The sequence below is a fragment of the Alteromonas sp. G4i35 genome (assembly GCF_054960375.1).
On the sequence record NZ_JBHNZD010000016.1, the window covers coordinates 1 to 115,343 of the forward strand.

Here is a 115,343-nt window from a genome sequence, read left to right on the forward strand (position 1 = left end):
AAGCCCCAAACATGGGGCTTTTTTTATATGTGGTTAGTGAAGCTTCAGCTTAGGGCTGATGGCCTGACTTAACTTCTTCACAAGGAGCTTTAGAGCACCTTTAATTTTTCCGTGTACCGCAAACTGATGCATATTATACAAAGAAACGTACACCAACTTAGCTAGACGCCCTTCAATGAACATACTGCTGTTTGACAGTGACCCCATTAAGCTTCCAACAGTGCTGTATTTACTTAAGTGAACCAAGGATCCATAGTCCTTGTAAGTAAAATCTTTCGTGTCTTTTTGAGTAAATAACGACGTTATATTATGCGCAACAATATCCGCCATTTGGTGGGCAGACTGCGCTCGAGGCGGCACCCACTTCCCATTTTCCTGCTGGAAACCACAGCAATCACCTAACACCCAAATATTCTTATGAGATGAACTGCGAAGCTGCTTATCAACAAGAATTTGATTAGCTCTGTTCGTTTCAAAAAGCGCAAGCTTTGTTATGAAGTCCGGTGCTTTCACCCCCGCAGCCCACACCATTAAATCAGCGTCAATTCGACCACCGTCTTTTGTGATCAGCCCTTTCGCGTCGGCTTCTGCCACCATGGTTTGCTCTTTAATGTCTACGCCCAACTTATGCAGCGCTTTTCTTGCAGAGTTTGCTATACGCTCAGGTAGCGCAGGCAATATACGCTCTCCCGCTTCTACGATCGTAATCTTAAGACGAGAAGCTGACATGTCTGGCATTCCGTAAGCCTTGGACAAATTCGCCACATGGTGAAGTTGAGCGGCTAGCTCAGTACCTGTTGCTCCTGCCCCGACAATAGCGACATCAATTCTAGCGTCTTTATCTTCTTGCTGATTGATGCGGATTAACTGATTAAGAAGCGCTCTGTGAAAACGTTCAGCTTGCTTTAACGAGTCAAGAAAGTAGCAATGCTCAGCAACGCCAGGTGTGCCAAAGTCGTTACTCACGCTGCCAACCGCCAGCACTAACTGGTCATAATGAATCTCGCGTTCAGGCAAAACCTGTGTCCCTTCTTCATCGATTAAAGGCGACAAGGTTATGGTTTGCGCTTGCGCGTTAAGCGAGCACATTTCACCTAATTGAAAGCGGTAGTGGTGAGCTGCAGCGTGGATGGCGTAGTCCACACCGTCTGAATGCTTATCAATTACACCGGCGGCCACTTCGTGTAATAGCGGCTTCCAGATATGGGTTCGACTGCGGTCGACGAGGGTAATTTCGGCTTGTTTCTTTCTCCCGAGGGTGCGGCTTAAGCGACTGGCTAATTCAAGACCACCAGCACCGCCACCAACAATTACTATTTTTTGCATGGGTTTACCTATTAACAATCATTCCACGTATGTCGCCTGACCTTTCCAAGCGCTATACATGGCGTGACTGAGACCCATGCTGATGCCTACAGACTACGCCTGATGCCGCTGGGGTACAAGCAAATCACGGCAATAGTCTGTATTTTCAAGATTAATAATTATCTATTACGGCTACTTATTTGAATCTATAACGTGAACGATGCCGTTATCATGAAGTTTCGAGGCCGCCCAGGAAAGTAGCGAGGGCCTGTGAAGCTAGTAAAATCGGCGCGTTCAGCGTAGTCCGTATCAAATACATTGTTAACCCGCGCATACAATGTAACGTCTTCGTTCACGCTGTAGCGTACGCGCGCATGTACCAAGTCATGCCCCTCGTACTCGTTGAGATTTTCAGCGTCGGTGAAATAGCTCGAAACATGCTGCCACTCTAGCCGCGTTTGTACTTTGCTCGACATCTCAAAGCTTAAACGAGCGTTAAACTGAAGCTTTGGCGCAGTATCAATATCATTACCTTTAATGTCTTGTTCACCTGAGAGCTGACTGTGCTCGTAGGTATGCTTTGCGTATGTACCAGCAAAATCTAAGCGCAGTACATCGCTTAACGGTTGGTCAAAAGTAAGCTCTACGCCTCTATGCCACGTTTCGCCGTTGCTTACGTTGAAAAAGTCGCTGTTGCGGTAAATCACATTATCTTTTTGTAGGCTGTAAAGGCTAAGCGTATAGCTGCCGTCAAATAGTGTTCCTGTAACGCCCATCTCGATATTATCGGCCGTTACCGAGTCAAGATCAGTAACAGTCTGTGCACGCTGCAAACGATACAGCTCTGTTGCCTGAGGCGCGCGATAGCCTCTTGCGATGCCGCCAAACAACTGGGTTTGAGGGTTAAGTTGATAACGAAGTGAAAGCTTCGGACTAAAGTTATCAAAATCATTTTCGCTGTCTGCTGGTCTGGAATATCTGCAGCCGCCAAAACCGCACTGCGTGCCATCCTCGCGAACACGACCAACATTCATATTGTTGGTGTAGTCGTATTGCATAGACTCAAAGCGCCCGCCGACAGAAATAGTCCAACGCTCAGCTTGCCAATTGAAGGTAAAGAAAGGCGCAAATAGCGTGGCATCTACATCATAATCATAGTGCTTTCCTACAGGTATGGTTTCAACCAAAAAGGCTGACCCTTCTGTGGCGCTGTCTTGTGACTGGGTTAATTCACCTTCTGTGTATTCTGCGTCTAATCCTATATCTGCACTTAGGCTGTCATTAATGACGTAATGGAACTGAGACAGCACACCAACGCCTTTTTGAGCATTCGTTTCAAGGGGTTTGCCAGGTAAAAAATGCATACGGAAGCGCATGTCCTGGTTGCGTACGTAAGGTGTAATCGACAGTGCATGACCTCCGCTAAAGCTAGTATCGAACTTGCTCCATAGTCTAAAACTTTCTGCTTTTCGAAACGCTTCGGGGTTTGGGTTGCTTTTGGCTATTTGTGTATTTTTGTAGCTTTCAAACCCTTCTATGTAGCCGGCAGTTTCTTGGTCTAAATGGGTATAGGTAAGGCCGCTCGTGATAACCGAGTTATCCCACTCCAGCCTGTGGCGAAGCGAGACTTTCTCTTGGTCAACGCCCTCTTCATCTCGATATCCTGTATCTCTGGTAACACTGGCGGCGATACCCACGCCACTATGACCAAAGTCTTTCCCTTCTTTAAGCTTTACGCGATGAAACCCATAAGACCCGTAATCAACGCTAAGCTCCCCGTCGCCTTGGGTTGTGTCAGGGGTAATCACATTAATCACACCATGTATCGCATTAGAGCCATAAAGCGCTGACGCAGGGCCTTTTATCACGTCAATACGCTGTGCAATTTCACCGTGTGCTTCAAACAGCTCGTTAATATTGCAAAAACCTGCTGCGCGCAACGCAATACCATCTTCTGCTGCTAAAATTCCGCCGCACGCGCCAGCGCCGGTTAACACTGGCGAACGAAGGGCAGGTAAATACTCTTGCCCATTGCCCCGCTGTACGCCGGCACCCGCAATGTAATTCAGCGACTCTTGGATATGTTGAAATGAAAGCAGCGAAAGCGTTTCTTCTGAAATAGACGACACTGCATAACCGGAAGCATTCATATTTCCCAGTATACGAGAAGACGTGGTTTCAATTCTTTCTATTTCATTGGTTTGTTGAGCGATGGCTGCATGCGATAGCAGAGACACAGCTAGCAACGACAGAGGAAAGCTTGGGGCAAAGCGCATTATCTATCCTTATGATGACAAAATGTTTTTTTAGCAACTGATGCTAGGGCCTGTTGACCTTTGGTGTACGAATTTTGGTCTAAATGGAAGCCTTTTAATCGCGAAACAGTCCTGCAAGCCTAGCGGGCTAAGTTAAAGGACTGTGACAAAGAGTAAAAGGCTTCCATAACGACCCCTTCGGGCAGCGCCTTTGTGCCATCTATACTGCGTTGAATGTTCTCGATTTAGAACCACTAAACCGTCAAACATTCGCCTTGTCTAGATGGCACACAGACCGCTGCAAAAATGTACAACAAAGGTCAACAGGCCCTAGTGTATCGTTAATTTAGGCAAGAATGGGTTAAAACTCGCTAAACTGTTGCGGCATTTTGACAATTACGTCATATCTCTGATTTAAGCGTTGGCGTAGACTTTGCAGTTCGCAGACTTTACTGTCACAACACAAGTCTTAGTTTTATACACTATTTCTAATTTACGTGTATCTAACGCATATAGACTGGCAGTACGTTAGTAGATTGCAGCAATGGGTTAACCACTCTTTGCCTGAAGTAAGAAAACCAAACTTTGTTCGCTGGAGGAACCATTGGACACACTTATTCCTAGTCTTTCACAGCTTATCGAATTCGCTGTTGCCCCCGTATTTTTACTTACCGGTATTGCGGGCTTCCTCAATGTTATGTCGTCTCGGCTGGGCCGAATATCAGACAGGGTGAGGGTGGCGGAAAGACAGATTCATACTCTATCAGACCCGCATATTGTCGATCGCTCAAAGAAAGAAATTAAGGTGCTATGGCGCAGGGTAAAAGTGATTAACTGGGCGATTGGGCTGTGTGTCGCCGCTGGACTGATGGTGTGTACCGTCATTATGGCGCTGTTTTCTGGGTCGCTGTGGGTTGTCGATTTGAAAACACCTGTCATCGTGTTGTTCATACTGGCTATGATGTTTCTAATCAGTGCGCTTATTGTCTTTCTGGTTGAAGTAAAACTTGCGACTAACACCATAAATATGGTCAGAACCATTCGCTAGTCCCACCACGTCAACGGTTTGCTCGCTGGCGTTCAGTTGATAGCGTTAGAAGCACCTAAGAAAGGCGGATAGCGCGTAATGTTTACCTTCTCTATCCGCCTACTTATTTTTAGGCTGTCGCGATTGGCTTAGTTTTGAAACTAACATTCATATGCAAAGAAGCAACGTTGCCTCAATGTTTGCCATACTATCGACTACTCGTCCTCAGCGAGTGTATCTAATACAGAAAACAGAACGTTAGCGCCAATTCGCGACACTTCTTGGTCGTACTTGTTCTCAACGTTAACGCCTTCTTGACCGCCAGCCAAATCACTAATAGCTCGAACAATAATCCAGTCAACGTCGTTAACGGTACATACTTGACCTATTGCGGCTGACTCCATCTCAGTTACTTCGGCATTGAACACGTCTCTTGTCCACTTTCGATACTCGCGGTTATCCATAAAGACAGACCCGGTAATACCATTTCCGCCTACAAAGAGCTCGGCATCGCGCTCTCCAAGCACACGCTGCGTTGGCATAGTGCTCATAGCTTGTTTCGCCGCAGTTAAAAGGCGTGGTGTCGCGCTGAAATAGGCGGTGTCTTGTGGTTTATCCATCCCTTCTTTCACAATAAGCACTTCGTCAGGGTGAATGAAGTGAAAGGGCTTATATTTTGGTGTGTGAGGATCTTTAGCGCGGCGTTCATCTTGCTCTTCGATGAACTTTGCATAATATTCAGGAAGTATGTATTCGCCCGGCGCATTTGGGTCTTCATTGGTGTACACGCTTTCATCATGATAATACCAACGCGCGGGAACAATTACGTCACCCGGTTGCCATTTTGGGTTAACCGCTCCCGCAATCCCCATGTAAACCACCTGCTTAACCGGAAAGTAATCAAGCGCCATCTGCATAGTCATTGCAGCGTTGGCAATACTCATTCCGGTAGCAAATATCAAAATTGGCTCGTCGTGATAGGTACCAATGCGATATGTAACGCCCTTAATTGTTGTGGTGGTATGAATGGATGCATTGGGGTCTTGTTCAATACGATTAAGAATACCCTGCATTTCTGGTGCATACGCCACGGTGACTGCAGTAAATGCCGGTTGTGAAAACGCGGCGGGTCCATATGAGGAGTTAACGGACGTTTGGGTAGAAGCACATCCGCCCACCCACGACGTGGAGAGCACAACGATAATCATCAAAGTAAATCGTTTCATTCGCGATTCTCAGCTGCATAGTTAGTGAATAATTAAACTAGCACTTTAATCAAATAAAGAAACGCTGCATTTCAATAATTTACTATTTAAAAACAGAAAGAAAACATCTTTAAAACAAGGTGAACTCTCTTGTTACTTTTAGCTACTAATGCAATGGGGCTGCATAACGTTTCTAATGTAAGCATTGCGTAAAGACCCGCTTCAAAAGCGTTCATCAACGTTAAAATACGGTAGAATTCGACCATTTCCGTCGTTAATTTGCTACAAATGAACAGTCAAAATGCTGCGGCCAATAAAAAGGATTAACCAAGCGCCATGAACACTAAATTACTTCGCTCTCTTCAGGTTTTTGTTGCAGTAACTGATAGCGGCAGCATGAGTGTAGCCGCCCGAGAGCTTCACATGACTGTCTCAGCTATTAGCCAGCAGTTAAGAAAGCTAGAGCATGATATCGGCCTTAGCCTTTTTAATCGAAACACCCGAAGCTTGAGCCTAACGGAAGCAGGCCGAATCTACTACGAAACCAGTAAGCAAATGCTGCAAACAGCAGAACTCGCCCAGCAGAAAATTGAAAGTCTACAGGACGATCCCACTGGTAAAATAAATATCATCGCACCTGAGGGGTTTGGCGGAGGACTGTTAAGCGAGCCGCTGAAAAAGCTTTGTGAAGAGTTTCCTAAAATAACAATTTCTTTAACCGTGACTGACGAGCCTAAAGACATTATCGCTTCTAGTGCAGATCTTGTTCTTTGTTTCGCCCCGGTTTCCGATACCAACTTCAGCAGCTTAGTACTCGCGACGTGGAAGCGTATTTTGTGTGTCTCTGCAGACCATCCACTTGCTAGCGAAACGCTTACTTCACCTGACGCACTTAGTGCACATGCATATATTGCTCACAGGCATATCGACGACTATGTGATGAAACATGCAGACGGGGGCGAGTATGAACTGGATACTCAACGCATTGACGTGAACTCTATGCAGACGCTCATTAAGCTTACCCAAGATAGTGTTGGCTACGCTGTTCTACCGGAGCCTGAAGTGAGACATCTATTAAAGTCTAGTGAAATGAAACAGCTCTTTACCGACTGGCAACTACCTGATTACACAGTATATGCGGTAACCCCAAAGCGCGAGCTAATGCCTGCAAAAATCGGCGCAGCAATTACATGTCTGCAAGATTTATTTGCGCAAATTTAGTCGTTAAACAGCGCACAAGAACCCCATCGCACATAAAAAATGCGACGTTATACCAGTGTACATAGGTCATTACCAAAAAGGCAGCGTAAATACGCTGCCTTTCTTATTTGACTTGGCTTCTTTGAAATTAGAAGCGAGTGTTCATTTGAACACTTAGAATGTGCGCTGTAGCTGACTGTGTGCCAGAGAAGTTAGTAGTAAAGTCAGTACCAGGAAGAACATTGCTTAGAATCGTTCTATCTTTGTCGATATTCGCTTCACGGCCATCAATGAATACGTAAGCCACGTCAATTGATGTATCTTCGCTTACCGTGTAAGTCATACCACCAGAGAACCAATGACGATCTGTATCTGGGATACTAAGTGAGCGGTTTTCTACCGATACCACACCGTCATCATAAGCATAGCCAGCACGAAGGGTAATTTCATCGTTTAGGATGTAAGTTACACCAAGCGCTGCACGCCATGAGTCGTCGAAATTCTCTTCTTTAATTAGGAAATCGATGCCGTCTTCTAGGTTAGCTTCAAGCTTCTCAAACGTACTCCAGTCAGTGAAAGTAACACTTGCTTGTACAGACCACTGATTGTCAATTTTTTGATCAATCGCTAGCTCTGTAATCGCAGCAAGGTTCAAATCTAGACTACCAGGCTGGTTTAAGTTGATAGGAAACACTGGCGTCTCTGAAGATACCGCGCCTTCAAGTTCTAGTTTCGTTTCTGCACGGTATGAAAGCGCAACATTAGTCATATCAGTTGGTTGCCAGAAAATACCAGCGTTCCAACCATAGCCCCAATCGTCACCTTCCATGCTAAACAGTGAATTGCCAGGAGTAAGCGTAGGCAATGTAATACCTAATGCTTCTGCTGTTGGCGCTAGGCCTGCAACAGTGCCCGCTAGCGTGTTTGATACACCAGAACCAATTTCAGCTTCAGCGTAAGTGATGTTTAAACCAAAACCTACCATAAGCTGCTTATTCACTTTATAAGATACAGCAGGGTTTAGGGTAACCGTTTTTACTTCAGCTGTGTCAGCAAAATGCAGCGCACCAAAATCATCAGAGTAATCTGAACGAAGACCGTAGGTTGTGAATACACCTACACCAGCAGATAGCTTTTCATTAATTGGGCTTACATAAAAGAATCCTGGAACAAAAGCAGTATCTGCAATGTTGTCTTCTGCTGCTGGCATAGGTTGGCCAACTGGGGCTTCGCCTAACGCATAGCTAACAACACCATCGATATCTACGTTCGGATCGATAAAGCTTACTGATGCACTGAACTCAGCTTCTTTAAATACACCAATCGCTGCAGGGTTAGTTGCTAAAATGGAGGCATTCTCTGGCTTAGCCGCTTGACCAGCCATGGCACGGCCTAGACCGTTTGCACTGTGTTCATTAACCTGGAAACCAGCTGCCAGCGCAGAAGAAGAGGCTAAGGTAGCAAGCGCTAAGCAAACTGAGGCACGTAAAGAAAACTGTTGCTTCATAAGATACTCATTGTAAAAGGGGAAAATTGCATCGGGCATTCTACGGATCTGAGTACTTTTGTTCAATGCAAGTAAACGCCATTTACGCACTTTTATCGCATTTTTTACAATTATAGCTACAACTTCGACGCATTTATAAGCAACTTTGATAAAACGGCGTTAACGAAAGATCTCAATATTGTTAACACTATTTTAATTAACTATCACTAACACCTATTGGAAATGCAAAAAGGTTTCACTCAAATTTATAAACAGGCTGTGTTATAGGTTGTGTTTATGTCTATAACCCCCACCCTATTTTAAACAGCGCAAATGCAACCGTGTTTAGCGACGCGCTTTTACATTCGATAAGACGTCGACCATTTGTGCTTGTAACAGGAGGACACCATGTCAACATACAAAGCAATTACACTCGTTAATCGCCCCCATGACAGAAAAATTGGGCCACATTTATTTGAAAGCAAAGAGCTCGAAGTTCCCACGCCTAAAGACGGTCAAATTTTGATAAAGCAAACTCACATGTCTTTAGACCCTGCGATGTTAGGTTGGATGAGTGAAGACAGAGAGAGTTATATTCCACCTGTGGAGCTTGGCGATGTAATGCGCTCAAGCGGTGTGGGCGAAGTGGTTGAGTCTAACAACCCTAATTTTTCGGTTGGCGACAAAGTTATGGGAATGACTGGCTGGAGTGAATATGTGCTCAGTGACGGTTCTGGTTTTAACAAACTTCAGCCTGGCATTACTGAGGAAATGGCCCTTTGTGTTTTTGCACTACCAGGCCTAACGGCCACAACAGGTTTATATAACTTTGGCGAGCCCAAAGAAGGTGAGACACTTATTGTTACGGGTGCAGCAGGTTCTGTAGGCTCAATTGTAGGTCAGCTTGCTAAAGCAGACGGGCTGCGTGTAATTGGCGTAGTAGGAAGCGAAGACAAAGCCGATTGGATTGTTAACGAGCTTGGGTTTGATGGCGCTATAAACTACAAAACCGACAATTTAGAAGAAAAGTTAGTCGAACTAACACCAAATAAAATAGACGTCTTCTTTGAAAATACGGGCGGTCCTATTCAGCAGCACATTTTTAACAGAATGAATGCCCATGGCCGAATTGTGGTATGTGGAATGATTTCCGATTACCAGTCTGAAGAGCCGTCACCGGGCCCGAACTGGATCCCGCTGATTAAAAAGCGAATTAACATTCGCGGTTTTGCTATGCCTGATCACTGGGGTGAAATTCCACAACTACTGCAAAAGCTTTCGCCTTATGTTCAACAAGGTAAAATCAAGTACCGTGCACACACTGTGGAAGGCTTAGAGAACGCCGAGAAGGGACTAAATATGTTGTTTGAAGGCAAGAACACCGGCAAGATGATTGTGAAGCTGTAAGCCAATCGTGAAAAAGCGCAGTGTTATTCTAAGCACTGCGCCTGATTTAATACAAACTGGGCTTTGCCTTTTTCTTTTGCTTCGTAAAGTGCTTTATCTGCTTCGTCAATAAGGCAATCGATTGACATGTTCTCGGCCGACTTGGCAAACACCACACCAATGGAACAACTCATTAAAGGATGCTTTGCATCTTGTGCATGTTCTAGTGCTGCTTCTGTCCACTTATTCAAAAGTGCATCACAGTGCTTCTCAACTTGTTCTTTCTGAATGTCGCTCAATACAACAATAAACTCTTCCCCACCGTACCGACCTAATATGTCTGTCTCTCGCTTAAAGACCTGCTTCATAATGCGGGCTTGTATTTTTATGGCTTCATCCCCCTGCTGATGACCAAAACAGTCGTTATATTTTTTAAAGTCGTCTAAGTCGAGCATCATCACGGCCATCGACACTTTATGACGCTTACTCAACGCCAACAGTTTTTCACTCTGCTCTCGTAACGCACGCCGATTCAATAAATCAGATAAGGGGTCAAATTTGCTAAGTTTAAGTAGCCTGTCATTGGTTTCTTTTAACATGCGTACGCTGCGATCTAACCGATAACGGGCATAGACACAAATAAACAAAGACCCAGATACAAATGCCATTGAAATTGGAACTCTGTCACCATAAACCGGCGCAACCCACATTAACCCCAAAAAACCCAGAATGTTGATGACGTTGGCTGCTAGCGCTAATTTAAAGGCAATGCCCAGCGCAAACACACAGAAGAAAGCATATAAAATGGTGCCCTCGTAGGGGAAAATGAAGCTGTGCTCTTCCCAGCAAACCCATATTAACCAGTAGTTGCTGTAAGAAAGCGCAATAAGTAACCCTGCGAAAATGTAGGCTCGATGCTGAATGAACCTGCGCCAGAAGGAGAGTACAACAACGACGAGTATAATAGGGAATTGAAGAAGTAAGCGATCGAATATGTACAGCTCGTACATGCTGCTTGGTAGTAGCATCAAGTCAGCAGCCATAAAGGCAAGCACAAGTACAGCACCAATGATCAGCGCAATTCTCAGCCGAAGTAGCTCGCGGGGTTTATTGATTTGCACACGCCACCTTAAGCAATAAGTTACTGTTAAAGCATTTATATATTAGCCCATGGTGAAATCACCCACGGGCTCTTACAACTTCAAATTACTGAGGCTGCATCACTTTAACTATTATCAGTGACTTCTTGATTAAGCGCCAGTTTTGACAAACTTTCTTGCAGTGCCTCAACGGTGACAGGTTTGGTAACGATGTCGTCCATCCCTGCTTCTTTAAATGACACGTGCCGCTCTTTGAATGCTTCGGCGGTAAGTCCTATAACTGGGGTTTTGCTAAGCTCTCCATCAAGCTTTCGAATGCGTTTTGTCGCTTCAATGCCGTCCATCACTGGCATGTGCACATCCATGAAAACAACATCAATACCGCCCTCTTCTACTCGTGCAGCGGCTTTCAGTCCATTATCAACGTGCTCAACATCACATTTCAGCTGTTCTAAGAGTGCCTGTGCTACCACAGCATTAATGGCATTATCTTCAGCCAACAGAACTTTAATACCTTCTGGTAAGCTAGCGCGCTCTGCTTGTCGCGCGGAATCCGAATCGGCCGACGACTCCACCACGCGACGACTCTGCACCTTGGCGGTAACGGTGAAACATGAACCTTCACCTACTTTGCTCACCACCTTAATATCACCACCTAATATTTGTGCAAGCTGCTTTGCAATAGCAAGACCTAGCCCAGTGCCACCGTATTTACGCGTAATTGATGAATCGGACTGCGTAAACTTATCAAAAATATGCTCGAGTCTGTCTGGCTCAATACCAATACCGGTATCTTTAACCGCAATTACCAAATGGTTCTCGCTCACGGTATCCTGGGAAGGCTGTTTGAGCTTGGCGGAAATAGTCACAGTGCCCTTATGAGTAAACTTAATTGCGTTACTCACCAAGTTAATGATTATCTGGCGTAACTTCGTAATATCACTGGTTACTGCCACCGATTCCATGTTCTTACTTTTGTAAACCAAACGCGTACTATTGGCGCTGGCATTGGTACCCAGTAGCGTAATAAGGTCATTCAGCATTGCGTCAAGATCGAACTCTGTAACGTCAACCTCTGACATACCTGATTCAATTTTTGAAAGATCCAGAACATCGTTGATAACGGTCGCTAGAATAGACGCCGATGATTTCAAATCGCTGGCATACTGATGCTGTTTATCCGACAGTTGCGTATCAAGAAGTAGCGTTGCTAATCCCTGAATACCGTTCAGTGGGGTGCGAATTTCGTGACTCATTACCGCAAGAAAATCCGTTTTTGCGCGGTTTGCTTGCTGAGCTTGAGCAACGTACTGTTCTATTTCACCAGACATTGCCTCAACGTCTCGCGCTAAACTACCTAACTCGTCGTTTTGCTGTAAGTCTATACTGACCTTCTTATGGTCAACCGCAATGCGACTTGCTGCTGATTTTATTTTTTCGATAGGAGAAACAACAAACACCTGTGTAACTCTTCCCATAAGCAAACTGACAATAACGACAGCAAATAGCGTCACTAATGACGTTAGCCACGCAATAGTAGATAGGGAAGATTGCAGTGCGTCAGCAGGCTGTAATACGGTAACTTTCCAATTCCATGGCGCAAATTCTGCACACGCAAATAACACGTCAGCATCGTTAATATTCGACTCACCAAAGGCGACCTTACGACTGGCAATGGTTGCGATTGTCGCATCTTCGACATTAGGAACCACAGTGTGCTCCATCGTACTAAACACCACAGTATCGGCACTCTTGTCACTGATCGCAAAGTGGCGGTCGGTGGCTTGCTGCAACGACTTTAGCTCTTCAAACACTTCCTTTTGATAGGCCTCGCGAAACACAGGCACATTCTCTAGGCCCGACTCAATAAGCAGTTCACGTCTTTCGTCAATGATCTCTAAAACGTTTAATGTAAGCGTCTGAGTGAGGAGCTGATATTCTCTTTCGCGTACTGAATCGTACGCCGTCAAATAAGCCCAATACCCAGTAAGTGCCATACCAATTAATAAAATTGGAATGTAGATAACCAGCAGTTTCGATTTAATCCGCATACTTACTTCTAATTAGGCCTTATTGATACACATGTTTTTTCGACAGCTTCATGTAGTTTGAAGGAATGGGCAACTGCAGTTTGATTGCCGTAGACACATTTACCGCTACAGTGTACGTATCCATTTTATCAACGGGAATGTCCCTCGCCGATTTTTTCTCAAGAATTAGCTTGGCTTTTCTTGCAGCTGATTTGCCAATACTCGCTGGCTCAGATACTACGCCAAGAAGCGCCCCTTCTTTCACAGAGGAAATGCTTTCTGCGAATAAAGGAAGCAGTCCCGTAGCTTCTTTTACCTTCGTTACTAAGCCATTCGATTCCGCGAGCGGCCCAGATGAAAGCCAGTAACCATCCAGCTCGTTTGTTTTTTGCTGCAAGCTGTTGATGATGCTGTCAGTCATTTCAACCAGTCCATCATCGCCTTCTATATACGGTGTACTAACAGCAACAAGATTTATGTTCTCGTAGTCACCATTCAGTGCCAGAAGTTGATTAACCAAGTTACTTGACGATGGGTATGTAGAATGGACTAGACCTATGGTAAAAAGCGATGAGGGCTTAGACGCTCTGAGCACGCCCTCTAACATATCTAGCTTCACCTTTGCGTCTAGCACGTGTGACTCGCCCGTCATGTTGCGGTCACTAACCGCACCAATAGCAGAAACTATTCCTTCTTCAACCGGTGCTGAGACCGCCATAAACAGCTTAGGTACATCAACAAACGCTTCAGACGCATTCAGCGCTCTGGTGGCAAGGGTCGCCACCGATACAATAAGGTCAGGCGCTGGGTTTTGTGCAAGCTCGGTAAGTATCTCCTTAGCACGAACTTCAGAGCCTTCGGCGTTATACGATGTTACGTTAATCTCGTGATCGGGCATAATCCGCGCAAGTTCCTTTTCGAACTCGGCCCGCGAATCAGCGACAATTGGAACAGGCAGTGTTTCAAGAACAATTAGGTCCAGGGTTTCTTTCGCAAAAGCAGCACTAGCGCCCCACATCAAAGAAGATAAAGCTAAAAGAAGGGAAAACCAGACCTTTGTCATGACTGTGAACCTAACACAACTAACTGAAAATACGCACATATAGACGTATCATAAAGTTATTCGAAGGTCATTCATAGTGGAAGTTATAACCAAATATTCAATACTGGGAATAGCTTTCTAAAAACTAAGATGCGATTTCCGCAAATGCGTTAACACTAAACAGGCGCGCTTCTATATCGTAAATCGGCATCGACACGATAATTTCATCAACACCCGTCGCTTCAACAAACTGAGCTAGCTTGTTTTGCACTGTTTCTTTCGACCCTACCAACGCATACCTCAATACATTCGATAACATTGCTTCGTCAGTCGCCGTACAATATTCTTCAAAGTCAGGCATAGGCTTAGCGAAAGGCCTGTTAAGACCACGTCGCATGTTCATAAATTGCTGCTTCACTGACGTGAATAGGAGTTCAGCCTCTTCATCGGTTTCAGCAATCACCACCATTACACCAGCCATTGCTTTTGGCGCTGATAACTGAGGCGACGGTTTGAACATATTGCGGTACACATGAAGCGCATCGAATAGCGCATCGGGCGCAAAATGCGAGGCGAACGAATATGGCAGCCCCATCTTTGCCGCCACCTGTGCACTGTACAAGCTAGAACCAAGTAACCACAAGGGCACGTGGGTATTCGCCCCTGGAACTGCAACAATCGGCTGCCCGTCTTGCGGTGTACCCAAGTAGTGCTGAAGTTCCTGAATATCTTCTGGGTAACTGTCTACATCGCTTTGTAAATTGCGACGAAGCGCGCGTGCGGTTGCCATATCAGTGCCTGGTGCACGGCCAAGTCCAAGCTCTATGCGATTGGGAAATAATTCAGCCAAGGTGCCAAACTGTTCAGCAATGACCAAAGGTGCATGGTTAGGCAGCATAATACCGCCCGCACCAACTTTAATGGTAGCGGTGGCGTTAGCAATGTGCGTTAACACTACTGAGGTGGCAGAACTGGCAACACCATGCATGCCGTGATGCTCGGCTAACCACACACGTTCATAGCCACAGCGCTCAGCTTCCACAGCCATTAACTTTGAATTGTTTAACGCGTCTTTTACGCCAAACCCTTCAGATATTGGCGCTAAATCTAGCAGTGAGTATGGGATAGCCATGTTGCCTCGCAATGTTGAAACTTGGTATGACTTATAGGTATGACCTTACTCCTCGTTTTACAACTGCCTTACCTGACAAAGTAAGACGGATGGAGAAGGTTTATCGATAAAGTGAGAGTGGTGGAAAGAGAAGTGAAATAATAGTGAGTCATGGGCTTGCAGGAAAGCCACTTAATTAGCAGCCAATACTCGCCTATTGAAAACAAAAAAGCCTGCGCTTTTGTCAGTCGCAGGCTTTGTTTGTGAGCACGAATAAGTGCTTCAGCAGTGTGCTTTATTCCACCGTAACCGACTTCGCCAAGTTACGCGGCTGGTCAACGTCGGTGCCCTTAATTAGCGCTACGTAGTAGCTCAAAAGCTGTAGTGGCAAGGTATAAATGATAGGTGCGATTGGTTCGTCGCAGTGCGGTACGTCGATAACGCGCATGGTTTCATCACCTTCAAACGCCGCATCTTTATCGGCAAACACATACATGATGCCGCCACGGGCACGTACTTCTTCAACGTTCGACTTTAGCTTCTCGAGGAGTTCGTTGTTCGGTGCAACCACAATAACGGGCATTTCGTCATCAATAAGCGCAAGTGGGCCATGTTTCAATTCACCAGACGCATACGCTTCCGCATGAATATAAGAAATCTCTTTAAGCTTAAGCGCTCCTTCCATGGCAATAGGGTATTGATCGCCACGACCTAGGAACAAGCTGTGGTTCTTATCTGCAAATTCTTCAGCTAAATCTTCAATGCCACCAGTTATCGCTAAGGTCTCTTCAAGCTTTGCAGGTAGACTATGAAGCGCAGAGACAATAGCTTTGCTGTCAGCGTCTGTCATGCCGTTTTCTTTGCCCAGTGCTAGGGTAAGCATTAAGAACGCAGTGAGCTGAGTAGTGAAAGCTTTGGTAGATGCTACGCCAATTTCCGCGCCAGCACGGGTCATAAATGCAAGGTCTGACTCGCGTACTAATGACGAACCCTGAACGTTACAGATAGTCAAACTAGACATATAGCCCAGCTCTTTTGCTAAGCGAAGGGCAGCTAACGTATCGGCTGTCTCACCTGATTGAGAGATAGTAATAAGCAGGCTGTTTGGGTGCACTACTGACTTGCGGTAACGGAATTCTGATGCAATTTCTACGTTGCACGACACATTTGCATATTGTTCTAGCCAATAGCGCGCCGTCATACCCGCATGGTAGCTGGTACCACAGGCAATAATTTGTACATGCTGTACTTTTTTGAATATCTCGTCAGCACCTTTACCAAATATGTCAGCGGTAAGACCGTTTTCGTCAATACGATCTTTAAGCGCATTACGCACAACGGTTGGCTGCTCATGAATTTCCTTGAGCATGTAGTGGCGGTAACCCGCTTTGTCACCCGCATCGTGCTCGATATTCGACTCAATCAATTCGCGTTCAACGGCATTGCCGTCTTTATCGAAGATTTTAACATCGCGACGTGTAATCTCTGCCACATCGCCTTCTTCTAAAAAGATAAAGCGGCGTGTCACTGGCAACAATGCCATTTGGTCCGAAGCAATGAAGTTTTCGCCAAGCCCCAAACCAATTACAAGCGGGCTGCCCGAACGTGCAACCACAACGCGACTAGGATCTTCTTTGTCCATGATGACGGTGCCATACGCACCGTGGAAGGTTTTAACGGCACTTTGTACAGCGTCTAGTAAAGTCTTACCTGACTTAAGCTCTTCGTGTACGGTGTGTGCAATAGTTTCTGTGTCGGTGTCGCTGGTAAAGGTATAGCCCTGCTCTTTTAACTGTGCTTTTAAGTTAACATAGTTTTCAATAATACCGTTGTGAACAACAGCTACACGTTCAGTTGAAAAGTGTGGGTGCGCATTCGCTTCAGTCACACCACCGTGCGTTGCCCAACGGGTATGAGCAATTCCAGTTGTACCCAAAGCTTCACCTTCTGCCACCGCATCAGCAAGCTCTTGTACTTTGCCTGTACGGCGAATACGCGTAAGCGTGCCGTCGCCTTGCAATAGCGCTACGCCAGCTGAATCATAGCCGCGATACTCCAGTCTTTTTAAACCTTCTAATAGGATTTCAACCACGTTACGCTCAGCTACAGCGCCAACTATTCCACACATAATTATTCTCCACTCGGCGCTGCAATAAGTACTGTCACGCCCTGATTTTCAATATTAAGTTTGTCTTGTTCACAAATGCCTTCATCAGTGATCAAAACAGAAATGTTTTTCCAGCTTAGCTCTAGGTTAGGCATTTTATGCGTTAATTTCTTTGAGCTGGCTACTATAACCACCTTACTAGCCGCCACAGCCATGGCGCGGGTTACACCAATAAGCTCGTTAAAAGTGGTGGTGCCTCTGGTGACATCTATGCCCGCGGCACCAATAAACGCAATGTCAAAACTATAGGCACTAACCAACTGTTCAGCCATCGCGCCTTGAAACGACTGAGATTGGGCATCCCATGTGCCCCCTACCATTAACACCGTCGGCTCTTTTTCACTTTGAGTAAGGTAATTGGCGGTTGATAACGTGTTGGTCATTATCACTAAATCATCGATATGTGATAAATGGGGTAAGATGGATGCGGTGGTAGACCCGCAGTCTATAACGAGCTTATTGCCCGGTTTGACCAAGCTCGCTGCAAGTTGGCCTATAGCGTTAATTGCTGGGCTAGTAGTTGAATTCGTGAAAGGGTCACTGGTAATTAATTGAGATGGCCCAGCATTTGAATTGGTAGATGATGGTACAGGTACTGCGCCACCAAACTGTCGAATCAGTAAACCTTGCTGCGAAAGGGCTGCGAGATCTTTTCTAATGGTGACTTCAGACGTAGCAAAACGCACGGCCAAATCTTCAACTTGTGATTGACCATGCTCTTTCACCCACGCCACTATCTGCTGGCGGCGCTGTTCAACTGATTTACTACTTTTCAATATAACCTCATGCTCTTGCCGCCTTCTCGCTAAACCTTCCTGTACGCGTTGTTCCAATTGAGAACAAGCCATGAAAAGTCTGCAAAACAGTCCGCAAACACATCTTCAACATTCAATCATAGCTTTCAAAACGAAAGATATTAGTTTTAAAGTGAAAGCATCGTAAGTTAAATTGAAACGACGATCAAGATAATTGTTTAATTAAACGCCAGCGATTTCTTTTGAGCACTCGCTTTTATGGCTAGCTCAATGACTTTGATAACAGGTACGACCGTACTCGCGTCAGCCGGCGAGAATTTACCGTCTTCAATAGCGTGAGCAAGGCGATTGAAAAACGTGAGATATTCACCCTTCAATGTTGTCACCGTCTCTTCAACTAGCTGGCCGCTTTCATTGACCACAGCTAGCACGCCATGCTCGTTATCTTTTGTAATCGCCCAGTGTTCATCATCAAAGGATAGCTCTGCACGCAATTGATCTTCTTGCGGATCTAAATAGAACTTTCGAAAGCTGCCTTTTGTGCCTTGCAAGTCGTAGCGCAATGTTGCTCCTGCCTGAAAAGCTGAACTACCTAGCTTTACAACTTTATCAACATAGTGAAGTGTTACATCGAACGTGTCATCTGACTGTCCATTTTCACGCAAGGCCTGTATGTTTGCCGACACTTCTTCCGGCTCGCCGAAAAGCTGTAGCGCTTGGTCGATTAAGTGGGGACCCAAATCCCAGAAGATACCGCTTCCTGGCCCTGCATTTTCACGCCACCTGTCTCGTGGTACTGGGCGAAATCGATCGAAGCGGCTTTCCAAACGTTTAATGTCGCCAAGTTTTTCATCGTTAATTAGCTGCTTAATCGTAAGAAAATCGCCATCAAAACGTCTGTTGTGATAAACACAAAGCTGTTTATTTTGAGAATGTGCAAGCTCTACTAAAGCTTCTGCTTCTTCACTATCTAATGTAAATGGCTTTTCTACCAATACGTGACAGCTGTGCTCTAATGCCAGTTTCGCCTGTGGCCCATGAAGGTGATTTGGGGTTGTAATAACCACCAAATCTACATCGTGAATTTTAAGCGCCTCTTCCAACGAGCCATACACTTCAGCATGGGGTAAAACTGCGTTAACCACATCAGGTTTTGAAGAGATAACCACATCGACAGAGAACTGCGGTAGATAATTTAGAAATGGCAAATGAAAGGTTGTGGCGGAAAATCCAAAGCCAACCAGAAGTGTAGATATCATCGCATATCCTTGTGTAACGAGAATTAAGAGGTAAGTAAACACACACTATCAGTAATGATAGATAGGGGAAACCTTAGATAGTTCATTATTTAGAAGACAGATAGCTGAATGAGTTGCGTTTACAGCGACACAGTAGACGTTAATTTAAGCCCTCTGATTTTGTCATCTTTCTGACTGGGCGATAGTTTGATGGGACTGAAGAAGAAACTGGGCTAGCTAATCACTATTTGTGTTTGCCAGCCCTATCTCACCATGTAACCCGTTAGCGAACTTTAATAAGGATACGTCTTTATTTTTTTGTCGGGCGCGGCCAATTTGGAATATTGCGCTGCTTACCGCGGGCAACGGCTAGCGCGTCTTCGTCTACGGTTGACGTGATCACGGAACCAGCACCTACGGTAGCCCCTTTGCCAATGCTTACAGGCGCGACAAGCGACGAGTTTGAGCCGATAAAGGCATTGTCGCCGATGACGGTTTTGGACTTGTTCACACCGTCGTAGTTACAGGTAATTGTGCCTGCGCCAATGTTCGCTTTGGCACCCACTTCTGCATCGCCTAGGTAGGTTAAGTGATTCGCTTTGGCGCCCTCGCCTAAAATAGCCTTCTTCATTTCCACGAAGTTACCCACTTTGGCATTTTTCTGCATTACTGCACCAGGGCGTAGTCGAGCGAAAGGCCCGACCGTACAGGCTTCACCTACACTGGCTTCTTCAACAATAGAATTAGCTTCAATTACAGCGTTATCGGCAATAGTACAGTTGCGCAGAATACAGTTTGCACCAATGTTGACGTTGCTACCAAGTGTCACCTTACCTTCAACAATAACGTTAACGTCGATAATTACGTCGTTACCGGTTTCAAGCTGGCCGCGTAAGTCAAAACGAGCAGGATCCAGCAAGGTCACGCCATTGGTCATTAGCTCCTCGGCTTGGCGACGCTGAAGCGCGCGCTCCAGGTTAGCTAACTGCAAACGATTATTAACGCCTTCCACTTCTACCGCAGACTGTGGCTGTGCTGACTGAATTCGTTTGCCTTCGGCCGCTGCCATGGCAATAACGTCGGTAAGGTAATACTCACCTTGCGCGTTATCATTGCTTAACTCGCCCAACCAACGCTTAAGATCAACGCCAGACATCATCATCATACCGGTGTTAATTTCTTTAATTTCACGCTGGGCATCAGTGGCGTCTTTGTGCTCAACTATCGCGGTAATGTTGTCATTCTCACGAATAATACGGCCCATGCCTGTGGGGTCGTCTAGATTTACAGTAAGCAGTGCTAAATCACAGCTTTCCTTCGCAGCTTTTAACGCACTTAGTGTCTCTTCGCGAATAAGTGGCGCGTCGCCAACCAGAACAAGCACGTCTTCATTGTCTTTAATATGAGGTGCCGCTTGCTGAACAGCGTGGCCTGTACCTAACTGTTCGGCCTGTAAGCACCAGTTTAGATTGTCTTCAACAACCGTTGCCTTTAGTTGGTCGCCGCCATGACCGTAGACCAAATGAATATTGTCAGCACCCAGTGATTTTACTGTGTTGATAATTCGCTGCACCATAGGCACACCACCTACTTTGTGTAACACCTTGGGTAACGACGATTTCATACGAGTACCTTTACCCGCCGCTAAAACAACCACTGAGAAAGCCATATAATTCCTTTATTTCGCAAAGAGAATGAAAATCGGAGCATAGTGTAACCAAGGGAACAGCATATGTCAGCGGTTCATTCGTGATAAAAAGCTATTTGCAGAGTGCGAAAACTAGGTGTTTTCCTTCATTGTTATTTAGTCTAAAGTTAATGATAGTCACCTAGTAGTTCAATATTGCAACAGGTATACTTACCATTATAGGTAAAGTTCAGTCAGGCAAGGGAGCATGCGCAGTCTGTGAACACATTTAGAACACTGCATAGAAGCATTTTAGTGTTATTCGCGGTAGTGGTTATCGCTATCGTTACACTGGTACATTTTAGTATTTCCAAGATTGTTGCCGAGCAGAGTCGCGCGCAACAACAGTCACTTTCGCCCGCAATCTCACTTATTGTGGAGCAACTTTTAAAACCACTCCATATTTCAGAAGCTTTGGGGCATTCCACCGAGTTAGTAGACTTGATGGATGGAGAAACGATTGACCAAGAGGCTGTTTTCAAAACATTGGAGCGTCTTGAAAACGAGTTTGGGTTGTCTTTCTTTATTGCCAGCGAGGCAGACAGAAAACAATATAATTCTGATGGCAGCATAATTAACCTGATTGAAGGGGAAGTAAGCTGGTATTTCAAGTACAAGGACTACCCTACCGATGCCGTGGCAGATATCGGTAAATGGGAAGACACCCATTTCTATATTGATATAAAGATCCACGATGAAGATGGCCGCTTCTTGGGATTCTTTGGTGTTGGAAAGAGTCTGCGCAGTTTTATCGAGGTCTTCGATACCTATAAGCAAGAGTACGGCTACGACTTTTTGTTTGTAGATGGTGAGGGTGACATTATGCTGTCTTCTGATCCTAATCTTATTGCGTCTTACTCTGATTTTACTAATTTGTCAGAATTGCCTTGGTATGCCAGCCTTCCCCTTACTATCCAGAACGAGCAGGCACTCAACAATAAATTAGTGACTATCGACCAGAATGATTACCTTATTGCCGAAGTAAAACTTAATCAATTTGGTTGGACGGTGTTTTTACTCAGTCCACTTGAAGAACGCCAGGCTGAAATTTCACAAGCATTTATATTCAGCGTTGTAACACTACTGGTTGTTGTATTCTCACTGTTTTTGCTTATCTACAATCTGTTGTATTACTTCAGAAAAGACATGCAGCCAGATCTGGTTGTTCGCCATACCAACCGTCTTCCAGAAAAAGAGAATTTACAGCTTATCTACAAAACGCTACTGGCTGAACATAAGTCATTAAGCGTGATGCTGATTAGCATTGATGAGTTTTCTGACATTGTCGACGCTCACGGCAGAAACGCAGGCGACGACTTATTAGATAAAGTTGTGGCCTACTTGGCTGAGCACTTGCGCGAGCAGGATGTATTGGGACGCTGGAGCAGTGCAGAATTCATTATTCTATTGCCACATACCGGCCCGCATGTGGCTTTTGATATGGCACAAAATCTTCGTCACGGCATCGCTACCTTGCCGCCGCTACAAGAGTTACCAGAACTGCTTATTACAGCGTCTATTGGTATATCTTACACCGCGTCACCGCGCGCTATGCACGAAGTAACCGCGCACGCGGAAGACGCGCTTTATCAAGCCAAGCGCGACGGCAGCAACTTAGTAAGAATGCAGCTAATAGACTAGCCCAGGTTTGATTCAATCTAAGCAGGTTTAACCTTAAGGCGTTTTCTTTTGAGAACGCCTGTGGTTAACGCCACACCGAATAAAATCATTAAACCACCCACAATGGTTTGAATTGATAAGTGCTCTTGCAAGAACAGTACACCCCAAATAATGCCAAATAGTGGTACTAGGTAAGCTACAGTAATGGCTTTGGCTGGGCCGATGTCAGCTATGAGTTTGAAATACAAGATATACGCTATGCCCGTGCCACCGACAGCCAGCGCTACCGCATTTACCCATGCATTCACGCTTGGCATTGTTTCTGGCAAGGTCGCAAGCGCGAAGGGTGCTAGCATCACGCTGGCCATAGCCTGACTACCTGTAGCGACAACCAGAGGTTTAACCCCCTGCAACCATTTCTTCATCATACACGCCGCTATGCCGTAGCCAGTGGTGGCCAATAATGCAGTCAAAATAGGAAGAAAACTAATATCGCCCTCGCCGAGCTTTTGCTGACTAATAACGGTCACGCCTACAAAGCCTACAAAAAGCCCCGCTACTGCTGACTTTGTTAGTTTGTCACCTAACCACAGCCAAGCGACAATGGCGCCAAACATGGGAGCCGTGGCATTTAAAATGGCATTCACCCCTGCCTCTAAATGCAGGCTGCTGTAATTAAACAGGACGAAAGGAACCGCCGTGTTAGCCATGCCCACCAGCGCAATGGCCAACCAGTGGCGCTTTATGTCTTTTACCGACCCTCGTATTAACAGCAATGGTAGCAATACCGCTGTAGCAAGCACGGTACGAATGGCTACTAATACATAAATGCCAAATTCTGGTGCGGCAACACGCATGAAAATAAATGAACCGCCCCAGATACCGGCTAACACCAGCAGCGAGATAATGTCTCTTATTGCCATTCTTTTATCACCATTTTCTTATCACCCATTCTTTTATAGCCCCAGCACCCCTTGGGCTCCTTCTAAATTAAGTAAATACTGCTTACGCGGTAAACCACCTGCATAGCCCGTTAGGGTTTTATTACTTCCGATTATACGATGGCAAGGCACAACAATAGCAATAGGGTTACGACCATTTGCCATACCCACGGCGCGGACAGCTTTTGGGTTGCCAATGGCTTTTGCGATATCTAAATAGCTAGCGGTTTCGCCGTATTTAACGTGCTGCAAAGCATCCCACACCTGATTCTGAAACGCCGTACCTTTAGGGCAAAGCGGTAGGTCAAACTCGCGTAACGTACCGTCAAAGTATGCTTGTAACTGACTGCACGCTGCTTCGGTGATGGCGTTTTTTTGCGAATGAAAGTCGTTGCTTAGCACGCTTTCTTGCACTGCAGTTTCTCTGCCTATACCACCCTGCTTTGCGTTGGCCGTATTATCTGATTCAGCGGCACTCACGAACTCGATAGCCGTTATGCCTTCATCAGTGGCTTCAACTTTAACAAGCCCCTGTATGCTGTTCACGAAATCTGTATATTTCATACTTACGACTCTCTTTACTGATTGCTTAACTGCCACAATTGAAGGGTTAAATAACTGCGCCAAGGTGCCGCTTTTTCAGGCGCTATGGGGTACTGCTGCGCCATTTTACGAACGATTAAATCACCGCCAAGGTAAATATCAGGGTTTCTCTCCCCCCGCATTTTTAAATAGTCGAGCGTCCACGGCCCCACGCCTTTAATGGCGAGTATGTCTTCATGGCTTGGCATGTTACCGTTTATGAATAAACGAGCAAAGTGACGTACAGCCTCTTTTCTCGCCTGTGGCATACGTAAGAATTCAAGACTGTTTTCGGCCACACTTTCAGGCGAGGGAAAGCTATAGCGTTCACTCGTTATAGATTCAAGACCGTTTGACGGGAGCGCATCAGAGACCGTTTCGCCCAGCTGATGTACCAGTAAAGTCACCTGGCCAATAGCCGCTTTTACACTAACTTGCTGGCCTACAATAGCCCGACAGCCACTTTCAAATACGCTCCATGCACTGGGAAGGCGTAGCCCAGGCGTTAACTTGCTCGGCGGTAACCCAGACTGCAATAGGCTTTGTTCAATTAAAAGCGGGTCAGCGTGAAGATCTAGTACCTGCTTTATGTTTTCAATTATCGTATGAAGACGACCTAAATCAGGCATGTCGATGAGAAGTTTGAATCCGTGGCGCGCCTCGTCGTGAATGGCTTTAAAAAAGCCTAAACTTTCATTGCATGAAAAGTATCGCTCATAGCTCTCGTTCGTTACTCGTTCCATCCCTTCAATAGCGCGAGTTGCCAAGAAATCTCGTACATAGGGCCAATTGTACGGCGGCCGATAAGAAAGAAATAAAGAGATAGCCTTTTGTTGAACCGGCTCTTTTTTTCTAAGCTGGGTAGGAGACGTAGCGCAATATTGCTCTATGGCACGCTGCAGTTGTCTCAGTGATTGATAGCCTGCCGTAATTGCGATATCTGTCATAGATAAATGAGTTTGTTGAATAAGCTGCTTTGCAAACAAAGTGCGCTGCATATTTTGAAACTGCTTAGGCGGTATGCCCACAGCATTGACGACCAACTTATTAAGGTAACGCTCACTAATACCCAACCGCATAGCAATATCCGCAACGCGCTCAATGGGAATAACAGATAGCAGCGACAACGCTCGGTTAATCGTTGCGCCCACGCCTTTCCACGCCGCTGAACGAGGTGCACTGTCAGGCCTGCAGCGAAAACATGGACGATAACCATGTGCCATTGCCTGTGTGGCGTGTTGAAAGTAAGTCACATTCTCTTCTTTAGGAAGTCGCGCTGGACAGATTGGCCTACAGAAAATACCGGTTGTTTTTACCGCCACAAAAAATCGTCCGTCAAAGCGCGGATCTCTGCTAAGTCTTGCTTTTGAAAGCACTGACTCAGCAGTTGTTGAGTTTTCTGAAGCCCCCATGTCTGAGACAAAAAGATTGTCTGGCATTAGAATGCGCTTCCCACCTGTCGTTTATCACCTTTATCTAGTGTATCGTGCATTGGCCCTGTTGGTGCGACAAAATCAGAACTCAATAATTACAAACCTTGCTAGTCGAACTTTTCTTCCTTTCTTGCATATTCTTACAACGGTTCGCTTACCGCTAGAATAAATCAAATCATTGAAGAGATAGTGAGCATAATTAGCGACATTTGATCATTGGAGCAGCTAAACGCATAATAATGCGATAATAATAATGAGCGCCTGATGGATGTATCAGAAAACCACAGGCTTAACGAGCTGACTGTATGCTGAACTCTTTGCGCACCTTCAAGCTGCGCCTGTCTAAAATTTGGCTGATAGCGATGCTAATGGTCATTACACAAAGCGCTTTTGCGGATTGGCTTGATGACTATGCTAGTTACGTTCAAAAGGAAGCCTCAAAATACAACGTGCCTGGTTATGCGTTTGTGTTTTATGAACAGGGCAAAGCGCCAAGGGTTTACGTATATGGAAGTACCCGCAAACGCGGCGGAGAGAAAGTTACAGAGAACACAGTATTCAGGCTAGCTTCTGTTTCAAAAACCTTTACTGCGTTGTTGTCAGCTAAACTTGTAGAAAAAAACCAGCTTAGCTGGGAAACGCCGATAACCACCTTATTACCCGACATTCCTTTTAAAGGCAAAGGAATGAATGCGCTGCAACTGCAACATATCGTTGGCCAATCCAGTGGCTTTATGCCCAACGCTTACGACAACCTTATTGAAGCTGACTACTCGCTGGAGCGCGTGCTTAAATCCCTGGGCGAGCTTGAACCACTGTGTGCGCCGGGTGAATGCTATACCTATCAAAATGCGCTCTTTGGTGCGCTGGAATACTACTTCAGCAACAATAATACCTCTTACTCACGACAGCTTCAGGCCAACCTGTTTGCACCACTAGGTATGAAAACAGCCAGTGTTGGAAAAGGCGGATTGCTTGCATCAGAATCATGGGCTCAACCTCATATTGCTATCGCCAGAAATAAATGGCGCGAAGGAAAGGTAGAAAGCAACTACTACCGGTTCTCTCCAGCTGCTGGCGTTAACGCTAGCATTTCAGATATGACGATTTATCTGCAAGCGCTGCTAGGCGAGTTCCCAACGGTCATATCCGATGAAATGGTGGACTATGTCACTACAGAGCGCGTGAAAACGAAGCGTGAAACCTACCGCAGAGGTTGGCGCGGCATGATTGACGATGCTCACTATGGTTTGGGTTGGCGTATTTACGACTTAAATGGATTACAGCTTAACTATCATGGGGGTTGGGTAAAAGGCTATCGCGCTGACGTGGCGTTTTTGCCTGAACACAAAGTTGGCTATGTGATGCTGATGAACGCAGAGTCGAATATGATTAATTCAACAACAGCCGAGTTTTGGAAGCGTTACTTGAAAAAAGCCGACGCAGATAAGTAATATCGGCATCGGCTTTTCGGTACTTTCATTCAGATATTAAACGCTACTGTTTTAGATAGGTATAACCTGCCAAACAGTTTTCGTAAAAATCAGTCCAGCGAACCCCTTCACGAGGGTTCAATTTTCCGTCCCACACTTGCTTGTCTATCATGCGTTTTACGTCTGATGCCATTGCGCGCGGGTTATACTGCATAACGTTAAGTACATCTTCTACCGATGACCCCTTCACCACTTCTTCAATGTAAAAGTCTTCAGGATCGTCGTCATAGCTGTAAATATGCACTTCATTTAAGCGACCAAACAAGTTGTGCATGTCGCCCATAACGTCTTGATAAGCGCCCGTTAAGAACAAACCAATGTAGTACGGCTCATCTTTCTTAAGTGGGTGCATTGGCAGTACGTCAGTAATTTCACGGCCAATAGTGAACTGATCAATTTTACCGTCGCTATCACAGGTAATATCCACTAGCGAGCAATTGACCGTTGGCTCTTCATTCATACGAATAAGAGGCACTACCGGCAGCAGCTGGTCGATGGCCCATGTATCAGCAGCCGACTGGAATACAGAGAAGTTACAAAGGTACTGAGACGACAAACTGTAATCTAGCTCTTGAAGCTCTTCTGGAACATATTCTTCGTTGCGATACCACTGCTGTAAGCGACCCATAATTTGCCAGTACAGCGTTTCGATTTTGCCCAGCTCTTCAAGTGACAACACGCGTAATTTAAATGCATCTAGCGCTTGCTCTTTATACTGCGACGCATCGTTGTAAATTTCATGCATGTTCGTTTGTTCATCAAACGTGTCTGCAAGTTCGCGCATATTCTTAAGGAAGAAGTGTTCACCCGCTTTTGCTGATGTATCCATTTGCGACGCATTCGACTTAATTTCGCCCACAATTTCCGTGATAACACAGCTGTGATGCGCAGTGATTGCACGTCCACTTTCACTAACCAGATGCGGATGCGGTACGCCTTCAAGGTCGCACATTTCCTTCATGCCATAGACAACGTCAGCAACATACTCCTGCATGCTGTAGTTACGCGACGATTCATTAGTTGAATTACTGCCGTCGTAATCGATACCAAGGCCACCGCCTACATCAACATAATCTAGCTCGAAGCCCATTTTGTGAAGGTCTGCGTAAATACGCGCGCCTTCGGTTACCGCTTCTTTAACCGCACGAATGTCTGTTAATTGGCTACCAATATGGAAATGAAGCAGCTTTAAGCAGTGCGCCATGCCTTGCTCTTCAAGGTAGCGGGCTGCGTTAATGATCTCAGTAATGGTTAAACCAAATTTCGCACGTTCACCACCAGAGCTTTCCCACTTACCACGACCTTTCACCGTCATTTTTGATCGCACACCAATGATAGGGTCGATATCCAGCTCTTTGGCTATTTTTACCAGAAGAAGAAGCTCGGTGTATTTTTCAACTACTACCACAACGCGGCGACCCAGCTTTCTTCCTAACAGCGCAAGACGCATAACTTCGTCGTCTTTATAACCATTTAGGATAGTCAGAGACTCTTCGTTGGTATTCATGGCAAGCACAGTCAGAAGCTCGGCTTTTGACCCCGCTTCTAAGCCATAGTTAAATGGCTTGCCCGCATCGACAATTTCCTCAACGACTTCGCGCATTTGGTTTACTTTTACCGGATACACACCTTGGTACTGGCCTTGGTATTCGGCTTCTTCGATGGAGCTTCTAAATGCTTTGTTCAAGCCTGCAACTTGCGAGCGCAGAATATCGTGGAAGCGCACAACAACAGGAAACTGTACGCCTTCTTTGCGGATATCTTCAATTACCGAATTAAAGTCGATTCGAATGCTAGGATCTTCAGGAACAGGGGTAATATGGACGTTGCCGTTTTCACCAATTTGAAAATAGCCGCCACCCCATTGAGACACGCCATAGACGCGCTCCGCTTCTTCGATGCTCCAATCTGACAATTTATTCACCTATTTGTAAGTGGGCTAGGCCAATACCTAGCATAGAAAGTGCGAAAATAAGCAGCGTATTATAGTCAACGTAAGACTGAACGCGATAGTTGTTGCGATATAAAATATCTATTGTCGCGACGAATTTTGTTTATCGAACGCGGGCTTTTTTAGCCTATCCAAGTTCGAACATAATCTATAACAACGTTATCTGCTTTTTCTTCACAAAGGGTTATAAACTCTGAGATGCTTTGTGTACGTTCAAGTTCAAATCCCAGTTTAATTGATGGCGCGCTAAAAAACTTCTCTGCAATGTGATCAGCATCTGTTGCTTCATCTTCTAGCCATGTCTCGCTGAGCTGACTTCGCCTATCTAACTTAATGGGCGCTTTTATTTGATTGAAGGTATCAGAATTGGGGATTTGCCAACTACGCATGTCTACAAATAAGTGAAAGGGTCTGCCTTTACGGGTTTTCAAGCAATCAGAAAGCTTAGCAAGGTACTGAATGTTCGTGGACATATCCCACTTACCGCGAAGCGTGACCAAAATACAATTTCTAAACGGCTCAATATGAAAAGGGGTCGTAGACATTTACTCGTACATCTCTATGCGACTATATGAATAGCTAACTCAACATCTATAGCATTCACATACTAGAGCTGATAAGCATCAACTACAACTATAGTTGAGTACTTTATAATTAAGTTTAATACCCAATAAAAAGGCCTGTGTTTAAACAGGCCTTTATAGAAGATGTATCAAAGAGATACGCTGTATTAGTCGTCTCCGAACTCGCGAATAATGCTGTTAATGGTGTCTTTAGCGTCACCCAGAACCATGCGCGTGTTGTCTTTGAAAAACAGCGGGTTGTCTACACCGGCAAAACCGGCATTCGCAGAACGCTTAAGTACAAAGACCGTTTTCGCACGGTGTGCTTCGATAACTGGCATTCCGTAAATAGGGCTGCCTTTCATCTCTTTGGCTGCTGGGTTAACTACATCGTTTGCACCGATAACAATAACCACGTCATAGTTTTCCATACGAGGGTTAACGTCATCCATCTCGTATAGTTGGTCATAAGGCACGTCAGCTTCTGCCAATAACACGTTCATGTGGCCCGGCATACGCCCCGCTACAGCGTGAATGGCGTAGTCAACCGTACAGCCATTTTCCTCTAGCAACGACTGAAGTTCACGTACCGCATGCTGCGCTTGCGCAACCGCCATACCATAACCAGGCACCACCAGTACTGCTTGCGCTGCTTCTAATACATAAAATGCATCTTGCGCCGACAGTACTTTAATCTCGCCTTCTATTTTTTCGCCGGCCTCGACTGGCTTGGCAAAGCCAGACAACAACACATTCATCAATGAACGGTTCATGGCCTTACACATAATATTGGTAAGAATTAAGCCTGACGCGCCTACTAGTAAACCGGTAACAATCAATATTGTGTTACCTGTAGCAAGACCTGCCGCCGACGCTGCTACACCTGAGTAGCTATTTAAAAGCGCAATAACCACCGGCATATCTGCACCGCCAATTGAAATGGTAGCCCACAAGCCGAAGCTTAGTGACAACGCAATAGCACAGTAAATCCAAAGTGGGTTGCTTGGGTCGGTAGTAAAGAAATAACCAATCACCACCATGCCAATTAGATGCAAGATGCTTAGCTCGCGAAGCCCTGTGAAAATAACGGCTTTAGAGCTCATTTTTCCTGACAACTTACCCCAGGCTACCACCGAGCCAGAGAACGTAATGCCCCCAACTAAAATTGTGAAAAACAGGGTAATAAAAGTAAACGCACTTTCAGTTTTAAGAGTAATTAGGCTCATTCCGGCTAATGTTGCCCAACCCAGAAGCAATGACGCTGCGCCACCAAAGCCATTAAATAACGACACCATTTCTGGCATTGCCGTCATTTCAACGGTCTTGGCTTTCCACGCACCAAAGGCGCCACCAATAACAAAACCTAGCAGGATGTAATGATAGCTAATGATCTGCTGGTCAAGCAGGGTGACGACGACAGCAACCAGCATACCAATGGCAGAAATAAAGTTACCTTTTTTCGCGGTATCTGGATGGCTAAGTAATTTAAGTCCTAGTATAAATAGTGCCGCAGCTACTACGTACGCAAGGTTTATTACGGTTACGATATCACTCACTTGCGTACTCCTTATTTATCTTTTTTCTTGAACATGCCAAGCATGCGATCAGTAACGAGATAACCACCCACCACGTTGATGCTGGCCAGCGCCACCGCTGCGGTACCAAGAATGGTCGTTAGCAAGTTGTTGTCGCTACCCGAGGCTACCAATGCTCCCACTAACGTAATACCCGATATCGCGTTAGAGCCTGACATTAAGGGTGTATGTAAGGTTGCTGGGACTTTTCGAATTAACTCAAAACCCAAGAAAGCAGCCAGTAGCACGATGAAAAGTAGGTAAATGATTTCCATGATTAGGCTCCTTTGTATGCGTTGTTAAGCATGTCGTTGGTGATGCTACCGTCGTGGGTAATAACACAGCCGGCCAGAATGTCGTCTTCTAAATTCAGCCCAAAGGTTTTGGTTTCATCGTCAAAGAACTCATCCACAAGGTTGTAGATGTTATTGGCGTACATGTCGGTGGCGGCTTTAGCCACATACTGGCTCCAGTAACCATTACCAATTACCTTTACACCGTTAACTTCAACGGTTTCGCCAGCAACCGAACCTTCAACATTACCACCTGATGTTGCGGCCATATCTACAACCACACTGCCCGGCTTCATGAGTGCTAATGTATCTTTTGATATGAGCACTGGTGGTTTGCGACCAAATAACTGCGCTGTCGTAATAACAATGTCAGAGTCGGCAATCGCGTCGCGTTGCGCTTCTTGCTGCTTCGCTTTTTGTTCATCGGTCAGTTCTTTTGCATAACCGTCCTTCGTTTGGCCTGTTTCCCCAATGTCGATCTTAAGGAATTTGCCACCTAGGGATTCTACTTGCTCAGCCACCACAGGGCGGGTGTCATAAGCAAGTACGTTTGCGCCTAAGCGTTTCGCGGTTGCTATAGCTTGAAGACCCGCTACGCCAGCTCCAATAATAAATACCTTTGCTGGTTTTATTGTTCCCGACGGTGTCATCATCATAGGTAATATTGATGGCAACTGATTCGCCGCCTGCATCACCATTACGTAACCCGCAAGACTCGCTTGCGAGCTCAATGCGTCCATTTTTTGTGCACGAGAAGAACGAGGGATCATCTCTACAGAAATAGCGGTTAGCCCCTTTTCTGCAATAGACTCAACAAGCGATTGCTGAAAGAAAGGGTCGAGATGGCCTACCACAATGGCCCCTTTTTTCATCAACGCTAGCTGTGCATCGGTGGGTTTGTTCACCGCCACGAGCATATCTGCTGTTGATAATGCATCATTCACATCATCGATGACAGTTACGCCTACATCTTTGTATTCTTTATCTGAATACCCTGAGTGTACGCCTGCTCCTGCTTCAAGCAGTAAGGTCGCCCCTTTTTTCACCAGACGCTGTGCACTACTAGGTGTAGCCGCACATCGCTTCTCCACATTATTTAGCGGATCTGGCGCTTTTGACTCATTTAATATTATGATTTTCACACGCTTCTCCTCACATTCCGGCTATCCGAGAATGACACCCTTTAAACAGTACTAAGCCATTTTATTCACTTATGCCTAGCATTCTCTAGCTAAATCAAAAACAGAACAGGCAATTTCTGTATTTATTTTGCTTCGAATAGCACCCCTTATTCCGCTTATTTTTCAAGCGAAACTGCGGCAAAGCTACGCTATATGGGCATACATCACTAGTATCATTTACTTACGAGTCATAACTAATATTTATATAGAAATGGCATACAGGTGATAAATGAAGTAGATAAAGAAGCATTTATTCTGTGAATACATTAATAATTGTGCATTTTTTAAACACACGTAAAGGTGGATTACGCTAATCGATGTCGAAGAAATCACGCCTTTTAAATAAGGTGATTCAATTAATTTAAAAAATTGTTAAATAAATTTGGGGGATTTTACAAAGCGTGTCGTCTTGATGAATTAACAGCGAAATGCTGTGAGAGAAAGCCAAGTGGGGTGCACACCATAAGGCGCATTAAAATTAACGATTAGGACACACACCATCATGTATAGGAAAACCAAGCTTGCATGCTCAGTGGCAGCAGTTTTAGCGTCAGCTATTTCTGCGAATAGTGCATTTGCCCAAGACGCGCAACCCAATAAAGACGTAGAAGTGATTGAGGTAAGTGGTATCCGCTCATCGGTTGCAAAATCGATGGATGTTAAACGCAGCTCTGCTGGCGTAGTCGACGCCATTAGCGCAGAAGACATCGGTGATTTTCCCGATACCAACTTAGCTGAATCACTACAGCGTATTACCGGCGTATCTATCGACCGTTCAGGCGGTGAAGGCCAGCTAATTACCGTACGTGGTTTTGGACCACAGTTTAACACCGTGTTGGTAAATGGCCGTCAAATGGCGTCTGAAAACGATTCGCGTGCGTTCAGTTTCGACACGATTGCTTCTGAGTTAGTAAGCAGCCTTGATGTGCATAAAACGTCAACGGCCACAATGCAGTCTGGTGGTGTAGGCTCTACCATTAATATTAATACCGCGCGCCCGTTCGCATTAAACGGTTTTAAAATGGCGGGCTCGGTAAAAGGCGTGTACGACGAAAATAGCGAAGAAACTACGCCGCAATTTTCTGGCCTTATTAGCAACACCTTCAATGACGACACCTTCGGTGTATTACTTGCCGTTTCACACCAAGAGCGTGAGACTCGCCTTAACCAGGCTCAGATGGACGGTTGGCTAGAGAACGTTGGCGTGCCAAACCCTGTTACGCAGTCAGGCGACGCTTGGACAGGCAATGTATTTTCACCGCGAAACTACGATCACAAAGTGACCTTTGAAGAGCGTACCCGAACAAACGCTAATCTTGTATTCCAATATGCACCTAACGACAAACTGGTAGTAACTGCTGACGCACTGTATTCAGATTTTGACGTAGAGTCTGAAGCAACGTCGTACGGCCACTGGTTTACCGCACCTAACATTCAGGGTGTAGGTGATGACGGCAGCCTGTTTGATGAAAACGGCAATCGCCGCAGCCCAACGGTTGATGCAAACGGTACTATTGTCGATTTATACCAAGAGGTAGGTTTGGCGACAGATATGCACGCCAAAACGTTCGACCGTTTAACTGATACCTATGCCATAGGCCTTAACTTTGATTACCAGTACTCTGATAATCTGAATTTATCGTTTGATTTAAGTCATTCAGAAGCCGAACGCGAAGCCAATAATGGTGGCGGCGATCAGCTTTCACTTATTGGTTATGCCAACCGCGTACGATTCCAAGTAGATGACAACATTTTACCAGTTGCCAGCATGTTCGCTTCGCCTAATGACAATATTTATAGCGGACAACAAGAACTAGATGGCGCGATTGTTACTGGTCCTGACGGATTCCCTATATACAACCCTGCACTGACACCTGATGGTGTGAGCAATCATCTTGATGAAGCTAACAGCCGAGCTCACGTAATGCTGCGTCGAGGCTGGGCGGTAGAAGATGAAGTGAGCCAGCTGCGCTTTGACGGCGAATACGTAACAGATGGCAGCGGCTTAACTGAAATTCGCTTTGGCGCACAGTACAGCACCGAAACCAAATCACTTACCCGTTGGGACAATGAAGGTGTAGGTATTCACTGTACTTACTGTGGTTACCCAGACTTACCTGAGATCCCAGCAGGCAGCCAATACGTTTTTGACGCAGGCAGCGATTTTCTTTCTGACGTAAGTGGTAGCGGTCGTATGCCCACTTCTTGGCTTGCCCATGATGGCGAAGCCAACTTTGCGTTTTTAGAGTCTTATTATCAAAGCGTCAACGGTGAGTCGATTAGTTTTGATGCGGTGCGTCGCAATAACAGCTTTGAAGTTGAAGAAGATATTATCTCTACCTATATGGAATTCGACTTTGAAGGCGAAGTTGCAGACATGTTCTTAAGCGCAACCGCTGGTGTGCGTTATGAAATGACGGATGTGACGGTTAACGGAACGCAAGCGCCAATAACGGGCTTAACGATTCTGGATCAAACCGAAATGCTGGCTGGTTTTGGCGATGCGCAAAGTATTGCCACTGAGTCTGATTACGACGTGCTATTACCTAACTTCAGCGTACGTTTGGAAATTACCGACGACTTAATTGCGCGCTTTGCTGCGAGTTCAACTATTACTCGCCCTACGCTTAACAGCATGTCGCCGGTGACAGTAATTACAACCACCCGCCAAGGTGGTGACTTAACGTCTACCAGTGGTAACCCTGCGTTAGAACCATTCAAATCGGACAACTTGGACTTGTCACTAGAGTATTACTATGACGAAGCAAGTTATGCATCAATTGGTTACTTCAGAAAGTTGGTATCGAACTTTATTGTTAATAGCCAAGAAGACAAAACCTTCGAGCTTGCTGACGGCAGCTTGCTAACCGACCCTTCTACAGGCACTAACGCTAGCGCCCCAGATGCGGGTGACGACGTAGCTGTGTTTACCAATACACTGCCAAATAACGGTGAAGACGCAACGGTAGACGGCTTCGAGATTGCGCTTCAGCACACTTTCGACAACGGCTTTGGTGTACTTGCCAATGGAACTATTGTTGATAGTGATGCCGAACTCGATCCATTCGATATTAACCAAGTATTTGCGCTAACTGGGTTGAGTGATTCTTATAACTTAGTGGCTTTTTATGAAACTGACGACTACCAGATTCGTCTTGCCTATAACTGGCGTGACGAATTTGTTCAGTCGTTAACACAAGGGCAGGGTGACGGCCCAACCATTGTTGAGTCTTATCAACAGCTTGACATTAGCGGTAGCTACAGCGTGACAGACAATGTAGAAATCTTCTTTGAAGGTATTAACCTTACAGAAGAGTTTGTACATAAACGCGGTCGCTTCTCTAATCACTTGCTGTTGGTTGAAGACAGCGGCAGACGTTGGGCCTTCGGTGTGCGCGGAAACTTTTAGTTTCGCGTAATTGGGGCCGACATTTGTTGGTCCCACATTCGTGGCTACCATTTGGTAGCCACAGTTTTTATTCAGGAACACAGTATGACAACAGCAACTCCCATAACGCACATTGTAGTAGTCGGTGGCGGCAGCGCAGGGTGGCTTACGGCTGGTCGTATTGCAGCGCAACATCAGTGCGCTACCCGCAAAGACATTAAAGTAACCTTAATAGAAAGCCCCAATGTGCCTATTATTGGCGTGGGCGAAGGCACCTGGCCAACCATGCGCTCAACACTAATTGCATTGGGTATTAGCGAAACCACTTTCATCAAAGAATGCGACGCCACATTCAAGCAAGGAGCAAAGTTTGCTAAGTGGACCAGCGGTGAAGAGCACGATTTTTACTACCACCCTCTTATGCTGCCCCAAGGGTTTTCGCAAACAAATTTAGGTCCTTACTGGCAGACTGTAGCACCAGAATTAAACGAGTCTTTTTCCCATGCAGTATGTGTTCAGGAAGCTATATGCGAAGCAGGTTGTGCCCCCAAAAGCATACGTCACGCAGAGTTTGCAGGCACCGCTAACTATGCTTATCACCTAGATGCAGGAAAATTTACCGCCTTTTTAACCAAACACTGCACTGAAAAACTAGGTGTACACCATGTGCTGGCCGACGTTAACCGCATCGAAAGCAGCAATAACGGCGATATCAAAGCCCTTCATACCGAGCAAGGGGTAACAGTAGAAGGCGACCTCTTTGTTGACTGTACCGGCTTCAAATCTATGCTGCTCGGCGAACACTACAAGGTGCCGTTTATTCCCTGTGACGATGTACTTTTTATCGACCGAGCATTAGCAGTACACGTGCCTTATGACACCCCGCAAAGTCCTATTGCATCCCACACTATCTCCACCGCACAAGACGCCGGTTGGATTTGGGATATCGGTTTGCAGTCACGCCGAGGTGTAGGCCACGTCTATTCCAGTAGGCATCAGAGTAAAGATGACGCCTATGCTCGCTTAGACACATACGTTCGCCAAACCAGCACGTTAAACGGCATAGATGGGATAAACGTAAAAGACATTACTATTCAAAGCGGACACAGGCAGCGCTTTTGGCAAAATAACTGCGTGGCTGTTGGGCTAGCGGCGGGCTTTCTAGAGCCGTTAGAAGCCTCAGCGCTTGTACTGGTGGAGCTGTCTGCCTCAATGATTGCTGAACAGTTACCAGCAAACCGAGCCGTAATGGATATTGTAGCGAAGCGCTTTAATGACACCTTTTCTTACCGTTGGCAGCGAATTATCGACTTCTTAAAGCTGCATTACATGTTGAGTAAGCGAGAAGACAGCGCATTTTGGCTGGACAATCGCGATAGTCATACTATTCCGGATTCATTAAAAGAATTACTCGCACTGTGGCAATACCACCCACCTAGTGACAAAGACTTTACCAGCAACAACGAGGTATTCCCCGCGGCAAGCTATCAGTATGTCCTGTACGGTATGGGGTTCACCTCAGATTTAGGCGCACATCAGCAATGGGTTAACGCCGACTTTGCCAAGCAACAGTTGATGCAGAACAGAAAAGCTCGCGGCATGGCGGTGGAGAAACTGCCTAAACATCGCGAACTTATTAATAAAATTCACCAATTCGGCCTGCAGGCCGTTTAACGTAAATCAATAAGCAGGGCCTACGTATGACTCACATGGTTGCCATTAATAATAAACAACATGCAGATTTGAAAGTAACCGACGATGCATTGTCACTCAGTGCCAATCAGCACCTTGTTCCTGTGGTGGTCTCTGAGCTAAACAAGCTAGTGGTGCATTATCCCGTGGTGATCACCAAGTTTGACGACTCAGGACAATTTGGCTTATCTGCCTTGCTAGGTTTTGAAGAAAAGGAAAACCTATTTTGGCAGCAAGGTGAATGGGATGCGGTTTATATTCCGGCACAGTTTGAACGCCTGCCTTTTTATGTAGGAACGGAAGCGCAAAGCGCTGACAGCAGTAACCGGGTGCTGTGCATTGATATGGATAACGCTTCAGTAAGCGAAGAAAAAGGCACACCGCTTTTTGATAACACGGGAGAGCCCAGTAACTACCTGTTAGAAAAGCAGCAGATCCTTGCTCAGCTTCTTGACGGTGAAACGCAAAATCAACGTTTTATTGCCGCGCTGCAACAGCACAACCTTATCACACCATTCACCCTAGATATTACCTTTGAAAACGAAAGCAAAACGTCTATAACAGGGTTATATACCATTGATGAAGATAAGCTAGCGGCGCTTAGTGCTGACGCGATTGCTGATTTGCATGCACAACACATGCTGCAAAGCATTTACACGCTCATAGCGTCAAACGCACAAATCTATGCCCTTATCGACAAAAAGAACAAGGCGAATAAAAACGCAGACGCATGGTTTCAAACTACGAATTGATTAAGGTTGGTGAGCAAGCCACACCGATTGTTGTTATCGATGGTTTCATACCAGACCCGCTGAGTTTGGTAGAAACAATTGCTCAACACCACCCATTTACAAAACAAGATGGCGACTTTTATCCGGGGGTGAGAAGTCACCCGCCCCAGGAGTATGTCAAACACCTACATACCTCGCTTCCGTTGTTGTTTAGCCAACTTGCTTCGCATAATGGGCTACAAGATTTTGGCGTGGAAAAGCCGCTTCAAATACCCCTAGTGCAACTTTCCATAGCCAATCAAGCGCCGAAAAGTTTGTCGCCCATTCAATGTATTCCGCACATCGATACGCAAAAGGATAATGAATGGGCATTGGTGCACTATCTGTTTAGCGCGCCTTTGGGCGGTACTGCATTCTATCGACATATTGAAACGGGGTTAGAGCGGGTTAATGCAGCGCAATACGAAGGCTATTTTAAAACCTTAAAACGTCAAGCCACCAGCGTAGGGTTACCACCTAAAGCGTACATAAACGGTGATACCGCCATGTTCACCCAAATCGCCCGTATTGAGCCTATGTTTAATCGCGCTGTGTTGTATCCAGCCAACTTGCTGCACAGCGGCTGTTTACCTAACGATATTTCGGATTATGCTGATGTGAAAGAAGGCAGGCTAACCGCAAACGCCAGTATCACGTTTAAAGGGTAAAACGCTCAGCCCTAATAATGAGGGCTATGAAAACTTCAGATAGCGATTTGCGATAGCTGCCTTTGGTAGTGCTCGTTACTGCAATTTTAAGATTGACGACTAATTCATTAGTGAGAGTGTAATAGACGCGATTTCATCCGTGCCCGTTACGGTTATTGGTGAAGTCAGGCTATCAAAGGTAAATGGAATTTTCTCATAGCTTCGACCGCCGTGTTCTCTGGCCACTTCAACGTGAAGTATTAGCGACGACGAGTTTGCGCTTTTTCCAAAATCATCCAATCCATCCCACTCTATGTGCAAGGGTGCGTTTTTCTTTGTAGCCCCGGCAAACCCATCGACTAAACCTTCATTTTTCCGACCCACTCTTCGCCACCATGTGCGCAGCTCGCCTAGCCATCTTTCGCTGGTGCCGCGAAGCGCCAAGCTTTTTACTAGCCGGTTCTTTTCGTCGCTTATCCACACGCTTACGTAAGGACCGCGATAATCTGCAATGTCAAATAGCGGTAAGGTGATATCAATTGAGATGGCGTGGCCATTTTTTTCAGCCTTGTTTTTACCCGACGTGCGAGCTGTATAGGTGTTGCTGGTAAATACCCTGCCATTTTCATCAATTAACTTCAGCGCTAGTGATGGGTTCGCGTTAACTAACTCCATGGCTTGCTGCGCTGTTTTGGTTGCCGAAAAGTGTGCTAACAACATGGCTTCAAATGCGTTATCCGCCACTGATATGGCTTGAAACTTGGCGCTAGGCCAACCGTCACTGTGGCTTAACACGCCCTTTTCTAAAGACGCCAGCTTTGAAGTAGAAAGTACTGGGCGTTGCCACGGCCTGATGTATGCGATGGTGCTTGGCTTACTAACAGCGTCCGTTGCGCGGCCATTTTGAATTACAGCCTCTTGCGCCACGGTCCCCTGCCAACTAAAACCTTGGTTCGACGCGTGGGTTTCTAGTCCTTGCGCGCTAATGTGGTAAGAGCGAATATTAAGTGATGTCAGGTAGTGAGCAATGCGATCTACGGCAAGAGAAGCTGTGAACTCGGATAAATCCCACTGGATAGGTGACGCAAATGCCACGCTGTTATCGTCATTAAAATTGACCTCAGCAATGCGCGCCACACGAGCAAGACGTCTCACTTCGCGACGCGAAAGGTCATGCTTACCTTGAACATATTCGGCCCAATAGTCATAAAGCGCACCGTTGCGGCAGCTTATGTTACCTTCAGTCCGATTAAACCAATCCTCGCACCGCTTAATGGCAGTGTACAGCCACGCCGGAAGTGTACCTTCGTAACGTTGATTAATTTCGCTAAGCGCACTCGTTGCGTTTGATTTATCTAGCGTTTGATAGGTGTCTTTAATCAGTAGATCAATATTCTTTTGCTCAATGGCGCTAAGTGTCTGCTCTTCGTACAGGGTTATTTCTGTGTTAAGCGTGTGGGAGGTTGCTTCTGGTGATGGTGCAGGAAACACATACAACTCGGCCTTAACAGCATAGCTGGCGGTAAATACCGCCAGATATAAAAGGAAACGCCCAACCATTATTCGCTGACTTGTGCAGTGGTGGTGTCACTTTGCTCCTGCTGACGTGGCGCAGGCGCTGGATCAGCTAACGTTAAGTAGCCATCACCATTAGTGTCGTAGCGATGAAAGGCATTAAACCCAGACACCATGTACTCTGAAAATGTCATTTTGCCATTCTCGTCTGTATCAAGAACTTCAAAGCGAACGTAAGTTTGTTTAATTTGCCCTTCATGGGTCTTCTCGATCTGTGCATCCAGCCTGTCTTCAAACTCAAGCACGTATTCTTGCTCTGTAAGCTTGTCATCACTGTTTTCGTCTGTACGCTGGAATTGCGCTTTGCGAACGGCGTGAAACTCTTCTTTTGTTACCTTTTCGTCACCGTTTTGGTCGTATAAGGTGACAAAGCCTTCAATATTGTGGCTGGTCGGCATGCGCAACATAGGGCGCTGTACTAGCTCAGGTTTGTCATCTTTTTCCTGTGACGCCGAGCGACGGGGCGCTGGTTCAGGGTCGCCCAGTGCAACTACACCATCATTATCACTGTCCATACGTGAGAAACTTCGCTCACCCACCGCGTTTACTTCATCAATAGTAATGAACTCGTCATCGTTGCTGTCAACAGCATGGAAACGTATGTGAGTTTGTTTTACCGATGCTTTTCTGTCTTCAGCTAACCGTTTTTCTACTTTGCCTTCCCACTCATAAACATATTCACTTTCATCAAGTACACCGTCTTTGTTGGTATCAGACGCATTGAAGCGAGCGCGTCTGGCATCAACGAACTCTTCTAATGGAAGTGACTCGTCTTTGTTTAAGTCATAGGTCAATATAATGCCGCTGGCGCTATGTGGTGCCGCTACTGCCGAAGCGCTAATACAAAGCGCAGATACAACGGCTAAACTTACTGTTTTAAACATAATTATCTCCTTGTACCCTCAATGATTAATAGGCTTCGAATGATAGTGTGGTGGTGTAGCTATAAGTGGGCACGTCTGCACCATCAGGCGCGTCGGTACGCAGTCTTACTTGCATCAAATAGACATCTTGTGCTGAAGGAGTAAATGACGCTTGCCCATTGGCATTTGTCGTTAATTTTTCTACATCAGATTCTTCGGCGAACTGATCTTTTCCTTGGTACACCGAGATTTCATGATCGGTAACAGGCTTACCGTTAAACAGAACTTTGAAATTAAAACTCTCGTTGGCAAACAAACTGTTAGGGTGATTAATTGCCACGATCTCTAAGCCGTCGTTTCTTGGCGCTAACGCCTGTTCACTTGGCCCTTTCTTCGTTACGTACGTTGTTGCAAACGTAACTGATTGAAAGTGCTCTTTTAATATCGCACCTTCAGGTAGAGGCTTTTCATTACCTCGCATAGAGCCACGCTCACCGTCCTTTTCATACACGCGAAAAATTGCCCCCATGCGTTTTCCGGTTGAAAACTGGTAAGTCCCTTCTTCCTCTAAAGTGTGCTCAAGAACATTACGGGTAGACAGATCGACAACCTTCTCCACACTCACTAGCTTGCCGCTAGGGGTTACCACTTCAAACGATGCATTCGTAATTGCCGCTTCTGGTACAAAAAATTGTTCTGCAAAAGATGCATCCAGCGTGACTTTACCGCCTCTAACCGGTTCAAACTGAAGCGGTTTTAGGTAAGCCACGTGGGCTAGAGCAGCGCCACTGAAGCAGCTTGCAATAAGCAAGGGTAAACTGATGAGCGTGTGTTTTTTCATGGTTTTTTATTTTCTAGTTGTGTAAAAGTGAAATCATACTATTGCAAATGATAATAGTTATCAATAGTATTACGATCGATTTTTGACGCACGAAGTGTCAAGAAATCGCTTTGACAGGCGCGATTTAAGAAAAATAAAAATGATATCAACCGACGCAAACAGGAGGCTTAGCGTTGATACGAAATACTAATTATTTGCACTTTTATTAAAAATTGGAAAAGAACAATGAAATTTAAACGCTCAACGGTAGCTATTTCGCTTGGCTGTGCGCTAACACTTCCTGCCCTAGCTCAACAATCAGAATTGGCAGTTACAAAGGCCAAAAGTGAAGAAACCCTGACAACGACTGTCGAAACCGTGCTGGATGCACAAACTCTGTCAAAGCGCTCAATTACAAATATTGAAGATACCGCTCGCTATATCCCAGGGGTCCAAACTAATGATACGGGTAACCGTTTCGGTAACGATGGCTTCAACATTCGCGGCTTGGAAGGAGACGCCGTAGCAGTAACTGTAGATGGCGTCGGTCAAGGCGAAACGCTAAACCCAAGCTCATTTGCCGCTTATGGAATGTATGGATCAAGCCGCGGCGAAATTGAATTGGAACACGTAAAAGCCGTCAACATCACTAAAGGCCCAAGCGCTGTCGCGCAAGGACCAGGCTCCCTTGCTGGCTCAGTTACCTACGTGACCAATGAAGCGAGTGACTTTTTACCTGCCACAGGTGATGCCACAGGCGTTAAATTGAAAACCGGTTTTGATGCACGCTCTGACGAATGGCTAGTACACGGCACCATCGCTAACAGAACGGGTAACTTCGACTCGCTATTGCAATACACAATGCGCGACAGTAGTGAAACAGAGGCCCACAGCCATGGTGAGAATATCTCTGGCTCAGCACGTGGTCAGGCTGACCCGATGGATAATCAAGTCGATGCAGTTTTACTTAAACTTGCTTATAACTTTTCCGAGCACCAGCAACTAGGCTTTGTTTACGAAAAGACAGACAGAGAAACGAACGGCATACCTCTTTCTCGCCAAAGTGACTCTTATTTCGACTTCACCTCAGCGGATGAAAATAACCGCGAGCGAATTGGGCTTTTCTTTAATAACGAAAACCTGGGCCTAGCGTTTGCTGACAGCATAGATGTGACATTGAACTATCAAGAGCTGTTTTCATCGGGTGTAACCAGCTTTCTTTACGGCAGTGCAGACGGCGACGCTATATTGCGTACCGAAGACCGCAATTTCAGCCAGGACTCATTGAGTTTCAATGTTGATTTAGCCAAATCTATCACCGGAGAATTTAACCATGAGATTATTTATGGTTTTAGTTTTCAACAGGTGGACGCTGAAGCGGTGATGTTCGACCGCAGGTTCGCTGGACAAACCGCGGACTCGCCTATTTTAGACGGCTACCCTATTCGCGACCAAAGCTTTGTTCCAGAAACCGAAAAGACGTTAATTACAGCCTACCTAGCTGACACGGTTGAACTTAGCGAGCAATTAAGCGTAAACCTTGGACTTCGCTACGATTCTACGGAATATACGCCTACTGTAGACAGCACATTTTCAGATCCCACAGGATTAAGTATCACAGACAGCGAGTTTAGTGCGGTGGTAGGAGAGATTGGTGCTACCTACGAATTCGTAAAAGGCCACTCTATAAATGCTCGAATTGCTCAGGGCTACCAAGCGCCTACGCTCCAAAGCTTGTATTTTGGTACAAACTCAGGCGATGAAGTCACCGATATCATAACTGGTAACACGTTTATTGACCTTGACCGTATTGCCAACAGTGAACTCGATGCTCAAGAATCGACTAACTTTGAACTCACCTATATTGGTGATTTCGAGAACGGAAATGTCAGCGTGTCGGTGTTTAGAACTGAATACACTAACATGATTCAAGACGAGACTTATTCAACGCCTTATGGCACTGAAGTAACTACCGTGCAGTGCGGTCGCTTCGGTTGTGAAACCGTAGTCAATACTGATGATGTATTCACGCAGCCACAAAATACGGGCGAACTGACTGTTGACGGTTTTGAAGTTACGGCCAATTACCATTTTACCGATAATGTATCAGGTCGTTTTGCTTATACGGCATTGGACGGTACCTACGACACCGCATCTGCTTTTAACAATGCGGGGGACGACTTAGAAACCGTATCGCCAGATACCGCAACAGTTGGACTAGGCTACGTATCTGATGAAGGTGATTGGGGCGCAGAACTTGTCGCAATTTTGAGTAAAGGGGTAGAAGAAAGTACTCAACTTAGCTACACCTCGTTGAACAACGGTGCAGGTCCATCGCATACGCCTGCAGGCTATGCTGTTTTCGATCTGCTCGCCTACTACGACATTACTGAAAACCTGCGCTTTACCACGGCGATCTACAACCTTACAGACAAAGAGTATTACCGCTGGGAAGTACTTAATAGCGTAAGAGACGGTACTGGTGGTTTCTTTGGCGGTGTGAGCGGTAATGGATACCAGCGCTACTCAGAGCCAGGCAGAAGTATTAGTGCCTACGTCACTTACCAGTTCTAATGTAACCAAAGTGCAGGCCATACTTAGCTCAACTTAGCCAAGTGGCCTGCTATTCACTCAAGTATTCTCCCATGAATGTTTATGAAAGTTTGTTCACGAAAATGGGTGATCGAAAGTTCCTGTTCAAACGTTTTCTCGCTATCTCTCTTTTTAGGACTTTCACTATGTTTGGACTTTTTAAAAGCAATCCAACCAAAAAGATGCGGAAGCAGTATGACGCCCTTCTTGAAAAAGCCATGCACGCGCAAAGAAACGGTGACATAAAGACTTATTCATTGCTTACCGCCCAATCAGAAAAACTGTGGAAAGAAATAGAAACACTGGAGAAGAATACACAAGGAACATAAATGCTAGGCGCTTGCACATTGCGTGTGACCGAATACTAATACGTGATGTTTACACCTAAGGCGTAGCGCGCCCCCGCGTCTTGCACAAGCAAGAGATGATTGCTGAATCGGCCGCGCTTATGCACGGTTTCGTTAGTAATATTGATACCTTCAAAAAATACAGAAACCCTCGGGCTAAATTGGTATGAAAGGCTCATATCCCACTGCTTGTAGGGGCTAACAAAAGTAGGCTCGGTGCTTTGGGTTTGGTTCAGCGATTGCAAGAACCCTTCTCGCTGGTTCCAGGCCACCCGCCATTGCAGCGCATTTTTTTCATAAAACAGCACCATGTTTTTGGCACCCGACAACCCTGTAAGTGCGAACGTTGAACGGATATTGGCGGTGTCTAATTCAGCGTTGCTGTCTACAAAGCTCGCATTGGCCTGAACTCCCCACCCTGATTCGCCAAATAAATGCTGCACTGCTATCTCGACCCCTTCAACCGTTGCAGACTCGCCGTTGCTGGGAGATATTACGGAAAATCGTGCTAACGCATCAGCATCGTCAACCGCATTTGGATCTGTGCCGGTGCTAGGGTCAGTCACGTTATTAAAGGTTTGTGTACTGCTTTCATTAACAATGAAATTATCTACCGTTTTTCTAAAGTAACCTGCCGATATATAGCTATTTTCCTGGTAGTAATGCTCAATGGCCAAATCAATGTTTTTTGCCTCAAAGGGCAATAGCTGTGCGTTTCCGATACGCGCCCGCAGGTCGCCACCTTGTCGCGTGGTGGTGTAAGTTACACCTGGTGCCATCTGTTCTAAGGTTGGGCGGGTGATACTGTGATTATAAGCCGCGCGAAATACCCAACTATCTAACCAGCTGGCTTTAACGCTCACGCTGGGTAAAAGATTGGTGTAGCTTGACGATTTATCAATATTTACCGAGGCGCCAAACTCTTGCCCCAGTTCGGTTTGGTCTAAAATAACTAACGCCGATAACTGCTCATCGACACCGCTTACCTTTACGTCAGTATATTCAGCACGTAACCCTGCATGCACATCGATAAACCAAGGCGCGTAGTCCTTTTCAATAGCGGTTTGAATATACCCCGCATACACTGTTTCTTTAACAGCGAAAGAGCTTCCCCGTGTTTCAGCGGCTAGACTGACATCCCCAGCGTTTTCTAAGTAACGGAATAATGTATCACCGTCGTGGCGCAGCCACTGATGAGGTATGTTCTCATGCCCGCTAATCGACCCAAGAAAATCTTCGCCTGCGTCAAATATGGTTTGGAAGTTATCGGGAATATCTGGTGCATCAAAATAGCCGCAAAAACTGCAGTGTCTTGCGTCAGCTTCGTTGTCTCTTCTTTCATTAGCTTTTTCGCGCTGAGTTAATGCTCCTCCAACGTCAATTTTGCTAAACCAACTTTCATCCCCAAGCACACTTACATTGATTTTTGCTTGCCCTATATCGTCGTCGACACTCCATCCTCTACGCAGCATAACGTGGGAACGGCCGTTAGCTGGGTCTAAGTAATGGGACACCCCCGCAAGCTCACCTAAAGCGTTAACTTGACGGGGGTTGGCTTGTTCAAAGCCCGATATAGCCGGCAATATGTTTGACTGAGTGTGGTCGAATGAAGAGCGATTTAAATAGCCGATAAGAGAGAGAGAATTGCCCTCTCCGTTATTGTCATCGACATTAGCCATTGAATAAGACAGATCAGTATCAACGATTACGCTATCGCTCGCGATATAGTTTGCTGCAAAACCGAAGCTTTTTAAGGTCGATGAACGGTTAAAAGTGCGAGCGTGAAAGTCTGTGGCGTGCCCACTGTTTTGTGAGAAAGATACCGCTGTGCCATTTTTATCAACCGTAACATCTTCAAGATTACTTGACGTGAACCAATGACCCATTGAGGTTGCCGAAGTCTCTACATCGAATGTCGACCCCAAATAGTCGGCAGTAAGCTCTAGCTTGTTGTTGGGTCTATACTGTAAAACAAGCGCAGATCCCGTACGGGTTCTATCGTCAAAGCGTACTCTTTGATCGTAATTCCTGGGTACATATAGCGTAGAAACGTCATCAGAAAGCTCACTTTCAGGTACGTTAGTATTTACCAACCAACCATCAATTTGCGCTTCTTCTAGTCGCGCTTGACGCTTGTGTTGAGTAAAAGAGGCTAGAATGCCAAACGAGTTATTCAAATAAGTGTTGCTGAACATAGCAGAGGTAGAAGGCGCATATTGTTGCGAGTTAGTATCGTACTGCATTTTAATGCTGCCAGCCGCCCGCATTCCCTTGAAAGAAAGAGGTTTAGCAGTGTGAACATCGATCGTAGCGCCGATGCCACCTGACTGCATAGTCGCCTGGCTTTGTTTGTGCACGGTAACACTGCTGACAATCTCAGAGGCCAGTGTATCAAAGCTGAATTCGCGCCCGAGCTTATCGGTTGCCATAGGCCTGCCGTTTAATAACACCCGATTAAATTCCGGTCCAAACCCCCTCACTGTAACAAGTTGACCTTCACCTTCTGCGCGGTCGATAGATACGCCAGACACACGCTGCAGCGCTTCTGCGAGGTTTTGATCGGGAAACTTGCCCATATCCACCGACTGAATAGTATCAATGATGACGTTCGCGTTGCGTTTGATCCCCACCGATTGAGCAACACGCGCTCGTAATCCCCTTACTTCAATGTATTCAATATCGTAACTACCTTGCTCGTCAGGTACGGTTACCAAGCTATCGTCTTGTGCGGTAATGGCGTTAAAAAGACGACCAAGCAAGTGATTGTTTTCATCACTATCGCTAGCAGGCACTATCTTTATTCGGGTGTTATCGACAATATCAGCACTCAGGCCTGTACCAGCCAAAAGCTTTTCTATTGCTACTTGTGGCGTATAGTTACCACTTACTTCATTTGCAAAAATATGCCTGACTTTGTTGAAGGGGAAGACCACTGTCAGCTCGGCTTGATTGGCAAACGCGATGATTGCCTCGTCTGCACTTTGTGCAGGAATAGCGAAATTTATTGCGGAGAGCGGCGATGTATTCTGTGTAATCACTTCTGCTTGTTGGTGGGGCAGCACTGACTGTGCAATAACAGTGTGACTTGCGCCGAACGACATCATGCACAGTGCAACCGTTAAAGCTTTAGGCTTAAAAGGCAGCATGATTATTGTGTCGAATGGTTCATTTGCCACAGGCATATTCGGTTTTACGCTATTGTTATTATTGATTATTAGAGTGTGTGATGCGTATGCGTCACCCTACACGTTATTGTTGGTGTTGTTTTAAACTAGCGTCGCATTATATACAACCCATTAACAAATTTAATTTTTGAGCGATAATGTTGAAAATACTGGGGGAAAATAGCGTGGCTGTCGTCTTAGTAAGTAACAACGATAAAAAATAACAATATGCCCATAGAAACAGCCATACATAATGCCTATATGTCGGCGCGCGGCTCGATGGCCAAAATGCTATCGCGCCTTGTGCCGCCTAAAGAAGTGGATGACATACTGCAGGATACGTATGTTCGCTTGTGTCAGGCGAAATCTACCGAGCATATTAAAGAGCCCAAGTCGTTTTTGTTTAAAATCGCAAAAAACTTGGCCTACGATCACTTGAAGCGTGCAGAAACACGCATGGTAGACGACAGCATAGAGGTTGCGGCAGCACTGGAAAGCGCAATTAGCGGTGTTGAAGATGAAACATTTCACAACAACGCCACCCAGCAAGAGTTTAAGTTATTTTGTGACGCAGTGCGCGCCCTTCCCAAGCAATGCAGGCGCGCATTTGTATTGAAGAAAGTGTATGGATACTCTCTTAAAGAGATTGCCCAAGAATTAGAGATAAGCGAAAAAACCGTGGAAAAGCATATTGCTGAAGGAATAAAAAGATGCACTTTGTTTATGCGACGACAAACGACGTCGCATACACGGCCGAATGCTTATCAAAGTGGTGGGCAACACAGTACGGCGGATGTAAAGAGAGACGCCCATGAATAGTTCAACAAACGAAACAAAAAACGCTAAGTCAGGTACCAATAGCAACGTTGTACAGTTTAATAGCGATGAGCGTGTGCTTGATGCCGCCAGCGAATGGCTAGTGAAACTCGACGAAGGGCTTGATGACAATGAAACACAAGCGCTAAAAACATGGCTCGCAACGCCTTTGCATCGAGACACCTTCCTCGAAATGGTAGCCTTGTGGGACAAGATGTCGGTGCTTAGCGAACTGGCTGAGATCGTACCTCATACACCTGAGCCTAGCATCAAACACAAAGCAAACCACACCGTGGCTTGGAAGCGCCCGCTGGCCATTGCTGCCTCGTTTTTAATGGTCGGGCTGTTAAGTTATCAGGGGCTAAATTTATTCTCGCCGTCTAACCAAACCGAACCTGTTGCACAAATGGCAAGCTACTCGTTACAAGCCTCGACCAAACCGGGCGAGCACAAGAGCATTAGCTTAGAGGACGGCAGTACACTATGGCTTAATACCAACTCTCAAGTGAACATCGTTTTTACTGAAACCTCACGGATTATTCAGCTTGTCAAAGGTGAGCTTCATATCGAAGTGGCGAAAGACAAATCCCGCCCGCTCAATGTACTTGCAGCTGGTAAAGCAATACAGGCGGTTGGTACTGCTTTTAATGTGCAATATCACCGCGGCGACCTTGAACTGGTAGTTACCGAAGGCGTGGTAGAAGTCGCCAGTTATACACTTAACAAAGCGAATGGCGAAAGCATTATTGATCCAATTATTAAACCGCAGGCTCAGCCATTGACGTTAGTTCAAGGTGAAAAATCACTTTTATCTTTGCCTAACAGCACCGTTGAGACCGTGTCAGATGAAGATATCGCGAATGATTTAAGCTGGCGTGAGGGCAAGATTGTATTTCGCGGCGAGCCATTAATTGACGTGATTGAAGAAGTAAGCCGATATACGGATAAAACGGTCGTTTTAGGTGATGCTGCGCTTGCTAACATGCAAGTAGCAGGGCTATTCAACACCAATGATGTAGACGCGCTTATTGCCGCCCTTGCCGACAATTTACAGATATCTACAGACTACTCTAGCGACACTATTGTTCTTCGCCCCCGTTAACAGTGGGTTTGGCTCATAAGTTCTTACTTAGCATTATTGAGCTACAAACTAAACACAAAGCGCGTTCTAAAGCTTAACTCGCGCTTTTACCCACTCCCCCTTACAATGACGCCTTATACCAGTCGGCATGCATTGGTATGATAGATAAATGCATCAAACAATAAGGCGTCTTTGATATGCAAATAGGCAGTACTTTAACGGCAATTAAGCAGCTCACTTCCAGGCTACTATTTCTGGCCACCTGCGCGGTGCTATCTAATACAGCTTTCGCCATTGAAGCTGGCCAATATTACTATTTCATTTCTGACAAGTGCGTGGCTAAAGGCCCTCAAACGCCCGAAGAGCGAGGCGCCGTAACCCCAGATGTTATGCTATTTGAAGTGTTACCTGCGGGGATCAGCGACTACTACGTAAACATGAATACGAGCGCACTGATTCACTATACAGAGGAAGGGCAAGCGGACCTTTCTTCAATGGAAGCAGAGCAGGCCTATACTGCTGGTAAAGCACCGTCGAAAGACAGCCTTAGAAAAGATGGCAATGCCATCCAGCACGACTTCATGCTGCAGCGCGAAGCAATAGATTTAAAAACCTTGATAAACACGTTAAATGGTTTTTCCCAGCTGCAGTCTGATAAAGGCTACTTTTTTAAGAAAATCGTAGGCCTTTCTAACCCCGATGCTAAATTTAAAGCCATTACCCGGGTTCGCTTAAGCGATATGGGTTACGACAATCGCATGATGCTAACAAGCTATTCCAGCGACTACTTTATGCTGGATGAACAAGGTAAGGCCTCTGACACAGCTTTTATTACGGTAGATCACGGCGCAGCGCTACGCAATTCACTGCACGACACCAACAGCCCGTACGCCATATTTACCAAAAATTCAGTATGCGGTGAAAAGTGGGAGCCGGGCAATTAACAAGGTAATTAGCTAGGACATACTTTAAAACGCTTGTTGAATGGATCGGGCTTACTTCGGCCTTTAGCGGCTTTGGTTTTAAAAGGCTCTGGTTTTAATTACTACGATAAAGCGTTTTAATAAGGTGGTAGCCGAAACGGGTCTTCACCGGCCCGTGTACTTTGAGCACTTCTTTTTTAAATACCACATCGTCGAAGGCTTTTACCATTTGGCCTCTACGGAATTCACCAAGATCGCCGCCACGCTTGCCCGACGGACATTTAGAATGACGCTTTGCTAACGTCGCAAAATCCTTACCCTTTTTAAGCTGCTCTAAAATAGAAAGCGCTTCTTTTTCTGTTTTAACCAAAATGTGAAGTGCAGATGCCGTTGCCATGCCTCTTCCAATATTGAAGTATTAATTATTGCAGTATACCGTATAATGCGACACATCATGGATGTTTCAAAATTATTATATCAATGGAGTGGTATGCGCCAGCTTGTAATATTACTTTGTTTTTTACATCTCACATTTGCGGCGGAGGCTGATCAGCCAAAAAATGTGATTTTTATCCTCGCTGACGACTTGGGCTGGAACGACACGTCAATCTATCAACATAATAAGTTCTACGAAACGCCGAATATAGATGCTCTAGCACAAAAAGGAATGACATTTACTCAGGCATTTAGTAATAGTCCATTATGTTCCCCGACTAGAGCTTCTATCCTCACGGGCCAGACACCTGCTCGACATGGTATTTTAAATCCGAATATCGAGACGCCTACAGTTAGGCTTACTTCATCTGAACGTAGCAGTGGTCCCCGAAATCAATTATCAACCGTTCCCCTCACAGCCACTCGTCTTGACACATCACTTCCTACTCTGGTCAAGGTTTTAAAGAACGAGGGGTATCACACGGCGCATTTTGGAAAATGGCATTTAGGCTCTTCGCCATATAGCCCTCTCGAACATGGTTTCGATATAGATATTCCGCACTTCAGCGGCTCTGGCCCTTACGGAGGTTATCTTGCACCTTGGTCTTTCGCGCCGAATTTAACGCCCGAAACAGAAGAGGAACATATAGATATCCGTTTAGCTAAAGAGGCAAAAAAGTGGATTTTAAACAATCACAGTCGAGGTCCTTTTTATGTAAATTTCTGGCCATTTTCGGTACATGCTCCCTTTAACGCCAAGCAGGATGTTGTGGAGCACTTCATTAACAAGCGTTCCCCTTTTAACAGCCAACGAAGTGCAACTTACGCAGGAATGGTAAAACACTTCGACGATGCTATCGCTATTTTATATGACGCGTTAGAAGAGGTTGGAATTATAGATGATACTATCATCGTGTTTACCTCGGATAATGGGGGGAATATGTATGATGTACTGGGCGAGATTCATCCAACAAGTAACTTTCCTCTTCGCAGCGGTAAGGCGACGCAATATGATGGTGGCAGTCGCGTACCTACATTCATAATATGGCCAGGCCTCACTCAGTCAAACACCTTATCCAATCAACCTATCCAATCTGCTGACTTTTATCCTACTTTATTGAGTGGGTTAAACGCAGAAATGCCGAAAGGACATATTGTAGATGGTGAAGATATTCGCCCAATATTGCGTGGTGACACCTTATCGCCCAGACCTATTTTCACATATTATCCCACAATGCCTCGCGTTCCCGATTGGTTACCTCCTTCCGCTACAGTCTTATACGACGGTTGGAAACTAATAAAGACATTTTTTTACGGTGACAAGGAAGAACATAGGTACGCCCTTTATAACGTTGCAAGTGATGTAGAAGAAGCCCGTAATCTAGCGAATGAGAGGCCAGATAAATTAATAGAATTAGACAGTATTTTATCTGAATACTTAGTATCCACAAATGCCTCTCTGCCTCTCGAAAACCCCGACTATCAACAAGGAACATTTAGCTTTTACAGCATCGGAAAACCTGCAGACCAATATCTACTCCCTGAAGAACAGACATCGAATAACCTATCCCTAGATTTATCGATATCAAGCCCCCTCGCAAATGCTGAAGACAAGCTTTTTGCATCATGGGATCTATTGAATGGAAGTGCTTCCTCAAGCGTCAGTTATCGCCAATTCATGGGCCCAGACGTAACAACCGAGGCACAGAATAATGGTTTTAGTTTCACGGTACCAGAAGTGGATACTGCTCAATTTATCAGCTTTGCGTTCATTGCTAAAGACCACGAAAAGACAGTTAGAAAGCAACTGAGCGTTAAAGTTTTGCCCGTGAACGTTGCACCTACGATCGGTTTGTTACATACAACTATCACAGCTTCAAAAGGCAGCAGATTAACCATTAACTACACTGTGAATGATGTTAATAAAGATAAGCTCTACTTGAGGGTTCAAAGCGATGATTTATCTATCGACGAGAATATCAGTATTGCACGACCTGTTTATTATCTCGATATTCCTGCCTCATTTACTCAAAACCAAGCAGACATAAATTTTACTGTTTCCGATGGACTCACTTCAAACTCTAGTGCATTACGGATTACTCTTTCCGAAGCTCAGGGCGGAGGCTCTACAAATAACGGTGGAATACAAGAGAGTAGAACAGGAGGAGGGAGTATTATTATGCTAATTCCAATCCTGTTAATTGCTTTAGGACTCAGAAGTTTGTCTTATTCGCTACTCAAAAGCTGAAGTAGCTTAGTTTGAGATAGATTTTAATTGTAGGAATGTTAAATAAGCCACTAGCGCGAATAAAATGTTGATAATACCAGAATTCGACTTAGCCCAAGCGATAGGAATGTTGAGTTTTGCGCTTGGCATTTTGTGCTTTTATCAGCGTGATGATCAGCACCTGCGAATAATGATGGTGGTGATGAATTTAAATCACGCCCTGCATTTTGCGCTACTTGGTGCCGTTACCGCATGCTTAAGTGCCTTACTTTCAGTGGTAAGAACAGGCATTTCGATTAAAACCCGTTCTCGCAGTGTCGCCTATCTATTTATATTAATATCGCTAGCAGCCGGGCTGTATTTGGCCGAAGTTTGGTACGACTTATTCCCTATTTTGGGCACATGCATAGGTACTTATGCCTTGTTTTGTTTATCGGGGATCCGCATGCGTTTAGCGTTTTTGTGCGGTGCAATATGTTGGCTAACCAACAATATTATTGTCGGCTCTATTGGCGGCACCTTGCTTGAAGCTACGTTACTGGCAGTTAATAGCTTCACCATTATTCGCTTGTACAGAGGGCAAAAAGCACTCGGTCAGGCCTGATTCCCAATCTATGCCAGACTATGCTCCCAATCTACACGCCTTGATTGCCCAAAGTGAATGAATTGCTATACGCACACTGTATTGGAAGCTTTCAAGCAAATATTACCGAATGACTAGAAACGCCTTATTCAAAACGAAAGTGCAAACAGACTCGTTACTGACGTGTGATAGTCCAGTGACATAGCGATAGATAACAGCGTTATATTCACAATGGAAAAACCGAAAACACGTTTTGCCCAGCCTTCTACGTTGATGTCGGGTCTGTATCCGCGCAGTGCCATCAACAGCCACCAAAGGCTAGTTGCAAAAGCTACTGTTAAAAAGCCAATACCCGTATAACCGCTGAGTGGAAGCAGCATTACCACTAAAGCAAATAACGCAATATGAAGAACAATATGGCGTTTTGCTTTCGCGATACCTTGCGAAACAGGCAATACGGGAATGCCAGCCGCCTTATAGTCGTTATATCTAAAGATAGCGATGGCATAGGAATGGGGCATTTGCCAAATGCTGAACATACCCAGCAAAATAGCTGCAGCCATATCAAACTGACCGCTCGCGGCGCAATAACCTACTACGGGCGGAACGGCCCCCGACAAACTGCCAACGAAGGTGCCATACACCGAATTTCGCTTCATATACAGGCTATAAACACCCACATAAATGACGTAGCCAAAAGCGGCAAAAAATACGGCAGTAAGGTTGGTGTAAGCTGCTAACAAGCCGAACCCCGAAATGCCTAGCACAGCACCATGCAACATCGCAGTAAGTAATGGCAGTTCGCCTGTTACCGTAACCCGGCTAGCCGTGCGCTGCATTTTGCCATCGATATCTCGGTCAATGCAGTTATTAATGACACAACCTGAAGCCACCACCAGCGATAAACCGATGAGCGTTGCGAGCAATAGCCAGTAATCTATATCGCCACGGGACGCGAGCAAGAAACCGCCCGTTACCGAAATAGCATTGCCCATAATAATGCCGGGCTTGGTGACTGACAGGTAACGTTTATAAGTAGAGGTCATGGGTAAAATCCAAATTTAAAACGCGCCCATTTAGACGCGTATCAAGGTGTACTGAGAAGCCCCAATGTTGCCCCCCAAATAGGTTGCCCCAATAGAAGGGCTTATCGTACTGACCGCGATGAAGTAAACACATTGAAAAGCCTGACATGATTGTCAGGCTAGACCACACATATACAGAGACTTGCTAATACATCATCATGGCGTTTGATTCGTAGATGATCCAAACGGATAACCCAACCACCATGAAAATAATAAGCGCACTGAATAAAAACGAAAACGTATTGGCTCTGCCTTCTTGGGTAACAAAGTTAAGGTGCAAAAAGTACTTAAGGTGCACCCAAATTTGAACCAAGCCCAAGGTTACCACGCTCCAAATCGTGGTAACTTTAGATAGGTCGCCATTCATCACTAGAGTGAACGGAATAGCGGTGAGCACCACAGATAGAATGAAGCCAATAACATAAGACTTCACATCGCCATGTACGTCATCACTATTGTTGGTCGATGAAGCGTGACCGTCCGTATTTGAAGCTAATTTTGCATCGTGTAACGCCATTACATTGCCCCCATTAAGTACACTACAGTAAATACACATATCCATACGATATCGAGGAAGTGCCAAAACAAGCTTAAGCAGCTAAGTCGGGTAACGGTTTGCTCACCTAGACCCCGGCGGGTTACTTCGATAAACATGATCGTCATCCAAATAAGACCCGCTGTAACGTGCAGTCCGTGCAGTCCCACTAGCGAGAAAAACGCCGTTAAAAACGCACTTTGCTGCGGCCCGTTACCGTGCTCAATAAGGTGGTGGAATTCGTACACTTCCATACCAATAAAACACGCACCCAGTGCCCATGTCACCGCCAGCCAAGCAAGGGCGCCTGACTTGTTTTGTCGATGAGCGCATATCATGGCAAAGCCAAAGGTAATGCTGCTTAAAAGCAGAGCGGCTGTTTCAACTGCGACAAAGTTGAGCTCGAAAATATCTTTGCCAGACACACCGCCTGCCGTATTCATAAACAGCACAGCATAGGTGGCAAAGAAAGAAGCAAACAACAAACAGTCGGTCATTAAATACAACCAGAAACCAAACACGGTGTTGTTTTCATGATGTTCTTCGTGTGCGTGTTCATGCGGCATTGATGCGGCGCTTGATGTTGCAATAGTACTCATGAGCGACCTCCCACTGTATTGGCACTTAAGTGCGTAGCTTCAACTCGTTCAACCTCATCTACCTGCACGTAGTAATCAACATCCGAGGTATAGCAACGCTTAATAAATACTCCTATTCCCGCCACTAAACCGACAACAGCAAGCCACCAGATATGCCAGATAAGGGCAAAGCCCATTAGAGTAAAGCTCATACTCATAAACACACCGGCTGAAGTATTTTTTGGCATATGAATAGGCGCGTAATTTTCAGGGCGTTGATACGACTCGCCGCGTTCCTTCATATCCGTCCACGCATCAATGTCTTTGATGTGAGGTATCTTGGCAAAATTGTAAAACTGAGGCGGTGACGCCGTTGACCACTCTAGCGTGTGACCATTCCACGGGTCGCCCGTTGTATCGTTAAGCTTTTCTTTGTTTTTGAAGCTTACAAACAGCTGAAGCAGCTGGAAGAAAATACCAATTGCTATAACAAACGCACCAAATGCAGCAATGTATAACCAGATATTCCAGTCAGGATTGTCGGTGTGATTTAAGCGGCGTGTCATACCCAAAAAGCCAAGCACGTACAGGGGCATGAACGCCAAAAGGAAACCAATTTGCCAGCACCAAAAGGCTGCTTTTCCGGTTTTTTCGTCAAGCTTAAAGCCCATGGCTTTCGGGAACCAAAAAGCAAAGCCAGCCAGATAGCCAAATACCGCACCACCAATAATGGTGTTGTGAAAGTGCGCAATGAGAAACAAGCTATTATGAAGTACGTAGTCAGCACCTGGAATAGCAAGTAACACCCCTGTCATGCCGCCAATGGTGAAGGTCACCATAAAGCCTAACGTCCACAGTACAGGCACACTCAATATTAAGCGACCGCGATACATGGTGAATAGCCAGTTAAACAGTTTCACGCCCGTGGGTACGGCAATAACCATGGTCATAATGCCGAAGAAGGCATTCACATTGGCGCTTGAACCCATGGTAAAGAAGTGATGTAGCCAGACAATAAAACCGAGAATAGCAATGGCACCCGACGCATAAACCATCGACTTGTAGCCAAACAGGCGCTTAGCGGTAAACGTAGATATAACTTCTGAAAAAATACCAAATGCAGGCAGTACCAGAATATAAACCTCAGGGTGTCCCCACGCCCAGAATAGGTTGATATACATCATCGAGTTACCACCGGCTTCATTCGTGAAGAAGTGGAAGTCCATGTAGCGGTCTAGGGTTAGCATGGCTAGCACAGCCGTAAGAATAGGGAACGAAGCAGCAATCAGAATGTTCGCCCACGTACAGGTCCATGTGAATATAGGCATTTGCATTAACTTCATGCCGGGCGCACGCATTTTAAACACGGTAACTAAGAAGTTTACGGCGGTTAGCAGCGTACCGAGCCCGGATATCTGCAGGGCCCATATATAATAGTCGACGCCAACCCCGGGACTAAACTCCAACCCGGCTAGCGGCGGATAAGCAACCCACCCTGTTTTTGCGAATTCACCTAACCCCAAAGACACATTTACTAGAATTGCGCCACCTGCGGTCAGCCAAAAACTTAAGTTATTTAAAAATGGAAACGCCACATCGCGAGCACCAATTTGTAGTGGCAAAATGATGTTCATCAAACCAATCATAAACGGCATCGCCATGAAGATAATCATGATAACGCCATGGGCTGTGAAGATTTGGTCGTAGTGCTCTGGCGGTAGATACCCGGGCGCACCATTGGTTGCCATTGCAAGCTGAGTACGCATCATAATGGCGTCGGCGAAGCCACGCAGCAGCATGATCATAGCCAACACAATGTACATAATACCAAGACGTTTGTGGTCGACAGACGTTATCCAATCAAACCATAGGGTTCCCCACTGTTTGTGCTTGGTGATAAGCATGGCAATGACCACACCCACCACTGCCACAACAGCTAGTGTCACCATAATAATCGGCTCGTGATAGGGCACGGCCTCAATAGATAATTTACCTAATAAAGACATGGTTATTGTGCATCCTCTTGGTGATGGCTGTGTTGCATTTCAGGCATGGCGTGATGTTCGCCCATGGCGGCATTTTCCGGCTTGTTGTAGAAATCCATAGAGCCGTGATCTTTCATGTATTTCATAACAATGTTATGAAATAAACCGTCATCGACTTTGCTGAAATAGGTCACCGGATTGTTTTCGCTTGGCTCAGCAAGCTGCTCGTAGGCACCTGACGTTAACGATGTTTGCGACTGCTTAACGCTGGCAACCCACGCCTCGAAGTCATCCTCGGTAGGTGTGGCAATAGCGTTAAACTTCATTCCAGTGAATCCCGCACCGCTGTAATTTGAAGAAATGCCTTTGTACGTACCTGGCTCGTCGGCAATAAGATGAAGCTTGGTTTCCATTCCCGCCATGGAATAAATCTGGCTTCCTAGCTGAGGAATAAAAAACGAATTCATGGTGCTTTCAGAAGTAATCTTAAACGCAACGGGTTTATTGGCTGGAAACACCAATTCATTGACCGTTGCGATACCTTGTTCAGGGTAAATAAACAGCCACTTCCAGTTGAGCGAGACTACTTCGACAGTAAGATGCTCTCCTTGACCTTCTAGCGGTGCATAAGGGTCGAGTGCGTGAGTAGAGCGCCAGGTGATCACACTCAACGACACGACAATGAGAATTGGAATGGACCACACCACCGCTTCTATTTTGGTTGAATGTGCCCATTTAGGGGTATAAATTTCGAAATCGCGACTAGCGCGATACTTCCACGCAAAGTAAAGCGTAAGAAAAATAACGGGAACAACAACAATCAGCATGAGGATAGTGCAAAGAATAATCAGGTTCTTTTCATCCATACCCACTTGCCCTTTAGGGTCAAGCACGCCACCGCTGCAACCGGCCAACGTCAGCCCTGCACCAGCAACAATTAAAGTAAAAAGGTTACGAATAGACAAAACAAGTTCCTATAACCCACAAGTTGAACGGCGATGACTGGGCCGCTTAATAGAGAATGGCAGCGTTACAGCATCGAAAAACACACCGGTAAAGCTTTGTCACACATACTGCGCAACGCTTTCGGCGTTAAATAATTAAATCGGAGACGTTTAACTAAAAAGTGGGGGCGCTCTACTGCCAACCGTCTGAACAAAAGGCTGGGGGAATGTAGGGCAAAGGTAAGGAATAGGTCGGCGCTGTTTTGTTATTTGCGCCTTTGCTATAGCCGTGGCTTTTACCAAGAGACCAACTAATACTAATGCAATAGTGGGAACAATAAATTGCGAAAGCGTGTGATTGGCCAGAGCAATGAAAAAAGGCTCTACAACCAAACTTTCATTAAACGCACTGACAAATTCTGCCGAGTCAGCCAAGGTACCACTGATAACTAGCGCAATGTTCAGCAGTAACACCAGATTAGCCAACCACAGCATAGCGCCTACACCACTGGTGTAGTTTATTGCGGGTCTAATCGAAGAATTCAGTTCGTCTAAAAAAACGAAAGAACGTGGTGCCATATAGAATGTAATGCCTTACAAGAACAATGCTCTAAGTTTAACGCTGCTTCAAATGAGAATGAGAAAGCAGGCGTGGCAGAGTAATCTCAAATAAGGACAAGTACAAGCCACCTATCGACGGGCTAAAAAGACCTAGTAATTAAAACACCAGACACAAATGACTATTTTATTAACATTCAGAAGGTAAGACTCTGCTTCCACAGATTTATCGTCGCCCTTAGTACAGATGTCACGCATTTATTCACTTTTTCGCTCGCTGAGTCTTCAACTTGCACCTCGGCAGCACCTACACATGTTAATTTTTTGTTTTAAATATACAAAATTAAACCGCTTACCGGACGCGGTTGATAAAGCGTTAACCTTCTTATAGATGCGATGAGTTGCACGACAGTTTTCTCCCTTTTCTCAATGTAATTGATTTAAAAATCATCAATAATTTAAAATGCCACCGGTAGCATTTTGTTTAATTCGTGTTAATATCGAGCAGTATTATCTTGATTTCGGGACCGCAAAAAGATGGAAAGGTATGTAATTCCCAGTGTTATGCAGGCGCTGCAGCTATGTCAAGCCATCGCCGAGTCTCGCTCGGGGTTAAGTGCCTCTGAAATTGAGTCAGCGCTTAAACTACCCCGCACATCAGTATTTAGGTTACTGAGAACATTAACCAGCGAACGGGTAGTTGAAAAGCGTGGTACAAAATACTTCTATGGCACACGCATTTACGAAATTAGCGCCGCTAACTCGCGCAGCAGATACGTTCAGAGAATCACTGCACCTGCGCTTTCGAAACTTATAGCTGCAACCAACGCTAGCGCAATTATCTGTACATTAGGCGACTACTGCGCGTTTGTAATTGACGTTTTAGATGCCAGAGAAAAGCAAATAACAACAATAAGGCCAGGGACAAAACTGCCCTTATTTGAATCTGCTGCGGGTCATGTCATGTTGGCCTACCATCCCAAGTATCAAAACATGAACGACAGCACACACCCCGCAAACTTTGATGAACAACAAGCCGCGAAATTACGAGCAACAACGTGTACCAGAGGCTATGCCGTCAGCCACTTCGCACCGCGCAACGTAACGCTTGTTGCCGTGCCAGTCTTCATGCGAGATGGAGAGCTTGTATCAATTTTAGCAATAGAACTAGAGGGTATGATCCACGACGTTAAGGTGCTCCAAGCATGGAGCGCTAAACTCAAAGACATCGCCCGCCAACCAACCACCGGTGCCCACCCTTACGAGCAGGACATGCAGTAATGAAATATATTCCAATTCAACTGATTGTCGCTTTCGTCGCGTTTCTCGCCTTGTCTAACTGTCACGCACAATCATTGGCGTTTGAAGGCGCGCTGGGGTTCGGAAAATACACGCAAGGTGGAAACCAAGGAAAAGTGTTAGTTGTTAGCTCTTTGTCTGATAATGCCAAAAGCCCACAAGAGGGAACATTGCGATGGGCTATTGCGCAAGACTATCCCAGACTGATTGTCTTTAATGTGTCTGGCGTGATCGCGCTAGAAAAGGATTTAGAAATAAAACATGGCAACGTCACCGTTGCAGGACAGACATCTCCCCACGGAATTGTAATTTCTGGCGCATCAACAAGCGTTGAAGCTAATCAGGTCATTATTCGACACATGCGCTTTAGGCCGGGGAAAGACAGTGAAGAAGGCGATGCAGTAACCGTTAGAAATACCACTGATGTCATTATCGATCATTGTTCGCTAAGTTGGTCAAAAGACGAGGTAGGCTCTTTCTACAATAACCAACGCTTTACACTGCAATACAGCATACTATCAGAGAGTTTAAACAACGCGGGTCATCACAAAGGTAGCCATGGCTATGGCGGCATTTGGGGTGGCAGTAATGCTAGCTTTTTGCGCAATATATTGGCCAATCATACCAGTAGAAACCCGCGCATTAACGGATGGCGACTGAACCCGCCTTACCCACAGCAGCAAGAATTCGTTGATATCAAAAATAACGTTATTGCCAACTGGCAAAAAAACTCAGCTTATGGCGGCGAAAACGGCACCGCAAATCTGGTTGGGAATATTTATGCCCCAGGCCCCGCTACGAAAAAGCTATGGTTTTTCCAATTATGGGACGATAAGGAATCACTCACTCGACTTTATGTTGCTGAAAACGTGATGAAGGGCTATAGCGACATGTCTGAGGACAACAGTAAAAGCATAGATGTTAAGAGCGCCAAAACCGGTTCAAAGAAAGAAAAAGACGTAATCACTCGTTCTCTTTCAACGTCGCCTTTTCATCAGAATGAAATAGATAAATTAGGCGATGCGCAACTTACTGCACAGCAAACATGGACAAGCTTGATTGAAAACCAAGACGTAGGTGCTAATCTCACCCGCACAGGTAAAGATCTAGACCCTGTAGACTCGCGCATACTTAAGCAAATACAAAGCAATCAGTACACAAGCAAAAATGGGATAATTGATAGTGAATTAGATGTGGTTGACTGGTCAATTTACAGCAGCTACTTTACTGCCAACCCCGCGCCCTCTCTTACTTTTCATGAAGAAAACTCATGGCGGGTACTCGCAGGAGTCCCAACACTGTGATCACTAAATATTCATATATTAATAATTTGTGAAATAAACGTTAAATATTAGTGCATTCCTATCTGACAAGATCAATACTGCCACCGGTGGCATAGCAAAATACAAATACTACAGCTATGTCGATTTTGGAATTTAGGAGTTCAAAACATGAAAGTGTTTCAATGGACAGCCCTCGCTCTAGCCGTGTCCACGGCGTTTTCCAGCATGGCGCAAACTGCACCCGCTCAGGAAAATACCGAGCAAACTGAAACAAATGAGACCCCTAGCGAAATTGAAGTAGTTGAAGTAAAGGGTGTTAAACAGGCAGACCTTAAAGCGCGTGACTTAGAACGCATGAAAAGCGGCTTTAGCTCTGTTATTTCTACCGATGATTTAGGCAATTTTGTTGATCAGAACGTGGCGGAGTCCCTTCGACGACTGCCGGGTGTTACGCTACAGCGCTCTGAAGGCGAAGGTAAGTTTGTCACCGTACGGGGCTTAGGACCCGGCTTCGTATCCATAAATATGAACGGCGCACAAATGTCTGGTGCAGGCGAAGAACGGAAAGTGGGATTAGACGCACTTCCTGCTGACCTTCTCGGTACCATTGAAGTGCTGAAAACACTCACCCCAGACCAAAACCTAAATTCCATTGGCGGTACAGTCAACGTTAAAGCAATTTCAGCTTTCGATCGCGGCAAAAACACATTAAAAATGCGTGTTCAAGACGCATATTCAGAAGCGCGCGAAAAGCACTCTCCGAAATTTAGCTTAGACGGCACCCAGTTTTTCCTCGACAACACCTTTGGTATTGGCTTTGCCATCTCTCACGAAGACCGCAAAACCCAGATAGACGAAACGCGCCACCACAGCACCAACGAAATGAAGTTTTACACCGCCGACTTGGGTAAAACAGAAGAAGAAATTGCCCAGGGTGACGAAATTCTTGCGCCTTCTCAGTTAGAAGTTCGTCGCGAAATTGCAGGAAGAACTCGTCAAGCAGCAGCACTAAACCTTGAATACAAGCCCTCTGCAGACGCCTACTATTATGCCAAAGGCACGTTCACTCAGTTCGAAGATGATGATCGCGCACAGCGAGAATTTTACGATTTTCAAGATGCTGGCTCTGTCGGAAACGATGAAATTGTATACGTAAACGGCGCTACGAAAGAGTTTATTCTTAGCGATATTGACGTATTCCACCAGCATTTCCTACAAGAAAGTAAGAACAAAACCATAACGTTCAGCTTAGGGGGCGAAAACCGTATTGCTGAACGCTTCGTGTTTGACTACGAATACGCTCAATCTCGCTCTGAAGAAGACTCCACTGGTGACCGCCGCGTTCAATTCCGTGAACGAGACCTGATTGTTTATGGTCAAGGCGGTCGCGACAACATTAACGCCCGCATTTTAAGCCCACAGGAAGCTGCTGAAATCGCAGGTCTAACCTACGACCCGGAAAACAGTATTTTTGGAACGTCGGGTAGTGGCGATGGTTCTGACCTTTCAAATTATCAATTCGATAACCTGTTTTTAGAAGGCGGAACGCGAATTGATGAAATTAAGACAGTGAACCTTAACTTGCGAACCGACATTTTTAATGACTGGTTAAACACCATTAAATTTGGTGTGCAGGTGAGTGAGCGCGATCACGTGCGTGACAAGGACCGCTGGAGTTTCGACCCTTCTACCGGCGACTGTAGCGACGACGCATGTATTGCCGCAGTGAATTCTACCCTTGCCGACTATGATACCCAAATACCTTCAAACAGCGCATTCCAGCTGCCGTTTGAAAGCCGCGCAGTTGTCGACCAAATTGTTGATGCCACTCGTCAAACGGTTGAGCCTGCCACAAATGGCGAAGTGTCGATAGAAAGCACTAAGGGCGACTACAGCATTACCGAAGATACGCAGGCTGTATACGCAATGGCAGAGTTGCCATTAGGCGCAGATGCCACACTAACAACCGGCGTTCGCTGGACACAAACCGAGTTCTCTTCTACCGGCTTTTTGTCTTTAGAAAACGATGACTTTGAGTTTAATGGCGCAGGGGCTGGTGCATTGGATATTGCTATCCCTCTTCCAGAAGCGTCTATAAAATACAGTGAGTTTTTCCCTAGTGCACACATTAAATGGGAGCCGAGTGAAAACTTCCTAGTGCGTGCCGCAGCATGGACGAGTTTTACTCGCCCGTCGTTTAAACAAGCCCGTGCATTTGCTGTGTTTGACAGCGATATTGAGCTTTGTCCTCCGGGTTCTGACGATTGTGATGACAGTCAAGGTGGCGCATCGCTTCAACAGTTAAGCCAGTATGTGTTGGGTTCTGATAATGCACTAGATGTGGGTAACCCTAACCTCGTTGCAATGACGTCTATTAACTACGATGCGTCAATTGGCTGGTATCCAAGCGAAAACCTCTTTATGGAAGCGGCAGTTTTCTATAAAGACATCGACAACTTTATCGTAGATGTAAACGGAATTGGCATGGCGCTTAATGACCTGCCGCTAACGCTTCCGGTAAACCAGGTGACTGAGTTTGTTATTCCGCAAGACTTATACCTTAACGAGATAAACATTACCGTTAACGGCAACAAAGCCTCGGTTATCGGGTTAGAGCTTAGCTACAACCAGTACTTCGAAAATGGTCTATTCATTCAAAGTAATGCCACCATCCTCGATAGTGAAGCCACACTAGATAGCAGTATTCGTCAAGGCAAGGTAGCACTGCCCGACCAAGCTGATACCACCTTCAACCTTGTATTTGGTTGGGAGAGCGAAACGTTCTCTGCTCGCTTAATTGGTAACGTGCGTTCTGAAGTTCTTGAACAAATTGGCTCATGCCCAATTACTGCCGATCTTAACGACCCGAAAGGCTGCAAGATTTGGGGCGACCAATATCAAGATTCGGTTAAAAGCTTAGACTTTAAACTTCAGTACGACATTACCGAGTACGCACAATTGTACTTTGACGCCATCAACCTTACCGAGGAGTCTGACCTTCGCTACTTCCAAGGTAACGCGTTAAGCGGCGGCAACATTCTGTACCAAAAAGAAGAATACGGTCGCAGCTACCAGCTGGGTGTAAACATTAAGTTCTACTAATTGTCTGCGCCGGGGAAACCCGGCCTTTTCCACATAATAAAGCTGGAGCGGACATGTAGTGCGGTAGTACGCCCAGTAAAATATGGAGATTGAGTACCATGAAACTCACGAAAATTGCTGCCCTGATGGGTGGTGTTATTCTCGTTACTGCCTGCGGCGAGAAAAGCTCTACCAATGTAACCCTCCCCCCCGACCCAGCACTTACTGGCGTATTTGTTGATAGCCCCGTTGAAGGAATCAATTATTCCTCTGCTTCTGTGGAAAACGGTACCACTAATGCGCAGGGTGAATACTCTTACTTCAGAGGCGAGCAGCTCGCTTTCAGCATAGGTCAGCTGACGTTTCCAGAAACACCGGCATCAAGCGTTATCTCTCCTCTTGACCTGTTCGCAACTGACAACCCTTTTAACCAGTCGGTCGTAAACACGCTTCGACTTTTACAATCTCTTGATACCGATGGCGACCCAAGTAACGGTATAACGTTAAGCGCCAGTGCTGGCGATGTAGCAGTGGCAACCCTCGACGAAGGGCAAACCATTGAAGATTTCTTTAATCAATCTGATGCTGATTTTACAGCCGATGTAGAGGTGTGGCTTGGTTCTGCTGGCGGAGCCAGTGCTACGCTTGTGGATAAAGCACAGGCTATCAGCCATTTTGTAAATTACCTTGAAGCCGAATTAGGTACGCTGTTCCCTAACACCTTTGATGTAACCCGCTTCACAGGCGACATTTACGCACCAACACTGGAAGGCAGAAGTGTATCTCAAGCCACTTACACCTTTACGCCAGACGACGAAGCGAACTTGTCAGGTACTTTTGTAAGAGTGCACGGTGAGGAAAGTACAACAGGTAGCTATGAATTCTCTTTTGGACGAAAAGTCATAGCCCTTAGTTACAGTGAGCAAACTGAGTATCTTATTTCCCGTGCTTTCAACACGGTTAACGAGGTATACAGCCTGTGCGTGATATCTCCAGATAACGCTCAGTCTATGCCGTTAGTGCTGCATGTTGAAAGCTGTCTTGCCAACGAAGACCCGCAAAACTACCTGTTTGCTTTTACCCAGGAACAAGCAGATGTTGAACAGGCAAAGCTAGAGGAAGCAGCGAATTCTATCCAGGCGGCGCTTGAAGAGAATTTCGATACCGACACCGATACGTTTTTCTCATCGTCGTACAAGCGTTTAAGTGAAGAGCCAGACGCCGGTGCGCTTTATTATGTAACGGGTGGCAGCCCGCTAGTCGACGCCACCACAGGTCAACTTACCCTTGAAGGCGATCGATTCAGCATAGGTAATGCTGCAGCCAACCCAGGAGCCAATACGTCGGCATCAGATACGGTAGGCATGGGTATTTATAACCTTAGCGAAGGTTTTACCATTAGCTTCGACGTTATTTCTCATAATGGCGGCGGTACGTTCAGCCTTTATGTAGATAACAACACCACAGGGCAAGATAACTCTGTACACGGTGCTGCTTCTAAGTTTGTAAGCGAAGGATTAGCGGACGGCACAATGGTACCCGGCACACGCTTTACCTACACCTATGAGCCGGGTGACGATATTGGTGGCGGCGATCCTAGTGCACCTGACGCGAAAATTCTCGATAGCTCGGTAACTAATAGTTTCTTCCAATTGCGCACAGATTCGAGTGCCACTATCACTATCGATAACTTAAAAATTGAAACGGTAGCTGACGCAGTTGACCCAGTGCCTCCGGTTGAGCCTGAGCCTACCGAGCCTGAAGAACCCGAAGTCATTCCAAGCGTACCGCTGCCGCTTTCCTATACCTTTGCAGGCGAAAGCGAGGATATTTTCTCGACAAACTTTGCCGCGATTGAAAATGCAGCGGGTGAGCAAGTCGCCATGTTTACCATTACCGGTGGCTCGGTAACGCAAATTGACACTGGTATTCAGCTTGACGGCGGACGCTTTACCCTTGGTAATACTGAACCTGATACCCAAAGCTCGTCTGACGATACATCATCAACCGGTGCACTGGATTTGAGCCGTCCTTACAATGTTATCTTTGATGTCATTTCTGCTGAAGATTCCGAAGGCGACAACAAATTCCAGATTTACGTGGATAACAATACTTCTGGCAGCGCCAACTCACACCTAGGTTCAGATTCTCGTTTCTTTAATGAGCCTGTGCTCGATTTAGTACCGGGAACCACCATGACAGTAGAAGGACAGATAGCAACGCCTAACTCGTACCTTCAATTTAGAACGGAAAGTGGCTCTATTGTGGTCATCGACAATATTCGCATTGAATATATTGATGAAAACACCCTGTTAGAGGAGACGTTTGAAACAGACGCTGACACCTTCTTCAGCCCTGAATACAAGTCGACCGATGGTGGTGCGACACCGTTTTATAGCGTAACGGGCGGCGGCTCAGGTTTAGTGATCTCCGAAGGCCAACTAGCCATCGACAGTGCACGCTTTACCATGGGCAACAGTACCCCAGATACGGACACAACCGCTGATGACACTACAACGACGGGTATATTAGATTTAAGCCGTGAATATACCATTAGTATGGACATCATTGCGGCTGAAGACAGTGAAGGCGACAACAACTTCCAGATATATGTAGATAACAACACCAGCAGTAGCAGCAAATCGATACATGGTGGCGACTCTAAATTCTACAGCGAACTGGTTAACAACCTTGTGCCAGGACAACGCCTAACTATCGATGGATTTATTGGTACACCCACCTCGTTTTTACAGCTTCGTACAGAAAGTGGCGGCAAAGTGGTTATCGATAACTTTGTTATATCGTATGTGGGTGAAGCGCCAGATGACAGCAAGTTTAGCTGTGAAAATGAACCACAGCTTTACTTCTGTGACGACTTTGCATCGGGCTCTTTAGATAACTTCACGCTTATTTCAGACGACGCAGGCTCTAACGGTCCACAAGGCACGTTTGATATTGTAGAAGATGACGGCAACAAAGTGATGCGCTACACCGCTGGCGGTGAAGGTGGCGAGATTTTCTTGGTTAAAGAGTCGGCGCTAAGCAACCTGCCAGAAAATGGAAATTACTTTGTTGAAGCGCGCATTCGTCCAAGACAAAACAGCACCACGCGAAACAAACAGATCTTCCTTCTAGGTCGTTATGATAGCGCTGGAAACTGGTACGGCGGAGGTTTGAATGTACAAAACTCATCAAGCAGTACACAAGTGGAAGTAGCGGTAAGTACCGAAGGCAGTATTTCTCGCCCTGTCCAAGCTAAGTCACCTATTGTACTGGGTGAAAAAGACGGTACAGACGGCACGTGGTACCGCGTGCGTTTTGAAATGGAAAACGAGAAACTCACCGTTTATTTAGACGGCGAGAACATGGGTACAGCAGAAGATACAACCTATAGTGCAGCGGGACTGATTGGCCTTTTCACTAATAACCGCTCGTTCGAGCTGGACGATTTAAAAGTGGGTGACCCCGCTGTTAAACCAGTTCAACTTACTCTGGATTTCAAAGAAACAGAGTGGGAAACCACCACCAGTAGCGAACCGTTGTTCGTTTACGTTACCGCAGTACAAAACGACGGTATAACTGAAGACACGTTTACCGTAACCAGCAGTGATGCGAGTGTGGTCAGCATAGAGCAGCAAGGTCCACAAGTTACCATTACCCCTCGCGCTGCCGGCAGCGCAATGGTAACTTTTACTTCTGGCTCTGACCCTACGTTAAGCAAACACATTGCCGTTAATGTTGGCGAAGGCTTCACAATGCCTACCGCCACCTATGGCGACTTATTCCCGGATACCACACCTTATTCGGGCAATAACAATGCGTATCCCGATACCCTACTCTCGTTAACCTTCGACAGCGAACCCACCTTAGGAAGTAGCGGTGAAGTGCGCATTTACAATGCGACAGACGACACCCTGGTAGACGTTATCAATATTGCAGCTGATGAAGACTTTATTGGCTTTGAAGGCCAAGACAGACAGCGCAAAGTGGCTTACCGCCCAGCATCAGTTGTAGGCAACAAATTAGTGATTAAGCCTCATACAAATGCCCTTCAATATGGTCAGTCGTATTACGTAGCCATTAGCGATGGTGCGGTAACCGGCGCAACGTTAAACGGTGAAAGCTTTAGTGGTATTGGTAAGAGTGCGAACTGGCGCTTTGCAACAAGAACCGCCGCACCTTCTGGCGCGAATGTTACCGTAGATGATGACGGCGAAGCGGATTTCCGCACGGTGCAAGGTGCGCTTAATTACGTGATGCAAAACGTAAGTAGCGATACGCCATCTCGCATTACGATTCGTGACGGCGAGTATCAGGAAATGCTGTTCCTTCGCGGTAACAACAATGTCACGCTTCAAGGCGAGAGCCGAGACAATACCGTGGTGTACTACGATAACTTTGAAAGCTTTAACAGCGGTAGCGGCAAGAGCGAAGCACCTGCGGCGGGCACGCCATCAGGCGGAAGAAGCGTATTTTTAGTGGAAGGCGTAGATAACCTGACGCTAACGAACTTCACTTTGAAAAACTCACACATCAGAAGCAACGACTACTCTAACCAAGCTGAGACGATTTACTTTAACAGTGATTCAGGTCGTCTAACTGCCGTTGATATGAACTTTGTGAGTGAACAAGATACGCTGCTGTTAAAAGGCTTTAGTTGGTTCTACAACTCATTGATTGCCGGCAACGTTGATTTCATTTGGGGTTACGTAAATACCGCACTGTTTGAAAACAGCGAAATTCGCACCATTGGCGACTCTAAAAATGGTAACCCTGACGAAGACACAGCGGGCGGCTACATTCTACAAGCTCGCGTACCTGATATTTCTTATAAAGGGTTTATCTTCTTAAACAGCAGCTTCACCAATGGCCCAGGCCCTATTGGTAACGGTGTACTCGACGACTCTACGTATATTGCAAGAAGTGGCGGCAGCGCGAGTTACTTCGACAATATTACGCTTATTAATAACCGTTTCGACACCCACATTGCCACTATCGGCTGGGCGGGTGAAGGAGTACGCGACCAACCTGCACCAAACCCTAGCCCTGCAACCGCAGCAGCTGGATGGCGTGAATACGGCAGCATGGATATGCTGGGTAACCCGCTTGATCTTTCAAGCCGTCAGTTTGCCCACATTCTCACCGACAGCGAAGTGACTGAACTTACCAGCAGAACGGCAATATTCTCTCACTTTAATAACGGCGAAGGCTGGGTGCCAAGCGAGCCTAACTTACCGAATGTAGCACCTGCTCCAACGCTTGATGCGTACGGTTTTGCACAATACAACTATGCATTAACCGGCGGTGCTGGCGGTACGGTAGTCACCGTAGATAACGGTGCTGATCTGCAGACGGCGTTAGATAGCGCAGCGAACAGCAACACCCCAGTAACGGTTTATGTAGATGGCACCATTACCGACGCAAACAATGGCGGTACGGGCTCACCGATTGAAATAAAAGACATGAACGATGTGTCAATTATCGGAGTTGCAGACAGAGGCGAATTTGACGGTATTGGCATCTTAATTCGACGTGCAAATAACGTGATTATTCAAAACCTGAAAATCCACCACGTGCTTACTGATGGTAAAGACGCTATCTCTATTGAAGGTGATAACGACGGCTCTACCACCAGCAACATTTGGATTGACCACAATGAGCTTTACAGCACATTGTCTGTGGACAAGGATTTCTACGACGGGTTAGTAGATAGTAAACGCGGCGCGAAAAACATCACTATCTCTTACAACTACCTTCATGATCATTGGAAAGCCTCGTTACACGGCCACACTGAGAATGATGTAGACAGTGATAATACCGAGCGTTTAATTACCTTCCACCACAACCGCTTTGAGAATATCGAGTCACGTTTACCGTTATTCCGCTACGGTCACGGTCACTTGTATAACAACTATTATAATCAGATATCCTCTACGGCAATCAATTCAAGAATTGGTGCAGAGCTACAGGTAGAAAACAATGTGTTTGAGAACACGCAAAACCCAATTGTTTCTTTCTACTCAGACGTTATTGGATACTGGAACACGTCAGGCAACCTGTTTGGCGAAGGCGTAACCTGGACAACGCCAGCTGATGGTGACGTTGTAGCAGGACCTGATGCCACGCCTACATCCAGCTACGAAGTGCCGTACGACTACGTACTAGATGATGCCGACGTGGTTAAGCAGCGAGTTATCAACTACTCGGGCGTAGGTAAGATTAACCAGAATGCCGATGACATTCCTCCGTTAAACTAACTCCCAAAAGAGTTAGCACAAACAAAAAAGGCGCTGCTCTATGAGCAGCGCCTTTCTTTTAAGCGTTAAGCTTGGGGGATGATTACATCATGCCGCCCATTCCGCCCATGCCGCCCATATCAGGCATTGCTGGTGCGTCTTCTTTAGGTAGTTCAGCTACCATTGCTTCAGTTGTGATCATTAGTGAAGCAATTGAAGATGCGAACTGTAGTGCAGAGCGCGTTACTTTAGTTGGGTCAAGAATACCCATCTCTAGCATGTCGCCGTAAGTATCGTTACCTGCGTTGTAACCGTAGTTACCTTCGCCGTTCTTCACTTCGTTAACTACTACAGATGCTTCTGCACCTGAGTTGATAGAGATTTGACGTAGAGGCGCTTCCATTGCACGTAGTGCAAGCTTAATACCTACTGTTTGGTCGTCGTTGTCGCCAGTAAGGTCAACAAGTTTAGCTGCTGCGCGAACTAGTGCTACACCACCACCAGGTACCACACCTTCTTCAACCGCTGCGCGAGTTGCGTGTAGTGCATCTTCTACGCGGTCTTTCTTCTCTTTCATTTCAACTTCAGTTGCTGCACCAACTTTAATTACTGCAACACCGCCTGAAAGCTTAGCTAGACGCTCTTGAAGCTTCTCTTTGTCGTAGTCTGACGTAGAGTCTTCAATTTGACCTTTGATTTGAGCACAACGGCCTTCAATCGCTTCTTGGTCGCCGTTACCGTCAACAACTGTTGTGTTGTCTTTGTTGATAACTACGCGCTTAGCAGTACCTAGGTCTTCAAGCTGCACTTTTTCAAGGTCTAGACCAATCTCTTCAGAGATTACTGTACCGCCAGTTAGGATAGCGATGTCTTGAAGCATTGCTTTACGACGGTCACCAAAACCTGGTGCTTTAACCGCTGCAACTTTAACAATACCGCGCATGTTGTTAACTACTAGTGTAGCAAGCGCTTCGCCTTCAACATCTTCAGCGATGATCATTAGCGGCTTACCAGCTTTCGCTACGCCTTCAAGGGTAGGAAGTAGTTCGCGGATGTTAGAAATCTTCTTGTCAACCAATAGGATGAACGGGTTGTCTAGTTCAACAGTACCGTTTTCTTGGTTGTTGATGAAGTATGGAGATAGGTAACCGCGGTCGAACTGCATACCTTCAACAACGTCTAGTTCGTTTTGAAGTGCCTGACCTTCTTCTACAGTGATAACACCTTCTTTACCTACTTTTTCCATCGCTTGAGCAATGATGTCGCCAACTTCTGAATCAGAGTTTGCAGAGATAGTACCTACTTGAGCGATAGACTTGCTGTCTGCACAGTCAGTAGACAGAGCTTTAAGCTCTTCAACTGCTGCCGCAACTGCTTTGTCGATACCGCGCTTAAGATCCATTGGGTTCATACCCGCTGCAACGCTCTTAAGACCTTCAGTAACGATTGCTTGAGCAAGTACAGTAGCAGTAGTTGTACCGTCACCCGCTTCGTCGTTCGCTTTAGACGCTACTTCTTTTACCATCTGAGCGCCCATGTTCTCGAACTTGTCTTCAAGCTCGATTTCTTTCGCTACAGACACACCATCTTTAGTGATAGTAGGTGCACCGAAAGACTTGTCTAGAACAACGTTACGGCCTTTTGGACCTAGTGTTACTTTAACTGCGTTAGCTAGTGTGTTTACGCCTTTTAGCATTTTGCTGCGAGCGTCATCACCAAAACGTACTTCTTTAGCTGCCATGATTAAATTCCTCTAAAATTCGTTTTAACGTTAGTTGTAATTACTCAACAATCGCTAGAATGTCGCTTTCGCTTAGGATTAGTACTTCTTCACCATCCAGCTTTTCTGTTTTAACGCCGTAACCGTCGTTGAAAATAACGGTGTCGCCTACTTTAACGTCTAGCGCTTTAACTTCGCCGTTCTCAAGAATGCGACCGTTACCTACTGCGATTACTTCGCCGCGTGTAGATTTTTCTGCTGCAGAACCAGTCAGAACGATACCGCCTGCAGATTTGCTTTCTTGCTCTGCGCGCTTAAGGATTACGCGGTCGTGTAAAGGACGAATTGCCATTTTCAAGTCTCCTGAAAATTCCACTATTCAAATGAATGTAATTGTCGACATTCAGACAATCTAAATGCCGTGTGTTTAAGGTTGCTCATTGCTGAGCAGTTAAAATCGTTTCTGCACGGATAGATGGGGTAGTACCCAGATAACTTCAAGGGTTTTTGAGCAAAAAAATGTAAAAAATTTGGTTTTTTCGCTAAATACTTCTTTTTACTAGGCAAGTAAACGCCGTTTATCGCGGTAAACGGCGCTCATAACCTGACGGAGAGGGCGTTGGGGCTCGCTATTTTAAGCGCTTATCTGGGTCGTTAGTGGTGTGATCGGTGTACTCACCTTCAAACACATCACCATCGTTATTGTGTGAGCGAGAACGCTCATCGAAAGGACTTTGTCCAAACGGTGACTGACCTTGTCCGAAACCTGAAGCTCCCGGCCCCATTCCCGGAGCAACAACGCGCATTTTCATGTGCTTACTTACCTGGGCGGCAAAGAAGTGACGTGAGCCCGGCATTGCTAAAAGGAAACCGAAGATATCGGTAATAAAGCCTGGCGTCACTAGTAAGATGCCCGCAACTACTAGCATTAGGCCTTCAACCAACTCTTTACCCGGCACTTCATTTCGCTGCATTTTTTCTTGTGCCGTTTGCAGCGTACTTACGCCTTCGCGCTTAACAAAATAAGCACCAATAAAGGCAGAAAGAAGTACCAAGCCAACGGTATTCCAACCACCGATCACGCTGCCCACATTTATCAGCAACGCAATCTCTAAAATAGGTAATAGGGCAAACAGTATAAATAAAACCCGCAAAATGCTTCCTCTTTCATGTATTCATAACCTGTTATAGGGTCTTTGTACGTAATAACAAGAAAAGGTGCCCACCCTTTCGCTTAAATAGCCACTTAAAGCGACCGATAACGACCGTGATATACTGTAGCTATGAAAGAATAGTGCGACTTTTCAGGTCAATTACATATCGACCCATTAGCAAAGTAACAGGCGCGAAATAAAGTAGGAAAAGTTCATGACAATTAAGCTTGTATTGTGCACCACGCCCGATGAAAAGACAGCGCAGTTAATTGCCAGCACGCTTGTTGAAGAAAAGCTTGCCGCCTGCGTCAACATAATCAAGGGTATAGAGTCCGTTTATGAGTGGCAGGGGAAGGTGGAAACCGACGCAGAATGCCAACTGCTTATTAAAACGAACACACAACACGTTTTACAGGCCTTCGATAGAGTAAGCGAACTACATCCGTACGATGTCCCTGAATGGTTAGAACTTAATGCTGAGGCTAGCAGCGCTTACGGTCAGTGGTTACAAACCACGCTACAGCGCTAGTTAAAACGTAATTCTAATAAAAATAACGACAACGCAAAATAGATAAAAATGAACTGTAACTTTATGACTTTACCTCCTTTTCCATCAGGCACTGCATCAGCTTTACTGTTTCGTCGCTTTGGCGCTTATGTACTTTCAGCATTTTTTTTAATGACGTTATTTAGCACGTTCGCCTTGGCTCAGGTGCCCAATGCCTTTGACGATCCGTTCGTGGATGAACCCCAATTTTTAGATGTAGACCAAGCGTTTGCGTTCGATTTTAACCAAAAAGGCGACGTGCTTACGGTAAGCTTCGATATTGCGGAAGGCTATTATCTGTACCTAAAGCAGTTTAAGTTTGTGGCGAAACAAGCCGAAATTGGCGAGCCTGAGTACCCAAATGGGATAATGATTCAGGATGAGTTTTTTGGCGAGTCTGAAGTGTTTTATAACGGCGTATCTATTACCTTACCCATTGAGTCAGCACTCAGTGACGGCGTAGTTAAAATTCGCTATCAAGGCTGCGCTGACGCAGGGCTTTGCTACCCGCCCACAGTGAAAGTCGTGTATTTAAACGAAGTGGGAAGCAGTGCAGTTGCTGATACGGATACGACCTCAGAATCAAATGACGCAGCGGCCTCTTCGCAAAGCGAGCAATTCGATTTAGCGCAAAGGCTAATTGATAAAGATAACCTTGCTCTCACTTTAGCTCTATTTTTTGCACTAGGCGTAGGCTTAGCCTTTACACCTTGCGTATTCCCGATGTATCCCATTGTGTCGGGCATTGTGATTGGTCAGGGCAAGCCTAAAACCGCATCGCATTCATTCTGGCTAACCTTTGTTTACGTTCAAGGTATGGCGATTACCTACTCGCTGCTTGGATTAGTGGTTGCGGTAGCCGGCGCGCAGTTTCAAGCTGCGCTTCAACACCCTGTAGTACTCGGCGTATTCATTGTGCTATTTGTGGCGCTAGCCGTTGCCTTGTTTGGTGGCTTTGAAATTCAGCTACCGGCAAAGTATCAAGAAAAGCTCACTCACATGAGTAACAATCAAACGCCTGGCAGTTTCGCAGGGGTGTTTATTATGGGCGTATTGTCTGGCCTTATCGCTTCGCCCTGCACGACGGCCCCGCTAACCGGCATATTGTTATTCATCGCCCAAACTGGCGATATGACACTGGGCTTTATTTCTCTTTACTTGTTAAGTATTGGTATGGGCGTTCCACTTATTCTGTTCGGCATGACAGGTGGAAAACTCCTACCTAAAGCAGGTAACTGGATGAATGTGGTTAAGGTGACTTTCGGCTTTATGATGCTTGCCGTGGCCATTGTGTTTATTGAGCGTTTATATAATAGCCCAGCCACTGGCTTCCTATGGGGATTGCTTGGCTTCGGTTTATTCGGTTACTACTGGGTACTCAATCGCGCCAGCAAAAACTCACTGATGAAGCTTGTCCGTGCTGTTGTGGTGGCAATAGGCATTATGGGAAGTGCTGGCCTTACTTATCAAGCAGGGCTAAACACTGGGCTTTGGGGCGAGCACTCTGATGGTGTCCACGCAGGGCACCCAGACTTTGTTGTTGCGCGAGACTTGGCAGACTTACGTAATAAAATAGCGGTGGCTAACGCACAAGGTAAAACCGTGATGGTCGATTTGTACGCCGACTGGTGCGTAGCCTGTAAGGAGTTCGAGAAGTACACGTTCCCTGACGAGCAAGTGGTATCTGCGCTTAGCAATACAGTATGGATGCAAATGGACCTTACCGATAACACACCAGAACGTCAGGAGATTTTTGACACCTTTACTGTGCTAGGCCTGCCTACCATTTTGTTCTTTGACGAAAACGGCGACGAGCTAACCAAAGCTCGTGTCACCGGGTTTATGAAAGCAGACGCCTTTGCCGGTCACGTAAACGAGTGGCTTAACAATGGGTCTAACACTAATGATGTTCAAAGTGGTCGCTTGGACTAAGGCGCGTCGATTCCAGGCCTTTCCTCTTCTAATATGGCGAGCGGTGCGAAGCGCCGCTCTCTTTATCTTGGGTAGAAACGAGGTTCAGAAAAGAAGGGTGGCTTCAATGCTGGCCTTCTTTTTTATTTCGCTCACTTTTTCCCTATCAATAACGGCGAAAACCACGGGGTGCTTTGATAACAAACGCTTTTGTTTTGAGCTTACGCCTTCGTCTTCTTCTCTTTATTTAGTCTCAGTACAGAGAAAAGTAGAATTGCCCGTAGCGCTAACTCTGTATTCCAATGTGATGCAAGACATTCCCACCGGCAATGGGGAGCTTAAATCAAAAGCCCACGTTAATGCGTTTTTAGATACCAATGACCAAGTGCCCCTTGGCGTAGTAAAAAATGCCGACGCATTCTGGGCATCTATGCGCGTTAAATGGACAGTGGGGCGCGTAGACGCGTTACACGACAACGCCTATACGTATCTGCCACCGCTACAACCAGCTAGCAAATACCGTATTGTTCAAGGCTTTAACGGCAATTTTAGTCATTCTGGGGCGTCAAGATATGCGCTCGATTTTGCCGCGCCTGTAGGTACACCTATTTTAGCCGCCCGGGAAGGCATAGTGATCGACACGAAAGATGACGGCACGAAAGGCGGGCCAACGCCGAAGTTTGCAAAATACGCTAACTACGTTGTTATTCTTCATAGCGACGGAACCACCGGCGAATACTACCACCTGAAGTATAAAGGTGTTGCTGTGACAAGAGGGCAAGTTGTGGAACGCGGGCAGCTTATCGGTTATACCGGCAATACGGGGTTTTCTTCCTTACCCCACCTTCACTTTGGCATTTATGTAGCCAAATTCTATGGTAAGTACGTGAGTGTGCCGTTTTCCCTCGACAGCGCCCTAACTAAGGCCTCGCCTTAGCATTTATAGCAATACATACTGATACTTTTCGTCAAAACTACCATCTCATCCCCCACTAACGCCTTCTGAGAGTGCAGCATGCTGCGGTTTCACAGGCAGCAAATAAGCAAACTTTCCAATAAACTTTGCGCCGAAAACACCTGATTAGACCAGTATTTTGCTGCGAAATCTTTATCTATCACTATAATCAGCATTTAACACAATAAACGAGCAAATTTATTGGCTTTTTTTCGTGCAACTGTCACAAAAGTTTGTTGAAATGGCAATAACCGTGACTTTTTCCCGAAGATAGCAGCAAACTAGATGAATATTTTGTTATTGAACGGCCCTAACCTGAATATGTTAGGCCAAAGAGAACCCGACAAATACGGCACACAAACCTTGCAAGACATCGTAGATGATTTGCAGGCGCAGGCTGCGTCAAGCAACGTGACCTTATCGCATTTTCAGTCAAACGCTGAGTTTGAACTGATTGATCGCGTGCACGCTGCTATGGGTACTGTTGATGCCATTATTATTAATCCTGCTGCCTTCACGCACACCAGCGTCGCCCTTCGCGATGCATTATTAAGTGTCAATATCCCGTTTATTGAAGTGCATTTGTCGAACGTTCACGCCCGTGAACCGTTTCGTCATCATTCTTATTTTTCTGATGTTGCAGCTGGCGTCATTGTTGGCCTTGGTGCCATGGGCTACTCGCTCGCGCTAACTGCAGCAATCAACTTACCGAAATCGCATAAATAAAGCAGAGACAGAACATGGATATTAGAAAGATTAAAAAACTCATCGAACTAGTGGAAGAATCTGGCATTGCCGAGCTAGAGATCACTGAAGGCGAAGAGTCTGTACGCATCCACCGTGGCCCAACGGGTGTTCAAGCGCCAATGAACTATAGCTTTGCAGCTCCTGCTGCACCGCAAATGGCCCCTGCTCCAGCGGCGGCAGCTACCACTGCTTCTGAAGCACCAGCAGAGCCAGCTCAGCCAGAAGGTCACGTTGTTAAGTCTCCAATGGTAGGTACGTTCTACCGTGCATCTTCACCAACGGCAAAAGCATTTGCAGAAGTGGGTCAGCAAGTGAAAGTTGGCGACACGCTTTGTATCGTTGAAGCGATGAAGATGATGAACCAAATTGAAGCAGATAAAGCCGGTGTGGTTAAGGCAATCTTGGTTGAAAACCAAGACCCTGTAGAATTCGACCAGCCAATGTTCATCATTGAATAAGCGAGTGCTTAACTATGCTAGATAAAGTACTTATTGCTAACCGTGGTGAGATTGCCCTGCGTATTTTGAGAGCCTGTAAAGAACTAGGCATCAAAACCGTAGCAGTGCACTCTACTGCGGATAAAAACTTGAAGCACGTGTTGCTGGCTGACGAATCAATTTGTATTGGTAAAGCATCAGCAACCGAAAGCTACCTGAACATTCCTCGCATTATTGCTGCTGCAGAAGTCACTAACTCTATTGCTATTCACCCAGGTTACGGTTTCCTAGCGGAAAACGCAGACTTTGCTGAAGCGGTAGAAAAAAGCGGCTTTATTTTCATTGGCCCTAAAGCTGAAACTATCAACCTTATGGGTGACAAAGTTTCTGCTATCAACGCTATGAAAAAAGCAGGCGTACCGTGTGTACCCGGTTCTGACGGCCCGCTAACTGACGACGTAGAGCGCAACAAAGCCATTGCTAAGCGCATTGGTTACCCAATCATCGTAAAAGCTGCGGGCGGCGGCGGTGGTCGTGGTATGCGCGTGGTGCGCAGCGAAGCTGAGTTGATTAAAGCCATTGAAACAACGCAAGCAGAAGCAGGCGCTGCATTTGGTAACTCAACGGTTTACATGGAAAAATTCCTTGAGAACCCACGTCACGTTGAAATTCAGGTATTAGCCGATGGCCAAGGTAACGCCATTCACTTAGGTGAGCGTGACTGTTCAATGCAACGTCGCCACCAAAAAGTGGTTGAAGAAGCGCCTGCACCGGGTATTTCTGAGCAAATGCGCACCAAGATTGGCGATCGCTGCCGCAAAGCCTGTATTGAAATTGGCTACCGCGGAGCAGGTACTTTCGAGTTCCTATATGAAAACGGTGAATTCTATTTCATTGAAATGAATACCCGTATTCAGGTAGAGCACCCTGTATCTGAAATGATCACAGGCGTTGACCTTATTAAAGAGCAGCTTCGCATTGCAGCCGGTCAGCCACTGTCAATTGATCAGTCGCAAATTCAAATTCGTGGCCACGCTATTGAATGTCGAATTAACGCAGAAGATCCACAAACCTTTATTCCTAGCCCTGGTCCTATTGATATGTTCCATGCGCCAGGCGGTTTAGGTATTCGTTGGGAGTCGCATATTTACGCGGGCTACCACGTGCCCCCTTACTACGACTCAATGATTGGTAAGCTTATCACTTATGGTGAAAGCCGCGACGAAGCGATTGCTCGTATGCGCCACGCCCTTGAAGAGATTGTGGTTGAAGGAATTAAAACGAACATCCCTCTTCAGCGTGCCATTATGGCCGATGAAAACTTCTTCGCGGGTGGAACCAACATCCACTACCTAGAGAAGAAGCTAGGTTTAGCCTAATCCCCCTTTGGGCTACACGCTGTTTTTTGTGTAGCCCAATTTTCTTTATTCGCTATTCGCTATTCGCTATTCGCTATTCGCTATTCGCTATTCGCTATTCGCTATTCGCTATTCGCTATTCAGCACATTCTAATTTTCCGATTACTACAATCAATTTTTAACAATTTTCCTATTTAAAAACTGGTTCTATACTGCATACAAGTTTTAAGACATCTCCCTGAGTTTTAATGCTTTTGTGTGTTTTACCCTCATTGGAGTCCCACTCCACTTATTGCCGGCATCCCTGCCGGCTTTTTTTTGTATTTTTTCCTTAAACCGCTATTCGTTGCGCTAAGTAATACCAGTCTGCATAGATAATTACCTACTCAGTGGGCAATTATCTATGCGGATTGGTATAAAAAGATTTAATGTATAAACTACTTAATCATGTTGTTTAGGGTTAAACAGGTGCGAAATCTTTTTTTGTTTATTTTACCGCTGATAGCCATTGCAGGAACTAACGCGCAGGCAGAACAAATAGCGCCCACCTTCTCACAGAAGCTAGATATTCAAGTTCGTTACGATAATCGTTCCAACCGCCCAAGCCGCGAACAATATCGACTGCGTTACTATCCCTCTCTTGCCATCACTTCTGCGTGGTCAATAAACAGCTTTGTGGTGACTGGCGATGACTTTTCATCAAGCCACAATACATTCGGCAGCGACAACACTGATTATCTCTACGCAAGGCGACTGTACTTAAGGCATGAAACCGATTCGGGGAAAACTGAGTTAGGCGTTATTCCAACTTACAAAGGGCGTGTTTCTTCCACCGGCTTGTCGAAAGATGGTTGGATAACGGGGGTACGTCACGTGAGGCAATTGCAAAACGACACCGCCATTGAAATAGTCGTTGGTCAACTTGCAAATGCTGAAGCATCTGAAGCCTTTAATATTGGCGGAGAGGATGAGTATTTCGAAATTGAATATTCGGCCAAGATGGGACAACGACATAGCTACGAAGCCAGTTTTGAAAGAATGCTGAACGGTACGTTTGCCCGGGCAGAATATCGATTACGTATTAATGAACAAGATACCGCGTTCATTGAATTAGTGCAGCGTACTGATGAAAGTGCTGCGAAAGTTGTAGTGGGCACCAGCGGTGAATTCGCTGCAAGCGCTTTTAACACATCATATCCTATCGAATATTTTGCTTACTATTCCTATATAGACAGTAGTTTTGGTGAGCGCGCTGAATTAATTGAAGACTTCCTAGGAACAGGTCACGGCGGCTCTCTGGAATTTAGTGGCGTGCTATCTGAGAAGCATGATGTTGAATGGTTTATAAGAGCTGATGTGGTAGATAGCGTCAGTCGATTACTGGCAGGAGTAAAACTCTCCTTCGATAGTTGAATGAAACGAAGCGCCTAATCCACATAAAAAAGGCCCATCAAACGATGGGCCAAACAGCAAGAACGCGTACACACTTTAACAGTGCATAATAAGTTACGGCTTGTCGCCATTGTGAGTTCAGTTACCGCAGATTACGTATTTTTAATCTCTTGAGCTTTAAACTTAAAGTTGAGTTTATTAAACTTTAGTCTGATGAAGCGTTAAAGCTCGTATTGTTTAACTCTAATAATCGTAATTTGAAGGTGTTCTTGTGCCCAGCCCTTACGCTCAGTTCAAAGAAAAACTTCCCATTTCCCGACTTTCTGATGAAGCGCTGCTTGCGTTTCGCGTCCTTTTTGATGATCCTCTCGATATCGTAGACTTAGCGCAAGATATATCTGACTTAACGCTTTACCCGGAACGGCTGAAAGACAGTTATAGAAAGGAGTGGGAAGCCTACGTGCTAAAGGCTCTGGCGTTTGAGATCAAACAACATACAGACGTTTCTCCTGCAGAGTTCATTGAGCTTGTCATGAACAAGGTAGAAGCGATTCAGCAAAATAACGACACCTATCAAAATCTATTGCGTCAGGTTCACCACGCTAAGAGTATTCTGCAATCAGAAAACACGATCGTTTTTCCTACCCCCATGCGTCAGCAGTTAACTGCGTTTCTTTTGCCGATTACTACTATTTCGCCTCCCAAAAAATAAAGGCAGCGACAACGTAAGGCAGTTCCGCTTCTATAGGAATGGTTTCTACACGCTACTTATTAGCGCCTTTAAATTTGTACTGAGAGGGGCAGTATCCTCTGTCCACACCTTCAGGGCGCAGGCTGGCATGTTTGGTTTTTCTACCCGACACGCGCTCTCGCCAGTTCTTGAAGGTTTTCGGTTTGAGATTTTTACGCATAAGCTTTATCACATCTTTTTCAGGCAGCCCGTATAAACGCTCTATTGCCTCGAAAGGCGTACGGTCTTCCCACGCCATTTCAATTACCCGTGATTCTTGTTCTTCAGTTAATGCCATTTCTTACATCTCAATATGCGTGTTTAACCCCACTACATACTTATTTTCGGCTCATTTTGTTCAGTTCAAGTACGCTAAAGTTCCAAACAATTAGTGGCCGACTTAAACGCTCACTTGCTCATCGTCGTTTTCAAACGCTAGCTTCAACAACTCGGCGGCGGCCTTCGCATCGCTCAGCGCGCGGTGATGCTGCTCCATTTCTATGTGAAAATGCTTTGTTAAGTTTGCCAGCGAGTAAGAAGGCAGCCCAGGATAGGTGCGACGCATTTCGCGAACGGTACACATTTTGGGTCGCCTGAAACTTTGCTCTAGTCTTGCAAACTCTTGCTTGATGAACCCATAGTCAAAGTTTACGTTGTGAGCCACGAACACAGCGTCTTCGGTGAAATTTGCCACGTGTTCCGCTACTTCAGCAAAAAGCGGAGCATCTGCCACCATGTCATCCGAAATACCAGTAAGGCGGGTAATGTTGCTAGGAATGCGGCGCTGCGGATTTAACAGGGTTTGAAACCTGTCTACCTCTTTCCCACCAACAAGTTTTACCATACCTATTTCGGTAATCCGGTTGTAGCTGCTGTTTCCCCCAGTGGTCTCTATATCTACCACAACATAAGGCTGTGCTGGGTCGCGTATCCATTTCACTGTTGTTACCGCAACGTCAAATCCAGCTTGCTGCAAACGTTGAATTGAAACCAGCTGATTTCGGCGAAGCTGATCGCCAGGCGCTTTGATTTCTTCAAAGCGAAGTGCGCCGTCAAATACCATGATATCGGGGAAGCCATCTCGGAGGCTCTCAAAGTCTTTGCACATCATGCGAAGTAAAGCATAAATAGAATCTAGCGAACCATGCTCAATTAGCGCTTCTATAGGCGTAAGCAAATGACTAGACCACATAAACAGGCTATTCACTTTGCCATAGTGCATCGTGGCCATTTTGTGAATATGAAAACGCAGTTTTTCTTTGCTATCAAGCGCCTGTAACAACGCTTCAATACTGTGTTCAAACTTGGCGTAAAAGTTATTCTGTTTAAGCGATAACGGTCTGCGATCAAACTCAGTAACCAGCGTGTCTTCTTCGTAAAGTTGCTTCCAAAAGGTAAGGCCGAACAAAGTGCGCCATAATCGGTTTTCCGTGCGCCAGCCTTCAATGCCGTGCCTTGCATAATGCGCCAGCACACCACGCTCAACCTGTTGGTTTTGGCTTACGTCAATATCCAGTGTACGGCTAGCATTGCGAAGCATGTCGGTAACCGTGCTGGTGCGTTTTTTGTGGTATTTACGGGCATAGAAATCTTCTGCAAATGCTAGCAGCGTATCCGATTGCGGATTATCAATTATCTCTTCAAGGGTCTGTTTAACACTATTTTCATTTCCGTCCTTGTAGCTCTCTCTTAACCACTTTTCTTTTGCCTTATCGCTTTGCGCCGCTTTCAATACTTCTAGCCCTTTCGTTCTATCAAACATCAGTACTTTTAGGCCTAATGCATAGAGAAACTGGTCGCGATAAAAACAGGCCGACACACCTTCTGTAATGGGCAGTTCACCTTCGGCAATGGCAAGCAACATATCATCGTTATAAAAAGCTAACTGGCTGTAATGGTTGGCGTAAAACCATGACGCTTGGGCGTCGCTTTTAGTTTCAAAACGCGCCGTATCCGTTACGGAATCAGAACGGGTTCTCATTACGCCTAAATCGCGCATAGAAAACTGATTTAGGCGGCTTTTGGTGTTACCAAAATAGATAAACAGCAAATAGCGAAGTGCATCGTCGAACAAGCACACTAAGTAGTTATCTAGCGAAAAGCGCTCTGGCCAGCCTCTAGCTTCGATATGTTCATTAAGCAACGTCACGAGTTTAGGCTTGGTGAGAGATGCGAGCCCCTGAATACTGCCGTATTCAGCAAGTAGCTCAAGCAGAGCATCTTTGGTCAAGACACCTGCGATGTCATTAAGCGAAGCGTGGGTAAGGTCACCAAACCAGCCGTTGTCGGTAAGCCAATCTATTTGCTCTTGTGGCACAGCGATTTCGCTATAATTGAACTGCGTCCTGTCAATCACTGCGTACTTGCGATTTGCAGCGCGCACAACAATACACTGTTTGTCATCGTCCAACGCTTTAAAACGCCTAACAAAGTCAGTGGCTTCGTCACTTAGAAGCGCCCTGCTAGCACCCTCAAAGAACCCAAGGAACTCGTGAAAGTGTGTAAGGTAATAACGTGGCGGTAAATCTTTTCGCATGAGGTATCTTTGGCTATGAAAACATCAATAGTGTATATTTATACAGCCACGCGAATCAAATTAAATCCTCCGCGATTGGGTATCACATCTGCTGCTAATAGTGCACAGCGTGTACTTTTACACGCGTACGCGCTGTTTAGACACCCAATGAAAGAACGAAGAAAGCTGCGCATCTGCCAATAAACGCTGCAAATTGAAGTAGTGTTTGGCCAACGTCATCTCATCATAAAATCGATGTATACCGCTGTGACATTGTCTGCAAATGTAAATGCCGTCCTGAAGCTCCGCTTTGCTAAAGTGCTTTTTAAAATAGGTACGCCTGTGCATTTTTCGCGGAATAAGATGATGGTAAGTAAGGCGAGTTTCTCTATTACAGCACGGGCATTGACCAACTTTATTTGCCACAAGGTCACCTTTTTCGTCTATCACATCTATTATTTGTGCACCCAGTTTTCTGATTACTCATAAGCGTCAAATGGCAGTCTTGTCCTTTTCTCTTAAAATCAGATACAAGGGGCGTGTCTAAAAGAAAATCCACTCGTCTTTGCATTACGTAACAAATAGCATTAGTGATTACAAAGGCATTTAAATATGAGTTTAACTCGTTCCATGGGCTTTTCCTGTCCTTACTGTATGGCCCCAAATGATGTTGAAATAGATGAAATTAACGATGTTGGCCAAGTACAGGTGCTCGACTGCCAAGTGTGTTGTCAGCCCATTGAGCTTACTGCTTATCAGCACGGTGATGACATTCAGATAGAGGCAGAAAGAGAGAATGACTAAGCAGTTTACCCGCGGTGATATAGACGCCCTTGCACAGCGCTACCGCGCAAACCTAATTAATAGTTTGTCTGGTTTTAAATCGGCGACTTTGGTGGGTACAACAAACGGCGTTACAAACAATTTGGCTATAGTGAGCTCTATTGTTCATGTCGGTGCAAACCCGCCTCTCATTGGCATGATCATGCGTCCACATACCGTCACGCGAGATACGTTAAGCAATATAAAACAGCAGGGCTTTTATACGCTAAATCACGTGTCTGTTGACTGGGTCGACAAAGCCCACCAAACATCAGCCCGCTATGCGCCAGATGAAAGTGAATTTGAAGCCGTTGGGTTAACCGCGCAGATCAGTGAGTCCTTCAGTGCGCCGTATGTCAAAGAAAGTGAAATTAAAATGGGCTTAAAAGTAGCACAGCATTTTACTTTGCTTAATGAAACCGAAATGGTTATTGGCGAAATCCAGGAGCTCTACGTTCCTGAGCAAATAATAGATTCAGACGGCTATGCAGATATAGAGCAAGCGCAAACGGCCTGTATCTCAGGCCTAGACAGCTACCACAGCACACAACGAATTGCGCAATTTGCGTATGCAAAGCCCGATGTAAAGTTAACCGTGAAGTGAACTAATAAACTGTCCAGCGGTCTTACATTCAATACTTAAGGTTGTAACTCTGAAGTTTATTTAATCTGGATCAAGCGAAAATGCGACATTTCGTTCGATCTTTTTTCAAAAAGAGATAGTATTTAAACATGAAACAAAACCTGCCTCTTTGGGCAGGTTTTTGCGTTTAAGGCACTGAATAAAAAAGAATCATTATCGTTTCTATCTCTTAAGGAGAATGTTATGAAATCTGTAAATCGCCGTGACTTTTTAAAGCTTTCTGGCTCGACAGTTATCGGTCTTACATTAGGTGGTGTAGCGTTACGTGCTCAGGCTCAAGAACAATTGAGCGCTGATGACCCTACTGCAAAAGCACTGAACTACACACCGTCGTCAACTGTTGAAGGTGCAAAATGCGCAAACTGCATGTACGTGCAGGGCGCCGATGGCGAACAACACCGCCCTTGTAACATTTTCCCTAATAAGCTTGTTAACGCTGATGGCTGGTGTAGCGCTTGGGTGAAAAAGCCTGGCTAACCAATCGAAAGAAAAGACGTTCAAAAGCCCTTGAGTTAAACCAAGGGCTTTTTTCGTTTCTGTTGAGGCGAAATACGATTATGTACCCTCATTTCCCGCTAGCGAACTACGTCAATTCCGTCTTCGATACCTTTTAGCGCTGGGTTGTCAAAACGTGTAGGCAGAAGGCCAGGCTTAATGAAGAAGCCGTGTTTTGCTTCAAAGACTCTACCTATTTTTAACACGCTTTCGTCTTGCCACTTTCCACCAATAAAGCTAATTCCCACAGGAAGATCTTTCACCTGTCCAGCGGGCACTGTGAGATGCGGATATCCTGCAATTGCGGCCAAATACCCGATACCGATAAAACCGACAGGCGAATGGTCACCATATACGCCGTCTATTAAAAAAGAAGGGCTGTTTGAAGGCGCAACTAGAACATCAACATTGTGCTTTGCTAACAACGTATCAATACCATTTTTACCCGCCGTGTCTTGAATAAGGCGCAGTGAACTTTGATACTTTTCGCTGTCAATGGCTGCCGACGCGAGCGATTTTTCGAAAATGTCTTGATTGAATAACGCTAACTCGCGCTCTGTTTTGTTATTGAAATCGATCAGCTCAGACAAGTTCCTTGCAGGAAGCTCTGCTGGAGACCCCGACAAGTATTCGTTAATACTATGATGGAACTCGCTCAGCAGAACATTATAAGAGTCGGCCCAAAATGAATCTGGCTGAGAGAAGTCACTGATGTCCACCAGCGTCGCGCCCGATGCTTTAAGCTGGTTCAACGCCTTTTCATAAACAGCCAGTACATGAGGGTTATCGCCTTGGCGGTACCTAACCACACCAATACGCTTGCCTTTTAAATCTGTAGCCAGCATTGAAGATGTTGGCATAGGAGGGCGGTGAGACTCAGCGTCTAGTGTAGCGTTATCGCTTGCATCAGGGCCCGCCATGATTGCCGTCATTAGCCAGGCGTCTTGAACGTTAGACGTCATTGGTCCTGCGGTGTCCTGACTGAAAGAAATAGGTACTATGTGAGTTCTGGAAAGCAAGCCCACGGTTGGTTTAAAGCCGACTACCCCGTTTATGGATGCCGGACAAATAATAGAGCCATTGGTTTCGGTGCCCACGGCAAGTGACGCGAGGCGAAGTGACATGGCAGCGCCCGAGCCCGATGACGAGCCACAAGCACTTCTTGATAGCATATGCGGGTTTCGGGTAAGCCCGCCAACTGCACTCCAGCCGCTGATAGAGGATTCAGAGCGAAAGTTTGCCCATTCAGACAAATTGGTTTTACCCAAAATAATTGCCCCTGCCGCTTTCAGTTTTTCTACGATAGGCGCATCGCGACCAGTGTCATTAGCAATAAGCGCCATTGAGCCGGCTGTGGTGGGCATCTCTTTACTTTCTATATTATCTTTTAGCAGCACGGGAATACCTGCCAGAGGGCCAAGCGTCTCGCCATTCGCTAGTCGTTTATCGATGGCCTTCGCTTCGGTCAGCGCGTTAGGGTTCAACGCTAAAACGCTATTTACCTTTTCATCTAGCCGTTCGATTCGCGCAAGATAACCGCTAACGAGCTCAGCAGATGTCGTGTCGCCACTCGCAATCGCTTGCGCCTGAACGTGAGCAGGCTTATCTAACCATTGCTCAATCTTATCTGTATGATTTGCTTGAGACACGCATGCAGTGCATAGCACGACTACGGCCAGCAAAAAACCCTGTTTCAACATAAACCTTTCCTTAACGTATGATCCTAGCGCCTGTTACTCCTTCTTATTATGCAGCGTTTGACGGCAATAGAAGGTAACGTAATGTTAGTTTCTTATACGTTGAATCAGAAATAGTTCACTGTCTAAGAATTATTTTGCCGTTTCCGCTACGGGAAGCTTATGAAGGAGGTTATCGAGCTTATATTCATCAAGCAGTAACTGATACCGCCCATCTTCAATAAATAGCCGAAGGGTGGCGTTGAACTTGGCTCTTAGCGCTGGGTCGGGGATCGCAGCACTGTAAGGCGATATAGGAAAAAGCTCATGAAAGACGGTTGCGTCTTCGGCATAAGCACTGTTTGCAGATTTGAAGTAGTTGAAAATATTTCTATCGAGAATGGCAACATCGACACTGCCGCGCATCAGCATGTCCACTTGACGATCTTGTCGTGCCATTTCTATATAGGTAGTTTGCGATGCAAGAGTTCGCCCAAAGTCCTCACCTAATACCGATTGAGCGGTTTGAAAAGCAATGACGCTTTTACCTTTCAAATCGTCGATACTGTCTATCGTCAGTTCTCTGTCTGCCCGTGTTACCACGACGTTCTGATAGATAATATATGGCTCAGATAAAATGCTTTGATCGACCGTGTGTGCAGGATTAAGGGTAAGTCCAATGTCAACTGCGTCATCTTTTAATAACCTTGCCGTACGCCCGAAAGGAACATAAATAGGCGACAATCCATATCCCATTTCAGCAAGGATCGCCCGCACCAAGTCAACTTCAAAGCCGGTGTGCTCTTGTGAAATAACGTATGGAGGCTTGTTCCAGCCTACAACCACATCTAGCTCTTTCGCGCTAAGCGGTATGATAAAACACAGTAAACAAACAGCAGATAAAAGTGCGCGCATACAACAGATGAACCAGACTATAAATTAAACGATACCCTTCTCATAATATAAACTTATATTAGAATTTCACCAGTCGACAAAAGGTTAGTTTTTCTCGAGGCTTACGTAATCAATTGAGCAGCCAAGTTTTATTGAGTACGTGAGAGCCTGTTGAAAACCAAAGTGGTTAGATTTGATCATGCCTCTGTAAGCATCGCGCTCTCATTTACTGAAAGCTTTTCGCTTGCCTGCATTTTGTTTACTGCCAAGCAAAGGTACAATAAAGCGCAAAGGTCTCAATGAACGATAACTATGGCTTGGCTACAACTTCGAATTAATACCTCCTCTGAACATGCAGAATCAATAGGCGACATGCTAACGGCCAACGGCTCACAAGCAGTGACCTATGTGGATGCGAAAGACACCCCTATGTACGAGCCCAAGCCGGGTGAAGTGTTACTGTGGCCCGATACACAAGTCGTCGGCTTATTTGAAGCTGATGCCGATATGAAAGGCATCCTTCAGCGCTTGGGTAAAGCCAAAGTCTTAGGCCCTGATTTTAAATATAAGCTTGAGCCACTTGAAGACAAAGACTGGGAGCGAGAGTGGATGGATAACTTCCATCCCATGCAATTTGGCGAGCGCTTGTGGATATGCCCAAGCTGGCGCGATGTTCCCGATCCAAACGCCGTTAACGTAATGTTAGATCCTGGGCTTGCCTTTGGTACTGGCACGCACCCTACCACAGCGCTTTGCTTGCGCTGGCTAGACGGCATAGATATGACAGATAAAACCGTTGTCGATTTTGGCTGTGGCTCTGGAATATTAGCGCTGGCTGCGTTGAAATTGGGTGCTAAACGCGTCATCGGCATTGATATCGACCCACAAGCGCTACAAGCAACAAAAGAAAATGCACGACGCAACGGCGTTGAAGACCGTTTGGATGTATACCTTCCTGAAAACCAGCCTGAGCTTGAAGCCGATGTCGTGATGGCGAACATCTTGTCAGGTCCATTACTAGAACTTCAAAGCGTTATTACAAACTACTGCAAATCAGGCGGTTTGTTAGTCCTTTCTGGCATTTTGGCGGAGCAAGTTACGCGCATAGAAGAAGCGTACGCTAACGATATTACTCTTGAACCCAGTGCCATTGATGGTGAATGGGCGAGAGTGTCGGGCAAAAAACACTAAGTTTGAGCGATAAACCGACCAGTCGGTGAAAATTACGCCCAGTTAGAATAGTGTGTTTTCGGTAAACCACCTCAAAATTGCGACGAAAATTTGTACGACAAAGCACGTTGCCGCCTAATTAATTGTTAATTTTTTTCACATTACAGCCCTTTCAAATCGGGGGCTGTAAGACTTTCGTACAATATTTAAACTAAAAATCGACGTTAGCTTACTAATGTGACAGATTTTTTTCACTGTCAAGACCACGGAGTGAAATTTTGTGCGATTTTTAGCCTTTTCAAGCCTTGCGAAAACACGTACACTTAGCGCCCCGTTTTAGCCGGGTGTATATTTTCTGTGCAGTTTTAGATGGCGAGCTATACATTTTACAATGCGAATTGGACCTTACGAGTTAGAAAACAATTTGATGTTGGCCCCCATGGCTGGCGTAACAGACAGACCGTTTCGCCAACTTTGTAAGCGCTTAGGTGCAGGGCTTGTTGTTTCAGAAATGCTTTCGAGTAACCCGAAAGTTTGGAACACAGCTAAATCACAAGCGCGTATGAATCATGAGGGTGAAGAAGGCATTCGCTCTGTACAGATAGCTGGGGCTGATCCTGAGCTTATGGCTCAAGCAGCACAATTTAATGTTGAGAACGGTGCGCAAATCATCGATATCAACATGGGTTGTCCTGCTAAAAAGGTCAATAAGAAGCTAGCAGGTTCTGCATTGCTTCAATACCCAGACACAGTGGAAGCGATTATTAAAGCAGTAGTTAATGCTGTTGATGTACCCGTGACACTAAAAATTCGTACCGGCTGGAACCCAGAAAATCGCAATGGGGTAGAGATTGCCCGCATTGCAGAGCAAAACGGCATACAGTCGCTTGCTGTTCACGGCAGAACACGAGCTTGTATGTATAAGGGAGAAGCTGAATACAGCACCATACGTCAAATAAAGGCGGCAATTTCAATTCCTGTTATTGCAAATGGTGATATTACTTCTCCAGAGAAAGCACAAGAGGTGCTGAATTACACCGGTGCAGATGGCGTAATGATAGGTCGCGGCGCGCAAGGTAAACCTTGGATATTTAAGCAAATCCAACATTATCTTGAAACGGGCGAGAACCTACCAGCACCGCCGCTGTCAGAGTTATATGAACTCTTGCATGAGCACGTAGCCAATGTGCAGGACTTTTATGGCGACATAGCCGGTGTGAGAATTGCCCGTAAGCACGTGGGCTGGTATCTCGCGGAGCACGATACGGATCGTCAGTTTCGTAAAACGTTTAACGCTATCGATGATGCGAATGAGCAACTCGATGCACTAAATGCATATTTTCAAGCGCTGCAGACACGAGAAACCCGACAGATTTCTCCCGCAGCATAGTGATGACTAACTTAAGAGCAACACAGTATTATGTTCGATCAAAACGTGACTTCACCTTTTACTACTACAGTAACTACGCCTTCACAAACGCAAGCTCAAAAGCCACTGCGTGACTCTGTAAAGCAAGCGGTTAATAAGTACCTTAAGCAATTGGATAACGCAAACATCGATAACCTGTACGAAATGGTACTGGCTGAAGTTGAAGCGCCGCTGCTAGAAGAAGTCATGACTTACACACGCGGCAATCAAACCCGCGCTGCCATCATGATGGGCATCAACCGTGGCACACTTCGCAAGAAGCTTAAGCAATACGGCATGAACTAAGATTCCAAGGGCTTTGCCCACCAAAGAGCACCAATCGGTGCTCTTTTTGTTTCAACACTACAACATTAGAAACTTAAAATTTATGCAAACACCAAAACCAATTAAACGTGCTCTCCTTAGTGTCTCTGATAAAACCGGTATCCTCGATTTCGCGACAGCGCTGCATAACGCTGGCGTAGAACTTCTGTCGACGGGCGGTACTGCTAAACTTCTCGCTGACGCTGGCTTACCTGTTAAAGAAGTGTCTGATCACACAGGTCACCCAGAAATTATGGCTGGCCGCGTTAAAACCCTCCACCCGAAAATTCATGGCGGTATCCTTGGTCGTCGCGGTACCGATGAAGCAGTGATGGAAGAACACAGCATTGCGCCTATCGACCTTGTGGTGGTTAACCTTTACCCGTTTGCTGCTACCGTGGCAAACGAAGACTGTACGCTAGAAGATGCGATTGAAAATATTGATATCGGTGGGCCAACGATGGTTCGCGCTGCAGCGAAAAACCATAAAGATGTCACCATCGTTGTTAATGCGGCGGACTACTCTCGCGTGCTTGCAGAAATGAACGACAACAATGGCTCGTTAACGTACAACACCCGTTTTGACCTTGCGATTAAAGCGTTTGAACATACGGCCGAGTACGACGGCATGATTGCAAACTACTTTGGTGCTCGTTTAGACAGCACAGGTTGTGAAGCAGACTGTGACCACCAGCACAGTGAATTCCCACGTACCTACAACATGCAGCTTACTAAGAAGCAAGACCTTCGCTATGGCGAAAATAGCCACCAAGAAGCGGCATTCTATGTTGAAAACAATGTTCAAGAAGCGTCTGTGGCTACCGCTACTCAGCTTCAGGGTAAGGAACTGTCATTCAACAACATTGCTGACACGGATGCGGCGCTTGAGTGCGTAAAAGAATTCGAAGAGCCAGCATGTGTAATCGTTAAGCACGCTAACCCATGTGGTGTGGCCATTGGCGATGATATTTTAAGTGCCTACGACCGTGCGTTTAAAACTGACCCAACGTCTGCATTTGGTGGCATTATCGCGTTTAACCGAGAGCTTGATGCGAAAACGGCGCAAGCGATTGTTGACCGTCAATTTGTGGAAGTCATTATTGCGCCGACAGTAAGCGATGAAGCGAAAGAAGTAGTAAGTGCGAAGAAAAACGTACGTCTTCTAGCATGTGGTGACTGGGCTGGTCAGCTAACTGAAGGTTATGACTTTAAGCGCGTAAACGGTGGTTTATTAGTACAAGAGCGCGACTTCGGCATGGTTGAAATGGAAGACCTAGAAGTTGTGACTAAGCGTAAGCCAAGCGAAGATGAACTACGCGACCTTATGTTCTGCTGGAAGGTAGCAAAATACGTGAAGTCTAACGCGATTGTTTACTGCAAAGACGGTATGACGGTAGGCGTGGGCGCAGGTCAAATGAGCCGTGTTTACTCTGCGAAAATTGCGGGTATTAAAGCAGCTGATGAGAACCTTGAAGTTGCAGGCTCTGTAATGGCGTCTGATGCATTCTTCCCATTCCGCGACGGTATCGACGCTGCGGCTGAAGCAGGTATTAAAGCAGTCATTCAGCCAGGCGGCTCTATGCGCGACCAAGAAGTCATTGATGCAGCTGACGAGCACGGCATTGCTATGGTGTTCACGGGTATGCGCCACTTCCGTCACTAATAAGTATTTACGCAATACCTTTTAGTGCAGGCTTAGTGAGGGACACCAACACCTAAGTTAAACACGCAGTAAAGTGGCATTTAGTGGCTTTACTGTGTGTTTGTTATTTTTCCTTAACCCTTTTAAATACGCAGACTCGAGGTCATTTGCTTAGTTGTAGTGAAATCTCATCGAAGCGACAGAGTCGCGAATTATTCTGCTAAGGCGTAAGTGCAAATAGGGGTTAGCTGATAGGCTTGATCTGACCCGTGGTAATTTGTAGTAATAGTGTTATGTTATTCGCCTACCCTCGACAGAAAAAGGAAATAAGAATGAAAAAGTTAGCCCAATATGTGTTAGCCGCAACCCTAGGTGTAAGTGCTGCTTATGCCAGCGCAGATGCGATTTCTGATGCCGCAATGAGCGATATCCGCTCTGCTAGTGCAAAAGTACGCGATGAGTACCGTAATCCTCAGCAAACACTGCGCTTTTTTGGCCTTACCCCAGACATGACTGTGGTAGAAATCTCTCCAGGTGGTGGTTGGTACGCCGACATCCTTTATTCTGTTGTAAAAGATAACGGTAAGTATGTAGCTGCTCACTTTTACGTTGATGATGAAACCAGCGGTTACTTTAAAAAATCGGTGGAAGGCTTCAAAGAAAAAATGAAGCCGGGCATGAAGTACGAAGGTGCTGAGCTTACTGCATTCGACCCAATCAAAGCGTTAGATATTAGCGACGCAGGTAGTGCCGATATGGTGCTGACGTTTCGCAACGTACACAACTGGTATATGCGTCACGGTGACGAGGGTATCGACAATGCATTTGGCGCATTTTTCAAAGCGCTTAAGCCAGGTGGCGTACTGGGCGTAGTGGAACATGAGCTTCCTGAAAGCGCAGATGATGAAGCAATGAAGAAAAGTGGCTACATGAAGCGTTCTTACGTTGTGGCTGCCGCCGAAAAAGCAGGCTTTGTGCTTGAAGCAAGCAGCGATGTCAACGCGAACCCAATGGATACTGCCGACCACCCGAAAGGTGTGTGGACGCTACCTCCACGTTTGGCGCTAGATGATCAAGATCGCGAAAAATACATGGCGATTGGCGAGAGCAATCGCATGACGCTAAAATTCACCAAACCAAAATCATAAAATTAAACACTCAAAACGGAACAGTTAATGAACGTACTTGTAATTGGCGGCGGTGGCCGCGAACACGCGCTAGCGTTTAAAGCAGCGCAGTCTTCTGATGTTTCAACAGTATTTGTAGCACCTGGCAATGCAGGCACAGCTACAGAACCTAAGCTTGAGAACGTAGCTATCGATGTAAATGATATTGCTGGCTTGGTTTCTTTTGCTCAGGGTAACGATGTTGAGCTTACTATTGTAGGCCCAGAAGCGCCGCTAGTTGCAGGTGTTGTTGATGCGTTCACAAACGCTGGTTTAATGATTTTTGGCCCCACTCAAGCTGCCGCGCAGCTTGAGGGCTCTAAAGCTTTTACCAAAGACTTTTTGGCTCGCCACAACATTCCAACGGCCGAGTATCAAAACTTCACAGAAATTGACCCAGCTATTGCCTATGTGCGTGAGAAAGGCGCGCCGATTGTAGTAAAGGCTGACGGTCTTGCTGCGGGTAAAGGTGTTATTGTTGCGATGACCCTTGAAGAAGCGGAAGACGCTATCCGCGACATGCTGGCAGGTAACGCGTTTGGCGAAGCCGGCAGCCGCGTAGTTATTGAAGAATTCCTAGACGGTGAAGAAGCGTCGTTCATTGTCATGGTAGACGGCAAAAACGTACTTCCTTTTGCCACCAGCCAAGACCACAAGCGTGCTGCTGACGGTGACAAAGGGCCGAACACAGGCGGAATGGGTGCATATTCTCCGGCTCCGGTTGTAACGCAGGACATTCACGACCGTATTATGCAAGAAGTGATTATGCCAACAGTTAACGGCATGGCTGCTGAAGGCAACGACTACGTTGGCTTTTTATATGCTGGCCTTATGATTATGGCTGATGGCACTCCAAAGGTAATCGAATACAACTGTCGCTTTGGCGATCCGGAAACCCAGCCAATCATGCTGCGCTTAAAGTCTGACTTGGTTCCACTTTGCCAAGCAGCGTGCAAAGGCGAACTTGCTGGTAAAACGATTGAGTTTGATGAGCGCGCGTCGGTAGGTGTTGTGCTTGCCGCTGGCGGCTATCCAGGCAGCTATGATAAAGGCGACGTGATTACTGGTTTCGAAGAAGCCGCTAAGTTAGACGGAAAGGTTTTCCATGCAGGCACCGCCCTGCAAGATGGCGAAGTGGTAACCGCAGGTGGCCGCGTACTTTGCGCTACAGCTTTGGGTAACAACGTTACCGAAGCGCAGCAAAAAGCCTACGAGCTACTAAAAGCCATTCAGTTTAAAGATGTGTACTACCGCACTGATATCGCGCACCGTGCGATTGCGCGTGAAGCTGAAGCCAAGTAGCCGAAAGCCTCATAGAAAGTGCTAAATGAACGCAGCGTAATGCTGCGTTCTTACATAATTACGAAAAGCCAGGGTGTGAATTCTACGCCCCCCACTTTTACTCTTACCTACTCTTACCACTTACTCACCATGCTAACGTGCAGTAAACGCAGAAATCGTAGTTTCCCAGCTACATATCACTGCTTAACCTGATACTAACGCTCAACACAAAAGAAAACTCGCGCTCAGTACATAAGCAATAAGGTATTGAATTTCACATCGAGTCTGATTTGGTACTTGCCGATAGTACTGTATACATTATAAATCTTTAATTTACTGACCTTCTCCATATGTTGCAGCGCATACAAGAACCTGTATGGTATTGGTTTCAATCCGCAAAGATGATTAACCACTTAGCGAGATTTAATAAGCTCAGGTAGTCCGCTTAAAAAGCGTATTATTTCATTCTAATAAAAGAGGTATCACCTGATGTCGAACACTAAACTTATAGCTGTGTTGCTTGTAGCAGTAGTGGCGAGTACCGCAGTGTGGTTCGCCTTTTTTGCCAAAGAATCTGCTCCAGATTTTACTGCTTATGCCGCAGGCCCCGACCGAAAAGCGGCATTTTTTGAGTATTTCACTCCTATTGTAGTCGAGGTGAACAAAGAGCTAGCCACCGACAGGGAGCAAATTCAAAGTTCATGCAACGCGGATGAAGCAGACAATCTAGACCAGTTCCTGACAAAGTTTCGTGTTGACGATGCTGACCTTGAACAGGAGTCAGCCTGCGAGGTTTTGTTAAGGCGTGCCGACATTGTTCCTGCGTCGTTAGCTATTGCACAAGCAGCGAATGAAAGTGCATGGGGTACCTCTCGTTTTGCAAAATTAGGGAACAACTTTTTTGGTCAGTGGTGCTTCTCTAAGGGCTGCGGTATCGTTCCAAAATCGCGGGACACTAACAAAAATCATGAAGTGGCTGATTTCCGTTCGCCTGCCGACTCAGTAGAAAGCTACATGCTAAATTTAAACACCCACGATGCTTACAAACCATTGCGTAACATTCGCCAATCCTTACGTGAAGAAGACAAGGCTGTCACCGGGGTTGCGCTTAGCTATGGCTTAGGGAAGTATTCTGAGCGTGGCGATGAATATGGAAAAGAAATACGTGAGATGATCAGTTTTAATAAACTTGCAGTGCTGGACAAGTTAGATCTGAGTAAGCAGGAAGGCGAAGCCAATTAACTCAACCAGCTAGAGCGTGACGAGCTCTGTTGCGCATTTTTTTTATCGCCAAATGGCATGGCTTTTAGTCAAGGTGAGTGATTGCAGGTTAAAAGGAGTGGCATTTCTGCGACTCCTTCCAATTACGCGCAGCAAGTCAATCAATTAAAGTAGCGACAAATTATGGTTCGCTACTTTGTCAGCTTCACCTTTCCAAACACCGACGCATCTTTATACCCCAAGTTTTTATCGCCGTTTACTGGGGTGATCTCATGAGAGCCTAAAAAGTGCTCTCTGTCGCCACCATCCGCATCGCAATAGGCAAGCATAAAGCCCAGTGTCATACCTTCTTTTAAGGTAACTGGCGAATTATCTTTTCCGTGTTGATAGCTATCATCAAATACACGTACCGCTGCTTCCCAATGAATCTTATGCGGCGCCGATATATCTCGCTGCCATTTGTTCTCTACGTGATCATTGTAGAGTTGTGGTACAGCCTCTCCTGCTTCGTTTGGACCTATATCAATAACCTGATTATCTAGCGCCAAGTGATAGGCAAACGCATTGTAATTATTAAGGTGATCGCCACCAGAGGCATCCGCATCAATGAAAATCTCTAAACAGTCATCGTCCCAATAACGTTCAAGGGGATTGGCATAGGTATCTGAAAGGTGATCGTCTTGTATTTCTGCCAACAGATACAGCGCATCCTTGTTCCATCGCAGTTTATATCGACCAGAAAAATCACCGGACTCAGGAGCTGAGCCCCACATAAGAGCCGTCATTTCATGCCAGTCGCCCTCTTCCCATGCCGCATCGTTGGCTACGCCATCTATAACAGGTGGCGTTGATGAAAAAAGTACGCTGTCAGACTTAGCTTGTGCTGTGGGCACAGACATAGCCACAAGCAGTGCCGAGGTTAGTGCTGCCCCTAAATGTTTTGTACTTTTCAATTGGATACGCTCTTTATTTGCTTATTTGTATTTTAAACTACCATGTTTTGACCCCATCCGCGCTTGAAAATAGCGCCAAACACCCTCTTCTTTTTTAGAAGCATTACCAATTTGCAACGGTAATTGGTATAAAAAGGACATTCGTTCCCTCACTACTATGGCTATGTCATTTCAAAACGCGTGCTATCACATCCTTGCGCCTGCTAGCGAGGCTCACGAGTACAAAAAGCTCAGCAAAATATTTGATGTATTTCTCATCGCGTTAATTATTGTAAATGTTGTCGCTATGATGCTGGAAACAGTGCCGGGTATCCCTGCCATTTGGCAGTACGAACTTCATATAATCGAAGTGGTTTCAGTACTGATATTTACCGTTGAGTACTTTCTTCGTTTATACGGCAGCGCATCGGCCCCAAACCGCCCTAATCACGAACGTACAACGACATGGCAAAAGCGCTGGTCCTATTTGAAAAGTCCCATGGCGCTCGTCGACCTAATGGCAATTCTGCCTTTTTACTTAAGCGTTTTCGTGGCGTTCGATTTACGTATTTTGCGAATATTTCGGGTAATGCGAATTCTAAAAATCGGGCGCTATTCACGCTCTATGCAAACTCTCATTACCGTATTGCGCAACGAGTCTCACAGCCTTATTGCGGCATTAAGCGTACTTTTGTTGTTCACGATTATTGCCGCCACCTGTATTTACTACATTGAACATGCTGCTCAGCCGGATGTTTTTAGCAGTATTCCCGCTTCATTGTGGTGGGCACTCGTCACGCTGACCACAGTGGGCTATGGTGACGCCGTTCCTATAACTGCATTGGGTAAAATATTTGGCGGCCTCATAACTATTATGGGTATCTGTTTTTACGCCTTACCAGCGGGTATTTTATCTTCTAGCTACACGTCACAGATGCAGCTAAAACGCAATAGGTTTAAAAACACAGTAAGAAGCGTTTTGGACGACGGAAAGTTGAGTGAGCACGATGTGCATCACCTAGAACATGTTCGCGCACTTCTTGATTTAGATGAAGAAGAGGCAAAGCTAATTGTGCGCCTATTGCAGCACCATCACAAACGGCTAGATGATTGATTATACGCAGGCTGGAGCGAAAGCAACTTCTAAGAATCGAGTAATAAGCGCTTATACCTCCCCTTGATTCTTAGCTCACATCAGCTTATAACTAGTACCCGTCATTTCCAAAAAGAATTCCTATGTCTGTCAAACACCCTATTATTGCTATAACAGGTTCTTCTGGCGCGGGTACTACTACCACGACCAACGCTATACGCCATATTTTCAGGAACTTAAGTGTTAATGCTGCGGTTGTAGGAGGCGATAGTTTTCACCGTTTTACCCGCCCGGAAATGGAAGTGGAAATTCGCAAAGCCCAAGAACAAGGCAGACATATCAGCTACTTTGGCCCTAAAGCCAACGACTTTGAGCTACTGGAATCCCTGTTTAGGGAATACGGCAGCTCGGGTACAGGACAGTTTAGACAATACCTTCACACATTCGATGAAGCCGTGCCTTTTAATCAAATGCCCGGCACCTTTACACCTTGGCAAGATTTACCCAAAAACACTGACTTGCTGTTCTATGAAGGTTTACATGGCGGTGTAAAAACGGAAGAAAATGACGTAGCAAAACATGTAGATTTACTGGTCGGCATGGTGCCGATTGTAAACTTAGAGTGGATTCAAAAAATTGTACGCGACACCACTGACCGAGGACATTCTCGTGAAGCGGTAATGAGCAGCATAGTGCGAGGACTGGACGACTATTTCCACTACATCACGCCACAATTTTCACGCACCCACGTTAACTTCCAGCGCGTACCAACCGTTGATACCTCCAACCCCTTCAGTGCACGGGAAATTCCAACCCAAGATGAAAGCTTTGTGGTTGTGCGCTTTAGACGGGAAATGAAGACTGTGGACTACCCCTACCTCCTTCAAATGATCGACGGCGCGTTTATGTCTCGCATCAACACCTTGGTTGTACCCGGCGGAAAGATGGGCTTAGCCATGGAGCTCATTTTAACTCCGCTCCTTGAAGACATCTTAAATAAAAAGCGCAGAGCTGGTCATCAGATGGATTGGTTGAGCAGCGACGAGTAAGCCCAATATACATCGCTTCTATAGGCATGTATTTAAAACAGTAAGTCGTAATGGCTCATGCCCTGCGTCAATCTAGGTTCTATTCGGAAACTTTCTTGATTTAGTTTCTTGATTTAGTTTCTCGACCTAGTTTTTGACACAGCAGGCTCCTATTATGACCACAATTAAAAGCCAACAAATTTGGGTAGACCAGCAAAACCTTGCCAACACTAACGTTGTTTCCCGCGATATAAACATCAGCGACTTACAGCAAGACGAAGTATTGCTTGAGACAGACAGCTTTGGCTTTTCTGCCAACAACATCACCTATGCTGCACTGGGTTTTAAAATGGGCTATTGGGGCTTTTTCCCTGCAAAGAGGGATAATGACGTTGATGAAGCACATGGCTTCGGTATTGTGCCCGTTTGGGGCTTTGCTACCGTTAAGGCGTCTTGTCATAGCGATATCAAAGTAGGTGAAAAGGTGTTCGGCTACCTGCCTATGGCTAGCCATTGGGTGATAAAAGCTGGAAAAGTTGCCCCTCACGGCTTTTCAGACATCCACGAAAAACGGAAAAGCATTAGCCCTGTTTACGATCAATATCTTCGCTGTGCCGCCGACCCCGGCTACGACAAAAACCGCGAAGCATGGCAGCTTAATTTTAGACCCCTTTATATGACTTCGTTTGTTCTCGATGACTATGTGGCAGAGAAAGCAAACAATGAAACCTTACTGTTGTCGAGCGCTTCGAGTAAAACCGCATTGGGTACAGCGCAACTACTTAAAGACCAGAAGGCCTCTCGAAACGCAAGCTATAAGGTGGTTGGGCTAACCTCGAAACAAAACGTGGATATGGTAAAAGCGTCCGGTTGCTACGATGAAGTGTATAGCTATGACGAACTCTCAGCCCTAAGTAGCGAAGGCAATAGCAGTAAAAGCAGCGATGCGCGCTACTGGCTGCTTGATTTCGCTGCCAACGGTACGTTGATTAATGACCTTACCAAGCAGCTTGGCGACAGCCTGAGCGACGTTACACTCATTGGTGCGACAGATTGGAAAGCCCAAGAGAAGCCCAACCCCAAATTGCTCAATGCAGAGATATTTTTCGCGCCAGCTCGCGTGAAACTGCGCCAACATGAATGGGGCACGAGGCCTTTTTGGCAAAATACGCCAGTGCATGGAAACGCTTCGCAGAGAAAGTGAGCGATCAGTTTTATGAGCAATCGCACCGCAGAGCTGATGCTATAACGCAGTTATATTTAGAAACGCTTAATGGAACGGCGCAAACAAAAGCCCTTAACGTCGTCACTTTTGATTAGCGCCTCTTAAGGATTACAACTTGAACTGCTGGTGTGTTGTTGCAGCGCCTACGGTATAAAGCCTCTCACCAATACGTAGTTCACTATAAGCTCAGTGGGGAGAAAAGCGTAATGGCTTCCTCCTCGTTGGAGTCTGCTGGGCTTTTACTGGGCCTTTGCTGGCTCTTTCTTTACATCTAAGTTCGACAGACCTAGACACTATTTGTAACAAACATCCCCAGCCTTTTACGCTTTTCTCGCTTTTGTATTTCACATCTTGTGGTTATAGTGAAACAAAAGTAAAACGAAAGGTATGAGTATGGGTCAGGAAACCTCTAAAATTCTCGTTGTTGATGATGACATGCGTCTGCGCAGCCTATTAGAGCGCTATTTGCTTGAGCAGGGCTATCAAGTTCGCAGTGCGGCTAACGCAGAACAAATGGACAGACTGCTTGAGCGCGAGAATTTTCATTTAATGGTTTTGGACCTTATGCTACCTGGCGAAGACGGCTTGTCTATATGCCGCAGATTGCGCCAGCAAGAAAACGACATGCCCATTATTATGCTTACTGCAAAAGGCGATGAAGTTGACCGTATTATCGGCCTTGAAATGGGCGCAGACGATTATTTGCCTAAACCATTTAACCCCCGCGAGCTACTAGCACGCGCTAAAGCGGTATTGCGCAGACGCAGCAGCGAAGCGCCGGGCGCGCCGTCTAAAGATGTGCAAATTGTGGAATTTGGCAATTACAAACTGAACCTTGCCACCCGAGAAATGACAGCTGGCGATACACCTTTAACCCTGACAAGCGGTGAGTTTGCGGTATTGAAATCTCTGGTTACTCACCCACGTGAGCCTTTGTCACGAGACAAACTGATGAACCTAGCGCGTGGTCGCGACTACAGCGCATTAGAGCGCAGTATTGACGTTCAGGTTTCACGCTTACGAAGAATGCTTGAAGAAGACCCTGCCAACCCTCGTTATATACAAACTGTATGGGGATTGGGCTACGTATTCGTGCCTGATGGCGAACAAGTTTAGCACCTATGACTGATACGGCGGGCTCTTCCGTCTTGGCCTGTGCGCAAGTGAAGTATGTTTACTCATGACCCCTAATTATGCGTTTACCTACTGCCATTCCAAACTCTGGCTTATGATTCAAAGCGACGGCATGTTATGCGTTTAATTCCCAAAAGTGCATTTGGCCAAACCGTCATGCTTATTGGCGTGCTGTTGCTTATTAATCAGATTGTGTCCTACATCTCTGTCACCTATTACTTTATTCAGCCCAGCTACCAACAAATTAACAGCTTATTGGCCACCCAAGTAAAATCTGTGCTCGCCAACGACTTGTTGGTGACTAACCAAGAAACCCGCGACCGCTATTTTCAAAAAACCCAGGTACAGGTCTTTGACGAAAGCGTTGCCAAACAGAATGGATTAGAGAGCGCCGTATACTATAGCTATATTTCTTCTCAGGTTAGCGAGCAGCTCCGGCAGCTTGCAGATGTGCGCATTAGCACCACCACGCAGGCCAGTGACGAAAATGCGCCATACATTGTTTGGATATCCCTGAACCGCTACCCAGATACGTGGATCTCTATTCCTATTTCAGGACTTAACGAAGCGAATATATCCCCTCTTACTATGTACTTGATGGTAATTGGTATATTAAGTGTGGCCGGGGGCTGGTTGTTTGTAAGACGCATGACCCGTCCATTGTCAGCCCTGCAAAAAGCAGCGATAGCGGTAGGTAAAGGTGAGCACCCAGCACCGCTTCGCGAACAAGGCAGCACCGAGATGATTCAGGTTACCCGGGCGTTTAACCGCATGAATCAGGGTATTAAGCAGCTTGAGAATGACCGAAATATCATGACAGCAGGTATTTCTCACGACTTGCGCACACCGCTTACCCGTATTCGCCTTGCCTCAGAAATGCTGCCAGAAGATCAAGATTGGATAAAAGACGGCATTGTAAATGACATAGAAGACATGAACGCCATCATCGACCAGTTCATTGACTATGCGCGCTACGACACCGAAGAAGTCACTCAAGAAACCGATTTAAACGCGATTATTGCAGAACTGGTACAAGCCAGACATTTAGACGATAAGCACCACATTGAACTCAAACTCAACGCCATTCCTCCGTTGTCGCTACGACGAATTGCAATGAAACGCGTGATCGATAATCTCATCGAAAACGCCTTCAAGTACGGCTCGGACGATATTGCAATTAGCAGCTTTTACAATCGCCACGAAAAGCGCGTGTATTGCAAAGTACGCGACTTTGGCCCGGGAATACCGGAAGCGGAGCTCGACGGTGTATTCATGCCGTTTGCACAAGGCGACAAAGCCCGCAATTCGTCAGGTTCAGGCCTTGGCCTTGCCATAATAAGGCGAATTGTAGAAGCTCACGATGGTGAGGTGACGTTGCGAAATCATCCTCAGCAGGGCTTGGTCGCAGAGTTTTATTTACCCTATCAAACCCATTAAGCCCAAAAACACTACACGGATTGGTATTAGCTTCGGCGGTACTTAATTTTTCGGCTGTATCCATAAGATGCCAGCCACAGCACGCAGCCGCCAAGGGGAATTACCCAAAACGCCGTAGTAAGTGGCGCGAAGTTCGCCCATAGTCCGGTAGAAAACGATGCCACTTGTACGCCAGTAGAGTTACCGATAATAGAAATACCAGAAAGTACAGGGCCGTTGTCACTGTCGATATTCATTGCCGCAGAAAGTGCTAACGGGAAGAGCCCACCTAGCCCTAAACCAAGCAGTAAGTTACCAGCGCCAATCCCATAAAATGAAGGCATTAGTTTCAGTGCAAATACACCCGCAAGCGAGGCTGTTGCCATGATTACAATCATGCGGTGTACCGATACGAATCGCAGTAAAAAAGGGAAGGTAAGACGACTAATCACCATGCCAGCGGTAAAAAATGCCAGTAAGTTTCTCGACTGTTCGCCGGTAAAGCCTAAGCCGTTTTGCGCATAGCTCACAAACCAGTTCGCGTTACCGAACTCTACGGCACCATAGCCAAAGGTAAGCAAAGTTAGAAATATGAAAACAGGCTGCTTAATAATGACCCCAAATGCCAAGGTCTTTTTAGGCGCTTTAGGCTGACCTTTAAGTACTTTTGCCTGAGAGCGCGCCGCAATAAATGCATAGCACGAAAGCACAACCATAACGCCTGCCAACACCTGAATAGGTAAACGCCAGTTGTGCTCAACAAGGTATAACAGTGTTACAAAGAACGACGCCGCAAACGTACCTAAACTGAACATAAAGTCCATTAAGCCCATCATAGTAAAACGCTTTTCTGCGTACATTCGTGCAATAAGCGTGTGGCCAATAGTAAATATTGTTGAGCTCACCACACCGATTAATACCGCTAACACCAAAAACCACTGCCAAGCGGTAAGTACTGACACAAGCAGCAACAGCGTCGTATTCATACTGAATAACGTGGCTAATAGCGGCATATACTCAAAGCGACTGGCATACTTGCCACCAATCACAGCGCCTAACATCATGCCCACAGAGAAGAGCGAAAAAAGTGCGCCACTGACTACTTCAGACATTTGCAAATCGGCTGCAATATCTGGCAGTAATATTCCCCACAAGAGAAACAATTTACCAATTAGAAAAAAACCAGCGAAAATAACGATGGTGGCAGGAAGTCGGCTCATTTGGGCTCCATGGCTGATATCAGTAGAAAGACATCCGATTTAGGCGTGAGGGCACAGCGTAGTTATGCCCTTGACCACAAAGTGAACCTTTTGAGGGCGCTGACCTTTACTGTGCAAGAAAGAACAGCAGCCCTTAATTATCACATAATCACTACCTTTACAGATTGCTGATAATCGCAAGAAATTGCAAGTGAAAGCGTTTTCCCTTTTTCATCCCACATTACAGGCACGCTCCTGCCATCAAGTGAAACACTCTGTGGTTTTTCGCTTAAACCGTGCACGACGTAAGTGATGTCTCGCTGCTTAGGCATACCTATATAGCTGCCTTCACTATCAAGCGTCAGGGTTAATGCGGCCTTATCGTCTACTGATGCATTAAGAAGTAGCTTTGTATATAAGCCTTTTTTGACAGACGCTGGATTTTTGCCGTCATCCTCGTAATAAGTATATGAAGATGAATTTACTGAATTGTCATGCCAGTAGTGCATTTCCATTTTACGTGCATCAAACTGCTCTGTGCGGCTAAGCCCTTTAGTCATTGGCATAAAGCTTCCCGCCTTTACCCACACTGGGAAATTATCTTGGCTCAGCGGGTAGTTAACGGTTTGACCACCTTGGTATTTCGTATCAGAGAAAAAATCAAACCATACGCCTTCAGGAAGCAAAGTCGGCCACTCCGTTTGGTTAGCGCTCGTCACAGGCGAAACTAACAGACCATCGCCCCACAGATAACTGTCTGCATTTTCAAACCAATCGCTTTCACCGTACGCCATAGCTAACGGGCGCATTAATGGCGTGCCGTAAAGCGCATTTTCAAAGGCCAATGAATAGTTATAAGGCAGCATGTCGTAGCGAAGTTGGATAAACTTGCGCGCAATAGACTTTACGGGGTCAGCGTGGAAAATTGGCTCCGGCGCAATATTATCTTGAGCGTGAGGCCTAAATACCGGTGAAAAGGTACCGAACTGAAGCCATCTTGTATAAAGTTCGGGATCAAAGGTTTCGCCTCCAGCAAACCCACCTAAGTCGGAATGGGTATACGCCATTCCAAAAACACTCATTTGAAGTGCCAACTCTACCTGAGGTTTAAGTCCGCCCCAGCTTCGACTCACATCGCCTGTCCACGGCACCATTCCGTACCGTTGACTGCCCAAAAATCCTGAACGCATCAGCACAAAGGGGCGCGTATCAGGCTGAAGCTCTGTTAAGTTGTTATATACGGTTTTCGCCCACTGATGACCGTAGGCATTGTGCACTTCTGCGCCGCTTACTTTTGTAGACTGCCACATGTGCTGAATATCATCAGGGTGCACTTCTGGCTCACCCAGGTCGCCCCACCAGCCGGCAACACCCTGTGCAGCAAGCTTTTCATAATATTGCCAAAACCAATCTTGACCCGCTTCACTGAACACATCGACAAGGCCGGTATTGCCAAAATAGAAATCGAAGGTATACGGCGCACCATCATCGTTTTGAGCAAGGGCATTATTGGCAACGGCACTATTCCATTGCTTTGACGTCGTAAGAATAAAAGGCTCTGTTATAAGCACGGTTTTCACATCTTGTGCGCGCAGATCGCTAATCATTTTCTCAGGCTCAGGGAAAGCGGCGGTGTCCCAGCTTAAGTTCCCCATGTGCCCTTTAATGTCTTTGCCAAACCAATATAAATCAAGTACTACGGCATCAACGGGAATATCTTGCGTGTTAAAGGCATCGACAATATCCATCACTTCATTTTGTGATTTATAGCCAAATCGAGACGCAAAGTTACCGAGTAGCCAGCGTGGAGGAAGCGGCTGTTTTCCCGTTACTGCAACGGTAGACCTTACTGTATCTTCTAAATTTTCACCCAACACCATGATGTAGCTTGCACGGCCGCCTTGTGCCTTAAATAGCAACTCGTCGCTGTTCGTTTTGCCAATATCTAGCTCACCAGAAGCGGTGTTATCGAACAATACGCTGTAATTTTTTGACGACATCACGGCCGACAGCCCAAAATACATTTGGTTTGACGATGTGGTGTAACCATAGTGTGCTTTGTTATATAGCGGCATGCTATGACCACGACGATCCATACCTAAAACGCGCTGGCCGCCACCGTAGAGTTTTTCGTTTTCATCTAACGCAAACGACAGGCTGACGCCGTCACTGGAAATACTTAGTCCGCCTTGCTCTTTCGCGACAATTTTGCCGTTAATAGAATAGCTGATAGCGTGCGTCGCCTTATCAACATGCGCTGCAATATTATTGAGTTTTAAGATTAGGGTTGTCGCAGTTTCAACTAGCTCTACATCATTAACTGTTTTGTTTGTAACATCAGTCAACGCGGGCTCGGGAAGCGCCATAGACGGTAGATTTGCGTAAGGCGTGCCATTATCATCAGTAAGATACGTTACTTGAAAGCCACTATCGTGCAACGCGCTTATCGTGAAGTCATTGGTATCCGTATCAATATTTAGCGTTGCTTTTTCGAGTGTCGCTGTTTGAACTTCGGCTACCGTATTTACCGAGAAAAATGCCAAACCAGCACATGCTAGTGCTATACGCTGTTTCCTGTCTATCATGCTCAAAACCTTTTTTATGCTTCTTAGCGAACCGCACTTAATTAACGAGCGCGCTTAATTAAAGCCTACTTGTGTACGGTGAATGATAGCCAGTGCATTGCTCAACTTAAATAAACATACGTATTCATAATGTTAAATTTGTTAACAACAATAAAAAAAGCCCGCAACACGGTGCGGGCAAAACATCAATCACGTTGAGTGTGATGAACGTTGGGAAAGGGCGAACGGGGTATTAGTTACCCGGCCCGGCTTTAACGATAGCATCGCTAACGTCATATTTTTCAAAATTCTGTTTAAAGTCATTAACTAAGTTAGCGGCGTATTCGTTGTACTTCTCTTTGTCAGCCCATGTGTTCTGAGGCACAAGCAAATTACTGTCTACACCGTCTATTGCCACTGGCACATCAAGGTTTAACGCATCAATGTGCTGAGTTTCAACATCAGCTAAGTTACCCGATACAATCGCATCGATGATGGCGCGTGTAGTAGGGATATCAAAACGGCTACCTGTGCCGTAAGGGCCGCCTGTCCAACCGGTATTAACCAAGTAAACCTTAGCGCCAAACGCTTTAACACGCTTAATCAGAAGCTCTGCATACACGCCTGCTGGACGTGGGAAGAAAGGCGCACCAAAACAAGTTGAGAAGGTTGATTCAATATCGCTAGTAGAGCCAATTTCAGTAGAGCCTACTTTCGCTGTGTAACCGCTTAGGAAGTGATACGCCGCAGCTTCTTCACTTAACACTGAAACAGGAGGCAATACGCCACTTACGTCACAGGTCAAAAATACAACCGAGCGAGGTTCGCCGCCTCGGTTTTCAGCAACGCGCTTTTCAATATGTGAAAGCGGATAGGCCGCACGTGAGTTTTGGGTTAACGACGTGTCGGTATAGTCTGGCGTGCGTGTTTCATCAAGCACTACGTTTTCTAGGATGGTACCAAACTTGATAGCATTCCAAATTACTGGCTCGTTCTTTTGAGATAGGTCTATACATTTAGCGTAGCAACCGCCTTCAATATTAAATACGCTACCTGGTGCCCAGCCGTGCTCGTCGTCACCAATCAAGAAGCGCTTAGGATCGGCTGAAAGCGTGGTTTTACCTGTGCCTGAAAGACCGAAAAACAGAGTCACATCGCCGTCTTCACCCACGTTGGCAGAACAGTGCATAGGTAGCACGTCTTTTGCCGGAAGCAGAAAGTTTTGCACGGAGAACATGGCTTTTTTCATTTCGCCCGCGTAACGCATGCCTGCAATCAACACACGCTTTTTAGCGAAGTTGATGATAACTGTGCCGTCGCTGTTAGTGCCGTCACGCTCTGGCTCACAAGTGAAACCAGGTACGTTTAAGATTTGCCAAGGCTGATCGCCTTTAACATTCCATTGTTCAGGAATAATAAAAAGGTTACGGGCAAAAACGTGCTGCCACGCGGTTTGCGTTCTTACTTCAAGCGACAAAGCATGTTCAGGATCGGAGCCCACTTGAAGGTGTGAAAGAAAGTGTTCTTGGGTAGACAGGTAAGCTTCAACACGGTCCCACAGCGCATCAAATTTGTCAGCGTCAAAAGGCTTGTTCACCTTGCCCCAATCGATGTCATTTTCTGTTGTTGGCTCTTTAACGATAAATCTATCATTTGGAGAGCGACCGGTTCGTTTTCCGGTCTCAACGACAAGCGCGCCGTTTTTGTCAAGGACACCTTCGCCGCGCTTGACGGCGCGCTCGATAAGTTCTGCATTTGGCAGGTCGATAAGTGGCGTTACTTTCAGTTCCGTTTGAATTGAGGCTGCTGCGGTCATGGCTGTTACCCTATATGTAATTTTTCAAAAGCACTTTCAAAAAAGTATCACCTCTTCGAGTGTAATGTAAACAAGGCCTAACACGCATTTATAAAACACATATTCACTATTTCTCACATTAAAATTTCATAAATATTGTAAATTAATTACAAGGAAAGCCTTTTCCTTGGATATAAATGCAAAAATAGGGCGTAGAAAACCTATATTGATCGATGAATTTCAAAATAAAAAATGACAATTTTTTTTAGAAAGTGAAGGTGAAAATTTTCACCACGACAGGAAGAAAAGGAAAATAGGATGATGTAGGAAAGTTAAACACTTACTACTGGGCATTTTTTAACCACAAGTGAAGTGTTGGGAAAATGAACCTATCTTGACGGTGAGAGATTCAGAAACAAAAAAGCACCTTCGAAAGAAGGTGCTTTAACACAGCAGTAAACAAGTAGTTACTGATTTGAAGACGGTGCGTCGAAGTTGCCGCTGTGAATAGCCTCTACATCGATACTATCGAAGCGATATTCGGTATGACAGTACTGGCAGTTCATTTTGATTGCACCTTCTTCAGCAATAATCGCGTGAAGCTCAGATTTCTCAACGTGACGAAGTGCTTCTGCGCTGCGCTCCTTTGAGCATGAGCAGGCAAAGGTTACGTCCTTCGCTGGATACACTTCCACGTCTTCTTGGTGGTAAAGACGATATAAAATGTCTTCAACCGACAACGTAAACATCTCTTCTTTGGTCAACGTTTGAGTAAGTTTAGAGATATGAGCAAACTCATTGGCTTGCGACACATCAGTAGCGCTAGCATCAGTCGGTAAGACCTGAAGTAACACTCCCGACGCTTTCGCGTTTTTAGGGTCGCTCATGTCAGTCATTAGGTGCACGCTGGTCGCTAGCTGCTCTGACTGAGCAAAGTAGCCTTCAATACATTCAGCTAGAGAAGGCTTATCTAATGCAACAACGCCTTGATAACGCTCGCCTTCATCAGGTGTGATAGTAATGACCAATACCGCTTGAGACAATAACTCTGAAAACGTTTCTGGCAATGTTTCTAATGTCTCGTCCCAGCGCGCCACACCGCGAAGCGTTTGTTCGTGAGTGGCGTTTAACACCGCGTAACTTACTGGGCCTTTGCTTTGAATTTGAAGAGAAATTTCACCTTTAAACTTAAGCGTTGCCGTTAACAATGACGTCGCTGCCGCCATTTCACTTAGCAATGTTTGAATTTGCACAGGGTATTCATAGCTGTGCACAATTTGATTTAAGCTCTCATCAAGGCGAACCAATTCGCCACGAACGTTAGCTTGGGTAAATAAGAAGCGGTGTAATTTATCGAAATCGCTCATAACTAATCCTGTTGAGCAGCTCATTATTGCTGCTTAAATTTAATAATCTGTCGTCGCTGCTTTTTATCAGGTCTATGATCTGGTTTTGGGCTGTGAAAGGCGTTCATTTTGCGCGCCGTTTGGTTTTCTTCACGTTTTGTTACACTTTCAATCGTCTCTTCAAAAAGCGCCTGCGCCAAAGGAGCGCTCAAACGCTTGTCACTTAAGCCTAGCACCTTAATTTCACGATTATCCCATCCTGAGGGAACTTTAATCATGGCGCCAAGCTCTACATGCTTACCAGGTTTGGCTCTTTGCCCGTTGTACTGGACTTTTCCCGACTGCACCATGTCTCTGGCTATTGCGCGGGTCTTAAAGAACCTTGCAGCCCATAGCCACTTGTCCAGCCTGACATTTTGTGTTGTATTGTTGCTATCCGATTGGCTCATGTAATATTTTCGTAATGGTGTGGCTTTAGTGTTGTGACCCTCACCTTTACTAGGCTATTATGGGTTTGCTAAAGCGCGGTTAACCAAAAATTCACTATATTATAATAAAGCAGTACCATCAGTGGCAGCATGACATTCAATAAACCCAACCCACAATCTCTGGTTGTTTATCTGAACCAGCATCAAAAACAGCTACATACCATCGTAGTGGTTCTGCTCAGCCTGTATTTAATTGCATTTGCAGCCAAACTCGTGTGGCGAATTATACCCGAACCTCAACTATCTGCGACACCCACAGTAAGCCGTGCTCCGGTTATTTCTTCGCCGTCAGGCCAAAATGGGGGCAACATTGCCAAAATACAACAGTTGAATCTGTTTGGTAATGCAGCGGCTAAACCCGCGGAACCGGTTGCCGAGGTTACCGACGCACCAGAAACGCGCTTAAACCTAACCCTGACGGGCGTTGTGGCCAGTTCAGAGCAGGAGGCGGGTACCGCTATTATTGAAAATCGCGGCAGCCAAGCGGTTTATGGCTTAGGTGAGAAGATTGAAGGCACCAATGCCACGTTGCAAAAAGTGTACAACGATCGCGTTATTATTAAGAACGGGGTGAGAAACGAAACCCTGATGCTTGACGGAATTGACTACGACGAAGCTAATCGTCGCCGTGAAATGCAGGCAAGAAATCGACCTGAGCCAGAAGAATTAGAAGAAGACACCGTTGAGCTTAGCGACGAAGCATTAGAGGCAACTGCAGCTCTGCGAGAGCGTCCAGCCAACTTCACAGACTTTATTTCAATATCGCCAAAAACTGAAGAAGGTCAGCTTATCGGCTACCAGGTAAGCCCCGGCAAAGAGCCCGAATTATTTAAATCGGCAGGGCTTCAGGCAGGCGATGTCATTACACAGATTAACGGGCTAGACCTTACCGACTTGCAGCAATCGCAAGAGGCACTGTCTGAGCTACGCAATGCACAAACTATAGAATTAACGATTATTCGAGATGGCAGTTTAACTACGCTATACCTAGATTTACCCGAGTCTTAATACCACTAACGGTAGTAGCACTATATTGTCGCTAGGTATACAAAATAACAAATAAAGCAATTCGGTCATCGACAAGTTAGGAAATGAAGGAAGTTAGAATGAAAAGGCGCACTAGCCAAAAACTATTATCTCGCTTAGGCACAGCCATGTGCACAGCGCTTCTGTGTTTCTCGGTCACGGCCGCTGAGTACATGCCTAATTTCAAAGATACTGACATCAATGAATTCATAAATATTGTTGGTAAAAATCTTGAGCGAACTATTATTGTCGACCCTAACGTACGCGGCAAAATAAGCGTACGCAGCTACGACATGCTCAACGAGGATCAGTACTACCAGTTTTTCCTGAACGTATTACAAGTGTATGATTTTGCCGTTGTAGAAATGCCTAGCGGAATTTTAAAAGTCGTTCGCTCAAAAGACGCAAAGACATCGAATATCCCGGTTGTTGAAGGCGCGCAGCAAGACGGCGATGAGTTTATTACCCGCGTTGTGCCTGTTTATAACGTACCGGTGCGCGAACTTGCGCCTATATTGCGCCAGCTTAATGACCAAGCGGGCGGCGGTAACGTGGTTAGCCACGATCCATCAAACGTGATGATGCTAACGGGCCGTGCTGCGGTGGTTAATCGTCTTGTTGAAATCATTGAGCGCGTAGACCGCGCTGGTGACGAAGAAGTAGAGATTGTTAAGCTTCGTTATGCTTCAGCTTCTGAGATGGTACGTATTATTGAAAGTATCAACAAATCACAAGGTAAAGCCAATACAGGCGCTAAATCTGAACCTCGCGTTGTAGCAGACGACAGAACGAACTCTGTGATCGTAAGCGGCGACATTAAAGCGCGTCAGCGTCTTATCAATCTTATTCAACGCATGGACCAAGAGCTGGAGTCCAATGGCAACACTCGCGTACTGTTTCTTAATTACGCTAAGGCAGAAGATTTAGTCAAAGTTCTGCAAGGCGTATCGGCCAGTATCCAAGCAGAAGAGCAAGGCAGCGGCGCCACATCGCGCAGAGCAAGCTCAAACCGCGAAATTAGCATCGACGCACACGAAGATTCTAACGCCATCGTTATAACTGCAGAGCCAGACATGATGCGCTCGCTAGAAGAAGTGGTGCGTCAACTGGATATTCGCCGTGCACAGGTACAAGTTGAAGCCATTATCGTTGAAGTTTTTGAAGGCGACGGCAACACATTAGGTGTGCAATGGGTGTCAGAAGAGGGCGGTGGTACACAGTTCAATAATGGTGTTATAGGCGTCGGTTCATTAGCTGTGGCACTACGACAGGCCGAAGATAGAGAGACCACGCAAACCAACATCACTGCCAACGGTGAAGTGGTAGAAACAACGGACACGATAGAAGGCGACTTCACTGCTCTTGCAAGCTTACTTGGCGGTGCAAACGGCCTGATTGCTGGCGTTATCGAAAATGGCTGGGGCGCAGTGGTACAGGCGGTAAGCACTGATACCAATTCAAATATTCTTGCCACACCTCACCTAACTACCATGGATAACGAAGAAGCGTTTTTCATTGTTGGTCAAGAGGTACCTATTATTACGGGTACCACAACAGGCGCGAACAACTCTAATCCTTTCCAAACGGTCGACCGACAAGAGGTAGGCATCAAACTTAAAGTAACGCCTCAAATTAACGAGGGCGATGCGGTACAACTACTTATTGAACAAGAAGTATCGAGCGTAAGCGGTGCAACGTCGGTTGATATTTCAATTAACAAACGTGAAATTAAAACCACAGTAATTGTTGATGATGGC

General features: G+C 45.8%; 89 protein-coding genes and 1 pseudogene (1 of these 90 running past the window's edge). 45 read left to right on the forward strand and 45 right to left on the reverse strand.

What is annotated here, in order from left to right:
* Nucleotides 1-33: 33 nt before the first annotated feature.
* Together ACFI6L_RS11685 and ACFI6L_RS11690 are read right to left on the reverse strand one after the other, a co-directional pair.
* Nucleotides 34-1,326, reverse strand: coding sequence for an NAD(P)/FAD-dependent oxidoreductase (locus ACFI6L_RS11685; RefSeq protein ID WP_039233728.1), 1,293 nt, complete (start codon nt 1,324-1,326; stop codon nt 34-36).
* 185 nt (nt 1,327-1,511) lie between these two features.
* Nucleotides 1,512-3,581, reverse strand: coding sequence for a TonB-dependent receptor (locus ACFI6L_RS11690; RefSeq protein WP_462574059.1), 2,070 nt, complete (start codon nt 3,579-3,581; stop codon nt 1,512-1,514).
* Nucleotides 3,582-4,164: 583 nt separating this feature from the next.
* On the opposite strand from ACFI6L_RS11690, the gene ACFI6L_RS11695 reads away from it, so the two are divergent.
* Nucleotides 4,165-4,608 carry a DUF2721 domain-containing protein gene (locus ACFI6L_RS11695; protein WP_014951195.1) on the forward strand — a complete coding sequence of 148 codons (444 nt, stop codon included), beginning with the start codon at nt 4,165-4,167 and terminating at the stop codon, nt 4,606-4,608.
* Nucleotides 4,609-4,802: 194 nt separating this feature from the next.
* On the opposite strand, the gene ACFI6L_RS11700 is transcribed toward ACFI6L_RS11695, so the two are convergent.
* Complete coding sequence (locus ACFI6L_RS11700) at nt 4,803-5,813, reverse strand: 5'-methylthioadenosine/S-adenosylhomocysteine nucleosidase family protein (RefSeq protein WP_462574060.1); 1,011 nt, start codon at nt 5,811-5,813, stop codon at nt 4,803-4,805.
* A gap of 315 nt (nt 5,814-6,128) precedes the next feature.
* Between ACFI6L_RS11700 and ACFI6L_RS11705 the strand changes: the two genes are divergently transcribed.
* Nucleotides 6,129-7,013 (forward strand): LysR family transcriptional regulator, encoded by an 885-nt coding sequence (locus ACFI6L_RS11705; protein WP_462574061.1) that lies wholly within the window; start codon nt 6,129-6,131, stop codon nt 7,011-7,013.
* Between the two features lie 127 nt (nt 7,014-7,140).
* Here the strand turns inward: ACFI6L_RS11705 and ACFI6L_RS11710 are convergent, their stop codons facing one another.
* Nucleotides 7,141-8,499, reverse strand: a complete 1,359-nt coding sequence (locus ACFI6L_RS11710; RefSeq protein WP_049585748.1) for an OmpP1/FadL family transporter — start codon at nt 8,497-8,499, stop codon at nt 7,141-7,143.
* Between the two features lie 387 nt (nt 8,500-8,886).
* Between ACFI6L_RS11710 and ACFI6L_RS11715 the strand changes: the two genes are divergently transcribed.
* Nucleotides 8,887-9,885: an NADP-dependent oxidoreductase gene (locus ACFI6L_RS11715; RefSeq protein ID WP_049585584.1), complete on the forward strand. Its 999-nt coding sequence runs from the start codon at nt 8,887-8,889 to the stop codon at nt 9,883-9,885.
* 23 nt (nt 9,886-9,908) lie between these two features.
* Here ACFI6L_RS11715 and ACFI6L_RS11720 read toward each other — a convergent pair whose 3' ends face one another.
* From ACFI6L_RS11720 to glmU, 8 genes are all read right to left on the reverse strand, one after another.
* The gene (locus ACFI6L_RS11720; RefSeq protein ID WP_049585581.1) at nt 9,909-10,985 is read right to left on the reverse strand and encodes a GGDEF domain-containing protein; all 1,077 of its coding nucleotides are present in this window, start codon (nt 10,983-10,985) and stop codon (nt 9,909-9,911) included.
* 104 nt (nt 10,986-11,089) lie between these two features.
* Entirely contained in the window at nt 11,090-13,015 is a 1,926-nt protein-coding gene (locus tag ACFI6L_RS11725; RefSeq protein WP_287133697.1) for an ATP-binding protein, read from the reverse strand.
* A gap of 19 nt (nt 13,016-13,034) precedes the next feature.
* The gene (locus ACFI6L_RS11730) at nt 13,035-14,057 is read right to left on the reverse strand and encodes an ABC transporter substrate-binding protein (protein WP_462574062.1); all 1,023 of its coding nucleotides are present in this window, start codon (nt 14,055-14,057) and stop codon (nt 13,035-13,037) included.
* Between the two features lie 124 nt (nt 14,058-14,181).
* Nucleotides 14,182-15,168: an LLM class flavin-dependent oxidoreductase gene (locus ACFI6L_RS11735; protein ID WP_462574063.1), complete on the reverse strand. Its 987-nt coding sequence runs from the start codon at nt 15,166-15,168 to the stop codon at nt 14,182-14,184.
* A gap of 274 nt (nt 15,169-15,442) precedes the next feature.
* Nucleotides 15,443-17,275 (reverse strand): glutamine--fructose-6-phosphate transaminase (isomerizing), encoded by a 1,833-nt coding sequence (gene glmS / locus ACFI6L_RS11740; protein WP_462574064.1) that lies wholly within the window; start codon nt 17,273-17,275, stop codon nt 15,443-15,445.
* Nucleotides 17,276-17,277: 2 nt separating this feature from the next.
* A complete protein-coding gene (locus ACFI6L_RS11745; RefSeq protein ID WP_462574065.1) occupies nt 17,278-18,090 on the reverse strand; it encodes a DeoR/GlpR family DNA-binding transcription regulator in 813 nt (270 codons plus the stop codon).
* Between the two features lie 197 nt (nt 18,091-18,287).
* On the reverse strand, nt 18,288-19,328 hold the full coding sequence (locus ACFI6L_RS11750) for a Gfo/Idh/MocA family oxidoreductase (protein ID WP_239217745.1): 1,041 nt from the start codon (nt 19,326-19,328) through the stop codon (nt 18,288-18,290).
* Nucleotides 19,329-19,617: 289 nt separating this feature from the next.
* Entirely contained in the window at nt 19,618-20,976 is a 1,359-nt protein-coding gene (glmU, locus tag ACFI6L_RS11755; RefSeq protein ID WP_371341830.1) for a bifunctional UDP-N-acetylglucosamine diphosphorylase/glucosamine-1-phosphate N-acetyltransferase GlmU, read from the reverse strand.
* 237 nt (nt 20,977-21,213) lie between these two features.
* On the opposite strand from glmU, the gene ACFI6L_RS11760 reads away from it, so the two are divergent.
* Nucleotides 21,214-22,635: a sensor domain-containing diguanylate cyclase gene (locus tag ACFI6L_RS11760; protein WP_462574066.1), complete on the forward strand. Its 1,422-nt coding sequence runs from the start codon at nt 21,214-21,216 to the stop codon at nt 22,633-22,635.
* Nucleotides 22,636-22,652: 17 nt separating this feature from the next.
* On the opposite strand, the gene ACFI6L_RS11765 is transcribed toward ACFI6L_RS11760, so the two are convergent.
* Genes ACFI6L_RS11765 through ACFI6L_RS11775 form a run of 3 tightly spaced genes read right to left on the reverse strand, consistent with a single transcriptional unit; the run spans nt 22,653 to nt 25,576 of the window.
* Nucleotides 22,653-23,537 carry a DMT family transporter gene (locus ACFI6L_RS11765; protein WP_014951239.1) on the reverse strand — a complete coding sequence of 295 codons (885 nt, stop codon included), beginning with the start codon at nt 23,535-23,537 and terminating at the stop codon, nt 22,653-22,655.
* A gap of 33 nt (nt 23,538-23,570) precedes the next feature.
* Nucleotides 23,571-24,119 (reverse strand): methylated-DNA--[protein]-cysteine S-methyltransferase, encoded by a 549-nt coding sequence (locus ACFI6L_RS11770; protein ID WP_462574068.1) that lies wholly within the window; start codon nt 24,117-24,119, stop codon nt 23,571-23,573.
* 14 nt (nt 24,120-24,133) lie between these two features.
* Nucleotides 24,134-25,576: a DNA-3-methyladenine glycosylase 2 family protein gene (locus tag ACFI6L_RS11775; RefSeq protein ID WP_283622418.1), complete on the reverse strand. Its 1,443-nt coding sequence runs from the start codon at nt 25,574-25,576 to the stop codon at nt 24,134-24,136.
* Between the two features lie 299 nt (nt 25,577-25,875).
* Here ACFI6L_RS11775 and ACFI6L_RS11780 point away from each other — a divergent pair, with 299 nt between their 5' ends.
* Complete coding sequence (locus ACFI6L_RS11780; protein ID WP_039229068.1) at nt 25,876-27,024, forward strand: serine hydrolase domain-containing protein; 1,149 nt, start codon at nt 25,876-25,878, stop codon at nt 27,022-27,024.
* A gap of 43 nt (nt 27,025-27,067) precedes the next feature.
* Here the strand turns inward: ACFI6L_RS11780 and speA are convergent, their stop codons facing one another.
* From speA to ACFI6L_RS11805, 5 genes are all read right to left on the reverse strand, one after another.
* Nucleotides 27,068-28,978, reverse strand: a complete 1,911-nt coding sequence (gene speA, locus ACFI6L_RS11785; protein ID WP_014951242.1) for a biosynthetic arginine decarboxylase — start codon at nt 28,976-28,978, stop codon at nt 27,068-27,070.
* A gap of 158 nt (nt 28,979-29,136) precedes the next feature.
* Nucleotides 29,137-29,559, reverse strand: a complete 423-nt coding sequence (locus ACFI6L_RS11790; RefSeq protein ID WP_168463127.1) for an arginine decarboxylase — start codon at nt 29,557-29,559, stop codon at nt 29,137-29,139.
* A 185-nt stretch (nt 29,560-29,744) separates the two neighbouring features.
* Nucleotides 29,745-31,133, reverse strand: a complete 1,389-nt coding sequence (locus tag ACFI6L_RS11795; protein ID WP_014951244.1) for an NAD(P)(+) transhydrogenase (Re/Si-specific) subunit beta — start codon at nt 31,131-31,133, stop codon at nt 29,745-29,747.
* An 11-nt stretch (nt 31,134-31,144) separates the two neighbouring features.
* Entirely contained in the window at nt 31,145-31,426 is a 282-nt protein-coding gene (locus ACFI6L_RS11800) for an NAD(P) transhydrogenase subunit alpha part 2 (RefSeq protein ID WP_014951245.1), read from the reverse strand.
* Nucleotides 31,427-31,428: 2 nt separating this feature from the next.
* Nucleotides 31,429-32,586, reverse strand: coding sequence for an NAD(P) transhydrogenase subunit alpha (locus tag ACFI6L_RS11805; RefSeq protein ID WP_039229059.1), 1,158 nt, complete (start codon nt 32,584-32,586; stop codon nt 31,429-31,431).
* A gap of 541 nt (nt 32,587-33,127) precedes the next feature.
* On the opposite strand from ACFI6L_RS11805, the gene ACFI6L_RS11810 reads away from it, so the two are divergent.
* The 4 genes from ACFI6L_RS11810 (at nt 33,128) to ACFI6L_RS11825 (ending at nt 39,143) form a co-directional block, all read left to right on the forward strand.
* Nucleotides 33,128-36,034, forward strand: a complete 2,907-nt coding sequence (locus ACFI6L_RS11810) for a TonB-dependent receptor (RefSeq protein ID WP_462574069.1) — start codon at nt 33,128-33,130, stop codon at nt 36,032-36,034.
* Nucleotides 36,035-36,118: 84 nt separating this feature from the next.
* Entirely contained in the window at nt 36,119-37,687 is a 1,569-nt protein-coding gene (locus ACFI6L_RS11815; RefSeq protein WP_462574070.1) for a tryptophan halogenase family protein, read from the forward strand.
* Nucleotides 37,688-37,713: 26 nt separating this feature from the next.
* Complete coding sequence (locus tag ACFI6L_RS11820; RefSeq protein WP_014951249.1) at nt 37,714-38,457, forward strand: SapC family protein; 744 nt, start codon at nt 37,714-37,716, stop codon at nt 38,455-38,457.
* On the forward strand, nt 38,436-39,143 hold the full coding sequence (locus ACFI6L_RS11825) for a DUF6445 family protein (RefSeq protein WP_075177216.1): 708 nt from the start codon (nt 38,436-38,438) through the stop codon (nt 39,141-39,143). The genes ACFI6L_RS11820 and ACFI6L_RS11825 overlap by 22 nt, the downstream gene beginning before the upstream one ends.
* Nucleotides 39,144-39,242: 99 nt before the next feature.
* Here ACFI6L_RS11825 and ACFI6L_RS11830 read toward each other — a convergent pair whose 3' ends face one another.
* Genes ACFI6L_RS11830 through ACFI6L_RS11840 form a run of 3 tightly spaced genes read right to left on the reverse strand, consistent with a single transcriptional unit; the run spans nt 39,243 to nt 42,401 of the window.
* On the reverse strand, nt 39,243-40,682 hold the full coding sequence (locus tag ACFI6L_RS11830) for a DUF2271 domain-containing protein (RefSeq protein WP_462574071.1): 1,440 nt from the start codon (nt 40,680-40,682) through the stop codon (nt 39,243-39,245).
* Nucleotides 40,682-41,581, reverse strand: coding sequence for an EF-hand domain-containing protein (locus ACFI6L_RS11835; RefSeq protein ID WP_061486789.1), 900 nt, complete (start codon nt 41,579-41,581; stop codon nt 40,682-40,684). The genes ACFI6L_RS11830 and ACFI6L_RS11835 overlap by 1 nt, the downstream gene beginning before the upstream one ends.
* Nucleotides 41,582-41,606: 25 nt before the next feature.
* Nucleotides 41,607-42,401: a DUF4198 domain-containing protein gene (locus tag ACFI6L_RS11840; RefSeq protein ID WP_075177214.1), complete on the reverse strand. Its 795-nt coding sequence runs from the start codon at nt 42,399-42,401 to the stop codon at nt 41,607-41,609.
* Nucleotides 42,402-42,626: 225 nt separating this feature from the next.
* Here ACFI6L_RS11840 and ACFI6L_RS11845 point away from each other — a divergent pair, with 225 nt between their 5' ends.
* Together ACFI6L_RS11845 and ACFI6L_RS11850 are read left to right on the forward strand one after the other, a co-directional pair.
* On the forward strand, nt 42,627-44,954 hold the full coding sequence (locus tag ACFI6L_RS11845; protein ID WP_462574072.1) for a TonB-dependent hemoglobin/transferrin/lactoferrin family receptor: 2,328 nt from the start codon (nt 42,627-42,629) through the stop codon (nt 44,952-44,954).
* Between the two features lie 164 nt (nt 44,955-45,118).
* Nucleotides 45,119-45,301 carry a DUF6435 family protein gene (locus tag ACFI6L_RS11850; protein ID WP_039229326.1) on the forward strand — a complete coding sequence of 61 codons (183 nt, stop codon included), beginning with the start codon at nt 45,119-45,121 and terminating at the stop codon, nt 45,299-45,301.
* A 35-nt stretch (nt 45,302-45,336) separates the two neighbouring features.
* Here the strand turns inward: ACFI6L_RS11850 and ACFI6L_RS11855 are convergent, their stop codons facing one another.
* Nucleotides 45,337-48,501, reverse strand: a complete 3,165-nt coding sequence (locus tag ACFI6L_RS11855; protein ID WP_462574073.1) for a TonB-dependent receptor — start codon at nt 48,499-48,501, stop codon at nt 45,337-45,339.
* Nucleotides 48,502-48,711: 210 nt separating this feature from the next.
* Here ACFI6L_RS11855 and ACFI6L_RS11860 point away from each other — a divergent pair, with 210 nt between their 5' ends.
* The 3 genes from ACFI6L_RS11860 to ACFI6L_RS11870 all read left to right on the forward strand — a co-directional run bounded on the left by ACFI6L_RS11860 (nt 48,712) and on the right by ACFI6L_RS11870 (nt 51,324).
* Complete coding sequence (locus tag ACFI6L_RS11860; protein WP_462574074.1) at nt 48,712-49,302, forward strand: sigma-70 family RNA polymerase sigma factor; 591 nt, start codon at nt 48,712-48,714, stop codon at nt 49,300-49,302.
* A complete protein-coding gene (locus tag ACFI6L_RS11865) occupies nt 49,295-50,401 on the forward strand; it encodes a FecR family protein (RefSeq protein WP_462574075.1) in 1,107 nt (368 codons plus the stop codon). The genes ACFI6L_RS11860 and ACFI6L_RS11865 overlap by 8 nt, the downstream gene beginning before the upstream one ends.
* Before the next feature lie 176 nt (nt 50,402-50,577).
* On the forward strand, nt 50,578-51,324 hold the full coding sequence (locus ACFI6L_RS11870) for a hypothetical protein (RefSeq protein WP_462574076.1): 747 nt from the start codon (nt 50,578-50,580) through the stop codon (nt 51,322-51,324).
* 94 nt (nt 51,325-51,418) lie between these two features.
* Here ACFI6L_RS11870 and ppiC read toward each other — a convergent pair whose 3' ends face one another.
* Nucleotides 51,419-51,700: a peptidylprolyl isomerase PpiC gene (gene ppiC / locus ACFI6L_RS11875; protein WP_278384565.1), complete on the reverse strand. Its 282-nt coding sequence runs from the start codon at nt 51,698-51,700 to the stop codon at nt 51,419-51,421.
* Nucleotides 51,701-51,757: 57 nt separating this feature from the next.
* Between ppiC and ACFI6L_RS11880 the strand changes: the two genes are divergently transcribed.
* Both ACFI6L_RS11880 and ACFI6L_RS11885 read left to right on the forward strand, forming a co-directional pair.
* Nucleotides 51,758-53,986 (forward strand): sulfatase, encoded by a 2,229-nt coding sequence (locus tag ACFI6L_RS11880; protein WP_462574077.1) that lies wholly within the window; start codon nt 51,758-51,760, stop codon nt 53,984-53,986.
* Nucleotides 53,987-54,050: 64 nt separating this feature from the next.
* The gene (locus ACFI6L_RS11885; RefSeq protein ID WP_101566352.1) at nt 54,051-54,569 is read left to right on the forward strand and encodes a YgjV family protein; all 519 of its coding nucleotides are present in this window, start codon (nt 54,051-54,053) and stop codon (nt 54,567-54,569) included.
* 128 nt (nt 54,570-54,697) lie between these two features.
* Here the strand turns inward: ACFI6L_RS11885 and cyoE are convergent, their stop codons facing one another.
* The 6 genes from cyoE to ACFI6L_RS11915 all read right to left on the reverse strand — a co-directional run bounded on the left by cyoE (nt 54,698) and on the right by ACFI6L_RS11915 (nt 60,254).
* Complete coding sequence (cyoE, locus tag ACFI6L_RS11890; protein ID WP_239217771.1) at nt 54,698-55,594, reverse strand: heme o synthase; 897 nt, start codon at nt 55,592-55,594, stop codon at nt 54,698-54,700.
* 184 nt (nt 55,595-55,778) lie between these two features.
* A complete protein-coding gene (cyoD, locus tag ACFI6L_RS11895; protein WP_462574078.1) occupies nt 55,779-56,150 on the reverse strand; it encodes a cytochrome o ubiquinol oxidase subunit IV in 372 nt (123 codons plus the stop codon).
* Nucleotides 56,150-56,767, reverse strand: a complete 618-nt coding sequence (cyoC, locus tag ACFI6L_RS11900; protein ID WP_014977735.1) for a cytochrome o ubiquinol oxidase subunit III — start codon at nt 56,765-56,767, stop codon at nt 56,150-56,152. Before cyoC ends, cyoD begins: the two co-directional genes overlap by 1 nt.
* Nucleotides 56,764-58,752 (reverse strand): cytochrome o ubiquinol oxidase subunit I, encoded by a 1,989-nt coding sequence (gene cyoB / locus ACFI6L_RS11905; protein ID WP_014999972.1) that lies wholly within the window; start codon nt 58,750-58,752, stop codon nt 56,764-56,766. Before cyoB ends, cyoC begins: the two co-directional genes overlap by 4 nt.
* A 2-nt stretch (nt 58,753-58,754) precedes the next feature.
* Entirely contained in the window at nt 58,755-59,696 is a 942-nt protein-coding gene (gene cyoA / locus ACFI6L_RS11910; RefSeq protein ID WP_014951264.1) for a ubiquinol oxidase subunit II, read from the reverse strand.
* A gap of 150 nt (nt 59,697-59,846) precedes the next feature.
* The gene (locus ACFI6L_RS11915) at nt 59,847-60,254 is read right to left on the reverse strand and encodes a hypothetical protein (RefSeq protein ID WP_014951265.1); all 408 of its coding nucleotides are present in this window, start codon (nt 60,252-60,254) and stop codon (nt 59,847-59,849) included.
* Between the two features lie 516 nt (nt 60,255-60,770).
* On the opposite strand from ACFI6L_RS11915, the gene ACFI6L_RS11920 reads away from it, so the two are divergent.
* The 4 genes from ACFI6L_RS11920 (at nt 60,771) to ACFI6L_RS11935 (ending at nt 72,153) form a co-directional block, all read left to right on the forward strand.
* Entirely contained in the window at nt 60,771-61,514 is a 744-nt protein-coding gene (locus tag ACFI6L_RS11920) for an IclR family transcriptional regulator (protein ID WP_239244116.1), read from the forward strand.
* Nucleotides 61,514-62,836 (forward strand): pectate lyase family protein, encoded by a 1,323-nt coding sequence (locus tag ACFI6L_RS11925; protein WP_462574079.1) that lies wholly within the window; start codon nt 61,514-61,516, stop codon nt 62,834-62,836. The genes ACFI6L_RS11920 and ACFI6L_RS11925 overlap by 1 nt, the downstream gene beginning before the upstream one ends.
* Nucleotides 62,837-62,983: 147 nt before the next feature.
* Nucleotides 62,984-65,917: a TonB-dependent receptor gene (locus ACFI6L_RS11930; RefSeq protein WP_462574080.1), complete on the forward strand. Its 2,934-nt coding sequence runs from the start codon at nt 62,984-62,986 to the stop codon at nt 65,915-65,917.
* Nucleotides 65,918-66,015: 98 nt separating this feature from the next.
* Entirely contained in the window at nt 66,016-72,153 is a 6,138-nt protein-coding gene (locus ACFI6L_RS11935; RefSeq protein ID WP_462574081.1) for a pectinesterase family protein, read from the forward strand.
* A gap of 82 nt (nt 72,154-72,235) precedes the next feature.
* Here the strand turns inward: ACFI6L_RS11935 and groL are convergent, their stop codons facing one another.
* The 3 genes from groL to ACFI6L_RS11950 form a co-directional block, all read right to left on the reverse strand.
* On the reverse strand, nt 72,236-73,873 hold the full coding sequence (gene groL / locus ACFI6L_RS11940; protein WP_462574082.1) for a chaperonin GroEL: 1,638 nt from the start codon (nt 73,871-73,873) through the stop codon (nt 72,236-72,238).
* Nucleotides 73,874-73,913: 40 nt separating this feature from the next.
* Nucleotides 73,914-74,204 carry a co-chaperone GroES gene (locus ACFI6L_RS11945; RefSeq protein ID WP_012520088.1) on the reverse strand — a complete coding sequence of 97 codons (291 nt, stop codon included), beginning with the start codon at nt 74,202-74,204 and terminating at the stop codon, nt 73,914-73,916.
* Nucleotides 74,205-74,481: 277 nt separating this feature from the next.
* Complete coding sequence (locus tag ACFI6L_RS11950) at nt 74,482-75,006, reverse strand: FxsA family protein (protein WP_187447612.1); 525 nt, start codon at nt 75,004-75,006, stop codon at nt 74,482-74,484.
* A gap of 214 nt (nt 75,007-75,220) precedes the next feature.
* On the opposite strand from ACFI6L_RS11950, the gene cutA reads away from it, so the two are divergent.
* From cutA to ACFI6L_RS11990, 8 genes are all read left to right on the forward strand, one after another.
* A complete protein-coding gene (gene cutA / locus ACFI6L_RS11955) occupies nt 75,221-75,535 on the forward strand; it encodes a divalent-cation tolerance protein CutA (protein WP_014951272.1) in 315 nt (104 codons plus the stop codon).
* Between the two features lie 63 nt (nt 75,536-75,598).
* Nucleotides 75,599-77,485, forward strand: a complete 1,887-nt coding sequence (locus ACFI6L_RS11960; protein WP_462574083.1) for a protein-disulfide reductase DsbD — start codon at nt 75,599-75,601, stop codon at nt 77,483-77,485.
* A 106-nt stretch (nt 77,486-77,591) separates the two neighbouring features.
* Complete coding sequence (locus ACFI6L_RS11965) at nt 77,592-78,401, forward strand: M23 family metallopeptidase (protein ID WP_462574084.1); 810 nt, start codon at nt 77,592-77,594, stop codon at nt 78,399-78,401.
* 303 nt (nt 78,402-78,704) lie between these two features.
* The gene (gene aroQ, locus ACFI6L_RS11970; RefSeq protein WP_462574085.1) at nt 78,705-79,145 is read left to right on the forward strand and encodes a type II 3-dehydroquinate dehydratase; all 441 of its coding nucleotides are present in this window, start codon (nt 78,705-78,707) and stop codon (nt 79,143-79,145) included.
* A 14-nt stretch (nt 79,146-79,159) separates the two neighbouring features.
* On the forward strand, nt 79,160-79,624 hold the full coding sequence (accB, locus tag ACFI6L_RS11975) for an acetyl-CoA carboxylase biotin carboxyl carrier protein (RefSeq protein WP_014951276.1): 465 nt from the start codon (nt 79,160-79,162) through the stop codon (nt 79,622-79,624).
* Nucleotides 79,625-79,638: 14 nt separating this feature from the next.
* Nucleotides 79,639-80,982 (forward strand): acetyl-CoA carboxylase biotin carboxylase subunit, encoded by a 1,344-nt coding sequence (gene accC / locus ACFI6L_RS11980; protein WP_039228980.1) that lies wholly within the window; start codon nt 79,639-79,641, stop codon nt 80,980-80,982.
* Between the two features lie 447 nt (nt 80,983-81,429).
* Nucleotides 81,430-82,374, forward strand: coding sequence for a hypothetical protein (locus ACFI6L_RS11985; protein ID WP_462574086.1), 945 nt, complete (start codon nt 81,430-81,432; stop codon nt 82,372-82,374).
* 250 nt (nt 82,375-82,624) lie between these two features.
* On the forward strand, nt 82,625-83,065 hold the full coding sequence (locus ACFI6L_RS11990) for a hypothetical protein (RefSeq protein ID WP_462574088.1): 441 nt from the start codon (nt 82,625-82,627) through the stop codon (nt 83,063-83,065).
* A gap of 52 nt (nt 83,066-83,117) precedes the next feature.
* Here the strand turns inward: ACFI6L_RS11990 and ACFI6L_RS11995 are convergent, their stop codons facing one another.
* The 3 genes from ACFI6L_RS11995 to ACFI6L_RS12005 all read right to left on the reverse strand — a co-directional run bounded on the left by ACFI6L_RS11995 (nt 83,118) and on the right by ACFI6L_RS12005 (nt 86,024).
* Nucleotides 83,118-83,381: a TIGR03643 family protein gene (locus ACFI6L_RS11995; RefSeq protein ID WP_110288928.1), complete on the reverse strand. Its 264-nt coding sequence runs from the start codon at nt 83,379-83,381 to the stop codon at nt 83,118-83,120.
* A 102-nt stretch (nt 83,382-83,483) separates the two neighbouring features.
* Nucleotides 83,484-85,619 carry an exonuclease domain-containing protein gene (locus ACFI6L_RS12000; RefSeq protein WP_462574089.1) on the reverse strand — a complete coding sequence of 712 codons (2,136 nt, stop codon included), beginning with the start codon at nt 85,617-85,619 and terminating at the stop codon, nt 83,484-83,486.
* A gap of 117 nt (nt 85,620-85,736) precedes the next feature.
* Nucleotides 85,737-86,024 carry a hypothetical protein gene (locus ACFI6L_RS12005; RefSeq protein WP_230598863.1) on the reverse strand — a complete coding sequence of 96 codons (288 nt, stop codon included), beginning with the start codon at nt 86,022-86,024 and terminating at the stop codon, nt 85,737-85,739.
* Between the two features lie 186 nt (nt 86,025-86,210).
* On the opposite strand from ACFI6L_RS12005, the gene ACFI6L_RS12010 reads away from it, so the two are divergent.
* From ACFI6L_RS12010 to ACFI6L_RS12020, 3 genes are all read left to right on the forward strand, one after another.
* Entirely contained in the window at nt 86,211-86,402 is a 192-nt protein-coding gene (locus ACFI6L_RS12010) for a zinc ribbon domain-containing protein (RefSeq protein WP_014980678.1), read from the forward strand.
* Complete coding sequence (locus ACFI6L_RS12015) at nt 86,395-87,024, forward strand: flavin reductase family protein (RefSeq protein WP_061486805.1); 630 nt, start codon at nt 86,395-86,397, stop codon at nt 87,022-87,024. Before ACFI6L_RS12010 ends, ACFI6L_RS12015 begins: the two co-directional genes overlap by 8 nt.
* Before the next feature lie 222 nt (nt 87,025-87,246).
* Nucleotides 87,247-87,540 (forward strand): high-potential iron-sulfur protein, encoded by a 294-nt coding sequence (locus ACFI6L_RS12020; RefSeq protein WP_014951285.1) that lies wholly within the window; start codon nt 87,247-87,249, stop codon nt 87,538-87,540.
* Between the two features lie 98 nt (nt 87,541-87,638).
* Here ACFI6L_RS12020 and ACFI6L_RS12025 read toward each other — a convergent pair whose 3' ends face one another.
* Both ACFI6L_RS12025 and ACFI6L_RS12030 read right to left on the reverse strand, forming a co-directional pair.
* The gene (locus ACFI6L_RS12025) at nt 87,639-89,258 is read right to left on the reverse strand and encodes an amidase (protein WP_462574090.1); all 1,620 of its coding nucleotides are present in this window, start codon (nt 89,256-89,258) and stop codon (nt 87,639-87,641) included.
* A 129-nt stretch (nt 89,259-89,387) separates the two neighbouring features.
* Nucleotides 89,388-90,149, reverse strand: coding sequence for a substrate-binding periplasmic protein (locus ACFI6L_RS12030; protein ID WP_014951287.1), 762 nt, complete (start codon nt 90,147-90,149; stop codon nt 89,388-89,390).
* Between the two features lie 291 nt (nt 90,150-90,440).
* Here ACFI6L_RS12030 and prmA point away from each other — a divergent pair, with 291 nt between their 5' ends.
* The 7 genes from prmA to ACFI6L_RS12065 all read left to right on the forward strand — a co-directional run bounded on the left by prmA (nt 90,441) and on the right by ACFI6L_RS12065 (nt 98,361).
* Nucleotides 90,441-91,319 (forward strand): 50S ribosomal protein L11 methyltransferase, encoded by an 879-nt coding sequence (prmA, locus tag ACFI6L_RS12035; protein ID WP_462574091.1) that lies wholly within the window; start codon nt 90,441-90,443, stop codon nt 91,317-91,319.
* Between the two features lie 370 nt (nt 91,320-91,689).
* Entirely contained in the window at nt 91,690-92,688 is a 999-nt protein-coding gene (gene dusB, locus ACFI6L_RS12040; protein ID WP_014951289.1) for a tRNA dihydrouridine synthase DusB, read from the forward strand.
* 30 nt (nt 92,689-92,718) lie between these two features.
* Nucleotides 92,719-93,012, forward strand: coding sequence for a DNA-binding transcriptional regulator Fis (fis, locus tag ACFI6L_RS12045; RefSeq protein WP_012520109.1), 294 nt, complete (start codon nt 92,719-92,721; stop codon nt 93,010-93,012).
* Between the two features lie 82 nt (nt 93,013-93,094).
* Nucleotides 93,095-94,693: a bifunctional phosphoribosylaminoimidazolecarboxamide formyltransferase/IMP cyclohydrolase gene (gene purH / locus ACFI6L_RS12050; protein ID WP_014977764.1), complete on the forward strand. Its 1,599-nt coding sequence runs from the start codon at nt 93,095-93,097 to the stop codon at nt 94,691-94,693.
* Nucleotides 94,694-95,004: 311 nt separating this feature from the next.
* Nucleotides 95,005-95,820, forward strand: a complete 816-nt coding sequence (locus ACFI6L_RS12055) for a class I SAM-dependent methyltransferase (protein WP_462574092.1) — start codon at nt 95,005-95,007, stop codon at nt 95,818-95,820.
* 27 nt (nt 95,821-95,847) lie between these two features.
* Nucleotides 95,848-97,140 (forward strand): phosphoribosylamine--glycine ligase, encoded by a 1,293-nt coding sequence (gene purD / locus ACFI6L_RS12060; RefSeq protein WP_014977766.1) that lies wholly within the window; start codon nt 95,848-95,850, stop codon nt 97,138-97,140.
* Nucleotides 97,141-97,608: 468 nt separating this feature from the next.
* Nucleotides 97,609-98,361 (forward strand): glucosaminidase domain-containing protein, encoded by a 753-nt coding sequence (locus ACFI6L_RS12065; protein ID WP_462574094.1) that lies wholly within the window; start codon nt 97,609-97,611, stop codon nt 98,359-98,361.
* Between the two features lie 170 nt (nt 98,362-98,531).
* Here ACFI6L_RS12065 and ACFI6L_RS12070 read toward each other — a convergent pair whose 3' ends face one another.
* Nucleotides 98,532-99,293, reverse strand: coding sequence for a sugar-binding protein (locus ACFI6L_RS12070; protein WP_049585477.1), 762 nt, complete (start codon nt 99,291-99,293; stop codon nt 98,532-98,534).
* A 157-nt stretch (nt 99,294-99,450) separates the two neighbouring features.
* Between ACFI6L_RS12070 and ACFI6L_RS12075 the strand changes: the two genes are divergently transcribed.
* From ACFI6L_RS12075 to envZ, 5 genes and pseudogenes are all read left to right on the forward strand, one after another.
* Nucleotides 99,451-100,386, forward strand: a complete 936-nt coding sequence (locus tag ACFI6L_RS12075) for an ion transporter (RefSeq protein WP_342317639.1) — start codon at nt 99,451-99,453, stop codon at nt 100,384-100,386.
* 122 nt (nt 100,387-100,508) lie between these two features.
* Nucleotides 100,509-101,414, forward strand: coding sequence for a phosphoribulokinase (locus ACFI6L_RS12080; RefSeq protein ID WP_014951296.1), 906 nt, complete (start codon nt 100,509-100,511; stop codon nt 101,412-101,414).
* A 154-nt stretch (nt 101,415-101,568) separates the two neighbouring features.
* Nucleotides 101,569-102,713, forward strand: a pseudogene (locus ACFI6L_RS12085) (DUF2855 family protein).
* Nucleotides 102,714-103,011: 298 nt separating this feature from the next.
* Nucleotides 103,012-103,734, forward strand: coding sequence for an osmolarity response regulator transcription factor OmpR (ompR, locus tag ACFI6L_RS12090; RefSeq protein ID WP_014951298.1), 723 nt, complete (start codon nt 103,012-103,014; stop codon nt 103,732-103,734).
* Between the two features lie 135 nt (nt 103,735-103,869).
* The gene (envZ, locus tag ACFI6L_RS12095; RefSeq protein WP_014951299.1) at nt 103,870-105,189 is read left to right on the forward strand and encodes a two-component system sensor histidine kinase EnvZ; all 1,320 of its coding nucleotides are present in this window, start codon (nt 103,870-103,872) and stop codon (nt 105,187-105,189) included.
* A 26-nt stretch (nt 105,190-105,215) separates the two neighbouring features.
* Here the strand turns inward: envZ and ACFI6L_RS12100 are convergent, their stop codons facing one another.
* The 5 genes from ACFI6L_RS12100 to hslR all read right to left on the reverse strand — a co-directional run bounded on the left by ACFI6L_RS12100 (nt 105,216) and on the right by hslR (nt 112,521).
* Nucleotides 105,216-106,388, reverse strand: coding sequence for an MFS transporter (locus tag ACFI6L_RS12100; protein WP_462557733.1), 1,173 nt, complete (start codon nt 106,386-106,388; stop codon nt 105,216-105,218).
* A gap of 140 nt (nt 106,389-106,528) precedes the next feature.
* Nucleotides 106,529-108,952 carry a TIM-barrel domain-containing protein gene (locus ACFI6L_RS12105; protein WP_462574095.1) on the reverse strand — a complete coding sequence of 808 codons (2,424 nt, stop codon included), beginning with the start codon at nt 108,950-108,952 and terminating at the stop codon, nt 106,529-106,531.
* A 232-nt stretch (nt 108,953-109,184) separates the two neighbouring features.
* On the reverse strand, nt 109,185-110,747 hold the full coding sequence (locus tag ACFI6L_RS12110; protein ID WP_462574097.1) for a phosphoenolpyruvate carboxykinase: 1,563 nt from the start codon (nt 110,745-110,747) through the stop codon (nt 109,185-109,187).
* Between the two features lie 446 nt (nt 110,748-111,193).
* Nucleotides 111,194-112,093, reverse strand: coding sequence for an Hsp33 family molecular chaperone HslO (hslO, locus tag ACFI6L_RS12115; RefSeq protein WP_014951303.1), 900 nt, complete (start codon nt 112,091-112,093; stop codon nt 111,194-111,196).
* 23 nt (nt 112,094-112,116) lie between these two features.
* Nucleotides 112,117-112,521: a ribosome-associated heat shock protein Hsp15 gene (gene hslR / locus ACFI6L_RS12120; RefSeq protein WP_014977772.1), complete on the reverse strand. Its 405-nt coding sequence runs from the start codon at nt 112,519-112,521 to the stop codon at nt 112,117-112,119.
* Nucleotides 112,522-112,650: 129 nt separating this feature from the next.
* Between hslR and gspC the strand changes: the two genes are divergently transcribed.
* Nucleotides 112,651-113,568, forward strand: coding sequence for a type II secretion system protein GspC (gene gspC / locus ACFI6L_RS12125; RefSeq protein ID WP_462574098.1), 918 nt, complete (start codon nt 112,651-112,653; stop codon nt 113,566-113,568).
* A 98-nt stretch (nt 113,569-113,666) separates the two neighbouring features.
* Nucleotides 113,667-115,343, forward strand: partial view of a type II secretion system secretin GspD gene (gene gspD / locus ACFI6L_RS12130; protein ID WP_039221475.1) — the 5' portion only. It continues 369 nt past the right edge of the window; 1,677 of the gene's 2,046 nt are visible here — the first part of the coding sequence; it begins with the start codon at nt 113,667-113,669; the stop codon falls past the right edge of the window.

Excerpts from the sequence above, each read along its gene's own strand:
- ACFI6L_RS12015 (WP_061486805.1), top strand. The coding sequence starts at position 86,395 with ATGACTAAGCAGTTTACCCGCGGTGATATAGACGCCCTTGCACAGCGC.
- ACFI6L_RS12010 (WP_014980678.1), top strand. The coding sequence starts at position 86,211 with ATGAGTTTAACTCGTTCCATGGGCTTTTCCTGTCCTTACTGTATGGCC.
- ACFI6L_RS11965 (WP_462574084.1), top strand. The coding sequence starts at position 77,592 with ATGCTGGCCTTCTTTTTTATTTCGCTCACTTTTTCCCTATCAATAACG.
- ACFI6L_RS11775 (WP_283622418.1), bottom strand. The coding sequence starts at position 25,576 with ATGCCAGACAATCTTTTTGTCTCAGACATGGGGGCTTCAGAAAACTCA.
- ompR (WP_014951298.1), top strand. The coding sequence starts at position 103,012 with ATGGGTCAGGAAACCTCTAAAATTCTCGTTGTTGATGATGACATGCGT.
- hslR (WP_014977772.1), bottom strand. The coding sequence starts at position 112,521 with ATGAGCCAATCGGATAGCAACAATACAACACAAAATGTCAGGCTGGAC.
- ACFI6L_RS11920 (WP_239244116.1), top strand. The coding sequence starts at position 60,771 with ATGGAAAGGTATGTAATTCCCAGTGTTATGCAGGCGCTGCAGCTATGT.
- ACFI6L_RS12105 (WP_462574095.1), bottom strand. The coding sequence starts at position 108,952 with ATGATAGACAGGAAACAGCGTATAGCACTAGCATGTGCTGGTTTGGCA.
- groL (WP_462574082.1), bottom strand. The coding sequence starts at position 73,873 with ATGGCAGCTAAAGAAGTACGTTTTGGTGATGACGCTCGCAGCAAAATG.
- envZ (WP_014951299.1), top strand. The coding sequence starts at position 103,870 with ATGCGTTTAATTCCCAAAAGTGCATTTGGCCAAACCGTCATGCTTATT.
- ACFI6L_RS11840 (WP_075177214.1), bottom strand. The coding sequence starts at position 42,401 with ATGAAAAAACACACGCTCATCAGTTTACCCTTGCTTATTGCAAGCTGC.
- purD (WP_014977766.1), top strand. The coding sequence starts at position 95,848 with ATGAACGTACTTGTAATTGGCGGCGGTGGCCGCGAACACGCGCTAGCG.
- ACFI6L_RS11880 (WP_462574077.1), top strand. The coding sequence starts at position 51,758 with ATGGATGTTTCAAAATTATTATATCAATGGAGTGGTATGCGCCAGCTT.
- ACFI6L_RS11790 (WP_168463127.1), bottom strand. The coding sequence starts at position 29,559 with ATGTCTACGACCCCTTTTCATATTGAGCCGTTTAGAAATTGTATTTTG.
- ACFI6L_RS11730 (WP_462574062.1), bottom strand. The coding sequence starts at position 14,057 with ATGACAAAGGTCTGGTTTTCCCTTCTTTTAGCTTTATCTTCTTTGATG.
- ACFI6L_RS12080 (WP_014951296.1), top strand. The coding sequence starts at position 100,509 with ATGTCTGTCAAACACCCTATTATTGCTATAACAGGTTCTTCTGGCGCG.
- ACFI6L_RS12065 (WP_462574094.1), top strand. The coding sequence starts at position 97,609 with ATGTCGAACACTAAACTTATAGCTGTGTTGCTTGTAGCAGTAGTGGCG.
- ACFI6L_RS11845 (WP_462574072.1), top strand. The coding sequence starts at position 42,627 with ATGAAATTTAAACGCTCAACGGTAGCTATTTCGCTTGGCTGTGCGCTA.
- ACFI6L_RS11815 (WP_462574070.1), top strand. The coding sequence starts at position 36,119 with ATGACAACAGCAACTCCCATAACGCACATTGTAGTAGTCGGTGGCGGC.
- ACFI6L_RS11750 (WP_239217745.1), bottom strand. The coding sequence starts at position 19,328 with ATGATATCTACACTTCTGGTTGGCTTTGGATTTTCCGCCACAACCTTT.
- ACFI6L_RS11865 (WP_462574075.1), top strand. The coding sequence starts at position 49,295 with ATGAATAGTTCAACAAACGAAACAAAAAACGCTAAGTCAGGTACCAAT.
- cyoB (WP_014999972.1), bottom strand. The coding sequence starts at position 58,752 with ATGTCTTTATTAGGTAAATTATCTATTGAGGCCGTGCCCTATCACGAG.
- ppiC (WP_278384565.1), bottom strand. The coding sequence starts at position 51,700 with ATGGCAACGGCATCTGCACTTCACATTTTGGTTAAAACAGAAAAAGAA.
- cyoC (WP_014977735.1), bottom strand. The coding sequence starts at position 56,767 with ATGAGTACTATTGCAACATCAAGCGCCGCATCAATGCCGCATGAACAC.
- ACFI6L_RS12075 (WP_342317639.1), top strand. The coding sequence starts at position 99,451 with ATGGCTATGTCATTTCAAAACGCGTGCTATCACATCCTTGCGCCTGCT.
- ACFI6L_RS11715 (WP_049585584.1), top strand. The coding sequence starts at position 8,887 with ATGTCAACATACAAAGCAATTACACTCGTTAATCGCCCCCATGACAGA.
- ACFI6L_RS11855 (WP_462574073.1), bottom strand. The coding sequence starts at position 48,501 with ATGCCTGTGGCAAATGAACCATTCGACACAATAATCATGCTGCCTTTT.
- ACFI6L_RS12000 (WP_462574089.1), bottom strand. The coding sequence starts at position 85,619 with ATGCGAAAAGATTTACCGCCACGTTATTACCTTACACACTTTCACGAG.
- prmA (WP_462574091.1), top strand. The coding sequence starts at position 90,441 with ATGGCTTGGCTACAACTTCGAATTAATACCTCCTCTGAACATGCAGAA.
- ACFI6L_RS11685 (WP_039233728.1), bottom strand. The coding sequence starts at position 1,326 with ATGCAAAAAATAGTAATTGTTGGTGGCGGTGCTGGTGGTCTTGAATTA.
- ACFI6L_RS11930 (WP_462574080.1), top strand. The coding sequence starts at position 62,984 with ATGAAAGTGTTTCAATGGACAGCCCTCGCTCTAGCCGTGTCCACGGCG.
- dusB (WP_014951289.1), top strand. The coding sequence starts at position 91,690 with ATGCGAATTGGACCTTACGAGTTAGAAAACAATTTGATGTTGGCCCCC.
- ACFI6L_RS11995 (WP_110288928.1), bottom strand. The coding sequence starts at position 83,381 with ATGGCATTAACTGAAGAACAAGAATCACGGGTAATTGAAATGGCGTGG.
- cutA (WP_014951272.1), top strand. The coding sequence starts at position 75,221 with ATGACAATTAAGCTTGTATTGTGCACCACGCCCGATGAAAAGACAGCG.
- cyoE (WP_239217771.1), bottom strand. The coding sequence starts at position 55,594 with ATGACCTCTACTTATAAACGTTACCTGTCAGTCACCAAGCCCGGCATT.
- ACFI6L_RS11885 (WP_101566352.1), top strand. The coding sequence starts at position 54,051 with ATGTTGATAATACCAGAATTCGACTTAGCCCAAGCGATAGGAATGTTG.
- ACFI6L_RS11915 (WP_014951265.1), bottom strand. The coding sequence starts at position 60,254 with ATGGCACCACGTTCTTTCGTTTTTTTAGACGAACTGAATTCTTCGATT.
- glmU (WP_371341830.1), bottom strand. The coding sequence starts at position 20,976 with ATGGCTTTCTCAGTGGTTGTTTTAGCGGCGGGTAAAGGTACTCGTATG.
- ACFI6L_RS11960 (WP_462574083.1), top strand. The coding sequence starts at position 75,599 with ATGACTTTACCTCCTTTTCCATCAGGCACTGCATCAGCTTTACTGTTT.
- accB (WP_014951276.1), top strand. The coding sequence starts at position 79,160 with ATGGATATTAGAAAGATTAAAAAACTCATCGAACTAGTGGAAGAATCT.
- accC (WP_039228980.1), top strand. The coding sequence starts at position 79,639 with ATGCTAGATAAAGTACTTATTGCTAACCGTGGTGAGATTGCCCTGCGT.
- ACFI6L_RS12100 (WP_462557733.1), bottom strand. The coding sequence starts at position 106,388 with ATGAGCCGACTTCCTGCCACCATCGTTATTTTCGCTGGTTTTTTTCTA.
- purH (WP_014977764.1), top strand. The coding sequence starts at position 93,095 with ATGCAAACACCAAAACCAATTAAACGTGCTCTCCTTAGTGTCTCTGAT.
- ACFI6L_RS11820 (WP_014951249.1), top strand. The coding sequence starts at position 37,714 with ATGACTCACATGGTTGCCATTAATAATAAACAACATGCAGATTTGAAA.
- ACFI6L_RS11705 (WP_462574061.1), top strand. The coding sequence starts at position 6,129 with ATGAACACTAAATTACTTCGCTCTCTTCAGGTTTTTGTTGCAGTAACT.
- ACFI6L_RS11860 (WP_462574074.1), top strand. The coding sequence starts at position 48,712 with ATGCCCATAGAAACAGCCATACATAATGCCTATATGTCGGCGCGCGGC.
- ACFI6L_RS11765 (WP_014951239.1), bottom strand. The coding sequence starts at position 23,537 with ATGGCAATAAGAGACATTATCTCGCTGCTGGTGTTAGCCGGTATCTGG.
- ACFI6L_RS11780 (WP_039229068.1), top strand. The coding sequence starts at position 25,876 with ATGCTGAACTCTTTGCGCACCTTCAAGCTGCGCCTGTCTAAAATTTGG.
- ACFI6L_RS11700 (WP_462574060.1), bottom strand. The coding sequence starts at position 5,813 with ATGAAACGATTTACTTTGATGATTATCGTTGTGCTCTCCACGTCGTGG.
- ACFI6L_RS11735 (WP_462574063.1), bottom strand. The coding sequence starts at position 15,168 with ATGGCTATCCCATACTCACTGCTAGATTTAGCGCCAATATCTGAAGGG.
- ACFI6L_RS11850 (WP_039229326.1), top strand. The coding sequence starts at position 45,119 with ATGTTTGGACTTTTTAAAAGCAATCCAACCAAAAAGATGCGGAAGCAG.
- fis (WP_012520109.1), top strand. The coding sequence starts at position 92,719 with ATGTTCGATCAAAACGTGACTTCACCTTTTACTACTACAGTAACTACG.
- hslO (WP_014951303.1), bottom strand. The coding sequence starts at position 112,093 with ATGAGCGATTTCGATAAATTACACCGCTTCTTATTTACCCAAGCTAAC.
- ACFI6L_RS11925 (WP_462574079.1), top strand. The coding sequence starts at position 61,514 with ATGAAATATATTCCAATTCAACTGATTGTCGCTTTCGTCGCGTTTCTC.
- ACFI6L_RS11710 (WP_049585748.1), bottom strand. The coding sequence starts at position 8,499 with ATGAAGCAACAGTTTTCTTTACGTGCCTCAGTTTGCTTAGCGCTTGCT.
- aroQ (WP_462574085.1), top strand. The coding sequence starts at position 78,705 with ATGAATATTTTGTTATTGAACGGCCCTAACCTGAATATGTTAGGCCAA.
- ACFI6L_RS12055 (WP_462574092.1), top strand. The coding sequence starts at position 95,005 with ATGAAAAAGTTAGCCCAATATGTGTTAGCCGCAACCCTAGGTGTAAGT.
- ACFI6L_RS11810 (WP_462574069.1), top strand. The coding sequence starts at position 33,128 with ATGTATAGGAAAACCAAGCTTGCATGCTCAGTGGCAGCAGTTTTAGCG.
- ACFI6L_RS11800 (WP_014951245.1), bottom strand. The coding sequence starts at position 31,426 with ATGGAAATCATTTACCTACTTTTCATCGTGCTACTGGCTGCTTTCTTG.
- ACFI6L_RS12025 (WP_462574090.1), bottom strand. The coding sequence starts at position 89,258 with ATGTTGAAACAGGGTTTTTTGCTGGCCGTAGTCGTGCTATGCACTGCA.
- ACFI6L_RS11725 (WP_287133697.1), bottom strand. The coding sequence starts at position 13,015 with ATGCGGATTAAATCGAAACTGCTGGTTATCTACATTCCAATTTTATTA.
- ACFI6L_RS11825 (WP_075177216.1), top strand. The coding sequence starts at position 38,436 with ATGGTTTCAAACTACGAATTGATTAAGGTTGGTGAGCAAGCCACACCG.
- ACFI6L_RS11770 (WP_462574068.1), bottom strand. The coding sequence starts at position 24,119 with ATGAAATATACAGATTTCGTGAACAGCATACAGGGGCTTGTTAAAGTT.
- ACFI6L_RS11835 (WP_061486789.1), bottom strand. The coding sequence starts at position 41,581 with ATGTTTAAAACAGTAAGTTTAGCCGTTGTATCTGCGCTTTGTATTAGC.
- ACFI6L_RS11935 (WP_462574081.1), top strand. The coding sequence starts at position 66,016 with ATGAAACTCACGAAAATTGCTGCCCTGATGGGTGGTGTTATTCTCGTT.
- ACFI6L_RS11870 (WP_462574076.1), top strand. The coding sequence starts at position 50,578 with ATGCAAATAGGCAGTACTTTAACGGCAATTAAGCAGCTCACTTCCAGG.
- gspC (WP_462574098.1), top strand. The coding sequence starts at position 112,651 with ATGACATTCAATAAACCCAACCCACAATCTCTGGTTGTTTATCTGAAC.
- ACFI6L_RS12020 (WP_014951285.1), top strand. The coding sequence starts at position 87,247 with ATGAAATCTGTAAATCGCCGTGACTTTTTAAAGCTTTCTGGCTCGACA.
- cyoD (WP_462574078.1), bottom strand. The coding sequence starts at position 56,150 with ATGGCGTTACACGATGCAAAATTAGCTTCAAATACGGACGGTCACGCT.
- ACFI6L_RS11945 (WP_012520088.1), bottom strand. The coding sequence starts at position 74,204 with ATGGCAATTCGTCCTTTACACGACCGCGTAATCCTTAAGCGCGCAGAG.
- ACFI6L_RS12030 (WP_014951287.1), bottom strand. The coding sequence starts at position 90,149 with ATGCGCGCACTTTTATCTGCTGTTTGTTTACTGTGTTTTATCATACCG.
- ACFI6L_RS12110 (WP_462574097.1), bottom strand. The coding sequence starts at position 110,747 with ATGACCGCAGCAGCCTCAATTCAAACGGAACTGAAAGTAACGCCACTT.
- ACFI6L_RS11830 (WP_462574071.1), bottom strand. The coding sequence starts at position 40,682 with ATGGTTGGGCGTTTCCTTTTATATCTGGCGGTATTTACCGCCAGCTAT.
- ACFI6L_RS11690 (WP_462574059.1), bottom strand. The coding sequence starts at position 3,581 with ATGCGCTTTGCCCCAAGCTTTCCTCTGTCGTTGCTAGCTGTGTCTCTG.
- glmS (WP_462574064.1), bottom strand. The coding sequence starts at position 17,275 with ATGTGTGGAATAGTTGGCGCTGTAGCTGAGCGTAACGTGGTTGAAATC.